General features: G+C 48.9%; 115 protein-coding genes and 13 pseudogenes (2 of these 128 cut by a window edge). 72 read left to right on the plus strand and 56 right to left on the minus strand.

The window, feature by feature from the left end:
• Window positions 1-538 carry the 5' portion of an IS5-like element ISKpn26 family transposase gene (locus BJF97_RS30295; protein WP_070082752.1) on the minus strand. It extends 443 nt beyond the left edge of the window, so the window shows 538 of its 981 coding nt (coding positions 1-538); its start codon is at window positions 536-538; the stop codon falls past the left edge of the window.
• A gap of 53 nt (window positions 539-591) precedes the next feature.
• Between BJF97_RS30295 and BJF97_RS35295 the strand changes: the two genes are divergently transcribed.
• The 13 genes from BJF97_RS35295 (at window position 592) to BJF97_RS30360 (ending at window position 8,799) form a co-directional block, all read left to right on the plus strand.
• Window positions 592-1,866, plus strand: a complete 1,275-nt coding sequence (locus tag BJF97_RS35295; RefSeq protein WP_228706710.1) for a VWA domain-containing protein — start codon at window positions 592-594, stop codon at window positions 1,864-1,866.
• Between the two features lie 71 nt (window positions 1,867-1,937).
• Window positions 1,938-2,168: a hypothetical protein gene (locus tag BJF97_RS30305; protein WP_004181768.1), complete on the plus strand. Its 231-nt coding sequence runs from the start codon at window positions 1,938-1,940 to the stop codon at window positions 2,166-2,168.
• A gap of 110 nt (window positions 2,169-2,278) precedes the next feature.
• On the plus strand, window positions 2,279-3,523 hold the full coding sequence (locus tag BJF97_RS30310; RefSeq protein ID WP_004181767.1) for a DUF7146 domain-containing protein: 1,245 nt from the start codon (window positions 2,279-2,281) through the stop codon (window positions 3,521-3,523).
• 68 nt (window positions 3,524-3,591) lie between these two features.
• Window positions 3,592-4,131, plus strand: a complete 540-nt coding sequence (locus tag BJF97_RS30315; RefSeq protein WP_004181766.1) for a hypothetical protein — start codon at window positions 3,592-3,594, stop codon at window positions 4,129-4,131.
• 141 nt (window positions 4,132-4,272) lie between these two features.
• Window positions 4,273-4,494 carry a hypothetical protein gene (locus BJF97_RS30320; RefSeq protein WP_223175070.1) on the plus strand — a complete coding sequence of 74 codons (222 nt, stop codon included), beginning with the start codon at window positions 4,273-4,275 and terminating at the stop codon, window positions 4,492-4,494.
• Complete coding sequence (locus BJF97_RS30325; RefSeq protein WP_004181764.1) at window positions 4,487-5,095, plus strand: hypothetical protein; 609 nt, start codon at window positions 4,487-4,489, stop codon at window positions 5,093-5,095. Before BJF97_RS30320 ends, BJF97_RS30325 begins: the two co-directional genes overlap by 8 nt.
• Window positions 5,082-5,324 (plus strand): hypothetical protein, encoded by a 243-nt coding sequence (locus BJF97_RS30330; RefSeq protein ID WP_004181763.1) that lies wholly within the window; start codon window positions 5,082-5,084, stop codon window positions 5,322-5,324. Before BJF97_RS30325 ends, BJF97_RS30330 begins: the two co-directional genes overlap by 14 nt.
• A 47-nt stretch (window positions 5,325-5,371) precedes the next feature.
• Window positions 5,372-5,836: a hypothetical protein gene (locus tag BJF97_RS30335; RefSeq protein ID WP_004181762.1), complete on the plus strand. Its 465-nt coding sequence runs from the start codon at window positions 5,372-5,374 to the stop codon at window positions 5,834-5,836.
• Window positions 5,837-5,845: 9 nt separating this feature from the next.
• Entirely contained in the window at window positions 5,846-6,253 is a 408-nt protein-coding gene (locus BJF97_RS30340) for a hypothetical protein (protein ID WP_004186937.1), read from the plus strand.
• 42 nt (window positions 6,254-6,295) lie between these two features.
• Window positions 6,296-7,255, plus strand: coding sequence for a DNA replication terminus site-binding protein (locus tag BJF97_RS30345; RefSeq protein ID WP_070083082.1), 960 nt, complete (start codon window positions 6,296-6,298; stop codon window positions 7,253-7,255).
• The gene (locus tag BJF97_RS30350; protein WP_070083083.1) at window positions 7,252-8,010 is read left to right on the plus strand and encodes a hypothetical protein; all 759 of its coding nucleotides are present in this window, start codon (window positions 7,252-7,254) and stop codon (window positions 8,008-8,010) included. Before BJF97_RS30345 ends, BJF97_RS30350 begins: the two co-directional genes overlap by 4 nt.
• Window positions 8,007-8,330, plus strand: coding sequence for a hypothetical protein (locus tag BJF97_RS30355; RefSeq protein WP_004186935.1), 324 nt, complete (start codon window positions 8,007-8,009; stop codon window positions 8,328-8,330). The genes BJF97_RS30350 and BJF97_RS30355 overlap by 4 nt, the downstream gene beginning before the upstream one ends.
• A gap of 151 nt (window positions 8,331-8,481) precedes the next feature.
• Entirely contained in the window at window positions 8,482-8,799 is a 318-nt protein-coding gene (locus BJF97_RS30360; RefSeq protein WP_004026552.1) for a hypothetical protein, read from the plus strand.
• A 65-nt stretch (window positions 8,800-8,864) separates the two neighbouring features.
• Here the strand turns inward: BJF97_RS30360 and BJF97_RS30365 are convergent, their stop codons facing one another.
• Window positions 8,865-10,001 carry a tyrosine-type recombinase/integrase gene (locus BJF97_RS30365; protein ID WP_004186933.1) on the minus strand — a complete coding sequence of 379 codons (1,137 nt, stop codon included), beginning with the start codon at window positions 9,999-10,001 and terminating at the stop codon, window positions 8,865-8,867.
• Window positions 10,002-10,177: 176 nt separating this feature from the next.
• On the opposite strand from BJF97_RS30365, the gene BJF97_RS30370 reads away from it, so the two are divergent.
• On the plus strand, window positions 10,178-10,432 hold the full coding sequence (locus BJF97_RS30370) for an Hha/YmoA family nucleoid-associated regulatory protein (protein ID WP_004186931.1): 255 nt from the start codon (window positions 10,178-10,180) through the stop codon (window positions 10,430-10,432).
• An 85-nt stretch (window positions 10,433-10,517) separates the two neighbouring features.
• The gene (locus BJF97_RS30375) at window positions 10,518-11,585 is read left to right on the plus strand and encodes a hypothetical protein (protein ID WP_004197570.1); all 1,068 of its coding nucleotides are present in this window, start codon (window positions 10,518-10,520) and stop codon (window positions 11,583-11,585) included.
• Window positions 11,586-12,153: 568 nt separating this feature from the next.
• Here BJF97_RS30375 and BJF97_RS30380 read toward each other — a convergent pair.
• The 4 genes and pseudogenes from BJF97_RS30380 to BJF97_RS34525 all read right to left on the minus strand — a co-directional run.
• Window positions 12,154-13,175, minus strand: a pseudogene (locus tag BJF97_RS30380) (IS110 family transposase).
• A gap of 84 nt (window positions 13,176-13,259) precedes the next feature.
• Window positions 13,260-13,861: pseudogene (locus tag BJF97_RS30385) on the minus strand (Tn3 family transposase); the annotation flags it as partial.
• 54 nt (window positions 13,862-13,915) lie between these two features.
• On the minus strand, window positions 13,916-14,620 hold the full coding sequence (locus BJF97_RS30390; RefSeq protein WP_001067855.1) for an IS6-like element IS26 family transposase: 705 nt from the start codon (window positions 14,618-14,620) through the stop codon (window positions 13,916-13,918).
• Window positions 14,621-14,684: 64 nt separating this feature from the next.
• Window positions 14,685-14,807: pseudogene (locus tag BJF97_RS34525) on the minus strand (IS5/IS1182 family transposase); the annotation flags it as partial.
• Between the two features lie 67 nt (window positions 14,808-14,874).
• Here BJF97_RS34525 and BJF97_RS30400 point away from each other — a divergent pair.
• From BJF97_RS30400 to BJF97_RS30430, 7 genes and pseudogenes are all read left to right on the plus strand, one after another.
• Window positions 14,875-15,087 (plus strand): annotated as a pseudogene (locus BJF97_RS30400) (helix-turn-helix domain-containing protein); the annotation flags it as partial.
• A 119-nt stretch (window positions 15,088-15,206) separates the two neighbouring features.
• A complete protein-coding gene (locus BJF97_RS30405) occupies window positions 15,207-15,497 on the plus strand; it encodes a putative quinol monooxygenase (protein WP_016241603.1) in 291 nt (96 codons plus the stop codon).
• A 172-nt stretch (window positions 15,498-15,669) separates the two neighbouring features.
• Window positions 15,670-16,650, plus strand: coding sequence for an IS5-like element ISKpn26 family transposase (locus BJF97_RS30410; RefSeq protein ID WP_070083085.1), 981 nt, complete (start codon window positions 15,670-15,672; stop codon window positions 16,648-16,650).
• 146 nt (window positions 16,651-16,796) lie between these two features.
• Window positions 16,797-16,991, plus strand: a pseudogene (locus BJF97_RS34875) (IS3 family transposase); the annotation flags it as partial.
• A gap of 16 nt (window positions 16,992-17,007) precedes the next feature.
• Complete coding sequence (gene dhaT, locus BJF97_RS30420; protein ID WP_023336801.1) at window positions 17,008-18,171, plus strand: 1,3-propanediol dehydrogenase; 1,164 nt, start codon at window positions 17,008-17,010, stop codon at window positions 18,169-18,171.
• 20 nt (window positions 18,172-18,191) lie between these two features.
• Window positions 18,192-18,401 (plus strand): annotated as a pseudogene (locus BJF97_RS30425) (glycerol dehydratase reactivase beta/small subunit family protein); the annotation flags it as partial.
• Between the two features lie 41 nt (window positions 18,402-18,442).
• Entirely contained in the window at window positions 18,443-19,147 is a 705-nt protein-coding gene (locus BJF97_RS30430) for an IS6-like element IS26 family transposase (RefSeq protein WP_059331711.1), read from the plus strand.
• On the opposite strand, the gene BJF97_RS34880 is transcribed toward BJF97_RS30430, so the two are convergent.
• The 3 genes from BJF97_RS34880 to BJF97_RS30440 form a co-directional block, all read right to left on the minus strand.
• Window positions 19,038-19,937, minus strand: a complete 900-nt coding sequence (locus BJF97_RS34880; protein WP_071532009.1) for a HEPN/Toprim-associated domain-containing protein — start codon at window positions 19,935-19,937, stop codon at window positions 19,038-19,040. The two genes, BJF97_RS30430 and BJF97_RS34880, sit on opposite strands and share 110 nt — an antisense overlap.
• A 133-nt stretch (window positions 19,938-20,070) precedes the next feature.
• On the minus strand, window positions 20,071-21,165 hold the full coding sequence (locus tag BJF97_RS30435; RefSeq protein ID WP_007372351.1) for a hypothetical protein: 1,095 nt from the start codon (window positions 21,163-21,165) through the stop codon (window positions 20,071-20,073).
• Window positions 21,166-21,184: 19 nt separating this feature from the next.
• Entirely contained in the window at window positions 21,185-21,949 is a 765-nt protein-coding gene (locus BJF97_RS30440) for a tyrosine-type recombinase/integrase (protein WP_000174662.1), read from the minus strand.
• Between the two features lie 464 nt (window positions 21,950-22,413).
• Between BJF97_RS30440 and BJF97_RS30445 the strand changes: the two genes are divergently transcribed.
• Window positions 22,414-23,091: a hypothetical protein gene (locus BJF97_RS30445; RefSeq protein ID WP_000182008.1), complete on the plus strand. Its 678-nt coding sequence runs from the start codon at window positions 22,414-22,416 to the stop codon at window positions 23,089-23,091.
• Between the two features lie 30 nt (window positions 23,092-23,121).
• On the opposite strand, the gene BJF97_RS30450 is transcribed toward BJF97_RS30445, so the two are convergent.
• A complete protein-coding gene (locus BJF97_RS30450; RefSeq protein WP_001071437.1) occupies window positions 23,122-23,745 on the minus strand; it encodes an RES family NAD+ phosphorylase in 624 nt (207 codons plus the stop codon).
• Between the two features lie 530 nt (window positions 23,746-24,275).
• Between BJF97_RS30450 and BJF97_RS30455 the strand changes: the two genes are divergently transcribed.
• Entirely contained in the window at window positions 24,276-24,971 is a 696-nt protein-coding gene (locus tag BJF97_RS30455; RefSeq protein ID WP_070083086.1) for a hypothetical protein, read from the plus strand.
• A gap of 175 nt (window positions 24,972-25,146) precedes the next feature.
• Here BJF97_RS30455 and BJF97_RS30460 read toward each other — a convergent pair whose 3' ends face one another.
• On the minus strand, window positions 25,147-25,431 hold the full coding sequence (locus tag BJF97_RS30460; RefSeq protein WP_070083087.1) for a hypothetical protein: 285 nt from the start codon (window positions 25,429-25,431) through the stop codon (window positions 25,147-25,149).
• Window positions 25,431-26,258 carry a ParA family protein gene (locus BJF97_RS30465; RefSeq protein ID WP_000981293.1) on the minus strand — a complete coding sequence of 276 codons (828 nt, stop codon included), beginning with the start codon at window positions 26,256-26,258 and terminating at the stop codon, window positions 25,431-25,433. The genes BJF97_RS30460 and BJF97_RS30465 overlap by 1 nt, the downstream gene beginning before the upstream one ends.
• Window positions 26,259-26,436: 178 nt before the next feature.
• Between BJF97_RS30465 and BJF97_RS30470 the strand changes: the two genes are divergently transcribed.
• The 4 genes from BJF97_RS30470 to BJF97_RS35305 all read left to right on the plus strand — a co-directional run bounded on the left by BJF97_RS30470 (window position 26,437) and on the right by BJF97_RS35305 (window position 30,948).
• The gene (locus BJF97_RS30470) at window positions 26,437-27,372 is read left to right on the plus strand and encodes a hypothetical protein (RefSeq protein ID WP_000151478.1); all 936 of its coding nucleotides are present in this window, start codon (window positions 26,437-26,439) and stop codon (window positions 27,370-27,372) included.
• An 894-nt stretch (window positions 27,373-28,266) separates the two neighbouring features.
• Window positions 28,267-28,596, plus strand: a complete 330-nt coding sequence (locus tag BJF97_RS30475) for a hypothetical protein (RefSeq protein WP_022646501.1) — start codon at window positions 28,267-28,269, stop codon at window positions 28,594-28,596.
• A 521-nt stretch (window positions 28,597-29,117) separates the two neighbouring features.
• Window positions 29,118-30,203, plus strand: coding sequence for a hypothetical protein (locus tag BJF97_RS35300; protein WP_228706711.1), 1,086 nt, complete (start codon window positions 29,118-29,120; stop codon window positions 30,201-30,203).
• Window positions 30,157-30,948: a hypothetical protein gene (locus tag BJF97_RS35305; RefSeq protein WP_228706712.1), complete on the plus strand. Its 792-nt coding sequence runs from the start codon at window positions 30,157-30,159 to the stop codon at window positions 30,946-30,948. Before BJF97_RS35300 ends, BJF97_RS35305 begins: the two co-directional genes overlap by 47 nt.
• A 169-nt stretch (window positions 30,949-31,117) precedes the next feature.
• Here BJF97_RS35305 and ppl read toward each other — a convergent pair whose 3' ends face one another.
• Together ppl and BJF97_RS30490 are read right to left on the minus strand one after the other, a co-directional pair.
• Window positions 31,118-33,805 (minus strand): anti-phage protein Ppl, encoded by a 2,688-nt coding sequence (ppl, locus tag BJF97_RS30485; protein WP_000215804.1) that lies wholly within the window; start codon window positions 33,803-33,805, stop codon window positions 31,118-31,120.
• Window positions 33,806-33,956: 151 nt separating this feature from the next.
• Complete coding sequence (locus tag BJF97_RS30490) at window positions 33,957-34,787, minus strand: hypothetical protein (RefSeq protein WP_001270901.1); 831 nt, start codon at window positions 34,785-34,787, stop codon at window positions 33,957-33,959.
• Between the two features lie 70 nt (window positions 34,788-34,857).
• Between BJF97_RS30490 and vapB the strand changes: the two genes are divergently transcribed.
• Window positions 34,858-35,091: a type II toxin-antitoxin system VapB family antitoxin gene (gene vapB / locus BJF97_RS33565; RefSeq protein ID WP_032140383.1), complete on the plus strand. Its 234-nt coding sequence runs from the start codon at window positions 34,858-34,860 to the stop codon at window positions 35,089-35,091.
• A pseudogene (locus tag BJF97_RS30495) lies at window positions 35,088-35,485 on the plus strand (type II toxin-antitoxin system VapC family toxin). Before vapB ends, BJF97_RS30495 begins: the two are co-directional and overlap by 4 nt.
• Before the next feature lie 147 nt (window positions 35,486-35,632).
• Here the strand turns inward: BJF97_RS30495 and BJF97_RS30500 are convergent.
• Window positions 35,633-36,613, minus strand: coding sequence for an IS5-like element ISKpn26 family transposase (locus BJF97_RS30500; protein WP_070082752.1), 981 nt, complete (start codon window positions 36,611-36,613; stop codon window positions 35,633-35,635).
• A gap of 66 nt (window positions 36,614-36,679) precedes the next feature.
• A pseudogene (locus BJF97_RS30505) lies at window positions 36,680-37,129 on the minus strand (DEAD/DEAH box helicase family protein); the annotation flags it as partial.
• A 286-nt stretch (window positions 37,130-37,415) separates the two neighbouring features.
• On the opposite strand from BJF97_RS30505, the gene frmR (BJF97_RS30510) reads away from it, so the two are divergent.
• From frmR (BJF97_RS30510) to BJF97_RS30560, 11 genes are all read left to right on the plus strand, one after another.
• Entirely contained in the window at window positions 37,416-37,691 is a 276-nt protein-coding gene (gene frmR / locus BJF97_RS30510; protein ID WP_001120775.1) for a formaldehyde-responsive transcriptional repressor FrmR, read from the plus strand.
• A 58-nt stretch (window positions 37,692-37,749) separates the two neighbouring features.
• Window positions 37,750-38,859 (plus strand): S-(hydroxymethyl)glutathione dehydrogenase/class III alcohol dehydrogenase, encoded by a 1,110-nt coding sequence (locus tag BJF97_RS30515; protein WP_000842119.1) that lies wholly within the window; start codon window positions 37,750-37,752, stop codon window positions 38,857-38,859.
• A gap of 50 nt (window positions 38,860-38,909) precedes the next feature.
• Window positions 38,910-39,308, plus strand: a complete 399-nt coding sequence (locus tag BJF97_RS30520; RefSeq protein WP_000070400.1) for a VOC family protein — start codon at window positions 38,910-38,912, stop codon at window positions 39,306-39,308.
• 157 nt (window positions 39,309-39,465) lie between these two features.
• The gene (locus tag BJF97_RS30525) at window positions 39,466-40,800 is read left to right on the plus strand and encodes a DUF3422 family protein (RefSeq protein ID WP_000664785.1); all 1,335 of its coding nucleotides are present in this window, start codon (window positions 39,466-39,468) and stop codon (window positions 40,798-40,800) included.
• Between the two features lie 47 nt (window positions 40,801-40,847).
• On the plus strand, window positions 40,848-41,678 hold the full coding sequence (fghA, locus tag BJF97_RS30530; RefSeq protein WP_000440264.1) for an S-formylglutathione hydrolase: 831 nt from the start codon (window positions 40,848-40,850) through the stop codon (window positions 41,676-41,678).
• Between the two features lie 17 nt (window positions 41,679-41,695).
• Window positions 41,696-43,006 carry an NAD(P)/FAD-dependent oxidoreductase gene (locus BJF97_RS30535; RefSeq protein ID WP_000233327.1) on the plus strand — a complete coding sequence of 437 codons (1,311 nt, stop codon included), beginning with the start codon at window positions 41,696-41,698 and terminating at the stop codon, window positions 43,004-43,006.
• A gap of 203 nt (window positions 43,007-43,209) precedes the next feature.
• Window positions 43,210-45,861 (plus strand): excinuclease ABC subunit UvrA, encoded by a 2,652-nt coding sequence (locus BJF97_RS30540; RefSeq protein WP_000038427.1) that lies wholly within the window; start codon window positions 43,210-43,212, stop codon window positions 45,859-45,861.
• Between the two features lie 191 nt (window positions 45,862-46,052).
• Entirely contained in the window at window positions 46,053-46,424 is a 372-nt protein-coding gene (locus BJF97_RS30545) for a DUF488 domain-containing protein (protein ID WP_070083089.1), read from the plus strand.
• 46 nt (window positions 46,425-46,470) lie between these two features.
• Window positions 46,471-47,175 (plus strand): IS6-like element IS26 family transposase, encoded by a 705-nt coding sequence (locus BJF97_RS30550; protein ID WP_059331711.1) that lies wholly within the window; start codon window positions 46,471-46,473, stop codon window positions 47,173-47,175.
• A 501-nt stretch (window positions 47,176-47,676) separates the two neighbouring features.
• Window positions 47,677-47,952: a formaldehyde-responsive transcriptional repressor FrmR gene (frmR, locus tag BJF97_RS30555; RefSeq protein WP_001141269.1), complete on the plus strand. Its 276-nt coding sequence runs from the start codon at window positions 47,677-47,679 to the stop codon at window positions 47,950-47,952.
• A gap of 685 nt (window positions 47,953-48,637) precedes the next feature.
• Window positions 48,638-49,789 (plus strand): iron-containing alcohol dehydrogenase, encoded by a 1,152-nt coding sequence (locus BJF97_RS30560; RefSeq protein WP_007372360.1) that lies wholly within the window; start codon window positions 48,638-48,640, stop codon window positions 49,787-49,789.
• Window positions 49,790-49,949: 160 nt separating this feature from the next.
• Here BJF97_RS30560 and BJF97_RS30565 read toward each other — a convergent pair whose 3' ends face one another.
• The 3 genes from BJF97_RS30565 to BJF97_RS30575 are packed head-to-tail and all read right to left on the minus strand — an operon-like array spanning window position 49,950 to window position 52,541.
• Window positions 49,950-50,096 (minus strand): DUF2474 domain-containing protein, encoded by a 147-nt coding sequence (locus BJF97_RS30565; protein ID WP_000859348.1) that lies wholly within the window; start codon window positions 50,094-50,096, stop codon window positions 49,950-49,952.
• A gap of 25 nt (window positions 50,097-50,121) precedes the next feature.
• A complete protein-coding gene (gene cydB, locus BJF97_RS30570) occupies window positions 50,122-51,132 on the minus strand; it encodes a cytochrome d ubiquinol oxidase subunit II (RefSeq protein ID WP_007372361.1) in 1,011 nt (336 codons plus the stop codon).
• Window positions 51,132-52,541 (minus strand): cytochrome ubiquinol oxidase subunit I, encoded by a 1,410-nt coding sequence (locus BJF97_RS30575; RefSeq protein WP_007372362.1) that lies wholly within the window; start codon window positions 52,539-52,541, stop codon window positions 51,132-51,134. Before BJF97_RS30575 ends, cydB begins: the two co-directional genes overlap by 1 nt.
• 979 nt (window positions 52,542-53,520) lie before the next feature.
• On the opposite strand from BJF97_RS30575, the gene BJF97_RS30585 reads away from it, so the two are divergent.
• Complete coding sequence (locus BJF97_RS30585; protein ID WP_007372363.1) at window positions 53,521-53,901, plus strand: hypothetical protein; 381 nt, start codon at window positions 53,521-53,523, stop codon at window positions 53,899-53,901.
• A 531-nt stretch (window positions 53,902-54,432) separates the two neighbouring features.
• Here BJF97_RS30585 and BJF97_RS30595 read toward each other — a convergent pair.
• Window positions 54,433-54,723, minus strand: a complete 291-nt coding sequence (locus BJF97_RS30595) for a hypothetical protein (protein ID WP_007372364.1) — start codon at window positions 54,721-54,723, stop codon at window positions 54,433-54,435.
• Window positions 54,720-55,340 carry a hypothetical protein gene (locus BJF97_RS30600; RefSeq protein WP_057068510.1) on the minus strand — a complete coding sequence of 207 codons (621 nt, stop codon included), beginning with the start codon at window positions 55,338-55,340 and terminating at the stop codon, window positions 54,720-54,722. The genes BJF97_RS30595 and BJF97_RS30600 overlap by 4 nt, the downstream gene beginning before the upstream one ends.
• Between BJF97_RS30600 and BJF97_RS30605 the strand changes: the two genes are divergently transcribed.
• The gene (locus BJF97_RS30605) at window positions 55,331-56,035 is read left to right on the plus strand and encodes an IS6-like element IS26 family transposase (RefSeq protein ID WP_001067855.1); all 705 of its coding nucleotides are present in this window, start codon (window positions 55,331-55,333) and stop codon (window positions 56,033-56,035) included. The two genes, BJF97_RS30600 and BJF97_RS30605, sit on opposite strands and share 10 nt — an antisense overlap.
• Before the next feature lie 33 nt (window positions 56,036-56,068).
• On the opposite strand, the gene BJF97_RS30610 is transcribed toward BJF97_RS30605, so the two are convergent.
• The 8 genes and pseudogenes from BJF97_RS30610 to merT all read right to left on the minus strand — a co-directional run bounded on the left by BJF97_RS30610 (window position 56,069) and on the right by merT (window position 60,769).
• Window positions 56,069-56,641, minus strand: a complete 573-nt coding sequence (locus tag BJF97_RS30610) for a recombinase family protein (protein WP_070083090.1) — start codon at window positions 56,639-56,641, stop codon at window positions 56,069-56,071.
• Window positions 56,642-56,771: 130 nt separating this feature from the next.
• Complete coding sequence (locus BJF97_RS35315; RefSeq protein WP_033690515.1) at window positions 56,772-57,026, minus strand: DUF3330 domain-containing protein; 255 nt, start codon at window positions 57,024-57,026, stop codon at window positions 56,772-56,774.
• Window positions 57,027-57,086: 60 nt separating this feature from the next.
• Window positions 57,087-57,722, minus strand: a pseudogene (locus BJF97_RS30615) (putative bifunctional diguanylate cyclase/phosphodiesterase); the annotation flags it as partial.
• Window positions 57,723-57,757: 35 nt separating this feature from the next.
• Entirely contained in the window at window positions 57,758-57,994 is a 237-nt protein-coding gene (gene merE, locus BJF97_RS30620) for a broad-spectrum mercury transporter MerE (RefSeq protein ID WP_003132004.1), read from the minus strand.
• Window positions 57,991-58,356 (minus strand): mercury resistance co-regulator MerD, encoded by a 366-nt coding sequence (gene merD, locus BJF97_RS30625; protein WP_000995360.1) that lies wholly within the window; start codon window positions 58,354-58,356, stop codon window positions 57,991-57,993. The genes merE and merD overlap by 4 nt, the downstream gene beginning before the upstream one ends.
• Before the next feature lie 17 nt (window positions 58,357-58,373).
• The gene (gene merA, locus BJF97_RS30630; protein ID WP_003156770.1) at window positions 58,374-60,059 is read right to left on the minus strand and encodes a mercury(II) reductase; all 1,686 of its coding nucleotides are present in this window, start codon (window positions 60,057-60,059) and stop codon (window positions 58,374-58,376) included.
• A gap of 71 nt (window positions 60,060-60,130) precedes the next feature.
• Window positions 60,131-60,406 carry a mercury resistance system periplasmic binding protein MerP gene (gene merP / locus BJF97_RS30635; protein ID WP_003131987.1) on the minus strand — a complete coding sequence of 92 codons (276 nt, stop codon included), beginning with the start codon at window positions 60,404-60,406 and terminating at the stop codon, window positions 60,131-60,133.
• Window positions 60,407-60,418: 12 nt separating this feature from the next.
• Window positions 60,419-60,769, minus strand: coding sequence for a mercuric ion transporter MerT (merT, locus tag BJF97_RS30640; protein WP_003131974.1), 351 nt, complete (start codon window positions 60,767-60,769; stop codon window positions 60,419-60,421).
• A gap of 71 nt (window positions 60,770-60,840) precedes the next feature.
• Between merT and BJF97_RS30645 the strand changes: the two genes are divergently transcribed.
• On the plus strand, window positions 60,841-61,275 hold the full coding sequence (locus tag BJF97_RS30645; RefSeq protein ID WP_003131969.1) for a mercury resistance transcriptional regulator MerR: 435 nt from the start codon (window positions 60,841-60,843) through the stop codon (window positions 61,273-61,275).
• Window positions 61,276-61,353: 78 nt separating this feature from the next.
• On the plus strand, window positions 61,354-62,358 hold the full coding sequence (locus tag BJF97_RS30650; protein WP_000427623.1) for an IS110-like element IS4321 family transposase: 1,005 nt from the start codon (window positions 61,354-61,356) through the stop codon (window positions 62,356-62,358).
• 270 nt (window positions 62,359-62,628) lie between these two features.
• On the opposite strand, the pseudogene BJF97_RS30655 reads toward BJF97_RS30650, so the two are convergent.
• Window positions 62,629-64,134, minus strand: a pseudogene (locus BJF97_RS30655) (Tn3-like element ISPa38 family transposase); the annotation flags it as partial.
• Between the two features lie 158 nt (window positions 64,135-64,292).
• On the opposite strand from BJF97_RS30655, the gene BJF97_RS30660 reads away from it, so the two are divergent.
• The 4 genes from BJF97_RS30660 (at window position 64,293) to BJF97_RS30675 (ending at window position 65,896) form a co-directional block, all read left to right on the plus strand.
• A complete protein-coding gene (locus BJF97_RS30660) occupies window positions 64,293-64,583 on the plus strand; it encodes a nucleotidyltransferase family protein (protein ID WP_001247892.1) in 291 nt (96 codons plus the stop codon).
• A complete protein-coding gene (locus BJF97_RS30665) occupies window positions 64,580-64,981 on the plus strand; it encodes a HepT-like ribonuclease domain-containing protein (protein WP_001293886.1) in 402 nt (133 codons plus the stop codon). Before BJF97_RS30660 ends, BJF97_RS30665 begins: the two co-directional genes overlap by 4 nt.
• Window positions 64,971-65,327, plus strand: coding sequence for a cupin domain-containing protein (locus tag BJF97_RS30670; RefSeq protein ID WP_000215515.1), 357 nt, complete (start codon window positions 64,971-64,973; stop codon window positions 65,325-65,327). Before BJF97_RS30665 ends, BJF97_RS30670 begins: the two co-directional genes overlap by 11 nt.
• A gap of 254 nt (window positions 65,328-65,581) precedes the next feature.
• Window positions 65,582-65,896, plus strand: a complete 315-nt coding sequence (locus BJF97_RS30675; protein ID WP_000091613.1) for a hypothetical protein — start codon at window positions 65,582-65,584, stop codon at window positions 65,894-65,896.
• A 172-nt stretch (window positions 65,897-66,068) separates the two neighbouring features.
• Here the strand turns inward: BJF97_RS30675 and BJF97_RS30680 are convergent, their stop codons facing one another.
• From BJF97_RS30680 to BJF97_RS30700, 5 genes are all read right to left on the minus strand, one after another.
• Window positions 66,069-66,602: a phospholipase D family nuclease gene (locus BJF97_RS30680; RefSeq protein WP_057066695.1), complete on the minus strand. Its 534-nt coding sequence runs from the start codon at window positions 66,600-66,602 to the stop codon at window positions 66,069-66,071.
• A complete protein-coding gene (locus BJF97_RS30685) occupies window positions 66,602-67,597 on the minus strand; it encodes an ATPase, T2SS/T4P/T4SS family (RefSeq protein ID WP_012561144.1) in 996 nt (331 codons plus the stop codon). Before BJF97_RS30685 ends, BJF97_RS30680 begins: the two co-directional genes overlap by 1 nt.
• 41 nt (window positions 67,598-67,638) lie before the next feature.
• Complete coding sequence (virB10, locus tag BJF97_RS30690; RefSeq protein ID WP_012561145.1) at window positions 67,639-68,799, minus strand: type IV secretion system protein VirB10; 1,161 nt, start codon at window positions 68,797-68,799, stop codon at window positions 67,639-67,641.
• Window positions 68,799-69,620, minus strand: a complete 822-nt coding sequence (locus BJF97_RS30695) for a TrbG/VirB9 family P-type conjugative transfer protein (RefSeq protein WP_019706045.1) — start codon at window positions 69,618-69,620, stop codon at window positions 68,799-68,801. The genes virB10 and BJF97_RS30695 overlap by 1 nt, the downstream gene beginning before the upstream one ends.
• A gap of 113 nt (window positions 69,621-69,733) precedes the next feature.
• Window positions 69,734-70,438 carry an IS6-like element IS26 family transposase gene (locus tag BJF97_RS30700; protein WP_059331711.1) on the minus strand — a complete coding sequence of 235 codons (705 nt, stop codon included), beginning with the start codon at window positions 70,436-70,438 and terminating at the stop codon, window positions 69,734-69,736.
• A 284-nt stretch (window positions 70,439-70,722) separates the two neighbouring features.
• Between BJF97_RS30700 and BJF97_RS34885 the strand changes: the two genes are divergently transcribed.
• The 10 genes from BJF97_RS34885 to BJF97_RS30740 all read left to right on the plus strand — a co-directional run bounded on the left by BJF97_RS34885 (window position 70,723) and on the right by BJF97_RS30740 (window position 80,558).
• Window positions 70,723-70,896: a hypothetical protein gene (locus BJF97_RS34885; RefSeq protein WP_001176645.1), complete on the plus strand. Its 174-nt coding sequence runs from the start codon at window positions 70,723-70,725 to the stop codon at window positions 70,894-70,896.
• Between the two features lie 63 nt (window positions 70,897-70,959).
• Window positions 70,960-72,087 (plus strand): DUF3150 domain-containing protein, encoded by a 1,128-nt coding sequence (locus tag BJF97_RS30705; protein ID WP_000174396.1) that lies wholly within the window; start codon window positions 70,960-70,962, stop codon window positions 72,085-72,087.
• Between the two features lie 77 nt (window positions 72,088-72,164).
• Entirely contained in the window at window positions 72,165-74,171 is a 2,007-nt protein-coding gene (locus tag BJF97_RS30710; RefSeq protein ID WP_070083091.1) for a VWA domain-containing protein, read from the plus strand.
• Between the two features lie 72 nt (window positions 74,172-74,243).
• Complete coding sequence (locus tag BJF97_RS30715; protein WP_000192120.1) at window positions 74,244-74,465, plus strand: hypothetical protein; 222 nt, start codon at window positions 74,244-74,246, stop codon at window positions 74,463-74,465.
• A 113-nt stretch (window positions 74,466-74,578) separates the two neighbouring features.
• Window positions 74,579-75,811 carry a DUF7146 domain-containing protein gene (locus BJF97_RS30720; RefSeq protein WP_000220379.1) on the plus strand — a complete coding sequence of 411 codons (1,233 nt, stop codon included), beginning with the start codon at window positions 74,579-74,581 and terminating at the stop codon, window positions 75,809-75,811.
• A 269-nt stretch (window positions 75,812-76,080) separates the two neighbouring features.
• Complete coding sequence (locus BJF97_RS33590) at window positions 76,081-76,602, plus strand: hypothetical protein (RefSeq protein ID WP_001011130.1); 522 nt, start codon at window positions 76,081-76,083, stop codon at window positions 76,600-76,602.
• 78 nt (window positions 76,603-76,680) lie between these two features.
• Window positions 76,681-77,559, plus strand: a complete 879-nt coding sequence (locus tag BJF97_RS30725) for a hypothetical protein (RefSeq protein ID WP_000762003.1) — start codon at window positions 76,681-76,683, stop codon at window positions 77,557-77,559.
• A gap of 69 nt (window positions 77,560-77,628) precedes the next feature.
• Window positions 77,629-78,564, plus strand: a complete 936-nt coding sequence (locus tag BJF97_RS30730) for a hypothetical protein (protein WP_070083092.1) — start codon at window positions 77,629-77,631, stop codon at window positions 78,562-78,564.
• A 68-nt stretch (window positions 78,565-78,632) separates the two neighbouring features.
• Entirely contained in the window at window positions 78,633-79,553 is a 921-nt protein-coding gene (locus BJF97_RS30735) for a hypothetical protein (RefSeq protein WP_000991697.1), read from the plus strand.
• Between the two features lie 66 nt (window positions 79,554-79,619).
• Window positions 79,620-80,558: a hypothetical protein gene (locus tag BJF97_RS30740; RefSeq protein ID WP_000472041.1), complete on the plus strand. Its 939-nt coding sequence runs from the start codon at window positions 79,620-79,622 to the stop codon at window positions 80,556-80,558.
• Window positions 80,559-80,632: 74 nt separating this feature from the next.
• On the opposite strand, the gene BJF97_RS30745 is transcribed toward BJF97_RS30740, so the two are convergent.
• Both BJF97_RS30745 and dsdC read right to left on the minus strand, forming a co-directional pair.
• Window positions 80,633-81,834, minus strand: a protein-coding gene (locus tag BJF97_RS30745; protein ID WP_096913407.1) for an IS3 family transposase whose coding sequence is annotated in 2 segments (ribosomal slippage) — window positions 80,633-81,519 and window positions 81,519-81,834 — 1,203 coding nt in all. Because the reading frame shifts where the segments join, the coding sequence is not laid out codon by codon here.
• A gap of 315 nt (window positions 81,835-82,149) precedes the next feature.
• A complete protein-coding gene (gene dsdC, locus BJF97_RS30755; RefSeq protein ID WP_070083093.1) occupies window positions 82,150-83,091 on the minus strand; it encodes a DNA-binding transcriptional regulator DsdC in 942 nt (313 codons plus the stop codon).
• A 204-nt stretch (window positions 83,092-83,295) separates the two neighbouring features.
• Between dsdC and dsdX the strand changes: the two genes are divergently transcribed.
• Entirely contained in the window at window positions 83,296-84,633 is a 1,338-nt protein-coding gene (dsdX, locus tag BJF97_RS30760) for a D-serine transporter DsdX (protein WP_070083094.1), read from the plus strand.
• 165 nt (window positions 84,634-84,798) lie between these two features.
• Here dsdX and BJF97_RS30765 read toward each other — a convergent pair.
• The 5 genes and pseudogenes from BJF97_RS30765 to BJF97_RS30780 form a co-directional block, all read right to left on the minus strand.
• A pseudogene (locus BJF97_RS30765) lies at window positions 84,799-85,407 on the minus strand (2,4-dienoyl-CoA reductase); the annotation flags it as partial.
• A 1-nt stretch (window position 85,408) separates the two neighbouring features.
• A pseudogene (locus tag BJF97_RS30770) lies at window positions 85,409-85,729 on the minus strand (TonB-dependent copper receptor); the annotation flags it as partial.
• Window positions 85,730-85,971: 242 nt separating this feature from the next.
• On the minus strand, window positions 85,972-86,424 hold the full coding sequence (locus BJF97_RS33600) for a DUF2946 domain-containing protein (protein WP_077270236.1): 453 nt from the start codon (window positions 86,422-86,424) through the stop codon (window positions 85,972-85,974).
• A 342-nt stretch (window positions 86,425-86,766) separates the two neighbouring features.
• Window positions 86,767-88,368, minus strand: a complete 1,602-nt coding sequence (locus BJF97_RS30775; protein WP_070083096.1) for a carboxylesterase/lipase family protein — start codon at window positions 88,366-88,368, stop codon at window positions 86,767-86,769.
• Window positions 88,369-88,489: 121 nt separating this feature from the next.
• A pseudogene (locus BJF97_RS30780) lies at window positions 88,490-89,690 on the minus strand (IS3 family transposase).
• A 230-nt stretch (window positions 89,691-89,920) separates the two neighbouring features.
• On the opposite strand from BJF97_RS30780, the gene BJF97_RS30790 reads away from it, so the two are divergent.
• The 8 genes from BJF97_RS30790 to BJF97_RS30820 all read left to right on the plus strand — a co-directional run bounded on the left by BJF97_RS30790 (window position 89,921) and on the right by BJF97_RS30820 (window position 95,357).
• Window positions 89,921-90,877, plus strand: a complete 957-nt coding sequence (locus BJF97_RS30790) for a hypothetical protein (RefSeq protein ID WP_000149830.1) — start codon at window positions 89,921-89,923, stop codon at window positions 90,875-90,877.
• A gap of 263 nt (window positions 90,878-91,140) precedes the next feature.
• Window positions 91,141-91,416: a hypothetical protein gene (locus BJF97_RS30795; RefSeq protein ID WP_001004201.1), complete on the plus strand. Its 276-nt coding sequence runs from the start codon at window positions 91,141-91,143 to the stop codon at window positions 91,414-91,416.
• Between the two features lie 44 nt (window positions 91,417-91,460).
• Complete coding sequence (locus tag BJF97_RS30800) at window positions 91,461-92,051, plus strand: hypothetical protein (RefSeq protein WP_000578891.1); 591 nt, start codon at window positions 91,461-91,463, stop codon at window positions 92,049-92,051.
• A gap of 7 nt (window positions 92,052-92,058) precedes the next feature.
• Complete coding sequence (locus BJF97_RS33610) at window positions 92,059-92,316, plus strand: hypothetical protein (protein WP_001371933.1); 258 nt, start codon at window positions 92,059-92,061, stop codon at window positions 92,314-92,316.
• A gap of 73 nt (window positions 92,317-92,389) precedes the next feature.
• Entirely contained in the window at window positions 92,390-92,926 is a 537-nt protein-coding gene (locus BJF97_RS30805) for a hypothetical protein (RefSeq protein ID WP_000107167.1), read from the plus strand.
• Between the two features lie 16 nt (window positions 92,927-92,942).
• Window positions 92,943-93,389: a hypothetical protein gene (locus tag BJF97_RS30810; protein WP_000549069.1), complete on the plus strand. Its 447-nt coding sequence runs from the start codon at window positions 92,943-92,945 to the stop codon at window positions 93,387-93,389.
• 90 nt (window positions 93,390-93,479) lie between these two features.
• Window positions 93,480-94,442 (plus strand): DNA replication terminus site-binding protein, encoded by a 963-nt coding sequence (locus BJF97_RS30815; RefSeq protein WP_000119428.1) that lies wholly within the window; start codon window positions 93,480-93,482, stop codon window positions 94,440-94,442.
• A 9-nt stretch (window positions 94,443-94,451) separates the two neighbouring features.
• Complete coding sequence (locus BJF97_RS30820) at window positions 94,452-95,357, plus strand: hypothetical protein (protein WP_001198595.1); 906 nt, start codon at window positions 94,452-94,454, stop codon at window positions 95,355-95,357.
• Between the two features lie 301 nt (window positions 95,358-95,658).
• Here BJF97_RS30820 and BJF97_RS30830 read toward each other — a convergent pair whose 3' ends face one another.
• Window positions 95,659-96,834, minus strand: coding sequence for a tyrosine-type recombinase/integrase (locus BJF97_RS30830; RefSeq protein WP_000795949.1), 1,176 nt, complete (start codon window positions 96,832-96,834; stop codon window positions 95,659-95,661).
• A gap of 169 nt (window positions 96,835-97,003) precedes the next feature.
• Between BJF97_RS30830 and BJF97_RS30835 the strand changes: the two genes are divergently transcribed.
• On the plus strand, window positions 97,004-97,216 hold the full coding sequence (locus tag BJF97_RS30835; protein ID WP_001285422.1) for an Hha/YmoA family nucleoid-associated regulatory protein: 213 nt from the start codon (window positions 97,004-97,006) through the stop codon (window positions 97,214-97,216).
• A gap of 360 nt (window positions 97,217-97,576) precedes the next feature.
• Window positions 97,577-98,659 (plus strand): competence protein CoiA family protein, encoded by a 1,083-nt coding sequence (locus BJF97_RS30840; RefSeq protein WP_001232447.1) that lies wholly within the window; start codon window positions 97,577-97,579, stop codon window positions 98,657-98,659.
• Between the two features lie 165 nt (window positions 98,660-98,824).
• On the opposite strand, the gene BJF97_RS30845 is transcribed toward BJF97_RS30840, so the two are convergent.
• The 13 genes from BJF97_RS30845 to BJF97_RS30905 form a co-directional block, all read right to left on the minus strand.
• Window positions 98,825-100,324, minus strand: coding sequence for a helix-hairpin-helix domain-containing protein (locus tag BJF97_RS30845; protein ID WP_001284318.1), 1,500 nt, complete (start codon window positions 100,322-100,324; stop codon window positions 98,825-98,827).
• A gap of 25 nt (window positions 100,325-100,349) precedes the next feature.
• On the minus strand, window positions 100,350-101,987 hold the full coding sequence (locus tag BJF97_RS30850; protein WP_000081060.1) for a PP2C family serine/threonine-protein phosphatase: 1,638 nt from the start codon (window positions 101,985-101,987) through the stop codon (window positions 100,350-100,352).
• Window positions 101,987-103,027, minus strand: a complete 1,041-nt coding sequence (locus tag BJF97_RS30855; protein ID WP_001253656.1) for a TerY-C metal binding domain-containing protein — start codon at window positions 103,025-103,027, stop codon at window positions 101,987-101,989. The genes BJF97_RS30850 and BJF97_RS30855 overlap by 1 nt, the downstream gene beginning before the upstream one ends.
• Window positions 103,028-103,111: 84 nt before the next feature.
• Complete coding sequence (locus BJF97_RS30860; protein WP_001253658.1) at window positions 103,112-103,750, minus strand: vWA domain-containing protein; 639 nt, start codon at window positions 103,748-103,750, stop codon at window positions 103,112-103,114.
• Complete coding sequence (locus BJF97_RS30865; protein ID WP_000116681.1) at window positions 103,750-104,391, minus strand: TerD family protein; 642 nt, start codon at window positions 104,389-104,391, stop codon at window positions 103,750-103,752. The genes BJF97_RS30860 and BJF97_RS30865 overlap by 1 nt, the downstream gene beginning before the upstream one ends.
• Before the next feature lie 22 nt (window positions 104,392-104,413).
• Window positions 104,414-105,052, minus strand: coding sequence for a vWA domain-containing protein (locus BJF97_RS30870; protein ID WP_001253657.1), 639 nt, complete (start codon window positions 105,050-105,052; stop codon window positions 104,414-104,416).
• A gap of 462 nt (window positions 105,053-105,514) precedes the next feature.
• Window positions 105,515-105,982: a tellurium resistance protein TerW gene (gene terW, locus BJF97_RS30875; protein WP_001176767.1), complete on the minus strand. Its 468-nt coding sequence runs from the start codon at window positions 105,980-105,982 to the stop codon at window positions 105,515-105,517.
• A gap of 17 nt (window positions 105,983-105,999) precedes the next feature.
• On the minus strand, window positions 106,000-107,208 hold the full coding sequence (locus BJF97_RS30880) for a DUF4236 domain-containing protein (RefSeq protein WP_011152964.1): 1,209 nt from the start codon (window positions 107,206-107,208) through the stop codon (window positions 106,000-106,002).
• A gap of 10 nt (window positions 107,209-107,218) precedes the next feature.
• Window positions 107,219-108,175 (minus strand): HpcH/HpaI aldolase/citrate lyase family protein, encoded by a 957-nt coding sequence (locus tag BJF97_RS30885; RefSeq protein ID WP_011152965.1) that lies wholly within the window; start codon window positions 108,173-108,175, stop codon window positions 107,219-107,221.
• The gene (locus BJF97_RS30890) at window positions 108,175-109,254 is read right to left on the minus strand and encodes a cysteine protease StiP family protein (RefSeq protein WP_001585166.1); all 1,080 of its coding nucleotides are present in this window, start codon (window positions 109,252-109,254) and stop codon (window positions 108,175-108,177) included. Before BJF97_RS30890 ends, BJF97_RS30885 begins: the two co-directional genes overlap by 1 nt.
• Before the next feature lies 1 nt (window position 109,255).
• Window positions 109,256-110,029 (minus strand): hypothetical protein, encoded by a 774-nt coding sequence (locus tag BJF97_RS30895; protein ID WP_001040058.1) that lies wholly within the window; start codon window positions 110,027-110,029, stop codon window positions 109,256-109,258.
• A complete protein-coding gene (locus BJF97_RS30900; protein WP_001280115.1) occupies window positions 110,022-111,164 on the minus strand; it encodes a phosphoribosyltransferase domain-containing protein in 1,143 nt (380 codons plus the stop codon). The genes BJF97_RS30895 and BJF97_RS30900 overlap by 8 nt, the downstream gene beginning before the upstream one ends.
• 9 nt (window positions 111,165-111,173) lie before the next feature.
• Window positions 111,174-112,232, minus strand: coding sequence for an ATP-grasp domain-containing protein (locus tag BJF97_RS30905; RefSeq protein ID WP_012695441.1), 1,059 nt, complete (start codon window positions 112,230-112,232; stop codon window positions 111,174-111,176).
• A 320-nt stretch (window positions 112,233-112,552) separates the two neighbouring features.
• Here BJF97_RS30905 and BJF97_RS30910 point away from each other — a divergent pair, with 320 nt between their 5' ends.
• Together BJF97_RS30910 and BJF97_RS30915 are read left to right on the plus strand one after the other, a co-directional pair.
• A complete protein-coding gene (locus BJF97_RS30910) occupies window positions 112,553-113,134 on the plus strand; it encodes a tellurium resistance-associated protein TerZ (protein WP_000254137.1) in 582 nt (193 codons plus the stop codon).
• Window positions 113,134-113,784: the 5' portion of a TerD family protein gene (locus BJF97_RS30915; RefSeq protein WP_001054786.1), read on the plus strand. 507 nt of this gene lie beyond the right edge of the window; the window shows 651 of its 1,158 coding nt (coding positions 1-651); its start codon is at window positions 113,134-113,136; the stop codon falls past the right edge of the window. Before BJF97_RS30910 ends, BJF97_RS30915 begins: the two co-directional genes overlap by 1 nt.

Here is a 113,784-nt window from a genome sequence, read left to right on the forward strand (position 1 = left end):
GGGCCTTCATGCCAAAGTGCCACTGATTGCCTTTCTTGGTCTGATGCATCTCCGGATCGCGTTGCTGCTCTTTGTTCTTGGTCGAGCTGGGTGCCTCAATGATGGTGGCATCGACCAAGGTGCCTTGAGTCATCATGACGCCTGCTTCGGCCAGCCAGCGATTGATGGTCTTGAACAATTGGCGGGCCAGTTGATGCTGCTCCAGCAGGTGGCGGAAATTCATGATGGTGGTGCGGTCCGGCAGGGCGCTATCCAGGGATAATCGGGCAAACAGGCGCATGGAGGCGATTTCGTACAGGGCATCTTCCATGGCACCGTCGCTCAGGTTGTACCAATGCTGCATGCAGTGAATACGCAGCATGGTCTCCAGCGGATAGGGCCGTCGGCCATTGCCCGCCTTGGGATAAAACGGCTCGATGACAGCGGTCATATTCTGCCATGGCAGAATCTGCTCCATGCGGGAGAGGAAAATCTCTTTTCGGGTCTGACGGCGCTTAGTGCTGAATTCACTATCGGCGAAGGTGAGTTGATGGCTCATGATGTCCCTCTGGGATGCGCTCCGGATGAATATGATGATCTCATATCAGGAACTTGTTCGCACCTTCCCTAGAAAAGTTACGTGATGATCTAAAAGATAAAGAAGAACAAAACCGATTAGATGACTCTGATGACTCTGACGGCTCTGATGACTCTGACGGCTCTGATGACTCTGATGACTCTGACGGCTCTGACGGCTCTGATGACTCTGACGGCTCTGACGGCTCTGACGGCTCTGACGGCTCTGATGACTCTGACGGCTCTGACGGCTCTGATGACTCTGACGGCTCTGATGACTCTGACGGCTCTAATGACTCTGACGGCTCTGACGGCTCTGATGACTCTGACGGCTCTGATGACTCTGACGGCTCTGATGACTCTGATGGCTCTGACGGTTCTGATGGTTCTGTAACTTCTGCACGTACAACACAAAGTTTCTCACCAGCGCAATTAAGAAAGGCGATTGAAGATCTTGATGAATACCTAGACACAGAGGCTGAACAGGATAATTCTCATGATTTTCATGAAGCTATAAAAAAATCCATATCTCAAATGGCATCTTCTTTCAGTGATGCTGAAATTCAAAACTTTGGTTTTCGTTTTGGTTTTATCACTCTGACCGAGGAGGAGTATAATAATGCTCTAGCTCACTCTCGTGAGCTAAGAAAGTTACTTTCTTCTTTAAATAAGCAAACTGTACGGCGTAACAACAGGCTAACTGATCGTGGATCTCGTATTCATAGTAGAAAGCTTGTTGAAGTACCTATGGGTGCAACCTCTGTGTTTAAGAAAAACGGGGAGGGATACAAAAGGTCTGATGTAGGTGTAATAAACCTGCGTGATATCTCTGTATCAATGCATGACGTATCAGTTTTAGCCTTAAAAGCAAATCTTGCATTTACCCTTGCTTGTGAATCGGTGAACAATATTGATGTTGCTGATCTTGTTTATCCAGTTCAAAAAGAAGGTTATATAGATATACTTAAGTTTTTTAATAAATCTGTATCTAGTTGCTTTTCAAATTATGAAAATGTTTCTAGCGGATTACATACCCCAACTGCGACAGCGATTAATTCATGCGTGGAATATTTCTCACGTTTGAATTTCTCACGTAAAGTTATCTTTATTGCGACTGATGGTGACCCATCTGAATCAATAGATGATGTATGCTCTGCAGTTAAAAATGCTAAAAAACATGGCATAGATATTGTTTGTGTCGGTTATGGCATTGATAAACCTCTAGGCTTTGATGGTGTTTATTTTAAAAAAATAAACGATATCTCTGAATTAAATTCTTTGTATAAAGATTTAATCAGAAGCCTAGTTTAACTTCTATTATCTTCCCAAGCGGGCTTATATACCCGCATGGGTATGTTTGCTCGCCTTTAAGGAGCAAACATATGAAAGGTAATAAGTATATTAAACGTGTTCGCGTTGACTCTCGTCAATTAGACAGTGGGATGATTGGAACCAAGGTATACGTCACAGAAGGGGAAGTTGTTAATGGAATTATGCCGGTTGAACGATTAGTTCGTGATGCCACATTTTCCGAAGACAATTCCGAAGCAATGGATTCAGCAGTTGAAAGACTGGTGGCGAAATATATTGCTAATGGTTTCGAAGTCTTATAAATGATTGTGCCACTTCGTGGCACTTCTTTCATTCTGCGTTGTGGGTTTCTCAATGTTATCTGCATTGCAGTAGGCATTGTGAAACCCACAATGTCAGCTAGGAGAGTATTATGAGTCATTCTACAAATTATAATTCACCGGCTAAAACCCCTATGCAGTACGCGCAAGAAACTTTTGACCTTGTCAAATCTCATGTGCAGCAACTGGGTGGATGGCGTAATGTATTAACGTACTATCCTGAGTTTCAGGAGGCTTTAGAAAAAGCTCCACGTTCTGTCAAATGCCCGTTTACTGGTAGTGGCAAAACGAAATTCAGATTTAAAGATAGGACGCTAGAAAGTGTTCATGCTATTCATGAGGATTATCCCCATAATACTTTTATTGATGGCATTGATTTAATTGCTGAACTAAAAAGCATTAGTAAAACGCAGGCTGCAAAAAACATTCTTGAAATGCTTGGTGTTTCCAAGGATAGAAAGTTAACTGAAGCCGACCGTGTTAATATTGTTCTTTATGACAAAAAAGCTCAATCTTTTTCAGATATTGGTGAGGAAGAGAGACTTAGTCGTATAAATAAGTTAGAAGCCGTGTATAAATACACAAAATTTGTGACACCCGATTCATTGGTTGCTCGATATCTATCAGGGCGCGGTATAAAACGGATGCTCACAAAAATTCCAGCTAGTCTGGGGTTTAATGCTAAGATGAGATACTGGCCCGGTTCTAATAAGCCAGCCAGTTTTCATCCAACGATGGTTGCTATTTTTAACGATAAATTCGGTCGCAATTGCACTATCCATAAAACTCATCTTACTGATGATGGACTTAAAAAAGCTGATGTTGAAAACCCAAAGTTAATGATGAAACCGGTCTACCAGATGAATGGTGGTTCGATGCAGCTATTTAAACCAACTTACTGTGATGAAACTAAATCATGGTTTTTGGGGGTTAGTGAAGGTATTGAGAATGCGCTATCAGTAACTGAGGCGACTTCAATTCCTTGCTGGGCATCTTCAAGTTCAACATTTATGGAAATGCTGGAAATACCTGAGTATTTAATGCCACCTTCTGATTGCCAATTTATTGAATTGTCGATTTGGGCAGATAAAGATCGGGTAAATCCAAACACCGGTAATTCAGCTGGTGAGTCCGCTGCACGTGTTCTCAAGAGCCGTATGGAGCCCTTACTTGCTGAACGCTATCCTGAAGCAACAGTCCGGGTTGAGATTCATTTGCCTGAACTGGATATACCTGATGGTGCGAAAGGTGTCGATTGGAATGATGTATTAATGCTCAAGGGTCATGAAGCTTTCCCAGGCAAACTGGAAGAAAGATTTTTTGACTTGATTAAATAATTTCATAACCCATACAGGGAGAGTGCTCCCTGTGGGGCTCTCCCTTTTTTACTTTAGGAGAGCTAATTATGAACGTTTATTATGATTATGATATCGAATCGGTTTTTAACTGGGTTAAGGAACACTTCATTCTGAAGCATTCCGCTTCTCTTGTTAATAGCCCTTGGTATGACTACGACATAGAGATAGATTTGCGCTTAGTTAAGCAAGCGTTGATAAATGGTAATTTTGAATTTTTATATGTTGTTCGTGATCATGGCACAATGTTGCTTTTGCTTTCTGAGTTTCACTCCTCCAGGTCTCTAGACTGGGAAGGTAGCGAAAGCTTTGAGTACTATCATTGTAAGATGATAAGTAAACAAGGTATTAAGTTGACCAAAAAAGCAGCAGGTGAACTTTTAGATCGTGGGCCTTTACTCAACTCCTTCAGTGCCGGAAGTAAAAATTCCTATCTGAAAGAGATTTTAGAGTTTGTTAATAATAAAGGCTTTAACTTTTCCCCTGCAAAGTCACTTTTTGACTGTAAACGCATAGGAGACGAGTTAAACCTTCCCTCAATGAGTAACTTCATAGCAAGAGTTGAGAACCATATGCTCCGTATGAACTAATTACCCATTGTTGTCTATTAAAAAAAGAGCGCATATTTTATGCGCTTTTTTTTTGCCAAAAAATTTACTTGATCTTCCAGATTTAGCCCTTTAGTACAGAAAATTTGTCTTTCCTCTGTGATTTAATAGTCTCAAGGAGGAATGATGGACTACAAACACGAGTGCTATGACCTGGAAAAGTTACTTTTGGCTGATGATGAGTTTCTGCTCTACCTTTTGGGGGGGGAGAATGCAGAAGCTTTACGTAGTGACTTACAAATACGCTTTAACGCCGGTGAGCGACTTATAACTACTCAAGAATGCCCTGAATTTTCACCTGTCAAGGGCTGCCCTGGGCACGATTGCGAGACTATCGATGAGTAACCCGTTTGATCTTTCAATGTATGCATTAGTCGGCGTAATGGCTATCATAGCCGTTGCATCTACCTGGTATCCAAAAGACCGTAAAATTAACTTTTATATTTTCCTGTTGAGTATAGTCACTTTTTTGGGACTGGTTGTTTTGGGATTCCTTAACTGGTTCATTGAAGGCTCAGCTTATGGGGCTCTTGTCAGCTGCGTATGTATTATTTTCCTCTGCATGACCCGGCTCCGGTTGATTGTGTATCGCTATAACGTGAAGTCGAGTGTTAAACGAATTGTAGCTTCCGTTAAGGAAGGTAAAAGAGTGGCTTTTATTGCGCACCAAAATTTGGAGCTGAGGGAAGTCGTGGTATCAATGTTCAGCTCAATGCTTCCAGAGCAGTCGCGTGTTATACATGGGCCATTTGGTTTCGGAATGGATAATGAGATTGAATTCATTAAACAGCGAAACAGTGCAGATGAAGGGTATCTCGTTATTTTTCTTAACCAGCAAGACTCTTACTCCTGGTTAAAACTCATCGCGGGTGAATCACCTGAAAAAGCGATTGCGTACAACTTTGACTTCATCCCTGATCTGGAGAGTGAACATGAAACTAAATGAGACGTCTGGCGTATGCGAAGATGTGCATCTAAATACATTTGTCATCGACCCGGCAACAGCCCGACGTTTTGAGTGCGTTAAAGAGATGGTTCGTAAGCAGGGGTTCAATAACATCACGGAGCCGGAAATCATTGATGCCATATTGTCTGAAATAACAGCTGCAGATGCAGCCGGAATTTTTATTGAGTACAAGTTAAAAGCCACCAAACCTTTGCTTTCTACAGATTAGGGCTTTACAGAGCTTTTTTTTATGTTTTCATATTCATAAATTAGAAAATGAGAACCAGTAAATTGAATATGATTTTAAAAGAAGAAATTGTTTTGGGTATCTACAGCTGGCTTCATATGACTCCGGTCAGCATGCTGGTAAGAAACATAACCAGCGATCAGGGAGGGGATTACGCGATCGTCCGCTTTACCGTCGATAGCCGGGGGGTCCAGATGGGGCCTAAGGCACAGGGCCAGCTTCTTTGTTCATTCGGGTTTAATGTAAAGGAATCCTGTGAGGCCGACCCAAAAGACGGTCCAGGCCTCATAAAGGCCGAAATGATGAACGGTGTTATGCAGTTGGTACCGGAATGCATTGAGCTCACAGACAGCCAAACCCAGGCAATCAGGAAAGAAGTAACTGTGTTTAACAGGGTTTGTGCTATGCAACTCCTGGGGGGGCATGGGAATGCAAGGTCTCTGTGGGAGAAAGAAATTCTTCCCCGGATGAAAGTGCGCAGACAACTACATTGAGGCAAGGCGATGAGCAAAGTGCATTGTATTAGTGGTATTACCTGGAAAAACTCCGATAGCGCGTCTTTCAAAGTATATGCCAGCATTGCTGCTGTATTCAGCCTTGGCCTGGTCACAGCTACCGTCAGGAACTATGAAATTCTACAACTGACTGTTCCGTATACCTGGTATGTTTTCTTCACTGCATTCTGGCTTCTGTTCCCGTCCTTTACGGTCTCTTTCCGGGAGCGGGAAGGGCGTCTGTTTACCTCGATGGGTTTTTACGGGTTAAAACTGTTCACTCTCGATCGCCCTGTCTCCGATGGGTACTGGCTGGTCACGATGGAGAAAAACCGTTATCGCCTCGTCAGAGTATGCAGGGACGGGCGACGCCAGCCTGTATGGCTGACGTTTAAGTCTTTACCAGAGTTTGTTTAACGATTACCGTCGCACGTTCAGGAATACGATACGGGAGACGATATGAATACTGACTTTGCCCATTACAACGAAGAGCAACTACGCAAACTCGGTGAGCTGCACAGTTTACTCCGTCACAGCGATATCGGCTCATCTTACCTTGCCTCGCTCCCGGAGCCCCGTAGTGTTGAGGAGTTGAATCCGCCACAGGAAATCAATGTGACTCATTCGGTACCCGACGTCGACACCCTGGTGGATATTTACCGGCAGCAGCGGGTTGATAAAGTCCATGTCAGGGATGAGCATTATTCAACCAAAATCACCCGAAAATACCCCGGGTTCGTTGTGGTCAGAAACAATCATGATCAGGTGATGTCGCTGGTGGGTGAAATCAACCGGCTTCGTGACAAATTTGCTGATGCTGTAAAAGCTATCACTCATTACCAGGACTCCCGGTCAGAAATTCTGCACCAGGTTTACCCGTGGCTGGTGACTTTACAGGTGTCCCGTAATATCCGGATCGTTACTGAGCAAATTCGCTCCCTGGGGTTCACCTGGCAAATCCCTGTCATTCATAAATTTACCCGGCTGGAAACGGTTATCGACCGCTTACGCAGGGAGATAACTGAGCTCCAGCCGGATATCAGTCTGACAAAACAGGATGTTATACGGCTGAAACAGGAACGAACCGAAGAAATCATGATGCTGTCGTTGCTCAATGATGAAGTGAGTCATGACGATGAAAATTTGAGAAAATTTCGGCTTATCCGGGAAAGTAACTTTCCGGCTGTTAACGTCAATATCCGGTACACCAGTCCTGAAGATCCAGATGATGTTCATGGGCCGTACAAACTCAACTTTCGCGCGCCTTTACCATTAATTTTGTTCAGCGAACCGGGCCGGTTTAATCCGTTAAAAAATTACGTAAAAGGTGAAAGGCAGAAGCGCGGCGATTTTAATGAAAAATATCGTTCTGTCCTGCCCCGTATAGGGCTGGTGGAAGTCATCAGGGAGTCAAAATGAGCCGGATTTTAACCGGGATTTGTGAAGCTGATCCGGCCAGGAGGTTATACAAAGTGGCCGTCAGTAGGGGAAACACTTTTCTGTCTGCAAAAGAACGTTTTCGTGTACAGGTCTGTTTCAAAAATGCCATAACACATCCAGATGAAGATCGGCTGCTGGCCGAGCTGTTGACTGTTCATCACTTCCTGGCTGACACCTCTATTTTATGGCATATGGAGCAAAAAACTTATGCATGCACCACGACATGGGCCACCACGTCCACATGGCTGACAGAGATATATCAGCGCCAGGCCAGCACGCCCAATGTGGTAAAGATTATCAAATTTATGCACGCCCGGTTTCCAGGCCTTAAAACGGTTGCAGAAACAAATGAGCAGGGTTACGAACAGGCGCTTACCAGTGTGGATTTTGAAATTCCTTACTGGCCGGTGCTGCCGAAATTCGAATCTGATATAGGAACGATACAGGTAACGATTGCCGGGATGATCCGTTACACAGAAACGATGAGCAATAAAGATTGTAAAACCCCTCTCGACTTAATGATAAAAAGTTTTAAGTCAGGGTTGATCCCGATAGAGAAAATGCCGTTGAGTAAGACTGAAAGGCTTATGCCTCTGAATATCAACACCGCTGGTAAGATATTTACACACGCGACATGGCCGAGATGTCGTTACATTTTCGTACCGGATGAGGCGGGAGTAATGAAACTGGTTAACGTGGTCAAATTAAGATTAAAGCCTCTGGAGGAAAAATGACTTACGCTATTTTCTTGTTAGTAACTGCTGTTTGTGCATTCGGATTAAATTATCTGACAAACAAAATCTGTTCCGGTACGGGTATGATTAACCAGAGTGGAGGCTCTAATGTACACGCCTTACGGTGTATCACATCGTTCCTCCTTCTCCTTGTCTCACTCTGGCTTCCTGTCAAACCTGCCGTGATCAATCTGGCAGTAGAGTTTGCTGCACTGGTGAATTTCATTGCATCTGTCACTCTCTATACCGTTGCAAATTTCCGGGCAAAACGGAGATTAAAAAAACAAAGAAAAGAAGAAAAAGCTGCTCAAAAAGGATAATCCATGATATCGCCTCTCATTTTCATTCGTGAGACGCACCAGAACTGATTCAGGCACAGGGTAACATATTTTCAGGTTTCCTGGCTGCCTTCACAATTATTCCGAAGCAGGGAGCAATGTCAGCCGTTTTTAAATATCACCCGGAGTTTTCATGAATAATAAAAGAACGATTACCACTCGAGAGCAGATTAAAATTAATGGGGAAATTCGTGAGAGAACAGCAACCCATATTGTTACCGGTGCTCATGGGTACGAAACCCTTTGCATAAGTGGTTATATTGTCGAACATAACGAGATGGGTGAGGTTATCCATAACAGCGAAAAGTTAGCGGAAGATTTGTTACCTGTTACCTGCCCCACATGCAGGGTCATTTGGTATCACACCCATGAATTTACACTCGATGATTTTGACAGTCTTTCAGGAAAAGGGGATTTTGTTGTGACAGATTTGAAAGAACTGAATATCTGAAAAGTTCATAAGTGACCAGCGCTCAGAAACATGTTGCTGAGTGCTGGCGTTTCTCTCAGTAAAATCTATATGTCGTCCAGATGATTACGCATAAAGCTTACCATGGCTTTTTCACTGGCAAGATATCCACGGATATAACGGAAGACCATCTTTGGATCAGACCAGTTCCCCATCTCGGTAATCTTTTCCAGGGAGTACCCGGCCTTAAACAGCTCTATGGCTCCCCCCACACGCACACTGTGTCCTGTCCATGTCCGGTACCGCCCGGACTGTCGGTTACTGTCGCTGACCTTCCCGGCAATCCCCCAGAGGCGTGCAAATGCCTGGTTCAGTGAATTAGAGGACAGCATTCCAACATCTTCCCGTGATACCTTTGATTCATTCTGTAACTGCGTCAGTAACCCCTCACTGAATCCTGCTTTGACCAGCATCCTGTCTATGGATTTACCCCGGGATAGCTTACTGCTGGTGGACGGGAAATATCGGTTCGTATGGATGTTTACAGGCTGAAAAAGAAAACGGTGCCCGAAGGTTTCGGTATCGGTGTATTCCACCGTCTCAATCAACCGTCTGACATGCTGACTGCATTGTGGTGAGAGCTGAAATGTCAGGTTACTTGAAAGGCTTGTCTTGGTCCGCATGACATCCAGAAGGTAACAGGACGTGTCATTTTGCCATTTCAGGTCGCCGGTTTTAATCCTTCGAATTTCCACGTTACGCAGCAGGGTTTCAAACCCAACCCATATCATTGCAAGGTCCCGTATGTCTCTCAGGTCGTCGCTTTTATGCAGCGACCGGCGAAGAATATTGAGATCGGATATAAGAAATGGAAGGGCCTGACCGGTGACGATTTTTTTCTCATTCTCCCGCGCCCGCCATACCTGAACCAGTGCTTTTATCAGAACGTTGCGGAAGTCTGGAAAACCCAGGCTGCTGTTAACGCTTGAAAGGCATGCAATAAAATGAGAGATAGTCGCCATTTTAACGGATCCATTCAGCCCATTAATATAGCGCTCGACATCAACCGCTGTGACCGGGAAGGGGGTCAGACCGTGCCTGGCGCACCATGCAGACCAGACACTCGTGACCCTTAACTGACTTCTGGCCGTATTGTACCGGCGAAACCGCAACAGCTTGAGTGCATCCAGAGCACTTATGTCATCGGTTCGTGAGATAGCAACCAGTTTGGTTTTATCTGTCATGGGAAGATCTCATGTCTTTTCACTGATACTGTTTTTATAGCCAGTATAGTAACATTGTTTTTTTTCAAATCCAGGCAGAACGTGAATTAATCAAATGGCTTCTCTTGCCTGTGCGTGGAACTTCGTTTACTGTTTTCGAAAATAGCCAGTGTTTTTGAACATGCCCCGGAGCGTCGTTGTTGAAAAGCCCAAATGCGCACAGTAGCCTGAGAGAAACCTATCTCCTGAAGTTCAGAAAGTGCAGTACGACTGAAACCCTTGACCGAGTGTTTGAGCGTATCCTGGATAAATTAAATGATGAAGGTGGGGATATGAATAAGATAACCAGCCTGAACGGAGCTTATGATCACCGCAGGGCTGAGATCTACATGAAAAAAAACTATGACAAAATACCTGCTTCCATGTGGCATCTCATCCCCGATGAGATATGAATAATGTAATTAGACGCTGTTATTCCAGGTTTGATAAAAACGGATGATGTAGAATTCCTTTACTCATTTTTAACGAGGAATATACATGCGACGTAATGCACAAAAATGGATCCCGTTTGGATTTGATACGGATTCAAATAAAATTGTTGATATCGCCAGCGTTGAAAATGGGCTTTCGTGTAACTGTATCTGCCTCATCTGTGGGACCTCCCTGATTGCCAAACAGGGTCAAAATAAAAAATGGCATTTTAGCCACAGCACAGAAGTAAAAGGGGTTTGTAGTGAGCTCACACTACAACATATAAAAAAATACATAAAGGTGAAAATACAGGAAAAAAAATACCTTGCTCTCCCTCATCTTCTGCAGGGTAAGGAGAAAGGGATAGTTAACCTCAAAAATCTCGCTGGTGGTGGGATTGTTTGTGGCCTTAATGCTGACCTCACAGGGATATGTAACGATACGACAATCGGGATATTTATTAATGATACGTCGGAGGATATCCAGCCCAATCCAGACCTGTTAGCGCAAACAGACCAGCTGGCGCTGGTGGAGATCGATGCCGTTCGGATTGAAAGTATCATCGCTCCATATCGTGAGAATGGGGAAGGCATAAAGATGATGGATGCGATAGAAAAGTTACTTTTCGTTTCTGAGGAAGCGAAAAAATGGATCTACCATCCTATGATGAAGAAGGTTAAACACCATACTTTACACCAGTACCGGCGTGAGCTGTCTACCAGTGGAAATCAGATCCTTGCTTTAATTCCTCATGAACTTCCGATAAGCATGAACGCCCTCCCATCCTCCCCGGCACAGCAGTGGCATCACCTTCGAGCCACGATTAACCTTCTTTGTCGCCTGAGCCGTTCTGATATCCCTCAAGGCAGTATTGCCTTTGAAGAACTGGTTTATTATATCCCCCGGCTTCTGGAAGCATCTGAATCTATCAATGTTGCCGCCTACGAACGATGGTATGACTTCTATATACGGAAAAAAGGAGAGGGTGTACTGAATGAGGCTGAAATTGAATTTTTGTCTTTTATAGTGAAAATCATTAACTGGAACTTGTCCATACATAACCTTCCCACCTTCGATAGCAAGCAGGCCTTTCGGGATTGGTTTTTGCTAAATGATCCTAACAAGTCGCTATAGATCAATCTGTTTCTGCCCCGGGTTAAATCTGGCCTCCTGTACCGCTGGATGTGTGCTGTTTGGTTAAGATTCTTTTGATGCCAGCCGGGCGTATATCACGCTGCAGCAGGTCACGGCGATTTTAATGTCGACTGTAGTCGCTGGTAGTGTCAACGCTGGCGTGTTAACGGGGTCGGTGGAGGGGAATCATTCTCAACGCTGGCGGGTAAACGGATCCGCTACCGGTGCTCATCCTCAACGCTGGCGGGCAAACAGGGCCGCTGCCGGTGCTCATCCTGGGGTCAGTTTGGATATCGAAAATTATTGTACTATAAGGACTTCCCCGGCATGTCAAAGCCGGTATTTATGGTTTCTGTCTGCTCTTCAGTAAAAATAAAGGGGAGAGACTGCGGTACTATAAACGGCCATGATGAATCGTCATCGATTCGGGCCCTGATGAAAGACGCGCGTGAGGTTCTTGTTCGTTAAGCGGATACGTATATCCTGTACAATAGCCAGATAGGCCTCACGGGGTCTAACCCTTTATCATCAACGAATTGCAGGTCAGATGGTTATACAGCTTCGAGCTTTAGTTGACTGAGTACAGCCGGAAATCATCACCGTAATGTAGTGATGCCCAACACAGCCGCGCATTTTTGGCGGCGATGGCCACAACAGCCCGCCAGTACCCTCTGCGCTCAACCAACATACAAACCCAACGGCTGAATGAGTCAGTCCTTTTCCCGGCGCCAATAAGCACTGAACGAGCCCCTGAACCAGAAGCGTTCGCAGATACGAATCACCGGCTTTTGTGATCCTGCCGAGTTTCGACTTTCCCCCGCTGCTGTATTGTGATGGCGTCAGCCCCAGCCAGGCTGCCAGTTGACGTCCATTTTTAAAATCATGTGCATTACCGATACTGGCGACCAGTGCACAGGCCGTTGTGGGACCAACGCCCTTTAGCTCCATCAGCCGCTGACTGCGATGATCTGTTTTGGCTATGTGGGACAAAATTCGGTCATATTCAGTGATGTTAGCTTCAATGCGATCAACGTGTTCCATCAAATCATCAACACATTGCTGAACCTGAAGCGGTAAAGAGCTCTTCTGCACAGAAACCATGTGGCGCAGGGCATCAGCACTTTGTGGCGCGATGACACCGAATTCAGATATCAATCCTCGCAGACGATTATACGTTGCTGTTTTCTCTTCGATAAAACCCTGACGGGTACGATGTAAACACTGCATGGCCTGCTGGCTTTCGTCTTTCACTGGTACGAACCGCATATGCGGACGACGAACAGCTTCACAGATAGCCTGAGCATCAGCTGCATCATTTTTTCCTGATTTTCCGGCCATACGATAAGGCGATACAAACTTAGCAGCCATCAGACGTGGCTCATGACCATACTGCCGAAACAATCTTGCCCAGTAGTGAGCCCCGGAGCATGCTTCCATCCCGATAACACAGGGAGGCAAACTTGCAATTAACTCAGGAAGTGCAGCACGCGATACTTTAGGCTTAACCAGAACAGTTCTACCATTTTGATCAACACCGTGAACAGCAAACACATTTTTAGCAAGATCGATACCGACAGTCGTGATAGTCATAACGAATTCCTCCGGGACGATGTGTACCCCATGATTGCACAAGAGTTAATCAGGCGCATAATCAGGGGAAGTCCCTTCCATTCGTTAAGGTTGTTTTTTGACCTTTCTACTTTAGCTGGCCTCAGCCGACGAAACTTACCGGAAGCGGGTATCCGGTTGCTTTTCCAGATATAATCTCCTGTCAGATTGATGTGCTCCCAGCCTAAGGGCGACAAATGCGACAGCAGTTGCTCGTTGATCTTCACCCCTTTACGCTTCAGCGCATCGACCGCTCTTTCCATATAGACGGTATTCCACAGGGATATGGCAGCTGTCAGGAGCGTTAGTCCACTGGCGCGATAGCTCTGATTTTCCGGTTTTCGGTCCCTGATTTCACCCAGCCGGTGCAGGAATACCGCACGCGCCAGCGCGTTACGGGCTTCTCCTTTATTCAGTCCCGCCTGTACACGCCGACGCAGTGCCGGATCGCGGAACCAGTCGAGCATAAACAGCGTTCGTTCAATACGGCCAATTTCTCTCAATGCTTTGGCAAGTCCGTTTTGCTTGGGGTAGCTGGCAAGCTTTTTCAGCATCAGGGATGCCGTCACGGTTCCCTGCTTTATCGAGGTTGCCAGACGCAGCACTTCACGCCAGTGAATTTCGATCTCTTTCAGATTCAGGCTGGTCGTTGATATCAGTGACTGAAGCGGGCACTGTTGCAAAGTTAGCGATGAGGCAGCCTTTTGTCTTATTCAAAGGCCTTACATTTCAAAAACTCTGCTTACCAGGCGCATTTCGCCCAGGGGATCACCATAATAAAATGCTGAGGCCTGGCCTTTGCGTAGTGCACGCATCACCTCAATACCTTTGATGGTGGCGTAAGCCGTCTTCATGGATTTAAATCCCAGCGTGGCGCCGATTATCCGTTTCAGTTTGCCATGATCGCATTCAATCACGTTGTTCCGGTACTTAATCTGTCGGTGTTCAACGTCAGACGGGCACCGGCCTTCGCGTTTGAGCAGAGCAAGCGCGCGACCATAGGCGGGCGCTTTATCCGTGTTGATGAATCGCGGGATCTGCCACTTCTTCACGTTGTTGAGGATTTTACCCAGAAACCGGTATGCAGCTTTGCTGTTACGACGGGAGGAGAGATAAAAATCGACAGTGCGGCCCCGGCTGTCGACGGCCCGGTACAGATACGCCCAGCGGCCATTGACCTTCACGTAGGTTTCATCCATGTGCCACGGGCAAAGATCGGAAGGGTTACGCCAGTACCAGCGCAGCCGTTTTTCCATTTCAGGCGCATAACGCTGAACCCAGCGGTAAATCGTGGAGTGATCGACATTCACTCCGCGTTCAGCCAGCATCTCCTGCAGCTCACGGTAACTGATGCCGTATTTGCAGTACCAGCGTACGGCCCACAGAATGATGTCACGCTGAAAATGCCGGCCTTTGAATGGGTTCATGTGCAGCTCCATCAGCAAAAGGGGATGATAAGTTTATCACCACCGACTATTTGCAACAGTGCCCGATGACAGCGGTCATATTCTGCCATGGCAGAATCTGCTCCATGCGGGAGAGGAAAATCTCTTTTCGGGTCTGACGGCGCTTAGTGCTGAATTCACTATCGGCGAAGGTGAGTTGATGGCTCATGATGTCCCTCTGGGATGCGCTCCGGATGAATATGATGATCTCATATCAGGAACTTGTTCGCACCTTCCTTAGCCGTCTGTTTCGCCAGGAAACGGGAAAGTCACCGGCTAAAGCCATTGAAGGGCTTCGGCTGGAGGCTGCCAGGCTGATGATTGAACAAAGCCACCTGTCTCTGGATTCTATCGCCCGTGAATCAGGCTTTCGTGACGGACGCCATATGCGGGAAGTGTTTATCCGTGGTTACGGCATTCCGCCGCAGTCGTTACGCAGTGGGCGATAAACCCTGATACCCGCATTTTCACCCGAAAAGTGAAGGTATTAGCACAAAAAAAGGATTTTCAACCGCCGCCACGGGTGTATGCTTATGCCATCGCTTAACTCATCAAAAGGAATATGAAAATGCATGACGCTGTGACTATTGTGGCCACCATTACCGCGCATTCAGGCTCGCGTGAGAAAGTCCTTCAGGCGCTGAAGACGGTAGAGCGTGACGTCCAGGGCGAACCGGGCTGCGAGCTGTATCAACTGCATCTGAACCGCGAGAACGATCACCAGTTCGTGATGATTGAGCGCTGGCAGTCCGCGAAGATGCTGGAGCAACACGCTCAGGCTGCCCCTTTCGGCGCGCTGGTTCGCGCAATTGAAGGTATTGCGGATCTACAGGTCACAACCTTGACCACCTCCGTCTGACGAACGACCGGCTCGCTGGTTATCCGGCGAGTCGACGACCTGCCCGTGGCAATTGCCGATGGCTGAGAGCACAAAGGTGCGACGGTCGATAAACGAAAGCTCAGGGAAGGTGCGAACAAGTTCCTGATATGAGATCATCATATTCATCCGGAGCGCATCCCAGAGGGACATCATGAGCCATCAACTCACCTTCGCCGATAGTGAATTCAGCACTAAGCGCCGTCAGACCCGAAAAGAGATTTTCCTCTCCCGCATGGAGCAGATTCTGCCATGGCAGAATATGACCGCTGTCATCGAGCCGTTTTATCCCAAGGCGGGCAATGGCCGACGGCCCTATCCGCTGGAGACCATGCTGCGTATTCACTGCATGCAGCATTGGTACAACCTGAGCGACGGTGCCATGGAAGATGCCCTGTACGAAATCGCCTCCATGCGCCTGTTTGCCCGATTATCCCTGGATAGCGCCCTGCCGGATCGCACCACCATCATGAATTTCCGCCACCTGCTCGAGCAGCATCAACTGGCCCGTCAATTGTTCAAGACCATCAATCGCTGGCTGGCCGAAGCAGGCGTCATGATGACCCAAGGCACTTTGGTGGATGCCATCATCATTGAGGCACCCAGCTCTACCAAGAACAAAGAGCAGCAACGCGATCCGGAGATGCATCAGACCAAGAAAGGCAATCAGTGGCACTTTGGCATGAAGGCCCACATTGGTGTCGATGCCAAGAGTGGCCTGACCCACAGCCTGGTCACCACCGCGGCCAACGAGCATGACCTCAATCAGCTGGGTAATCTGCTTCATGGAGAGGAGCAATTTGTCTCAGCCGATGCCGGCTACCAAGGAGCGCCACAGCGCGAGGAGCTGGCCGAGGTGGATGTGGACTGGCTGATCGCCGGGCGTCCCGGCAGGGTAAAAACCTTGAAGCAGCATCCGCGCAAGAACAAAACGGCCATCAACATCGAATACATGAAAGCCAGCATCCGTGCCAAGGTGGAGCACCCGTTTCGCATCATCAAGCGGCAGTTCGGCTTCGTGAAAGCCAGATACAAGGGGCTGCTGAAAAACGATAACCAACTGGCGATGTTATTCACCCTGGCCAACCTGTTTCGGGTGGACCAAATGATACGTCAGTGGGAGAGATCTCAGTAAAAACCGGAAATAACGCCAGAAATGGTGGAAAAAATAGCCTAAATAGGCTGATTCGATGTGTTTGCGGGAAAAAAATCGGCCCAGATCCGCGAAATTTTAATCAGCGAGTCAGCTTGGGAAGAAATGACCTGCTTATTCGCACCTTCCTTAGAGAACAATTTATTGAATTCAATGAATTGTTGCTTTTTGAGGACCTGAATTTGTTTAATCAAAGAATGGCTGAATATCTGGTGCTGTATAACAGCAAAAGGCCACATAAATCACTCGAACTGATGACGCCAGTGGACTATATTTTACGTGAGAGTAAAAATTGCAATATGTGGTGGACCCATACAACCTGAAGCGAGAAGGTATATTATGAGCTATCGTATGTTTGATTATCTGGTGCCAAACGTTAACTTTTTTGGCCCCAACGCCATTTCCGTAGTCGGCGAACGCTGCCAGCTGCTGGGGGGGAAAAAAGCCCTGCTGGTCACCGACAAAGGCCTGCGGGCAATTAAAGATGGCGCGGTGGACAAAACCCTGCATTATCTGCGGGAGGCCGGGATCGAGGTGGCGATCTTTGACGGCGTCGAGCCGAACCCGAAAGACACCAACGTGCGCGACGGCCTCGCCGTGTTTCGCCGCGAACAGTGCGACATCATCGTCACCGTGGGCGGCGGCAGCCCGCACGATTGCGGCAAAGGCATCGGCATCGCCGCCACCCATGAGGGCGATCTGTACCAGTATGCCGGAATCGAGACCCTGACCAACCCGCTGCCGCCTATCGTCGCGGTCAATACCACCGCCGGCACCGCCAGCGAGGTCACCCGCCACTGCGTCCTGACCAACACCGAAACCAAAGTGAAGTTTGTGATCGTCAGCTGGCGCAACCTGCCGTCGGTCTCTATCAACGATCCGCTGCTGATGATCGGTAAACCGGCCGCCCTGACCGCGGCGACCGGGATGGATGCCCTGACCCACGCCGTAGAGGCCTATATCTCCAAAGACGCTAACCCGGTGACGGACGCCGCCGCCATGCAGGCGATCCGCCTCATCGCCCGCAACCTGCGCCAGGCCGTGGCCCTCGGCAGCAATCTGCAGGCGCGGGAAAACATGGCCTATGCCTCTCTGCTGGCCGGGATGGCTTTCAATAACGCCAACCTCGGCTACGTGCACGCCATGGCGCACCAGCTGGGCGGCCTGTACGACATGCCGCACGGCGTGGCCAACGCTGTCCTGCTGCCGCATGTGGCCCGCTACAACCTGATCGCCAACCCGGAGAAATTCGCCGAGATTGCTGAACTGATGGGCGAAAATATCACCGGACTGTCCACTCTCGACGCGGCGGAAAAAGCCATCGCCGCTATCACGCGTCTGTCGATGGATATCGGTATTCCGCAGCATCTGCGCGATCTGGGAGTAAAAGAGGCCGACTTCCCCTACATGGCTGAGATGGCTCTGAAAGACGGCAATGCGTTCTCGAACCCGCGTAAAGGCAACGAGCAGGAGATTGCCGCGATTTTCCGCCAGGCATTCTGAGTGTTAACGAGGGGACCGTCATGTCGCTTTCACCGCCAGGCGTACGCCTGTTTTACGATCCGCGCGGGCACCATGCCGGCGCCATCAATGAGCTGTGCTGGGGGCTGGAGGAGCAGGGGGTCCCCTGCCAGACCATAACCTATGACGGAGGCGGTGACGCCGCTGCGCTGGGCTCCCTGGCGGCCAGAAGCTCGCCCCTGCGGGTGGGGGCACTGTTGCAAATAGTCGGTGGTGATAAACTTATCATCCCCTTTTGCTGATGGAGCTGCACATGAACCCATTCAAAGGCCGGCATTTTCAGCGTGACATCATTCTGTGGGCCGTACGCTGGTACTGCAAATACGGCATCAGTTACCGTGAGCTGCAGGAGATGCTGGCTGAACGCGGAGTGAATGTCGATCACTCCACGATTTACCGCTGGGTTCAGCGTTATGCGCCTGAAATGGAAAAACGGCTGCGCTGGTACTGGCGTAACCCTTCCGATCTTTGCCCGTGGCACATGGATGAAACCTACGTGAAGGTCAATGGCCGCTGGGCGTATCTGTACCGGGCCGTCGACAGCCGGGGCCGCACTGTCGATTTTTATCTCTCCTCCCGTCGTAACAGCAAAGCTGCATACCGGTTTCTGGGTAAAATCCTCAACAACGTGAAGAAGTGGCAGATCCCGCGATTCATCAACACGGATAAAGCGCCCGCCTATGGTCGCGCGCTTGCTCTGCTCAAACGCGAAGGCCGGTGCCCGTCTGACGTTGAACACCGACAGATTAAGTACCGGAACAACGTGATTGAATGCGATCATGGCAAACTGAAACGGATAATCGGCGCCACGCTGGGATTTAAATCCATGAAGACGGCTTACGGCACCATCAAAGGTATTGAGGTGATGCGTGCACTACGCAAAGGCCAGGCCTCAGCATTTTATTATGGTGATCCCCTGGGCGAAATGCGCCTGGTAAGCAGAGTTTTTGAAATGTAAGGCCTTTGAATAAGACAAAAGGCTGCCTCATCGCTAACTTTGCAACAGTGCCTACCAGTGCACTCAACTCAGAGAGGCTCTGTCTGGCATGTCTAAGCGGTTGAGTGGCTCCCGCATGTTTTTCTTCCAGATCGTCAAAATCATCAGTCAATTCGGCAGATATGAGCCATTTCAGGTCCAGTTCGCATACAGCGCCATCCTCAGTGATTAGCAGAATCGCTAAAGAGTAAAAATCTCGTTGTGTACACGGGAAATTAAAGTTCGAATCACGAACCCAGGAGCAATCACCGTCAACCGAGCTGACCATCAGGGAAAGCACAGGATCACCGGTTTCAATCCACGTCAAAAGTTGGGCAAAATCTCTCTCGTTACTCGGCCAACATGCCGCCTTATTTAACCGGTCAAGCCAGTCATCCAGCGTTGCATTTTCAAGAACCGGGATGACGTGCTTCAGCCAGGTGATTCTGTACTGAAGATAATTTTCTCCGTGGGGATGTTCTTCGCTTTCAAGTTTGGCCAGCTCCGCAATAGAATCCGTTTTCCAGGACTCAATGGCAGTCGAAAAATCCCGTTCGAGAGCGGCCCGGTCATATCCGTTCAGCTGTAACCGTCGGCGCATCTGTGCCACGGTCGTCCGATAGCCGATAAACGTTCCTTCTGACCAGCTCCCGTCCTCGTCTTTGACAATCTCCCTGACACGATCGGCCTTCTGAAAATACCATTGATGATAGTCATTCTGCGTATCGTACAGAGTGAAGTTACCGATAGAGATATCTGTCCACGTTGACATCGAACACCCTCAATGTAATACATTTGAAATTCATTTGTATTTGTTATTGTGTTTCTAAGAGGTACCAGATAATAACTACATAAGACATACATTTGTAATTCAAAGGAATTTCAAATGTAATTCATTTATATACTTATTCCTCCAGCAACCGCACGTTACCATCACAGAAGTTACACCCTATAAGACCGCTCATTTCAGGAACTGAGGTTGAATGCCCGCCACAGTATCCGCAGGTTTCCAGTGAGTCATGTAATACGAGACAGGTGGTGCACAGGTATCCACCACCGTACTCACATACCGTCTCATAGCCGTCACAATCAGAACAACTTGCAGGAAGACCAGAATGACTAAAATCTTCTGGTTTACCCTCCCATTCATCAAGCAAATCGTATCGTGATGAAGAGTGGTTACATTGTACGCAGGTGAATTCTGTTTCACCGGTAGCGTATAAATTCTGCTTTATCCCGCAGTCAGGGCAGGTAACTTCGAGATACTGATCTGACCTGGTACCGCAGACCAGACAGTCAGATTCATGCAGGGTATTTCCGCTTTCCTCATGTATACACATATCAACCGCAGCTTTTTTACTACAGGAGCGGCAAACTGAGACTGAACATCCCTGTTTTTCGAGTCCATCAAGTTCCGGCTTGAGATAACGAAATTTAGCATCAGCATAAAAAAACGAGCTCCGGAGCATTCCATCTTCGTCTAATGCGAGCTTAGAGTTCAGAGGCTCTCCAAAAATCGAAAACCACTGATCACGCATAAAACGATTTAGCGCAAACCAGGCATCGGCCTGTTCATGAAGAATTTTCTTTGATTGCTCGTCTGTGAAATCGGAATGATAAAAATGAACCACCCGGTTGCGATGGTCTTTGACTTTTTTGAATACGTCGATGGTTTCTTTAGGAAGAGGGTGTTCCAGAACATCAGCTAATCGCTGACATGTTTCATCGTATGTCACCGACTGGAAATCACCTGCAAGGTACCTTGCTCGCTCTATTTTCCTGCCGGAGCACACCAGACTCCAGTGCTCATGTAACAAAGGTACCTTCAGCAGGATCTCGACCGCTGTCCAGAAACTGACAATCGAAAATTTGGGCATGGAGTCCTGCAATTCTTCACGCGCCTTATCCAGAAACACAAGTCCGTTGTCGATCAGAGTCAAAACATCTTTAGATACAAAGGGATCGTCATCACTCTCAAATCTGTATTTGGTTTTTTTCATGGGAACTCAACTTGGTTATCTATTTTATACGCAGTAGCTGCAGCGCATCCTGTGTATCGAGGGTGAAGCGCAGCTGCTGACTGGCAGCCACGTCGAGCGCAAATATTTTCGTATAGACCTCAGTACTCTCAAACTTCTCATGCCCCAGCAGACCCTGGAGTACCTTAGGGTGAACGTGGCCATATAAAAGGTGCATTGCAAAACTGTGCCGGAAGGTATGGGGGCTGACGTCGATGCTCAGTCTGACGCCGTCACGATCCGCGGCATCAGTAGCCCGGACCAGCCAGTTACGCACCGTCCGGTCGGAAACATTCCACACCGGTTGCGCGCGACGTTCGCCTGTAATCGGATCATCTTCAAACTGCTCCTTCGTGCTGGCGAACAGCCGGCGCATCTCATCGACATAGGCCGGGTCCGATAACGGCACCACCCGGTTGGCACTTTTTCCCTTACGCGGACGGCCGCCGCCGGCACGCCGCTGTTTGGCGGTGCGAAGAACGACATGCGGAATGCTCTCGTTAAGGTGAAAGTCACGCCGTCTCAGGGCAAGGCCTTCGTTCAGGCGTGCCCCGGTATTCCATAACGTATTAAAAAAAGCGTGCTGACCCCAGTCCTGAACAAAGTGCAGCAGTCCGGCCACTTCCGGAGCCAGCAGATATTTTGGCAGCTCGGTGTAGTGCCGGGCCATTTCGCGTAGCGAAAGCGCGCGGCCGTAGTCCAGGCCAGCCGACTGGCCTGTCGCCGGCAGGGCAGGGGAGGCGTTAATAAAAGAGGGCAGAGTCATGGTGTCCCCGTTGGTCCGCTCACGCTACGTAAATTCTGTCGGGTTACACCCCTGCAACCCTGCCATTTTTCACGTAGCGCAATCTGATGAAATTCTGCTGTCATTTTCGTTGCTCGCGACCGCGACTGCCACGGAAAAAACCCGCAGAGCGGTGTGCACTGAATTTCCGCTTTCTGGATATATACCATAAATCAGAAACAAATATTTTAGCGTGAGGAGAGTATGGGATCGCAAAAGGATCGAAAAAGGATCCTTTTTGCCTGGATGATGGGGTCTGAAGGGGAGGGAAGGGCTGTATGTTGTGTTCTGTGACAAACTGCCCTCAGTTGGGCGACCTTTCCTCAAATAGCGGAAATCGGAATGCAGATTTTGCAGGGAATGCAGGAAGTACAAAAATTGCACTTCTTTAAGATTTTGTGTATTCTTAAGTCATGGAAATCTTAAACACCCGAGACGAGGCGACTATGACAAACATCAGTTATGCACCTAATAAAGCCCGTGCTCACCTCAAAAACCGTGAGCAAACTGAAATCCAGCTGCTGCAGACCCGCATTCAGAATGTGGGAAGCAAGTTCGTTGAAGCACTGCATGAACTGCCCCACGAGAAGTTACTGGAACTGCTCACGCTGCAGGATGAAACATTCTGGGCTGAATTAAAGAATCAGGCTCAGCTGCAGACATTAATTAATACCATGACACCTGAAAAACAGGCCCAGGAAGATCTTGCTGAAGCGAGAGAAGTATTTCTTAAGTCGCTGGAGAATTCAGGCGGAGTGCATAAATCAACGGCCGTTATAAAAATACTGGCAACCACGCCGCCAACCCTGCATAAAAGAGGAAACCGTGGTGAAGTTATTCAGATTAAATGGGGTTCTGAAAACCTTTACCCGGTATTTCAGTTTTGCACACGTGAGAATAATTCAGAAGGCGGTATGCTGGCCGGCATCCCGGAATTATTATCCCTGATTAAACACAAGGTCAGTGCTGTGCGGAAATGTCACTTCTTTACCCGTAAAGTTGATATTCCGGGAACTGAAACACATGTCTCTATTGTTGACGCGCTGCGCCGTGGCGCTACGCCTGAAGAGATGACCCACTTCAGAATCCTGGCAGAAAACTTTGGTACCAACCATACCATGTAAAAAAATGGGCCTTTTGGCCCATTTTTAATCTCAGAGAGTAAGAATACCCAGCTTTGATTTTAAGATCGCCTGCGTACTTTGTCCGTTGAGACTGAACTGGATTAACGGAGTGACTGAGATGTTCTTCAGCATTCCGTTTCCATCAACGGTGTCAGACCACAACGCGATACAGGTTTTGCCGGTGTGTTGAGACAAATATTCAATACCATCAGCATAATGAGAAAGCACTTCTGCCAGCCACTGAGTATCCTCATAGACAGCTTTAGAGCCCATCAAATAACCTAACGGAGTTTTCAGATGGGGCGCCAGGGCAGCTAAATCAATAATCTTGATTGTGCGTGCTGCCTGAATTACCGCCATACAGTTTTTCTCAAGATCCTCAGTTTCAACAAGCGGAGCATCCTGATAAAACTCTTTCAGCCCTGTAAATGCCGTGGTGGCCAGATACAATACACCTTTGGATTTGCTACGCAGTGAAAAGCGGGTTTCTGATTCAGAGTTGAAATAGATACCATTTCCACCGTAATACTGGTCCTGCACCTTGTAAAAATCAGGTTCAATAGTTAATTCTTTGAAAATTTCACTATCAGAGATTTCTGCGCCGGCTAAGATTTGAGCTACTACATTATGTAGGTCCTCTGTAAATTGGTTCATGGATGATTCCTTCTGTAAAGTTTATATATCGAATTCTTTGAGTTTCCATGTGGAATTCCTCTCAGATTTACGTGTGTGTTGCGCCTGTTATCCAGACGTAACGTGAGGTAGTTGCCCGTTAAGCTGACAACTGAGTTGATAATACATCACCTGGCGCTGGATGTATTAGAACGATCGGTAAAGGATGAACTAAATGATATAACCAACTAATTTTGGTAGGTTTCCGTGTAATACCGGCTGAAGAATTGAACATTTAATTAGCTTTTAAGTGAAATTACGCCGAATACAAATGAACTACTTTTGTAATTCATTTGTATTCGGTGCCGATGATATGCACTTACAGTCTTTACCGGTTCTGGCTGGCGTTGTTACTCATTCTATTGAGTGAGAAATCCTGACCGTCCTGGTTGTTACCGCATCAAAATATCTCCCACAGGTATCAGCCTTCTTTCGACATCAGTTTGCACGTTGATTTGACAAATATTGAACTATAGTTCAATTTATCATTATAAAATCAGTTGGAGTCTAAGATGAAGCTCAGTGTCAGATTGATTGAAGGGTTTAAAAAAACATATCTTCCTCTGCAGTTCAGAGCCTTCTGGGATGATGAGGGATTTTGCTATTTAAAAGTTCAGATCGTTAACGGGAAGATAATTTTTTTCTGTGCTCAGTTGTTAAATTATTATAACACTTCAATTACCAATGCTGTTGAGAGTGTACGGGCATCAGCTGTGAATGCACTCATTAATGACGGTGCAATTAAAATACAGAATCAGCAAGGGATTTTTGATTTATTTAAATCACAGGAACGTAAAAGTAAAGAAGTGATATCAATTCTGTTTGAGTATGTTCGTGAGAATTCTGTATGGGTAGAACATTACGAATCTCAAATCAGCATAACCCAGGATGACCGATATAGTCTGGTTCACTTCAACCAGTACCAGGAACCTAACTGGTCTTTTATTTCTAAAGAAAAACTTGAAGAGACATATCCTGAATTTGATTTTCATGTTTCCAGAAAGTCTCTTGAAAACTGGAGTAATGCCCGATTATCAACTCAGACGATTAAAAAATTATTAAAAGAAAAAAACTGGACCATGAAGGAAGTTGCTGCTCGCTGGAACCGTTCGGAATCATGGATGAGTAAAGTTGTTAATGATAAGGAAAGGGAACTCTACTGGGAAGACGCTTTTAAAGGGCTCCCTTCAAAAATACACGAAAAATGAAGACAGAATCGCCAGTTCTTAATGTTAAAATCCTGTACCCATCAGTACCCTGTTTTGCTTAAAGAAGAACTTGAGATAATTAAGCAACTGGACAAGATGGCCTGCTGATCCCGCAGGCCAGACTGAGCAGGAAAGATGTCTGAAGATGAAATACAAATGTATTTCATTTGTATTGCTAAATGTTCTCTTTAATCGCCTTCAGAACTTTTTCTGGTCCTGCTGACTGAGCAAGGTACAGCCCTGCACGAAGTAATGTGGAAACCGTAATGTTCTTGTGCGTAAGTGCCTGGATCTGCTCAACCAGTTCCTGCGCCAGCATCTTTTCCGCAGGTGTCATGCGTATAGTTTTTGGTGTTTCGCCTGTCGTATTTTTCTTTTTAGCCGCAATGTTAGTCAGGCTACTTTGTTTTCTGGCCCGTTCAGGTTTTTCCATTATAGGTCGAACAAGTTCTTTAGACATTATGCTGCCTCACTGCTGATAATTTCTTCTAGCTCACGGGCAAGTTTGCCGTAATCCACTAAAGCCATTGCACTTTTCTGGTAGTAGTACAGAGGAAGACAAGCCACCTGAGACTGTACTATGGCCTGATCAGTACGAATCCGGCTTTTCAATAGTCTCGGAGAAATTCTCTCGTGCGAGCCCAGGGCGGTTTCGATATAAGTGTTTATTTTCTTATTTGCACCATTGTAATTGTTCCGGAATACACTGAAGCGTGCATAATCTTCCTCAGAGATCTCATCCATATAGTCCAGCATGATTTCAAGACCACTCAGAGAAAAACTCCCGCCATCGACAGGTACCAGAACATGATCGGCGATAAAAATTGCATTGCCGGTTGCGATATTGAGCCCAGGTGCACAGTCAATAATGATGTAATCATATTCAGTGCGAACTTTCTCGAGATGACGGCCCAGGATTTTTTCGCGGTGACTGCGGGTAAGGGTCTGTTCAATAATTTTTTCGAACGTCGGGTCAGACGGAATCAGATCCAGGTTAGGGATAGGAGCATCACCGGCCATCGCGGGGATGATGACATCGCGGATATCAAATCGAGAATTGCTGTAGAGATCGCAAATAGTTGGACCATACATGGAATAGTACTTTTTACCATTTGCGGTGACTTCTGTCGTATTGGCCTGCTGGTCCGAGTCAATCAACAGCGTCCGCTTCCCTGATCTGGCATAGTGAACAGCCAGATTGGTAGCCGAACTGGTCTTACCAGGACCACCTTTATTGTTCATTATCGCAATTATGCGAGCATATCGTTCCTGTAGCTTGTTCATCATAACGGCTCCAGATTATGTTTATCAGTCAGGAGTAGTTGTAATCCATTACGCACACATTGGCAATACAAATGTAATACAAAAGTATTTTTATACTGATTGATATTTTGTCTTGATATGCAGTTTTATGGAATAGTTAGTGCACACTTAAAATTTCTGAATAGACACTGAAAGGTAAGTTATGACGATTGAAAGCTTTTTCATCGGCACTCGCATGTCAGGAAAACGTTATGGACCTCAGAGTAAAGACATGCAGGTTTCTGAATTCATAGCACTTATATCTCCGAAAAATGAACCAGAGAAATTTGTCCTACCCGATTTCTCCGGTCTGGCACGTCGGATTGACGCCCAGATCCGGAATCAGTTTATTCAGCAAAAAGAGGATGACTATTACCGTCGATACCGACAGCTTTCGGACCGGTGGTATCAGGCCGGCTCTATCAGTGACAGAAACAATCGCAGCCAGCGTTTTGAGAAGGTCATGGATGAGTCGCTTGAGTTTTTGGTTTACAGTCATGATGTTATGCCCAACATCAACCCATATAATCTCAAATACGATGATCGCGTTCAGGTTAGCACGAAAGGCAAAATGTACTGCGTAGCGCTTCTGTTCCATATTATCGCTCGAGCGGCCTATGAGCCAGTCTCTGTAGGTGCAGATCCTACGCTGCAAAGGCATTGCAAGTGGCTGAAGGACTGGATTAATAAAACGTTAGGGGATCATTTTTTAGAGGGAATGATGATTACTTTCGCCCTTTGTTATCCTGACCACTTTCCTGCCCTGCAGCGCCTTAGCGGAGAGTTAGAAACACGTGATGTTGACACATTCCTGGCTGACGAAGTTCGTAAGGCAAGGCAACACACAGAGGAACAGGTTAATTATCATAACGGCCGGTACCGGTTGAAATTCGAGTACACTCACTTTCACCAGGAGCAATTTGATTTTTTAGCCGAAATGCGTGATCTCCATTACCGGATAGATCGTATTGAACAGCTCCTTCAGAAACTGATAGATAACCCGGTAGTAGATTTCAGTGAAGCTGCTGTTGCAGGGCAGTGGATTGACGAACAAGTACAGCTGCTTGAAACAAACGAAACGAAGCTAATACTCCCATAACTCTAATCAGCCTGGCTGGTTTAACCCTTCGGTACCTGTCCATCAGGTGTCGTTTTTTTCCGTAAGAATGTCTATAGATGGCGCTCCGCAGAAAGAGGTGGGTGTTACGGTTATTCTGCCAGAAATCCCGTTGTGTTCAGGCTGTGTCCTGTCGTTCCGGCAGGACACTTGGCTGTGACCGGCGTGTAAGAAACCCGTCTAATCCAACCCCGCTTTCTTACCGGCCGGGTCTTATCGACTGCAGAACGTATCGATCACCTGTTGCACAATGATCAGAATTACAAACAGCAGCATCAGTACTTTTTCCAGCACAGTTGCACACTGAAACTTCTGAATGATTTTCAGAAAATCAGAGAAAGGCATGTGAATCTCCGGAGATTGGGTTAATCAGTGTTCTGATTTTATGGAAAGTTACATTTCCGGTTTTGCTGTCTATTGAAAAATGTTTTGCACATCTGCTCTGAAACTGAATTGCTACAGATAATGTTGAATCGTCGCAGCCTTCTCCGCGCCCTCAGTTCGAAGATCTTCGAACAGGCCTCTTCGTGAGGACATAAATTGTCTTCTGTCGTGGGGTCATTCCAGCCAAAGCAGTGGTAACTAGCACTATTTATCTTATGAGCAAGATAGTTTTCGCCTTTCGTATCTTTCGGGTCCAGGCATAACAGTATCAACATTTTATGAATCATGCCGATACTGACAGAGCGACCACCAATTATTGATAATGGATAAAGGACATTTAAATTGAACAGAATGACAGGACTCGCTGTTTTATGCCTCTCGCTGATGGGATGCAGTGCCGTGCCATCAGAAAACAGTGCGCAGTACCTCAGAACGGAAATGCAGTCGCCAGTATCAGGGGCAACCATAATTACCGTAACTGCGGACAGCCTTATGAAACAAGACAATACACATAACGCTATACTGTATGCACTTCGACCGATGCCTGGAAAAGCATTCACCTCTGAGCTGGACAGAAAATTTGCCGCAGCGACGATGTATATTGATTTGTCTCCGGGTGAAAAAAGCAGAACGGCCGAGATCAGTGGTGAGATAAATTACTATGATCACGAGCGATACGTGAATGCTCGCCTGGTAGGAGACAGTATCAGGACAATACCGATTGCACCAAAGACCATCCCGCTTACACTGAATAAACCATTCTCAATCAATCTGCCACAAGGTATTCACTATTCAGTCATGCTGACGGACAGCCAGCCTTAAACCTTCATGATTGTCTCATGACTTCCTTTCAGTTTTCTGTAGGGTCAGCAGGGAATATAAATGGGGAAGAGAATGAATTTCATCAATAAACGTCCCACAGGCGTTCTGTCAGAGACCGGGTTTACTCTGCCTGAGATGACTGAATGTTCAATCTCCAACCCATCATGATGGATGGGTGTGCCCTGGCTTTCACTGCGTGTGCAGCAGGCTGGTCGGGAACGTCCTCAGCAAAATGTCTTCCGTCGCCACCTGTTCTGGTACATGAATGAAGCACTGTTCTGGCGGGAGGCGGACATCATCCGGGTCGCCAGGTAGTTGCCTGCACTGGACCATCCGGACTTCTGAAAAAAAAGCCACCCGCAAGGGTGGCTTTCTGGATATGAGGCCCTGAGCCTTCCCGGGACTGAGCCACTGACGGAAGGGAGAGCCGTTTTTTTCGGTGACATCCCCCGCATGGCGGCAGATGGTTTAAATATGGTATGAATAAATAATAACTCACTGTACAAGAGATTTCCAGACCTATGCGTATCGACCGACGTCTGAGCAGGGATGTACTCACCGAGCGTCAGCTTTATTTTATTGAATGCTGGTCCAACTTCTGCCATAAAAACAGCCCGGATACTGACCGGGTCGGATACAGCAATCCACTCAGCACCATCCGCGAACTGCTATTTCTTTACGAAATGGAAGATCGTTTCAGTGCCGATAAAAAAAGACTCCGGGTGGCCACTGAACTGCTCGAGTTACTCGAGACCGATCAAGTTCTCAGGAGAGAAGCATTTGAGGACATCCCCGCTCAACTGGTGACTCTTCTGGACAGAGATTTGCTGGTTGACCCCACTCGCAGCCCGGTGGAAAAGCGTCCTCGTCTTATCTGTAGCCTATGTGTACAACTGGCGGATATCACCGAGGCCAGTTATATCACTGAGGCTCTTGAGATGCTTGAACAGGAACTGTTTGCATGGCCCCCTCTGGATGAACACCATGCACGGGATATTTACTCACTGACAAACGGAGTGATGAGTGTACTCCTCACCCGGGGTATGACACTGACGGAATGTTACCTGCTGTACATCAATATTTTCAGGAATGTGAGTACTGAACCGAACGCTTTCCGGGCCGCCTTTCACTCGTTCCGGCAGAAACTGGTAACGCCTACTCGGGACGTGACTGTTCGGATGTTTATTACCAGTGAGAAACTGCACACCCTACTTAACACGCAAGGACCCACACTGCAGTTCAACGGATGTGTGTTCATGCCACTTGATGAAGCCCGACAACGCTTCTCCCTCTCAGTCGATATACCGGTTTGCTCAATGTCTGACACATCTGCCCGTAACATGGCCGGTCAGATGCTTCGTGAATCCCTGGATGTCATTGCCTACATGGTAGGTAAGGGAGATATCACCGTCCAGAAACAGTTCATGATAATCAGGGATGAAGACGAAACAGAAGTGCCGCGCTTCGATAATGAAATCGAGGCAAACGCGGACCGGTTAACGGACGAGGAGTTTGCGCGCTTTATGGTGGCGATGAACCGACTGTTCACGGATACACCGGATGTGTCCCGTAAAAAAAATCAGCTCCGCATTTCGGTTTTTCCGTAACGGCATTGAAAGCCAAGTTCAGGAGAGTCGTTTCACCGCTTACTGGTCGGCGCTTGAATCATTAACGCTAGGAGTTGCCCCTGGCACACCATCACATGAACAGCATGTCATCGGTGTTGTGGCTCCCTGTATGGTGCTGGACTATGTTGTTAAGCAACTGTTTTCTCTAAGAAAAGTTCTGCGCTTCATTCTGCGAGAGCCAGGGCACCCCTTGCGCACACCGGAGATCGCTTCACTTCCGCTGGGGCAACTCTATGCCCTTCTTAAAGATGCGGACCGGGTCCGTGAACTTCAGACAGATTTACAGCACTTTCCCTATGTCATGTATCGGGTGCGTAAGCTTGCCGGGATCTGTGCGTCACCCGAGAAAATGGCGGATAAACTGGGGCAACATGCCGAGAAAGTCACCCGACATCTTCACCGCCTGTATCTGCTGAGAAATACCATCGTGCACAATGCAGGTACCAGCCCGCACATTGACCTGCTGACGGTGAACCTTGAACACTATCTGCGGGCAACAATCAGCGCGTTGTTTAATATTGTGGTGATCCACCCAACCGTCAGCACCGCTGAGGAGGCATTTACCCGGTGCCAGTTTACCAGTGAGTCAGTTTTCAGGGAACTGAACCCCCTTCACGGGATCACGGAAAAGAAAGTATACACAGCCATTGATAATCAGTTGAAAAACGGGACGCTTTCCCGTAGCGATGCTCGTTTGATAGCATGGCTCAATGCCCACCACTGACACTCAGGAGAAGACTGTCAGAAGAAAGGGTAACTCATCGGCCTCATAGGCCCCGATCAAACTCTTGGGGCAGCCTGATCGGGGTCTATGTTCGGGTTTTCAGATACTCAGCGGCACGCAGGTGCCACTCTTCTGACATGTCTCTCTGTCCCAGGGATGGTGCCGTTTATCAGCTGAGTATCCGCTCATAGCGGGAACGAAATGCTTTTTCCCCTCCCTCCATTTGTCGGCAAATCAGTTCCTTCACCGGCGTCTCCTGAAGCGCTCCACAAAGCCCCGGGTGCAGGCCAGAGCGGTCGTGTTGCATACTGATAACGTATTCCGCATCACCATTGACCACTATTGGGGCAGAATGCGACACGATAATCAGCTGTCGGCGTTTCTTGTTTGCCATGATGGCAGGGATCACGCTCATGCTCAGCATCAGGCAGTCCAGGTCGTCTTCTGGTTGATCCAGCAGGAGGGGATCGGTGCCATATGACAGCAGGAACTGCAACATGCTCGCCCCTTTTTGTCCCGGTGAGGCAGAGGAAATATCTTCCATCCCTCCTCCGGGCGTCTGGTACCGAATGTGGATCCCATCATCCGGATACCAGCATTGCAGGGCATCCAGTTGCGCATCATTCAGACCTTTAAGGCGATTTCTGAAAGCTCCGTGGAGCTCTGACCCTGCTCCCGGCTCCTCGCGATGGATGGCAAGATGCAGAGCTTTAAGCGTATCCAGCGCAAGATATTTGTTTTCCGTTGCCGACGGTAGCGGACTGTACGGGCGCAAGCTGATGAAGCTATGAAGCAGCCCGCTCCCGTCACCATCATCATAGATACGATCGGCAAAGTTGCCGATCCCGGTTACCGCCTGATAACCAGATACGGTGTCTTCGTGTGGGGCACAGAGCGGCAGAATTTTAATATCCAGCGCGCTGAGAGACAGAGAGGACAGAAACGCCTTCCGCTTTTCCGTCAATACCATCCGGTGGTTACGCATTTCAGCCAGTAATCCTGTGGATCTCGCTGCTGAGGCCGCGATCGTCCCGTCAAGATCGGCGTAATTTCTCAGTTCCGACTTCAGCGACTCACAGCGCGTCATCAGCTCATCGAGGACATTCGGATTGAGTCCCTGTTCTCGTAGCACCATGGCCTCACGTTGTACAGTTTCCTCCTGGTTACGCACCGCCTCTTCCAGTGCGAGAAGAGGGGGGTCCTGCCTAATGGTACTGAGTTCCGCGGCATAGTCCGACAACAGTGTGTCAAGACGCTGGTCATACTTTTGCTGTACGTCAGAAAGACGCGTCATAAATGCTGTCAGTGTCGCAGACGGCTCCACCTGGAGCTCCGGGACTTGTACTGGCTCTTTCTCCTGCGCCCTCAGACCAGCGACATGCTGTTCATGATGCTCCAGAGGAAGCGTTGCTGCAGACAGTTCAGCCCGAGCCGTGGCCAGGCGGGTGCAAACCGGATAGTAAGCGCTCGACCGCAACTGACTGACGGCCCGTTCAGCATCAGACAACTCCCCCTGCAGTTTATCTGCGATCGTCTGGCTGGCCAGGTGACCACGCAGCGTTATTTGCTCATTCAGGTATTCCCTTTCCAGTTGATCCCAGCGCTCTTTCCAGGCGCGTTTGTTGACTACCTGACTCTCGTCACAGACGCGCAGGAATGCCCCTGTGTCTGACGCCAGTTCGTAGAGCATTTTCTGGCTGTATATTGAGAGGGGAAAACGATCTGGTGACCAGTGATTGTCCTGCACCCACTGACCTTCGCTGAAAATATGCAATTCATTACGACCATCGGGTCGCCAGCTGAGCCTAAAATCTGTGCCTTCTTTGCGGAACACACATTCGATGAAAGAATCCGCATCCATGCCCATCCCCATCTGACTAAACTGGTTCAACTTGTTGCGTTGAGACACAGTCAGCCCTTCGGTTTTTCGCATGGCCAGACGAATACTTTCGATAAGCGTGGATTTACCACTGCCCCGGGAGCCAATCACCGCATTGTAAAACGGGCTAAACTCAACGGAGGCTCCATACTGATCTGCCGGCTGGCAAAGACGGGTCCTGAATGTCAGGCTGCGCAAATGTGAAGCTGGTGCCTCCGGTGGATTATCATCAAACAGCACGCAGTTTTCCGGATCGAGTAATGCGTGCCTGAGACCGTCAAAATCAGGCTCGGACATCTTCAGCCAGCAGGTGCGCACTCCCGCTTGTTCAGGGTGGTGCGCATCTGATCCCCGAAGCCATGGCAAATCCGCAATTAAACGCCGGTGAGTCCCGTTCGTAATCTCCTCCTCCCGGTGTCTGATCTCCACTGCATGAGGATTTGACTGAAAAGCGGCCGTCAGTTCCCCCTGATTAGTAAGGCTTGTCAGAACGCCTTTCGCCGCATCAATGTGTGCGAGGATACAAATAGCTTCCGGGTTACGACGGATATTACTGATAATGCCCGCGGGTCCCAGCTGAAGCACAAGATGATGGTTGGGGGTTTCACGCGAAATAGGACAGTTGTTGTTGCACTGTGCCAGTAGCCGTTCCACCTCGGCACTGGTGCTCTGGGTGTGCAACACGGCGAGGATATGAACGTTGCCGGTGGCCGTGAGCTCCACACCGGGAAACAAAGTCAGCGGCCGGAAGTCTGCCAGTTCACCGGAACTGGCGTCCCGGGACATGTTCGCCAGTTCCGCTTTCAACACGTCAATCCATGCCCCACTGTTATGGTCACTGATGACAACACAGTCGACCTGTTGCCGCATGTAAGCCAGCAGCCATTCCCGGGGCTGGAGATCTGGGACTTTGTAGTCATCTGAGGCCGGGGTATGGTTATGAAAATCAAATTTAAACCAGCGTGATCCTACCGTCATTGTTTCTTTTCCATGTGGTGCCTAAGGTAATCCCACTATAGAAGCATTCACCTGGTAATTCAGTAACCGTTATGATTGCTGTTGGCATGAACTTCAGTCGGTCTGGCGGAAAAGTCAGAAGGCAAATAAGACCTTCGTCCACATCGGGGGTCTACATATCGACTGCCTTCAGTGGCTTAAATGGCCATGCTCCCCGCTCTCCTCTTTTGCTGAATTCACTCCGGCGTACTTTTACCGTATCAGCGGAGAACACTTCAGTATGATCCAGTGTTACAGTGGCCAGCGTAGCCAGGCTACTGTCCGTCAACGTAAATTCTTTCGGCAGACCCCATGGACCCTGCCTGACGTTCTCGATGCTACTGAATAATTCGCGGAGATAATCGGGGAGCATTTTGCCGCGCCCGTTAATGATGGCCCGATCGCTTTCTGATAGACATCCAATTTCCGGGTGCTCCCTTGCTATAACCTGCAGGACGCCAGGGAGTCCCGGCCAGTATTTTCCGTCATAACGACAGGTCAGGCCATCGAGTGTTTCATGAAGATAATAACGGTAAAGCCCATCATTATCTTCAGCCATCTCCATCAGTTCCACGATGTGCGTGGTTCTCTCAAGTGTGAATGCGTTCCGGTTCAGGATCGCATCTCGGACCAATATCTTCTGTGCCAGTTCACCGGCCTCCTTACTGATAGTCCGGTTCAGTTCTTCAAGCTGGCGATAATCCTCTTTCAATCGGGAAACGATATCAGGTCTACTGAAACGGCCCGCCAGTATGATTTGCTCCAGAAGACAATAGCATTGCTGCCAGGTTAGCGCCTGACGGGCAATATTCTGCCAGACCGACTGCATTTCATTCTCACGACTCAGTAGCCGCTCTATCAGTGGCCATACCGACATCCAGCAAGGACCTGTCAGCAAGTCAGCCTGGTATTGTCTGAGTGTATCAGTGACATCAGTTGCAGTGCTGGTTCGGGTATAACGCATCTTTTTTTCTCCGAAATCTCAGTTGACTCATTATCCATACCAGAGCCAGAACTGTCGGTAACGTAGCGAGATAAATTCCAGTTGGCGTACATTACCCGATGTTTTTCTCAAAACCATCCGTCTGCCTCGCGATCTGGATTTTGAGGGCGTCAGCGAGCTGAAGATTGTTCGGGAGGGGGACTGTATCATCCTGCGTCCCGTCCGGCCGACCTGGTGCTCGTTCGCGCAGCTTGAAAAAGCCGAACCGGACTTTATGGTGGAACGTGGGGACGTTGTCAGCGATGAAGGTCGATTTGACCTGTGAACAAGATCTACATGCTCGACACCAACATCTGCTCGTTCATCATGCGCGAGCAGTCGGAAGTGGTGCTGAAGCGCCTGGAGCCGGCGGTGCTGCGTGACCAGCGTATCGTGGTCTCGGTTATCACTTACTCCGAGATGCGCTTTGGCGCCACAGGTCCGAAGGCCTCCCCACCCCGCGAGCAGTTGGTTGACGCGTTCTGTGTGCCGTTCTGACCTGGGACTGCGCAGCGGTAGATGCGACCACGGAGATTAAACTGGTGCTGCGCCTCGCTGGCACCCCGATCGACATAGCTATCGCCGGGCACGCAATTGTCGCCGGTGCCGTGCTGGTGACGAATAATGCGCTGGAGTTTGAGAGGATATCGACCTTGGTACCTGAGGACTGGGTTAACTAGGGAAGGTGCGAATAAGCAGGTCATTTCTTCCCAAGCTGACTCGCTGATTAAAATTTCGCGGATCTGGGCCGATTTTTTTCCCGCAAACACATCGAATCAGCCTATTTAGGCTATTTTTTCCACCATTTCTGGCGTTATTTCCGGTTTTTACTGAGATCTCTCCCACTGACGTATCATTTGGTCCACCCGAAACAGGTTGGCCAGGGTGAATAACATCGCCAGTTGGTTATCGTTTTTCAGCAGCCCCTTGTATCTGGCTTTCACGAAGCCGAACTGCCGCTTGATGATGCGAAACGGGTGCTCCACCTTGGCACGGATGCTGGCTTTCATGTATTCGATGTTGATGGCCGTTTTGTTCTTGCGCGGATGCTGCTTCAAGGTTTTTACCCTGCCGGGACGCCCGGCGATCAGCCAGTCCACATCCACCTCGGCCAGCTCCTCGCGCTGTGGCGCTCCTTGGTAGCCGGCATCGGCTGAGACAAATTGCTCCTCTCCATGAAGCAGATTACCCAGCTGATTGAGGTCATGCTCGTTGGCCGCGGTGGTGACCAGGCTGTGGGTCAGGCCACTCTTGGCATCGACACCAATGTGGGCCTTCATGCCAAAGTGCCACTGATTGCCTTTCTTGGTCTGATGCATCTCCGGATCGCGTTGCTGCTCTTTGTTCTTGGTCGAGCTGGGTGCCTCAATGATGGTGGCATCGACCAAGGTGCCTTGAGTCATCATGACGCCTGCTTCGGCCAGCCAGCGATTGATGGTCTTGAACAATTGGCGGGCCAGTTGATGCTGCTCCAGCAGGTGGCGGAAATTCATGATGGTGGTGCGGTCCGGCAGGGCGCTATCCAGGGATAATCGGGCAAACAGGCGCATGGAGGCGATTTCGTACAGGGCATCTTCCATGGCACCGTCGCTCAGGTTGTACCAATGCTGCATGCAGTGAATACGCAGCATGGTCTCCAGCGGATAGGGCCGTCGGCCATTGCCCGCCTTGGGATAAAACGGCTCGATGACAGCGGTCATATTCTGCCATGGCAGAATCTGCTCCATGCGGGAGAGGAAAATCTCTTTTCGGGTCTGACGGCGCTTAGTGCTGAATTCACTATCGGCGAAGGTGAGTTGATGGCTCATGATGTCCCTCTGGGATGCGCTCCGGATGAATATGATGATCTCATATCAGGAACTTGTTCGCACCTTCCCTAATCCGTATATCGAAGAGACGGAAGCGACGACTATCACATCCTGACGTTCAATCAATGCCTTGGTCGTAGATAACCGTAACCTTTCAAGATGATCGTTGATAGCGGAATCTTTCGGGATAAAGCGGTCACTTCCGGGGATATAGACTTCTGGCTGAAAAAAGTCGTAGTAAGAAACGAAGTATTCGACAGCATTTTCTGGGAAAAACTGCTTCATCTCCAGATAAAGCTGTGCGGTTAACGTCTTGTTAGGAGCCAGTATTAATGTAGGGCGCTGCAAACGGTGTATCACATTCGCCATGGTGAAGGTTTTACCCGAACCGGTTATCCCCTGAAGTGTCTGATGTGTCGCTCCTGCTTCGACTCCCGCTATCAGTCTGGCTATTGCTTCGGGCTGATCTCCTGACGGGATATAGCCTGAATGTAAAATGAATTTTCCTGTGGACATTATGATCTCTCCTGGTTGGAACGCCCCGGACAGCGTTAACACTACTACACTATAGTTTATGACAACCCGACGTAAGGCATTTATGCCTGACTGAAGAAAAGTTATTTGTTCTGTACCAATAAGTTGGCGTTCTGTTCACTTCTATTGTGTACCGTTAAAGTACGAATGTGCCTGATACAACTCTGTCATCTGTCTGGATTTGTACATCGTGGGGTCAACATTTTTTCTTGCATAGTATAGGGGGGTATACTATAGTCTCTTCAATCCTGATTAACAGGGACAATCAATGCCACATTCTCCAGAAGAAAAGAAACAGGCGCTTGTCCGGGTACGACGTATCAAAGGTCAGATTGCAGCGCTGGAACAGGCGATTGAAAACGAAGCGGAATGTTCTTCATTGTTGCAGCAACTGGCTTCGGTACGAGGAGCCGTTAAAGGCCTGATGACTGTTGTTCTGGAAAGCTATCTCAGGGAAGAATTTCCCGATACGAACAAAAGAAGGGGGTCGCAGACGAAATCTATCAACGACGCTATTTCCATTGTTCGCTCATATCTCCGTTAACTCTGCCAGGCAGACGTCTGATGGGGTCAGTAAAAACAGTAATAAAAGGATATGACATATGAAATCACGTGCAGCTGTAGCATTTGCTCCTGGTAAGCCCCTCGAGATCGTTGAAATTGATGTGGAGCCGCCTCGTAAGGGTGAAGTACTGGTAAAAATCACCCATACCGGCGTCTGCCACACTGATGCATTTACCTTGTCCGGTGATGATCCGGAAGGTGTGTTCCCGGCAGTACTGGGTCATGAAGGTGCGGGTGTTGTTGTGGAAGTCGGCGAAGGGGTCACCAGTGTGAAACCTGGCGATCATGTTATTCCGCTTTACACGGCAGAATGCGGCGAGTGTCTGTTCTGTAAATCCGGAAAAACTAACCTGTGTGTCTCTGTTCGCGCCACCCAGGGTAAAGGACTTATGCCTGATGGCACGACCCGTTTCTCTTACAAGGGCCAGCCTCTTTTCCACTATATGGGCTGCTCTACATTCAGTGAGTATACCGTCGTCGCAGAAGTGTCTTTAGCCAAAATTAATCCACAGGCGAATCATGAACATGTCTGTCTGCTGGGTTGTGGCGTAACGACAGGTATCGGTGCGGTTCACAACACTGCGAAAGTACAACCAGGTGACACGGTTGCTATTTTTGGCCTGGGTGGTATTGGCCTTGCAGCGGTACAGGGCGCGCGTCAGGCAAAAGCGGGTCGTATCTTTGCCATCGATACCAATCCGGAGAAATTTGACCTGGCCCGTTCATTTGGTGCAACTGACTGCATTAACCCGAAAGACTACGACAAACCTATCCAGGACGTTCTCATTGAACTGACAGGCTGGGGTGTCGACCATACGTTTGAATGTATCGGTAACGTAAACGTAATGCGTTCTGCACTTGAAGCGGCACACCGTGGCTGGGGTCAGTCCGTCGTTATCGGTGTTGCGGGTGCAGGTAAAGAAATCTCCACTCGTCCATTCCAGCTGGTCACCGGCCGTGTATGGAAGGGTTCTGCCTTTGGTGGTGTTAAAGGTCGTACCCAGCTGCCGGGCATGGTTGAAGATGCGATGAAAGGCGAAATCGATCTCGCACCATTCGTGACTCATACCATGGGCCTTGAAGAGATTAATGACGCCTTCGACCTGATGCATGAAGGCAAATCTATTCGTACAGTGATCCACTACTGATTCAGGTTTCACTGGCGATCTTTCAATATTAGTTTTAAAGGAAACAATCCATGTCCAATCCAGTTATTTCAGGCAATGGCATCTTCTCTCACGTCTTTATCGGTGCTGTAGATGTTCAAAAGTCGGCTGAGTTTTATGACGCCACTTTAGGTGCACTCGGTATCAACAACCTTGGTCCTTTTGGTAATGGCTGGGTGTTGTTTGGCCGTGACAAGCCGGCTTTCATCATTGCCCGTCCTGGCAATGGTGAAGCGCCATCCAGCAATGGTGTGACAATTGGCTTTGCTGCCGCCACGCCTGCTGAAGTTGACGCTTTCCATGCCGCAGGCCTGGCTGCTGGCGGGACTGATGAAGGCCAACCGGGTCCTCGTGGTCATCTGCCAGGTGCTTATGCTGCCTACCTGCGTGATCCGGCTGGTAACAAGATCTGCTCCTATACCTTCATCTGATCGTAGGGTGCATCCGACACAAATGTTGTACGGTTTGCCGATCAGGCGAACGGTATGAGTTGTGCCAGCGTATGAAGATCAACCCGCAGACGTTTACGTCTGCGGGTATCTTTCTCGAAGCGTAATGTGACTGGCCGTCAGAAAAAGAGAGAGTCTTATGAAAGAGTCAGCATTATCTGCTATCCGTTCTGAGATGCAATCACCCGAAACCGTGTACGGGATGCCGGCTCATAAAGACAGAACGGCCGCTGTCAATGAAGTACATGCGCGTCCGCACCTGCTTATCACATCACCACAGACCCTGCTGCAGTTTGCTTTCATGACTAAAGGCGACCAGTCAGGTGACCAGCGGGTCATGGTTGAGCTGTCAGATCGTCTTGGTTTAACACCATCAGAAAATTCAGCACCCCTGCACGGTATCACGTGGCGGGAAGGCGCTTTGTATTGTGAAAAACACGGTGAGTTTTCCACCTACTTATGGAGTACCACATGCGATCCGCGTGACGGACAGTTAAGGGGAGAGAACCCCTTCCGGCATGGTTTCACGCCACCGGGTTCGGTTATCTGTGGTACCCGTCTGGATATTCTGCCATGGACTGCAGAATCTGAGGCTGCAGTAACGAATTTAGATCCTGTCAGCAGGTGCTATTCAGTAACAGAAAATGGCCGTGCCGCAATTATCTCTGATTTTCGCCAGGATAAAGACGGGCTGACACGCATTCTGATACTTGAACGGGACCTGACAGAGGCACAGCTGGGTGCACTGGTTCAGCGGCTGCTTGAGATTGAAAATTATCGCACGCTTGCTTTGCTTTCTTTACCACTTACAAGAACCATGGCCTCTGAACTGAGGCGAGTGGAAAACCGACTGGCTGAAATTACAGAAGAAATGCGCACCGGAGAGCATCGTAAAAATGAACAGTTGCTCTCTGCGTTGACCAATCTTGCCGCAGAACTTGAAGCCGGCGCTGCAGCGAATCTGTACCGGTTTGGCGCAAGCCAGGCCTACTATGAAATTGTTGAGGAAAGGCTGAATACGCTCTCCGAAACGCCGGTTCCAGGCTACTACACCTGGTCTGATTTTTTGCAACGGCGCATTGCCCCAGCCATGCGAACCTGCCGTTCTGTGAAAGAACGACAGGCGAAGCTGTCTGACAAACTCATGCGGGCTATTTCGTTACTTCGCTCCTGGATAGATGTTGAACTGGAACATCAGAACCGTGACCTGCTGGCTTCGATGAATAACCGGGCCAGACAACAGCTACATCTGCAGCAAACCGTTGAAGGATTGTCTGTTGCCGCCATTTCATATTATGTGGTGAGTCTGATTTCGTATCTGGTGAAAGGGGTTCCCGGGATCCACGATGTCATGCCACCTGAGCTGGCGGTTGCCATTCTCGTGCCCTTCATTGTGCTCGCGATTTGGTGGGTGGTGCGAAGAATAAGAAACTCGCACACCGACCCTGAACATAACGAAAACCGCTCTGACTGAGTTGTTACGTTGTTGCTGAATTGTCCTGTCGTTATACGGAGAAAATTATGGAACGTCTTGAACATCATGCCAGCTTTGATGGGTGGCAGGAAGTTTATCAGCATGAGTCTGGCACGCTTGGCTGCACGATGAAATTTGGTGTTTATACTCCACCCCAGGCGCTTAACGGTAATGTACCGGTACTCTACTGGCTTTCCGGTCTGACCTGTACGGAACAGAATTTTATTACCAAATCGAGCGTTCAGCGTTATGCCGCAGAGCATGGGATCATGATTGTGGCACCAGACACCAGTCCGCGTGGCACCGATATTCCTGATGATCCTGACTACGCTCTCGGTCAGGGGGCCGGATTCTATGTTAATGCAACCCAGGAGCCCTGGGCGACACATTACAAAATGTATGACTATGTGGTAAACGAGCTCCCGTCCCTGATTGAAGAATGGTTCCCGGCGTCTGATAAAAGAAGTATCAGTGGACATTCGATGGGCGGACATGGCGCCCTGATGATTGCGCTCAGAAACCCGGGCCGCTATCAGAGTGTATCCGCATTCTCACCGATCGTCGCACCTTCTCAGGTGCCCTGGGGAGAAAATGCATTGTCTGCTTATCTGGGTGATGATCGGGAATACTGGAAGCAGTACGACACGGTTGAGTTGATCCGTAAAGCGCAGGAAAGGCTACCTCTGCTTGTAGACCAAGGACTGAATGATGAGTTTCTGAAGACTCAGCTTCAGCCGGAGAGACTGAAGAGCGTTTGTGAGGACACCGGTCATCCGTTGACGCTTAACCTGCGTCCGGGACACGATCACAGCTATTACTTTATCTCCAGCTACATTGGCGACCACATTGCACATCATGCAGCAGCACTGACGCGCTAAATTCAGGAATTATGGTTATGGTACATTTCTGCGATCAAAAACATCATGTTGTCGTGATAGGGGCTGGGTTCGGTGGACTCTCCGTTGTCAGAGAACTGGAAGAGCCGGGCGTTTCGATCACAATCATTGACCGGAGTAACCACCATCTGTTTCAGCCTTTACTTTATCAGGTCGCTGGCGCATCACTGCCATCAGCAGAAATTGCCTGGCCCGTTCGCTCTCTGTTTCGTCATCGTGAGGATGTACGTACCCTGATGGCCGAGGTCCAGGATGTGGATACCGATTCACGGGAGGTTCTGCTGAAAGATGGTTCCCGAATTGATTATGACACGCTTGTCGTTGCCACTGGGGCCACGCACGCTTATTTCGGTCATGATGAGTGGGAACAGTTTGCGCCGGGACTGAAGAACCTGGATGATGCCACGACCCTGCGCGCACGGATCCTTTCCGCTTTTGAACAAGCTGAGAATACCACTGATCCCGCGTTACGGGCTGCCTACCAGACATTCGTCATTGTCGGGGGGGGACCGACAGGCGTTGAGCTGTCCGGGACCATTGCCGAACTGGCAAGGAAAACGCTGAAAAATGATTTCCGTTCTATTGATCCGACAGAGACCAGAATTATTCTGGTTGAAGCCGGACAACGATTGCTCACTGCCTTCCCGGAGTCATTATCGGAATATACCCGTCAGTCCCTGGAGAAACTGGGAGTGGAAGTCAGTTTTGGCCAACCGGTAACGGAATGCTCTGCCGAAGGCGTAGTATATGGTGGGCAACCTCTTCCTGCCAAAACGATCATCTGGGCAGCAGGCGTCACTGCTTCTCCGGCTGCACGCTGGCTCAAGACGGAAGCTGATCGGGCTGGTCGGGTTATCGTGGGAGCTGATCTCACGCTCCCGTTACACCCTGAAATATTTGTAATAGGTGATACCGCGGCCGTGACCGGAGAGGACGGCAGGATGATCCCGGGCATTGCTCCGGCCGCAAAACAGGAAGGACAGTATGTGGCTAAACTGATCCAGTCCCGTTTAAAGGATGAAAAACCTGTCCTGAAACCTTTCCGGTACCGGCATCAGGGGAACCTGGCGACCATCGGTCGCGGACTGGCTGTGGTTGATATGGGACGGTTAAAACTCCGGGGAGCCATGGCGTGGTGGTTCTGGAAAATTATCCACCTGTATTTTTTGATCGGAACCAGAAACCGGTTGAGTGTCGCTATCAGCTGGATCTGGAACCACAGTATCGGATACAGGGGAGCCCGCATTATCACGGGAGGTAAATCACCTGATCCGGATAAGAGTGCGGTCCATTCCCGCTCAGAAGAGTGATACCTGAACCTTACTGATGCCGCTGAAACATCAGCGGCATTCCTTATTTAATCACCGGCGCCGGCGCAGGCAATCCGCTTACTGCTGCATAAATCCCTTTTGTCATTATTCCTTCTTAACTAATGGTTCGGCACATCGGTTAACGCCATTCAACGTAACCAGCGTCAGAAGTAAAGTTGATTTACGTATTACAGGATTAAACTATGTCAAAGAAACTTTTTGGTGCCCCCCCAACCCTGACAGACGCCAGTAATTCTGTTGTGGTACGTGGTGCCAGGGAGCACAACCTTAAAGAGGTGGATGTCTCTGTTCCGCGTGATGCACTTGTTGTCTTTTCGGGGGTCTCTGGTTCCGGTAAGTCTTCACTGGCTTTTGGAACCATTTATGCTGAGGCGCAACGACGCTACTTTGAATCGGTTGCCCCGTATGCGCGGCGCCTCATTGATCAAGCCGGTGTTCCGGATGTGGATGCCATTGATGGACTCCCCCCTGCAGTTGCCCTTCAACAACAGCGAGGAACCAGCAATGCACGCTCTTCTGTCGGCAGTGTGACCACCTTATCGAGCCTGGTGCGCATGATGTATTCCCGGGCGGGAGCCTATCCGGCAGAACAACCTATGCTCTATGCTGAGGATTTTTCTCCTAACACGCCTCAGGGAGCATGTCCATCCTGCCATGGTCTCGGACATATCTATGATGTGACAGAAGCACTGATGGTACCTGATCCGTCACTCAGTATCCGGGACAGAGCCATTGCCTCCTGGCCACCTGCCTGGCACGGACAAAATCTTCGCGACATTCTGGTGACACTGGGCTATGACGTCGATATCCCCTGGAAAGAGTTATCTGAAGAAGAGCGACACTGGATCCTGTTTACTGAAGATACCCCGACGGTGCCGGTCTACCCCGGACTCAGCCCGGAAGACACACGTGTCGCAGTCAGGGAAAAAATGACTCCGGGTTATATGGGGACGTTTACAGGGGCGCGACGTTATGTTCTGCATACCTTTGCACACACCCAAAGTGCACTGATGAGGAAACGCGTCTCCAGTTTTATGGAAGGTAAACTGTGTCCTGTCTGCCACGGAAAAAGGCTTAAACCGGAATCATTGTCAGTCACTTTTGCTGGAGTGGACATCGGTGAGTTTATGCAGATGCCTTTAGACCAGCTGGCTGAGTTGCTTCTTCCTATCTCCCGGGGGGATTTCAGTACGCATCATGCCGGGGCTGATACTGACAGGGATATCACCCGCCGGGACCGGACAGAACGCGCAGGTTCCGGCAGAGCAGTCCATTCTGTAACGCCGGATGTCCGCCGGACCTCAGCATTATCGACAGAGAAACGACTGGCTGCTCAACGACTGACCAGAGGTGTTATGGACCGGCTGTATCAGTTGCAGAAACTGGGACTTGGTTATCTGACATTAGACAGAACAACGCCAACACTCTCCGCAGGGGAACTCCAGCGATTGCGTCTTGCCACTCAGCTTAGCTCCATGTTGTTTGGGGTCGTCTATGTTCTCGATGAACCATCAGCAGGCCTGCACCCTGCAGACAGCCATGCACTTTACGATGCTCTGGAGAACCTGCGGGATGCCGGAAACTCAGTGTTTGTCGTTGAGCATGATCTTGACCTGATGCGACGGGCGCAATGGCTGGTTGATGTGGGACCCGCTGCAGGAGAACAGGGCGGTCATATTCTCTACAGTGGTGTACCTGAAGGTCTGAAAGCTATTGCTGAATCCAGAACGGCGCGGTATTTGTTTGATGAAATCAGGCCACCACAATCATACGCCCGACAGCCAGCAGGATGGTTAAAATTACAGGATATTCACCGTCACAACCTGAAGGGACTGGACGCCTGTATTCCTCTGGGGGTACTGACCGCTGTTACAGGTATTTCGGGTTCCGGAAAGTCTAGTCTGATTGCTCAGGCCTTACCTGAGCTGGTGCTTTCCTCGCTTGGCCATGAACCAGAAGACGTGTTATCCGAGGGCAGTGATGCTGAGGGACCAACCGTTACTGAGAAAACTTACGGTACGCTGACAGGCGACACCGGACTGATCAAACGTCTGGTGCAGGTTGACCAGAAACCGATAGGCCGGACACCGCGTTCTAACCTGGCGACATATACCGGACTGTTTGACCATATTCGTAAGCTCTTTGCCGGAACACCTGCTGCTAAAAACTATCATTATGATGCCGGACAGTTTTCTTTCAATGTGGCAAAAGGTCGCTGTGAAACCTGTGAGGGTGAAGGGTTCGTCAGCGTTGAACTCTTGTTTATGCCCAGTGTGTATGCCCCTTGTCCGACATGTCATGGCGCACGCTATAACCCGGATACGCTCAGGGTTCGCTGGAAGGAGCGAAACATTGCGGAAGTCTTGCAGATGACAGTGGATGAAGCCTGCAGCTTCTTTGCTGATGTAGAACCCGTGGCGCGACCTCTGCGCCTGCTGGGCGAAATCGGTCTGGGATATCTGCGTCTGGGTCAACCAGCCACTGAGTTATCCGGAGGAGAAGCTCAACGGATAAAGCTGGCAACCGAACTGCAACGTAGCCAACGTGGCCATACGCTGTATGTTCTGGATGAACCGACCACCGGACTCCATGCGTCAGACGCCGACCGTCTGCTTGTGCAGTTGCAGCGTCTTGTTGAGACAGGGAATACCGTAGTTGTGATTGAACACGATATGCGTGCAGTCGTGCAGGCTGACTGGGTTATGGACATTGGTCCCGGAGCAGGTCATGAGGGAGGCAACCTGGTTGCAGAAGGTACACCCGCCCAGGTATCACAGGTTTGTGAAAGCCGCACGGCACCGTTTATTGCCCGGGAGTTGTCACGGAACTGGTAAAAGGACAGTGTCGTCATAGCGTGAATGACGACACTGTCACGCTACTGGTATATCCCCTGAACATTTTACCTGTCATTGTAACTACCTGAAAAAATACGTGATAAGAAACCTGTTGTACCAGGGCACAGCAAAAACACCAAATCTTATCCAGTGTTAAACATCACTGTTATGCAGGTGGTAAGGAGAACCTGATGAAACTATTTACGATTGGTTTCACACAATCTTCGGCGGAGGATTTTTTTACGCGTCTGAAGGAATCCGGAGCAAGACGTATTCTGGATGTGCGTCTCAATAATCGCTCTCAGCTGGCAGGTTTTGCAAAACAGGACGATCTGAAGTTCTTTGCCCGTACTCTGTGTGATATCGATTACGCACATATGCCAGATCTTGCCCCGACGCGGGAAATGTTTGAGCGATACAAATTACAGAAAGGAGACTGGGATATATATTCTTCGGATTTCATCGATCTGATTACAAAAAGACATATCGAAACGCTCGAAAAGAGTCAGTTTGCTGATGCTTGCTTATTGTGTAGCGAACATAAACGGCACTGTTGCAAATAGTCGGTGGTGATAAACTTATCATCCCCTTTTGCTGATGGAGCTGCACATGAACCCATTCAAAGGCCGGCATTTTCAGCGTGACATCATTCTGTGGGCCGTACGCTGGTACTGCAAATACGGCATCAGTTACCGTGAGCTGCAGGAGATGCTGGCTGAACGCGGAGTGAATGTCGATCACTCCACGATTTACCGCTGGGTTCAGCGTTATGCGCCTGAAATGGAAAAACGGCTGCGCTGGTACTGGCGTAACCCTTCCGATCTTTGCCCGTGGCACATGGATGAAACCTACGTGAAGGTCAATGGCCGCTGGGCGTATCTGTACCGGGCCGTCGACAGCCGGGGCCGCACTGTCGATTTTTATCTCTCCTCCCGTCGTAACAGCAAAGCTGCATACCGGTTTCTGGGTAAAATCCTCAACAACGTGAAGAAGTGGCAGATCCCGCGATTCATCAACACGGATAAAGCGCCCGCCTATGGTCGCGCGCTTGCTCTGCTCAAACGCGAAGGCCGGTGCCCGTCTGACGTTGAACACCGACAGATTAAGTACCGGAACAACGTGATTGAATGCGATCATGGCAAACTGAAACGGATAATCGGCGCCACGCTGGGATTTAAATCCATGAAGACGGCTTACGGCACCATCAAAGGTATTGAGGTGATGCGTGCACTACGCAAAGGCCAGGCCTCAGCATTTTATTATGGTGATCCCCTGGGCGAAATGCGCCTGGTAAGCAGAGTTTTTGAAATGTAAGGCCTTTGAATAAGACAAAAGGCTGCCTCATCGCTAACTTTGCAACAGTGCCACATAAACCACATCATTGCCACAGACGGCTGGTTGCTGAGTACCTGGCAGATAAATGGCCTGATGTCACTATCATGCATTTATAGTGGCTGGGTTGTGTCTGTACGCCCGAACACCAGAACACAGCTCCCACAGACTATGACGGTACCAGACGATGTTCGGACAAAAGGAAGAGGATTTAGCCTGCTAAAGCAATATGCGCTAACAGGAAGTGGCTTGATATCGAAAATCAGTGTTTGCGACGCGCTTTTTTTGACCATGCTTTTGGGCTAATATCACACCCTTCAGCCTGTATTTTGCCAATAATATAACCAGTTGTTTTATTTTATAAATAAAGCTTATCGGTATGTGCTCTGTTATGTTTGTATACTACATGGGAGGTATACATTCATTGATCGGATAATGCATACTCCGATGCAGTATATCAACTTAAAGATAGTGAGGTAAGAAATGCCCAGTACTCCGGAAGAGAAAAAAAAGGTACTGACACGGGTTCGCCGCATCAGAGGGCAGATTGATGCTCTGGAAAGAGCACTTGAAAATGGTGCTGAATGCCGCGCCATTCTCCAGCAAATTGCTGCCGTTCGTGGCGCATCTAACGGATTGATGGCTGAGGTTCTGGAGAGTCACATACGAGAAACCTTTGACCAGAATGACAACTATAGCCATGAAGTCAGTAAATCAGTTGACGATACGATTGAACTGGTTCGCGCCTATCTTAAATAGCAACTGACCGGTAAACCCGGTCACTGCTGGATGTCATTATGAACACCAACCGAACGGCATAGCCAGTCCACAGATACTACTCATTCCCTGACTATGTCCCAGGAGTCCAGTGTCGTTCAGCCAAAACAAATTTCTGCTTTGTATACCACTACGACAAATGCTGTCATCAGTTCAGGTGCGATAATTTCGTTATCATGCGCAGTACATACTGCCCTGAGTTTTCTGATCCAGTAATCATTCTCGGCACCAGTGTTCCAGGTGCCGCCTCACCCTACAGATATCTGTAATTGTAAACCGTCGCAAGACCGGTCCAGGCGATAGGGCAGAATCGCCCACTGTTCGGAAAACCAGTACTAACTGACAGTTCTGGTACTGGAGACTGGCCACAGCACTGTATAGGCCCATTCTGTACGGCGTTGTCACCTGACCTGTCTGAAGATATTTCCCGCACGCAACAGGTTACTACTCAGAAGTGATAACCCAAGTCCTCATCAAACATCAAAAAATATTTTCAGATAAAAATCAAGTGTTTATCTTTTTTTAATCCTTATCAACAGTATTGGTATTGCCAGTTACTATACTGCCGTATAGTATATGAAGCAGATGATGTACACACAGAAACAACAAGGCTATCAAGATTTAAAATGCCCTCTCTAATATTTAAACTGACGAAAGGATATTAACTATGAGTAATGTATTTTATATGCCGCCTGTAACCCTAATGGGACTTAATGCTATTCGTCTTTTAGGGGATGAACTTGTTTCAAGGGAGTTAAAAAAAGCGCTGATCGTCACTGACCGTGTTTTGGCTGACACGGGACTGGTTAACAAACTGACAGATGAGCTTGAGGCGCATAAAATTAGTTATGCAATATTTGATGGTGTTCAACCTAATCCAACAGAGAAAAATATTGATGACGGTTTAGCCTTGCTTGCAAAAAGTAATGCTGATTTTGTCATTTCCTTTGGTGGGGGGTCTTCTCACGATACAGCTAAAGGTATTGCATTGGTGGCCACTAATGGTGGGCATATTCGGGATTACTCGAAAGGTGTGCATCTGTCCAAAAAACCACAATTACCATTAGTTACTGTAAATACGACAGCGGGTACGGCATCGGAAATGACCGTATTTGCAATCGTCACTAACCAGGAAGATGAAACTAAATACCCGGTAGTGGATAAGCACTTTACGCCTATCATTGCGGTTAACGATTCTGAACTTATGGTCGCAATGCCTGCGTTCCTTACGGCAACTACAGGTATGGATGCCTTAACTCATGCAATTGAAGCGTATGTATCAACAGCAGCTACGCCTGTTACTGATGCTTGTGCTATCAAAGCAATTGAAATTATTGTTAATAATCTTAAAGACGTTGTAGATGATGGCCAAAACCGCGAAGCACGTGATGCCATGCAATATGGTGAATATCTGGCTGGAATGGCATTTTCAAACGCGTCTCTTGGTTATGTCCATTCAATGGCTCACCAGTTAGGTGGCGTTTATAATCTGTCTCACGGTTTGTGTAATGCGATCCTGCTGGGTGAAGTATCCCGATTTAATGCGAAAAAGGTTCCCGATCGTTTTGTTGAAATCGCCCGGGCAATGGGGATTGATGTCTCAACAATGACTCAGGAGCAGGCCATTAATTCTGCTATCGAAGCAATTGAGATGTTGTCGCAAAAAGTCGGTACGAATCAACGCCTGGCTGATCTTGGTGTAACGGAGGATAAACTTGCATTTATGGCACAAAATGCACTAAATGATGCTTGTTCTTTAACCAATCCTCGTCAGGCAAGCCTTTCGGAGATTATTGAGCTCTACAAAGCTCGTATGTAAGCATTCTCCTTTTTACACCGTTATCTGAATTATATCTGAAGGAAAGTTGTACAAGTTCATGGTCAGAAATTTAAATCACTTCTGACCAGAGAAATTGACCATAAACATGTCTTTTTGATACTAAGAAAATCGGGTTACCAGAGGTAACCCGATTTAAACGTTAGTGAGTTTTCATCCCAGCGGCTGTCATTAGCAATTTGAATATTGTGGCAACGACCCCCAACGCCATTACACTGACAGCCCAGATAATCACCAGCCACATCAATTTTTTCCAGAATGGACGAGGTGTTTCATCAACGGTTTTCATTTAAGTTTCTCCATTGACCTCACCATTAGTGATAACCGTCGCCAGTTTTTACCTTCCCCCGGAATACATAGTAACTCCAGCAGGTGTACATCAGGATTACAGGGATAATCAACAAGCCACCTATTAGCATAAAGCCCTGACTCTGAGGAGGTGACGCGGCCTGCCAGATGGTTACAGAAGGCGGTATGATATATGGCCAGATACTGATCCCAAGACCACTGAAACCAAGGAAGATTAATCCTAACGTCAGCATAAAGGGACCAAAGCTGGATCGACGGCTATAAACACTGCGAACGATACCCCAGCAACAAACAAGGACCAGCAATGGTACAGGCAGGAAAAAGATGACATTTGGCATACTGAACCAGCGACTGGCAATCTCAGGATGAGTCAATGGGGTCCAGACACTGATAATTGCAATAACTGCCAGTAAACCAATGGTTAACGGAGTTGCAAGCTCTGACATCCTGCGGTGAAGCGAGTCTTCTGTTTTCATAATCAGCCAGGTGCAACCCAGCAGGGCATAGGCCAGTACCAGTCCCAATCCGCAGAACAGAGGGAACGGGGCGAGCCAAACCAATGCAGAACCGCTAAATGCACGTCCGGACACACTCAATCCATTTAATAAGGTTCCGACTGCAACACCCTGACTGAAAGTGGCCAGTACAGAGCCGACTATAAATGCTTTGTCCCAGATAGGTCGATGTTCCGGGATTGCTTTAAAACGAAACTCGAAGGCCACACCACGAAAGATAAGCCCAAGTAACATTGCGGTAAGCGGAATACTAAGAGCATCAATGATAACAGCGTAAGCCAGAGGAAACGCGCCGTACAATGCCGCTCCCCCCAGTACCATCCAGGTTTCGTTGCCATCCCATACCGGCGCAACGGTATTCATCATTGTATCGCGATCGACATCGTGCTTATGAAACGGGAACAAAATACCGATTCCCAGATCAAATCCATCCATCACTATATACATCAACGTAGCGAAGACGATGATGACAAACCAGATAATTGACAGATCAATACCCATTATTTGTCTCTCCCACGTGTTGCCAAACCCTCATTTACCGCTGACAGAGGACGGGCAGGTGTTCCATCCGTTACCTCCTGATGCTCCTCAGCATGTACAGGCCCTTTTTTGATCAGACGTACGAGATATATATAACCGACGCCAAAGACTGAGGTGTAAACAAGAAGAAACGCCAGTAAGCTGATTGACATATGTAAATCGCCATGTGCAGAAACAGCATCTTTCGTTCGCTGTACGCCATAAACGACCCATGGTTGACGACCTATTTCAGTTGTGAACCAACCGGCCAGTAACGCAATCAGTCCCGAAGGCCCCATGAAGAGAGAAAAATAGAGGAACGGTTTAGATGTATAGAGACGTTTCCGCCAGCGCAGCCATACGCTGACCACCCCGAGAAGAATCATCAGCATCCCTAAGCCAGCCATTACGCGGAAAGACCAGAATATGATAGTGGAGTTAGGACGATCTTCTTTAGGGAAACTCTTCAGGGCAGGCACCTGCTTATCAAGGCTGTGTGTAAGGATAATACTGCCAAGATAAGGGACCTCTATTTTGTACTTCGTCTCTTCTGCATTCATATCTGGCAGGCCAAACAGAACCAGAGGGGTTGCTTCACCAGGTTTATTTTCCCAGTGTCCTTCAATCGCAGCGATTTTTGCCGGCTGGTGCTCAAGAGTATTCAGACCATGCGCATCACCGATAACGGCCTGGATCGGGGAAACGATTAATGCCATCCACAATGCCATAGAGAACATTTTGCGAATAGCGGGAGTATCATTGCCTTTTAGCAGATGCCATGCTGCTGATGCTCCGACAAAAAAAGCGCTTGCAAGGAAAGCCGCAGTGGACATATGTAACAGGCGGAACGGGAAGGAAGGGTTAAAGATAATTTTCAGCCAGTCTACAGGGATAACAACACCATTCTCGATGGCATAACCCTGTGGAGTCTGCATCCAGCTATTGGATGACAGGATCCAGAACGTGGAAAACAGTGTCCCCAGCGCCACCATACAGGTAGCAAAGAAGTGCAGACCGGGGCCAACACGATTCCAGCCAAACAGCATGACACCAAGGAAACCCGCTTCAAGGAAGAACGCAGTCAGAACTTCGTAGGTCAGCAATGGACCGGTGATACTCCCTGCAAACTGTGAGAAGCCACTCCAGTTGGTACCAAACTGATAAGCCATAACCAGACCGGAAACAACACCCATACCAAAGTTTACTGCAAAAATTTTTGACCAGAAGTGATAGAGCTCCTTGTAAGTGTCATTTCGTGTCTTTAACCATAACCCTTCGAGCACGGCCAGGAAACTGGCCAGACCAATGGTTATTGCTGGGAAAATAATGTGGAAGGAAACAGTAAATGCAAACTGTACCCTGGCCAAATGGAAGGCATCTAATCCGAACATAGTTCACCTTAACCCCGATAATACACTGATAATTAATTATTTCTTATCAAATCAGAGCCTTGATGAGAAATTTCGACTATTGAAAACAATCATTTTTTTGTATGAGATAAAAACTCACTTGCAAGTACATTGTTAAGCACATGATTAAATGTGTCCAATAAGTTGCAATAATGTAGTGATAGATGAGGTCGATTACAAAAATGCAGGATTTTCGTTATTGTGTCAGCAACCACGATCATTCCTGATACTGCACGATACAAATAGTGTTGAGAGTAATTCTTAATAGTGGGGGGGGTTATGTGTAACTTACTGAAAAATTTAGGTGATTAGATGTTTCTGAAATATGCATACCGTCCGGTTTTAACCACTGATACACGAAAAAATCAATATGCTCGTGCATTCTACCAGGTATATTCTGGTGTCCTGGCTAAGGATATTAAATCTCATTTTTTAAACAACAAATTATTTCATATACATATGGATTAGATTTTTGCTCTGGTATCAGAAGTAGATGTCACAAACAAAGGAATAAATAATCGACAAGGAGCTGACTACCGTCGACAGACCGCGGGAGGTGTTCAGGATCAGCTGCATTGATGAGTTCCAGGCCCTACAGGCAAATGACCCCATGCTGGTTATGCCGGAATATCCGGACCCTTGAGGCGTTTTTCTGACGAGACAATTATTTTAACAGTCAGAGACCAGAGGCACTCCTCAGCTATCAGTTCAGTCCGGAGCAGGTCCAGCGCTCTCACGGAACCGGACGTGACGAGGAGTGGAACGACAGTTCCACAGGCGCTGAAGGTGGGAGTGGCATTGAGGGTCATTATTCAACATCCGGGAATTCAGCCTGCTGCGTTGTCAGATGTACTGGCCATTCTCTCAGGCATCGCTATAAGTAACTGTCTGAATCCTGTATCCTCGAAGCTGCGCTGTAAGCAATTAATTCCCATCGTGGCAAATGCACAAAGGATGATACATGCAAACGCTAAAGAGCAGACTTGAAACGGTAGTACATTGTTTTGAAAATGATTTTCGCGGATTTAAAATCAGAAACAGTAAGACCGATGCCATGAAATGGCTAATGCGATTCAATTTGCCGTACTCTGTCCGAGAACATGAACCCGGTAAATATCTGCTTCTTAATCGTGAATATAAACCTCTGGGATTTATGGCGCAGGCCGGTGGCCACGGCGCGGAATACGCTGATTACGGTGATCATCTTCTTGCAGGTGCTCCGGGATTACTCGATAGCGATATTTATTTTTATAACGACGGTTCAACCCCGTGGGAAAGCGCTAAAAACTGGACTGCATACCAGAAGGCAGTCCTCCAGTTCCTTGAAAAACTTCCAGGCTGAGTGAATTGCCCGGATAATTTAATCAGGCCGCTTCAGCGGCCTTTTTTACGTCTGCTGTTCTGGTAACTCAGGTGATTCTGCGTTCTGAAGAGGTACCCAGTCTTCCGACTCAATGAGTTTCGGATCTCAGGAGAAGAGAAGAAGGATTTTTGCAGAAGCACAAAAAAATTCTGGATAGTTGTCATTAGGGGAATATTGCATAAAAAGCAAAATTCAAGGCTGACAAAGCCAGTAATAGCAACAAAGAGGAAAGAGAAACTTTTTTCAGGTTTTTTTACAGTCCGGCCTTAAAGGCCGCATCGGATTTTCTAAATACAGTTTTACATAAGGAAAATCGTATGACTGTATTTCTAATCCTCACCGCCATCGCATATGGCATCTTCAAAGCCGGCTGCTTCATCCTATTAGTGGTCAAGGGGTATCAGGGCTGGACATTGTTCTGGAAAAACTATGACCGTCTCCCTCATATCATCCGTTCCCGCTGCCGATATCAGAGACGATTCATTTTCAGACGCATCTGGAAGCGAATCTTCAGCCACTGATAATGTTATCGAGCGGCATCCCCAGCCCAGCCAGCCAGCACAGGCAGCACCAGGTGGTGTACACCATACTGGTCTCTCCTGATTTCCACTTACGGATGGTGCGTTCGTCCACATCCAGTCGGTTAGCCAGCTGGTTGTCAGTCAGGGGGATAAATCCCCGGACCAGCAGGATTTCGGTGACTGTAGGCTTCTGCCAGTCTTCTCCGCTGACCAGCGTATAGCCATTAAATTTGTTCAGCTCAATAAGTCCGGCGATCTGTCGTGCTATTTCGTCTTTCATTGAGTTGCGAGCCCGGATGCAGAGGGAACCAGGAGGGACCGGACATCCACGGTAGCGTCACTCGTGTCGTTGTTATCAGCACCCAGCGTCAGCTCATCGATATACTTCCTAATCTGTCCTGTCTGGTGAAGGTAATAACACAGCTTAAAAGCGAATTGTGCTCTGTCTTCGGATAACCCACACCTTGAGAAAGCTCTATTCCGAAGATCTTCAGGCGTTTCAGATGTGTATCTCTTTTGGTAGATGCTCATCACCTCTGCATGAAGCTCGGCAAACTTCATTTCGTTATTCAGCTTTAAATCATTCTTATAAATCAACCGGGCAGCATCCAGGTCATTTTTTTCAAGCAAAATCCAGCCATAAAGGGTCTCGCTTGCATGTAACCCGTCCAGAACGATCCGGCCAAGTTGATTTGCATAGATGTACTCGTTAAGCAACGTTCTGAGCCGCTCTTCCAGAAAACCGAGTTTAGTACGTAGCTGTTTCTGGACATTATCAATCTTGTTATGGATCGCCAGATTCAGCGTGAGCATATAGAACAACAGGCACTGTTGCAAATAGTCGGTGGTGATAAACTTATCATCCCCTTTTGCTGATGGAGCTGCACATGAACCCATTCAAAGGCCGGCATTTTCAGCGTGACATCATTCTGTGGGCCGTACGCTGGTACTGCAAATACGGCATCAGTTACCGTGAGCTGCAGGAGATGCTGGCTGAACGCGGAGTGAATGTCGATCACTCCACGATTTACCGCTGGGTTCAGCGTTATGCGCCTGAAATGGAAAAACGGCTGCGCTGGTACTGGCGTAACCCTTCCGATCTTTGCCCGTGGCACATGGATGAAACCTACGTGAAGGTCAATGGCCGCTGGGCGTATCTGTACCGGGCCGTCGACAGCCGGGGCCGCACTGTCGATTTTTATCTCTCCTCCCGTCGTAACAGCAAAGCTGCATACCGGTTTCTGGGTAAAATCCTCAACAACGTGAAGAAGTGGCAGATCCCGCGATTCATCAACACGGATAAAGCGCCCGCCTATGGTCGCGCGCTTGCTCTGCTCAAACGCGAAGGCCGGTGCCCGTCTGACGTTGAACACCGACAGATTAAGTACCGGAACAACGTGATTGAATGCGATCATGGCAAACTGAAACGGATAATCGGCGCCACGCTGGGATTTAAATCCATGAAGACGGCTTACGCCACCATCAAAGGTATTGAGGTGATGCGTGCACTACGCAAAGGCCAGGCCTCAGCATTTTATTATGGTGATCCCCTGGGCGAAATGCGCCTGGTAAGCAGAGTTTTTGAAATGTAAGGCCTTTGAATAAGACAAAAGGCTGCCTCATCGCTAACTTTGCAACAGTGCCTCCGTTCTCAAGTATTGATACAGGGTTTCGCGACTGATTCCGAATTCACGAGCCAGCTTGGTCTTTTGCTCGCCAGCCTCGACACGTTGGCGCAGTTCGGCAATACGCTCAGACGACAGGGATTTCTTCCTGCCACGGTAGGCCCCGCGCTGCTTGGCGAGCGCGATGCCCTCGCGCTGCCGCTCGCGGATCAAGGCGCGTTCGAACTCGGCGAACGCGCCCATTACCGACAGCATCAGGTTCGCCATCGGCGAGTCCTCGCCGGTGAAGGTCAAATGCTCCTTAAGGAACTCGATGCGTACGCCGCGCTGGGTGAGGCCCTGCACCAGGCGGCGCAGGTCGTCGAGGTTGCGCGCCAGACGATCCATGCTGTGCACCACGACCGTGTCGCCTTCGCGCACGAAGGCGAGCAGCCGTTCCAGTTCGGGCCGCCGTGTGTCCTTGCCCGACGCCTTGTCGGTGAACACTTTATCCACCTGGATCTGTTCGAGCTGCCGTTCTGGGTTCTGGTCGAAGCTGCTGACGCGGACGTAACCGATGCGCTGACCGTGCAAGGTATCCTCCTGAGGGAAATGTGTCAGGAAGAAATCTATGACCCTTGACGGCGTATGTCAATCAATTCGGAAGGCAACTCTATTCTGACGATTTAGCGCCGGATGGTCTGACGCCAAGTTAGGGTATGCCTCAATCTGACGGTAGCGAGTCGCAGGCGTTCGGATCGGCATCGGTTTCGTTCCCTGTCTTGGCACGCGCTTCGAAGCGTTGATAACACTCCAACCCGCAGAAGTGCTCGACGTATTCCGCGCCTTCCGGGGTGAAGGCGGCATCGAGCGGGATTTCCTTGCAGCACACGCAGCAACTGGTGGTGGTCGAGTCACTTGCATTCATGGTGGCACCCCTCCATTGACTGACGAAGACGGCGAATGCCGCCGCCGGCATTGGCTTCGCGAACAGGAAGCCTTGTCCTGTGTCGCAGTCCGCTTGTCGCAATAGATCAAGACTCGCCGATGTTTCCACGCCTTCAGCCACCACATCCATGCCCAGCCCGTGCGCAAGCTGAATCACGGTGTGCACGATGGTTTGGTCGCGGCGGTCGTTGGCGAGCCCGGCGACAAACGATTGGTCGATCTTGAGCGTGCTGATTGGGCAGCACTTCAGATGTTGCAGACAGGAATACCCCGTCCCGAAGTCATCGGCGGCGAAGCGCACACCGATCTGCCGCAAGGCGTCCAGGGCGGGGAAGATCGCCGGATCACCAAACGCGACCGATTCGGTCAGCTCGATTTCGAGATACTCGGCGGGCAACTCGGCATCAGCCAGCACGCCCTTTACCCACCCGTCGAAGTCCGGTCCCACTTGGCTCGCCGAAACATTGACGGCCAGCCGGAACGGTCGCCATGCCAGCATTCGCCAGTCACGCATCTGGCGGCAGGCTTCGCCCAGCACCCAAGCGCCGATTTCAGGCATCAGGCCGGACGATTCGACCACGGGCAGGAACTGGCCCGGTGGCAATAGTCCAAGCGTCGGATGACGCCAGCGCAACAGGGCTTCCGCGCCGACAATCCCACCACTGCGCAGATCGACGACGGGCTGGTAGTGCAGTTCAAGCTGCCCGCGCTCGACCGCTTGGGCCAGTTCCGGCGTCGTCCATCCATCCGGCCGGAAAGCGCTCATTCTCTTTCCCTGAATGCCCGCAACGCCCGCGACAGGGACAGAAGGAACAGGCCGGTCAAACCGAGCGCCGCGATGACCCAATGCTCGCCGAGGAAAGCACCGGCGGTTGTGCCGGCCAGCACGACAGCGAGGATGGGCAGGTGGCAGGGGCAAGTCAGCACAGCCAGTCCGCCCCACAGGTAGCCGGTGATCGGTTTGTGCGTCTCGGACGGCAAGCGCTCGGGGTTGTTCATGGCAGACTCTCCGCGTGCTGTGCCGGCTCGGTCGGCAGGGTGGCCAACTGCACTTCCAGATCGGCCAACGCTTCGCGCCGACGCTCGACGAACTGACGCAGCAGGGCAAGCTGCGCGGCCGCTTCGTCGCCGTCCGCCGCATCCAGCGCCCGGCACAGCCGCGCCAGCGCGTCGAGGCCGATGCCCGCCTCGAAGGCCGCCCGCACGAAGCACAGCCGTTGCAAGGCGGCGTCATCGAACAAGCCGTAGCCGCCTGGTGTGCACGCCACCGGGCGCAGCAATCCGCGCAGCAGGTAGTCGCGCACGATATGCACGCTCACCCCGGCATCAAGAGCCAGCCGGGACACCGTGTAGGCGTTCATTGAACACCTCCTTTTTCTCACCCGGCGCAGCAGGAAAGCTGCTTCACATCCTTGTTGAAGGTCTGCGCCGCGAGCTTCAACCCCTCGACCATCGTCAGGTAGGGGAACAACTGGTCGGCCAGTTCCTGCACCGTCATGCGGTTGCGAATGGCCAGAGCCGCCGTCTGGATCAGTTCACCCGCTTCCGGCGCGACCGCCTGTACGCCGATCAGCCGATGGCTGCCTTCCTCGATAACCAACTTGATGAAGCCGCGTGTGTCGAAGTTGGCGAGCGCACGCGGCACGTTGTCCAAGGTCAAGGTGCGGCTGTCGGTCTCGATCCCGTCGTGGTGGGCTTCCGCCTCGCTGTAGCCCACGGTCGCCACTTGCGGATCGGTGAACACCACGGCCGGCATTGCGGTCAGGTCGAGCGCCGCATCGCCGCCGGTCATGTTGATCGCGGCACGGGTGCCGGCCGCTGCCGCCACATAGACGAACTGCGGCTGGTCGGTGCAGTCGCCGGCCGCGTAGATGTTCGGGTTGCTCGTGCGCATGCCTTGGTCGATGACGATGGCACCTTGCGCATTGACAGTGACCCCCGCTGCGTCCAGCGCGAGGCTGCGCGTGTTCGGTGTCCGACCGGTGGCAACCAGCAGTTTGTCGGCGCGCAATTCACCGTGCGTGGTGGTCAGCACGAATTCACCGTCCATATGGGCGACCTGGCTGGCTTGCGTGTGCTCCAGCACCTCGATGCCCTCGGCACGGAAAGCGGCTGTCACCGCCTCGCCGATGGCCGGGTCTTCACGGAAGAACAAGGTATTGCGCGCCAGGACCGTGACCTTGCTGCCCAGCCGGGCAAAGGCTTGCGCCAGCTCCAGCGCCACCACCGACGAGCCGATTACGGCAAGGCGTTCGGGAATGGTGTCGCTCGCCAGGGCCTCGGTGGAAGTCCAGTAGGGTGACTCTTTCAAGCCCGGAATCGGCGGGACCGCCGGGCTGGCACCCGTGGCGACCAGGCAGCGGTCGAACATCACGACGCGCTCGCCACCCTCGTTCAAACGGACGGTAAGGCTCTGGTCGTCCTTGAAGCGCGCCTCACCGTGCACAACGGTGATGGCCGGATTACCGCCCAGGATGCCTTCGTACTTGGCGTGCCGCAGTTCGTCGACGCGGGCCTGCTGCTGGGCCAGCAGCTTACTGCGGTCAATCGTAGGCACAGTTGCCGCAATACCGCCATCGAACGGGCTTTCCCGGCGCAGATGGGCGATGTGGGCGGCGCGGATCATGATCTTGGACGGCACACAGCCGACATTGACGCAGGTGCCGCCGATGGTGCCGCGCTCGATCAGCGTGACCTGCGCGCCTTGCTCGACGGCCTTCAGCGCCGCCGCCATCGCGGCTCCACCGCTGCCAATGACCGCTACCTGCACCGGGGGCTCGTTGCCACTGTGCTTTTCGGCGGCGGCCATCCATCCCCGCACCTTGTCGAGCAGTCCGACGCGGTTGTCCGCCAGTGGCGCATCGGCTAGCGTTGCCTTGTAGCCCAGTCCGGCCACGGCGGCAGTCAGCGCGTCCGGCGATGTGCCCGGCACGATGGCGAGTTGCGCTGTGCCCTTCGGATAGGACACCAGCGCCGACTGCACGCCTGGCACTTTTTCCAGCGCTTCCTTGACGTGCGCCGCGCACGAGTCGCAAGTCATGCCGGTGATTTTTAGATGGGTCATGCAACAGATCCTTTATCGTTTGTGGCGCCAGACAATGACGTCCGTTGTGCTGCGGTGCCGTTTTCAGTGACTCACTGCTTGACGCTGGACGGATAGCCCGCGTCTGCGGTTGCCTTGGTCAGCTTCTGCACGCTGGTCTTGGCATCGTCGAAGGTGACGACCGCTTGGCGTGTCTCGAAAGTCACGTCAACTTTGCTGACGCCTTCGACCTTGGAAATCGCCTTCTTGACAGTGATCGGGCAGGCGGAGCAGGTCATGCCCGGTACGGACAGCGTGACGGTCTGGGTGGCGGCCCAGACGGGGGCAACAACGGCGGCGAGGGCGAGGGAGGCAAACAGTTTCTTCATGGTGAACTCCGATCAGTAGAAAAATGGCATGACGTAGGGAAATCCGAGCGCGACCAGAACCAGCGCGGCCACGATCCAGAAAATGAGCTTGTAAGTAGCTCGCACTTGGGGAATCGCGCAGACCTCACCCGGTTTGCAGGCCGCTGCCTGCCGGTAGATGCGCCGCCAGGCGAAGAACAACGCCACCAGCGCCACGCCGATAAAGATGGGGCGATAGGGTTCCAACACCGCCAAGTTGCCGATCCAAGCGCCGCTGAACCCCAAGGCGATCAGAACCAACGGCCCGAGGCAGCAAGCCGAGGCGAGGATGGCGGCAAGCCCTCCAGTGAAGAGCGCGCCGCGCCCGGTTTTTGGTTCAGACATGCGCTTGTCCTTTCGAATTGAAATTGGATAGCGTAACCTTACTTCCGTACTCATGTACGGAGTCAAGCGATATGGAAAACAATTTGGAGAACCTGACCATTGGCGTTTTCGCCAAGGCGGCCGGGGTCAATGTGGAGACCATCCGTTTCTATCAGCGCAAGGGCTTGTTGCTGGAGCCTGACAAGCCCTATGGCAGCATCCGCCGCTATGGCGAGGCGGATGTAACGCGGGTGCGCTTCGTGAAATCAGCCCAGCGGCTGGGCTTCAGCCTGGATGAGATCGCCGAGCTGCTGCGGCTGGAGGATGGCACCCATTGCGAGGAAGCCAGCAGTCTGGCCGAGCACAAGCTCAAGGACGTGCGCGAGAAAATGGCTGACCTGGCGCGCATGGAGGCCGTGCTGTCTGAGTTGGTGTGCGCCTGCCATGCGCGAAGGGGGAACGTTTCCTGCCCGCTGATCGCGTCACTACAGGGTGGAGCAAGCTTGGCAGGTTCGGCTATGCCTTAGCGTGCTTTATTTAATGAGATGGTCACTCCCTCCTTCCCGGTACTATGCTGAGGACAGGCTTTCATTCGGAGAACTATCATGGAAAACATTGCGCTCATTGGTATCGATCTGGGTAAAAACTCTTTCCATATTCATTGCCAGGATCGTCGCGGGAAGGCTGTTTACCGTAAAAAATTTACCCGGCCAAAGTTGATCGAATTTTTGGCGACATGCCCCGCTACAACCATCGCAATGGAAGCCTGTGGCGGTTCTCACTTTATGGCACGCAAGTTGGAAGAGTTGGGGCATTCCCCAAAGCTGATATCACCACAATTTGTCCGCCCGTTCGTTAAAAGCAATAAAAACGACTTTGTCGACGCCGAAGCTATTTGTGAAGCTGCATCGCGTCCGTCTATGCGTTTTGTGCAGCCCAGAACGGAATCTCAGCAGGCAATGCGGGCTCTGCATCGTGTCCGTGAATCCCTGGTTCAGGATAAGGTAAAAACAACCAATCAAATGCATGCTTTTCTGCTGGAATTTGGCATTAGCGTTCCCCGAGGAGCTGCCGTTATTAGCCGACTGAGTACCATTCTTGAGGATAATAGTTTGCCTCTTTACCTCAGCCAGTTATTGCTGAAATTACAACAGCATTATCACTATCTTGTTGAGCAGATTAAAGATTTGGAATCCCAGTTGAAACGAAAGTTGGACGAAGATGAGGTTGGACAGCGCTTGCTGAGCATTCCCTGCGTCGGAACACTGACAGCGAGTACTATTTCAACTGAGATTGGCGACGGGAAGCAGTACGCCAGCAGCCGTGACTTTGCGGCGGCAACAGGGCTTGTACCTCGGCAGTACAGCACGGGAGGTAGGACGACATTGCTGGGAATTAGTAAGCGAGGTAATAAAAAGATCCGAACTTTGTTGGTTCAATGTGCCAGGGTATTCATACAAAAACTGGAACACCAGTCTGGCAAATTGGCCGATTGGGTCAGGGATTTACTGTGCCGGAAAAGCAACTTTGTCGTCACTTGTGCTCTGGCAAACAAGCTGGCCAGAATAGCCTGGGCCCTAACGGCACGACAGCAAACTTATGTAGCATAACGGCAGAAATACACCGGTTTAAAGAATTACTGATCTGGTTTTGCGAATACTGATATTGATGATACTAACGGCCCACCGGCCTGTTGAGGAACCTGTAAAACGGAAAGGCTCATTGAAGCCGTATATTTTCTGGAGGTTCATCAGGCGCGGAACTCATCAAGGCGCGGGAATAAAATCCCATTCAGACGCCGGATAGATTCAAGCAAGCCAACTTGTCGTCAAAATCGGTGTTGCAAAAACGGGAGTGACCATAGATTCCGTTTTCTGAGGCGACCCCTGCTTGAGGCTGGCGAATTTCGCGGGCGGCACCAGGTAGTCCTCGAAGTCCTTGAACTGGCGCGAGCCTTGCACCCAGATGTCGCCGGAGCGCAGCGCGTTCTTCAGCTCCGACAGCGCGCACAGTTCGTAGTAGCGCCGGTCGATGCCGGTGTCGGTCATCACCAGCTTCTGCCAGCGCGGCTTGATGAACTCGGTCGGCGCGTCGGTGGGCACCTTGCGGGCGTTGTCGCTGTTCATGCTGCGCAGCACCTCGATGGCGTCGAGTACGTCCTTGGCGGCGGGCGCGGCCCGCAACTTGAGCACGTCGAGAAATTCCGGCGCGTAGCGGCGCAGCGTGGCGTAGCTCTCGCCGATGCGGTGCAGGAAATCGAAGTCCTCGGGTTGCGCGAGCCGCTGCGCTTCGGTGACGCTCTCGGCGAAAGCATCCCAGGACATGACGGCCTCGATGGCGGCGAACGGATCGCGGCCCGCTTGCTTGGCCTCGATCAGCGCCTGGCCGATGCGCCCGAACAGCCGCACCTTGGCATTGATCGCCTTGCCGGATGCCTGGAACTGCTGCTGATGCTTGTTCTTGGCGGCATTGAACAGCTTGCCCAGGATGCGGTCATGCAGGTCGATGATTTCGTCGGTGACGGTGGCCATGCCCTCGATGGCGAGCGCCACCAGGGTCGCGTAACGCCGCTGCGGCTCGAACTTCGCCAGGTCGGCGGGCGTCATCTGGCCGCCCTCGCGGGCGATCTTGAGCAGCCGGTTCTGGTGAACCAGCCGCTCGATGCCGGAGGGCAGGTCGAGCGCCTGCCACGCCTTGAGGCGTTCGATGTGTTCCAGCATGTGCCGCGAGTTCGGTTTGACCGGGGATTGCCGCAGCCAGGCCAGCCACGTCGTCTTGCCGTTGTCGCGGCGCTTGAGCAGATCGTCGAGGCGACGGCGATGCACGTCCGTCAGCGGCTCAGCCAAGGCGTCGTAGAGACGCCGGTTGGCGCGGGTAATCGCTTCGGCGCTCGCCCGCTCGACGGCGTTGAGGGCGGGCACAATGACCGACTGCCGCCGCAGGTGCTCGATCAAGGCTCTGGCCAGCACGATGCCCTTGTCGGTTTGCATGGCCAGCTCGGTCAGCAACTGGACAGCCTGCCGGTAGTGGCCAATCGTGAACGGCTGGAAGCCGAACACCGTTTGCAGCTCGACCAGGTGCTCGCGTCGGGTCTGCTCACGCTGCCCGTACTCGTCCCAGCTTTCGATGCCGACCTTGAGCTGGTTGGCGACCAGTCTCAGCAATGGCGGGAACGGTGGCTCATCAGCGCCAAGGATGACGCCGGGAAAGCGCAGGTAGCAGAGCTGCACCGCGAAGCCCAGCCGATTGGCCGGGCCGCGCCGCTGCCGGATGATGGAGAGGTCGCTTTCGCTGAACGTGTAGTGACGGATCAACTCATCCTTGGTGTCCGGCAACGCCAGCAGGCTTTCGCGCTCGGCGGCGGAGAGGATCGAACGGCGGGGCATGCGGTTTCCTTCTTCTTGAAAACGTAGGTTTGTGACAAGCCCGCCAAGGCAACCGGCGCGGCACGGGAATCAAGGCATTGCGATTCTCGAAAATAGTTCTTGAAATTCTATTCTTGATTGCATATCATCTCAACGAGTTTCGATAAGAAAGGATGCGCATGCGACCGTCTGTTGTGCTTGACATGAAGCGAAGCGCAGTGCGTGAAGCGGTAGGCCGCTTTCGCGCCGCGAACCCGCGCGTCTTCGGCTCGGTGCTGCATGGCACCGACCGGGATGGCAGCGACCTCGACCTGTTGGTCGATGCGCTGCCCGGTGCCACGTTGTTGGACTTGGGCGATTTGGAAGAAGAACTGAAATCGCTGCTCGGCGTTGACGTCGATCTGCTGACTCCCGGCGACCTGCCGCCGAAGTTCCGGGCCAAGGTGCTCGCGGAGGCGCAACCGATATGAGCGAGAACCGCCTGCCCGATTACCTCGACCACATTCAGCAGGCCGCAACCGATGCGCGCAGCTTCGTGGAAGGGATGGCCAAGGACGACTTCTTGGCCGACAAGCGCACCCAGCAGGCCGTCATCATGAGCCTGATCGTCATCGGCGAGGCGGCCACAAAGGTGATGGATGGCTACGTCGAGTTCACCCAGGCGCATGCCGACGTGCCGTGGCGCAGCATGCGCAATATGCGTAATCGCATGGCTCACGGCTATTTCGACATCAACCTCGATGTGGTGTGGGAGACGGTACAGGAATGGCTGCCGGCGTTGCTCCAGCAATTGCCCGCCGTGCGTCAGGATGCCGACGATGAAGACCGTAACGACAACTGTGAAAGAGGGATCTCCGATGACTGTTGAATCGAGAATATTTTCTGTAGCCGAGTATGTTCAGCCGTCCGAAGGCGAGCCTATTCGTTCCGTTGTGCTTGAAACCCGAGACTCAATTATCGTGGTTTGGCATGTCCATCCCGGGCAGGAAATTGCGGCTCACATTCATCCTCACGGCCAAGACACGTGGACTGTTTTGTCGGGAATGGCTGATTACTTTCAGGGCAATGGGATTGTTCGTGCCCTCAGGGAAGGTGAGATAGCCGTGGCAAGACCGGGCCAAGTGCACGGGGCGCGAAATACAGGTACCGAGCCATTTGTGTTAGTCTCGGTTGTGGCATCAGCCAATGCCGGTTTCGTATTGGCTGAGCGATAGAGCCCAATCTCTGGAGTTGGTCCAATGAGCGGTCGGGGAGATAGGTAACAGACATGCAGCGGACACGGCTGCTAAACCAGGTCGCAAACCTCCTTGCGTCGCAGCGTGCCGCAAGCGACGCGATCAATCGAATGGGGTCGGCATGAGACTGAACACCATCCAGTTCCCGACCGCGTAGCCGCCTGTCCTGCCGATCAGGTCTTGACCATCGACGCCTGGGATCAGTCCTGAATGTTCTTGGAGACCACTACGTTATGAGCCGCAGCCGCCGCAAAACACCCATCGTCGGGCACACGACCTGCGGCAGCGAGCGCGAGGACAAGAAGCTCTGGCATCAGCGCTGGCGCACCCGTGAGCGCACGGCGCTGACCAGCGCGTCGCCCGAAGCCCTGAGCGCCCATCTGCCCCTGCTGGAAAACCAGGCCAGCAGCGTCTGGTCGATGGGCAAGGATGGCCGCTCCTACTGGCCCGTCAAGCGCCAGGCCGCCACGGCGGATCGCATCGCCAATCACAAGGGACGCAACCCGCAAGAACGCGCCTCCCTGAAAAAGCGCCTGCTTACACTGTGATTCCTTCAAAATATCTCAACGAAATTTCCCGACACCTGTTTAAGCTATCTTGCTGATATTTCTGTTTTTCGATTTTTGCCGGCGCGATGCCGGCGACGTTGGCCAGCTGCCCCGGGCGCGATACTGAGATCAGTTTCTTTGAACAAAAAAACCGCCTTTTGGCGGTCAGTATTCAGTAGCTGGAACGGTAGTCTCTCCCCCGATTCCAGCGGTCTTGCCAGTGTTCGAGGAATGATTCAGCGAGCTTAGGCATGTTCCAGATCACCACCGCATTCTCCGAGTTTTTCGTTTCGGCCGCTTTGGTGAAATTAAAGCTGCCAGTTTCAACGGTCACATTATCCACGATGATCACCTTGTCATGCTGGATAGGGAAATCACTGTCAGTACGCAAAGGGATGCCGCTGTTCGCTATGTAGTTCATGACCGCAATGCTGGCGCGCCCCGTATTGCCCCTTTCATCAATTACGATTTTCACATCAACTCCCCGTTTTTTGGCTGCTACCAGTGCTTTCATAATATCCGGGGCGGTAAAAGAATAAGCCATCATCCGTATCGAGGTTTTTGCGGAGTCAATGGCGCTCAGGACGAGAACGCGGGCGCTTCCTTCAGGCGAGTAGCCAACCTGAACGGATGGTTCCACCGCAAAGGCGGGCAGGGCGGCTGTCGTAAATGCTGCGGCCAGAAGCCAGGTTGCTAAGTTTTTCATTACAGGCTCCCGTTCACACACTGCATTTTATATTCAGGGTCAAAATAAATTTCTTTGATTTTCCGCTTTTCCATATGCACCACAACGTCAATGGTGGAGTAGAGCATTCGCATAATATCGCTCATATCGAGCATACGGCCGATAGGGGTCGCCTTGATAAGCAGCCCAATACGGTTAAAGGCATCGCGCGCAGAGTTAGCGTGCGTTGACATAACACCGCCTGGATGGCCGGTATTAAGTGCTTTAAGATAATCCCACGCAGCATCATCCCTAAGCTCAGTCATGATGATACGGCCCGGTGTCAGACGCATACAGGCTCGCAGGGCATCAGTGGCGCTGACGCGGCCGATCTTTCCTGCATCGCCGTACATCATATAAACGGCTTCTACAACGTGATCGACCGTGACTTCGTGAACGTCCTCTAAAATAATTACACGCTCGTCTTTATGTAGCGATTTTAACAGCGCGCGCGTGAGTACCGTTTTCCCCGACCCGGTTTCACCGCAGATCACGATAGTGCGTTTCTTCTCAACGGCGGTTTGCAGGAATGCGGGCCATTTTTCGCTGCTGTGCAGCTCTTTAAGGAAAAAATCATCATCCGTTAGGCTTTGCTTGCTGCCGGTAATCTTCCGGCAGTCACTGAAAATCCCCTCGCGGGTCAGCTGCTCCAGATTTTTATCGGCCGCCAAATCCTTACGAAACGCTACGGCCGTTGTACCGTCAATCACCGCAGGGGGCAGACAGATAACGCCCCTGATCCCGCCAGGCAGGATCACGTCATTAATGGCCTGCATGGTCAGCTTGTTGCTGCTCACCAACGATTTAGCAAGGTTCCTAATAAAATCTGCCGTAATTGCCGCGTTCTGCACAACCCTGCGGCCGCTGAACGTATCACAGATAACTTCCTGAAAGCAGTTAATGCGAATTTCAAAAACAGTAGGATCTTCTAAATACTCGCGCAGTGGGCCAAGTTGATAGAAAGCTGCATCAGTCATGATTACTCCTGAAGAAAAGCGGGCGCTAAGCGCCCACTTTTTTAGTTGTCTGCGAGCGTATAAACGCCGCTGAAATCGAGGTCGCGGGCAACAAAAATGCTCACCGCATCACCCTGCTGATCGTAGAGGGTAGGGGGGATAGACATGTAAGAGCGGAGTGCTTCAGACGCCAGCTGCTCACCGCTGTTTTCTGTACTGTTGTACTGAATGTTATTACTCTGCGTCTGGTTAACCAGCGCCGTTAAGGTGTCAGAGAACAACGAAATCATGATCGCACCACGCAGACGCTCCCACATATGGGTATCCACCTGGCCCGGAATCCCCGCGCTGCCGAGTGAGTTCGTTCCGGCACTGTCAATATTAACGATTGTTCCGTCCTGGTCATTGCGGATACGCTCCCAGAGAACAAACACGCGCGCCTGGCCGTCTTTGATACCACCGGTAATCTGCCCGTCAACCCATGAGCCTTTATCAATCAGCCTAACGAGTCCATCAGCTGAGTAAACGTCCTGTGAAACCCGGCAGGAAACCTGACCCGGAACAGTGGTATCCAGCTCGGTGCCGGTACCACAGGGGATCATTTTGCCTTTCGGAACAGTCAGGCTGGGATTAGCCATGACTCCAGCGCGGCTAGCCTTCAGCCTTGCAGGAGTCAGGTTTTTAGCGAGTGCTGAACTACCTTCGCTTGTTTCGTTGTCCTGGGGCTGCACTCCGGGACTATTGCTTGTAGCCGCCTGATTAGTCTGGGCCAGCTCGCCGCCCAGACGACGCTGCATAGCCAGTTCTTCAGGCGAAGGTTCTTTACGCTTATTAGAGGTACGCGCGCCGGTATTGCTGCTGCCCGCATCTGCATCTGCCTGTGCGGCAGCCTGCACAGCACGGGCATCAGTGGCGCTATTCTGCGCAGTTGCAGGTTTATTAACATCAGGATCGCTGTTAAAGCTGTAGTTTGGCAGTGTATTGGCCTGTTGCGCTTTACCACCGTCTTTATCAGCTTCAGCTTTAGCCGGGGCGCGAATTTTACCCATGACCGTAATCCCGATGAATACCAAAGCAAGCAGCGCCATCAGTATGACAAAGGCTTTCATACCAGGAGCCGAACGGCGGTTACTGCCATTAAATCCGCCACGCTCGCTTTCAAATTCACCGTCTCCGGTGTTTTCATCGAGTTCCTGATCTACATCGACACTTTTACGGGCCATCAGTTATCCTCCCCAATTTGAACCCTGCGCACATCCGGGGAAGCCGTACCGGTTGCTACCGCACCGGCGCCCGGCGCGAAATTATTATTACGAACGCCAACGACTTTATCGCCCAGACGAATACGCCACTCTTTAGCGACGGTTTCCACCTCGATGATGTTGCGGTTCTCACCCACAACATGAGAGTTAGGCAGCGTTTCTTTGCCACTGGCCGAGATCATGTAGACCTGCGGTAACTCCGCATTGGCCGGAAACTCAAACCGGGTAAAGCGGTAGTTATCCCAGACGTGAACCGGCTGGATGCTGCGCATTTCAGGCTGTTCGCTCATTACGTACTGATAGTTCTTCGCCCCCGCAAAAGCCGTCTGCTTCAGCTTCTGCGTAATGCGTTTTTTATCAGCCGCGCTTTTGGCTTTTTCCTGCTGCTCAAACGGATATTCATAGGTCAGCTGAAGAACGGCCTGGCGCACAGCCCACGGCGTTTCAATAAAGGATTTTGATACCGTACCGTCTGCATTTTTCTTCGTTTCTTCACCGATGAAATGGAGGACGATGTTATAGGTGCGCTTATCGGTGACGATCACCAGGTTGGTATCACTCATGGCCTGTTTCGGCTTCACAAAAAAATGGTTCATTTTGTGCGCAAACGTCCAGCTTTCAGAATCGCCAAAAGCATGAGTGATATAGGTTTCGTCAGGCGCGACAACAATGTGGGTAGCCACACCGGCGATAGCGTCAATTTTGACCACATTAACAGGGTTATAAACAACGCTTTTAATGCGATAGTCATAAGGAGAATTGCGGCCAACCTCAAGCGCCATAACGTTAGTGGCCGCGCCTCCCAGGACTGACAAAACGACTGCTGAAAGAAGTAGTTTTTTCGGCACTGTTGCAAAGTTAGCGATGAGGCAGCCTTTTGTCTTATTCAAAGGCCTTACATTTCAAAAACTCTGCTTACCAGGCGCATTTCGCCCAGGGGATCACCATAATAAAATGCTGAGGCCTGGCCTTTGCGTAGTGCACGCATCACCTCAATACCTTTGATGGTGCCGTAAGCCGTCTTCATGGATTTAAATCCCAGCGTGGCGCCGATTATCCGTTTCAGTTTGCCATGATCGCATTCAATCACGTTGTTCCGGTACTTAATCTGTCGGTGTTCAACGTCAGACGGGCACCGGCCTTCGCGTTTGAGCAGAGCAAGCGCGCGACCATAGGCGGGCGCTTTATCCGTGTTGATGAATCGCGGGATCTGCCACTTCTTCACGTTGTTGAGGATTTTACCCAGAAACCGGTATGCAGCTTTGCTGTTACGACGGGAGGAGAGATAAAAATCGACAGTGCGGCCCCGGCTGTCGACGGCCCGGTACAGATACGCCCAGCGGCCATTGACCTTCACGTAGGTTTCATCCATGTGCCACGGGCAAAGATCGGAAGGGTTACGCCAGTACCAGCGCAGCCGTTTTTCCATTTCAGGCGCATAACGCTGAACCCAGCGGTAAATCGTGGAGTGATCGACATTCACTCCGCGTTCAGCCAGCATCTCCTGCAGCTCACGGTAACTGATGCCGTATTTGCAGTACCAGCGTACGGCCCACAGAATGATGTCACGCTGAAAATGCCGGCCTTTGAATGGGTTCATGTGCAGCTCCATCAGCAAAAGGGGATGATAAGTTTATCACCACCGACTATTTGCAACAGTGCCGTCGATCTTGTTCTTCAAGCTATAGATCTTTCTCTTGGCGAAGACAAGGATAAATCGCTGGAGTATTTCACAGCAAAAAAGTCGAGTTAGATGGGATTTGTTATGAAACCTCTGATATTTGTATCTCAGAGTTATCCCATCTTGAATTTAGTGCGTTTTTAAGTACGGATGGTGCTGCTACCATTGCTATAGCAAAAAACGGAACTAATTTTACTGGACTTATGCAACTGAATAACGACTATTCTTTATTGTTTTATCATGATGGTAAAATAAATATGGAAGGTCTAATTAAAGAAATGGAATTAAAAGGTTATATGTATCAGGGAGCAATGGGCAATGATGATGTTGCCGCTGAGTTTCCCGGTATTCTTTTAATTGCACCAGAGAAGCTTTAATATCAACCCTATCGGGAAATCTTTCCCGTTGGGGAGGGTTTCCCCTTTTTTTTGGAGAAACCCATGACTTTAAATACTTCAATGCTTAACAAAGTATCTGCAAAACAAATCTCTGAGAATTTTGCAAAATCATATCCAGATTTACTGGAAGGTGCAGTTATAACAAAAATTGAAATAAGTGGCTGTCAAGGATCGCGTCGAACCGATAAAATCGATTTGTCTTATGATGGAGATGATATTACGGATCAAAAAAGCGTATCTAAAAGCGAAGTACGTTGGATTGACATAAAAGCCCTTAGCTTCAAAAGTACGATTACCAGCAGAATATCAACCCTTTGCTCACGCTTGTGCATCCGCTATAGCAATATGTGGATTTTACCAGTTTCCAGTATGGAAGAGTTTCTGGAAGGGGCCCAAGAGATTGAACGAGAGTTTCAGGCAGGTATTCAAAACGTTGTAGACAATTATGAGATGCATATTGAGGCTGAAAAAAATAGAAGCCCAAGAATGTCTTCTTTGATTGATCAGTTGAAATTAACTAAAGATGATTTCATAAAATCCTTTAGATTTAATATTGCTCACTTTATTCCTTTTACGCCTATTAGCGTTGAAGGTGATGAAACCCAGGACTACTATCAGGAACAATTGATAACAGATCTGGCAGAAGAAGCAATGAGGGTTTATGAAAAAATTAGTAAAAATAATAATTTGCGCTCAAGTACTATTGACCGACTGAAGCAAATGCAAAATAAGATCATTAGCTTCATGTTTATACATAAAGAGGCGGCAGTACTTGCAGAAGCTATAAAACACATAATGAATAATTTACCTAAAGGTGCCATTTCTGAACCTCGCGACGTTGCGGTGTTACAGCAGTGGTTTTATTTCATGAGTGATGCTTCAATGTTAAAGCGTATTATTTCAGGAGAGCAAAAGGTTACTGACTGGTTGGAATCTATTACCAGATCATTTAATCAAAGCTCACAAACAGAACCGAACGCGCTACAGAACACAGGTATTGAAGCTATTTTAGATTCAACAAATGTGTTTCAGGTTGAACCTGTCGTAGAGAACGATATAAAAAACAGCACGTTTTCAAACACTGATTCTGTAGCTGAACCTGAGAAATCAGTTTCGCAACAGGAAGACAATGCTGAAAATGGTTTTGATATCGAGCTCAAAGGCTGGTAACTGTTTGCTTTATTAAAAACCCCAGATGGGTACTTCACCATCTGGGTGAGTACCCCTTTTTTATAAAGAGGTATTCTATGAAATTAGATCTTAAATCATCGCCGCGCCATATTAAGCGTTTACAGAATATAGCAAAAGTCATTAGCGGCTTAGGCGATGTAAGAGTTGTAATAGACGACAATACCAAAGGACCGTATTTTGATCCTGTCAATAAAGTTTGTGTTTTACCAAACGGCGATTATAGCGATGATGACTTTGTCAGTCTGATTGAAGGTTTTACCTGTCATGAAGCTGGTCATGGTCGCTATACCGTCAGTGAGGTTTACAGTGACGCCTTTAATAGTGTTCTCATGTCATCTGAAGGGTTTACACGCTTCGATGACGGAATGAATGCAGAGTTTGAGAGCCTCGCTGAGAAACGTAAAGCTTATAGCAGGGCAAAACGTCTTACCGGGCTTATAAATCTGTTCGATGATGTACAGATGGAAGAGAAGGTTGGTAACGATTATCCGGATGCAAAGCGGCGGCTTGCAGCCACTTACGCACTGATGGTTAAAGCCGGAAGGATGACTCCTGATATATCTTCTCGTCCGGAAAATCCTGTCCTATTTATTGAGTGGTATCTGCTTAACTCATTGCGAGTAAAAGTCCTTCAGCAGGTAGGTCACAAAGAAACCCTCGATCCGTTTTTTGACTATGCCCAAAAGATACTTTCTCCAGTAATTTCTGATGTTGAGGAAATTTTTCATGATGCTCTTGGTTGTGAAAATACTCAGGGCTGTGAATCCCTTGCTCGTAAGACCCTGGCTCTTTTAGAGAGACTGCGGGATGAGGCAAAGGAACAACAGCAGCAGACAGAGCAGGAGGAGCAGGAGGCATATGATGAATCCGAGACCGATACCGATACCGAATCAGAAGATAAATCGCTTACGTCGACTGATAGTCGTGAGGATGATTCTGAGGACGATAGTGAAGGTCAGGCAGATACTTCCGATAACGCTGATCTTGCTCAAGAGGGATGTTCTGAGCCTTCAGAACTTGCTGAAGATAACGAGGGAAATAATGAACCCACCGGTGGCAATCCCACGGGTGATAACATTATTGAAGACGATACTGATGCGATTAACCCTTCCGAGAGTGAATCAGATGAAGCCAGTTCGACTAACGTTGAAGATGAAAGTAACTTTTCATCGGCTCAATGCGAGATACTGGCAGATTTGTTGGATGCCTTTCTTAGCAGTGATGAGGATAGCGAAGATTATCACGATGCTTTGGCTAAAGAGATTGAAGGTATTGCATCAAAAGTATCCGATGACGTGAAAGCCGAATTCGGTGCTTCTGAATGGGATATCCCTGATCTCCTTATCGATTTGAATGTTTACAATGAGGCTTTGTCTCTGAGTCATTCAATCGGTAGCGACTTGTCTGTTTTACAGCAGGTTAAAATGCGTGGCCGAAACAAAACTCATGAGCGTGGAATTACCTTCGATGGAAATCGATTAATTCTGTCACAAATGGGAGTTCGTGATGTCTTCAGAGCTCAAAGCGAATCTAAAAATAGAGGGCATGTTGGCCTCGTATTAGTTCGTGATATTTCAGCGTCAATGGCTAATGATGAAAGATATATTCATGCCATTAAGTCAGATCTTGCTTTATCGATGGCCGCTGAAAGTTTATCAAAAATGCATGTCTCCAATATAGTTTTTCCCTTCAAGGAAAGTGAATTTGAGATTATCAAAACGTTTGATCAAAGCGTTGAGGAATCTCTATCGAAATTCACTCTTGGATGTAAGGGTTATTATACCCCTACGGGATCTGCTTTAATGGCAGCTGTTGATCTGTTACTTGACAGCCAATTCGATAGGAAAATAATTTTTCTTATAACTGATGGTTATCCGAATAAATCGGAATTTACTATCGTCGAAGTTATGGAAAAGGCTAAATGTAATGGAATAGAAATCGTTGGTGTTGGTATTAAGACTGATGAAATAATTGGTTTTGAAACGGACACTTTCGTAACAGTTGATGATACTTCTTTATTGTCTATTGAAGTCAGTAAGCTAGTTCATCAAATACTTTCTTAATAAACTCTACCCAATCGGGGCAAAAAGGCCCCGGTGGGTCTTTTTGCTCCATGAAGGAATAAGGAGCAAAATATGACTCAGATAAAAACTTACCGTGTAGAACATGAAAAAGTCGGTGCGATGCATAAAGTCCGTATTTTCGGACGTGTTGGTGAAGTTATAAGCAATGATAGCCCTCAGGAAAGAATCTTCCGCGAAGTCACTATAGCGGAGGGTAATAGCCAGCAGGCTGCGTTACTTGTAGATAACTACATACAGCGTCTTGAGAATAATGGCTTCACGACTGAAGCATAAATGTTGAGGGCCCCCGGGCCCTCTTTCTTAAATTCTGCGTTGTGGGTTTCTCCCTGTCTTCTGCACCGCAGAAGGCATTGAGAAACTCACAATGCCAGATAAGAGAGATCATCATGACTTATGCATCCCCGGCTCTTCGTCGTAAACCACAGGAAGTATCTGAACACTTTATTAAACTCGTTCATGCTCGAATTGCTGAAGTGTCTGGCTGGAAGTATATATTCGAAAGAATACCTGCTTTCAAAGACGCTTGTGCAAAAGCCCCGAGCCAGGTTCCTTGCCCGTTTACTGGCGCAGGGAAATCGAAGTTTCGTTTCCGGCAAAAAGACCTTTATACCGGATGTGCGATCCATAATGACTTTCCGGTAAATGAGTTTTGCGACGGAATTGATGTTCTGGCGAAATATTATGAATTAAGTAAAACGCAGACTTGCAAAAAGATTCTCTCAGATTTTTTCGGGATGGATCTGCATGCTCCGTTAACTGACGCCGACATTGAAAATGAACGACGCTATAAATCAGCAGTTCGTGCCACAGAAACTCTTGACCGAGAGGAAGTGGCAAAGCGAATGCGAAAACTTGATGTGATGTATCACTATACCGGTGAAATAAAGCCTAATACTCCTGTTGCTTTGTACCTCCGTAATCGTGGGATCTCCCGCTTACTGAGTCACTTACCAAAGGATTTAGGCTTTAATAACCGGATCTACTATTGGGATAAAGATAAGCAGAAATCGATTATCTATCCGGGAATGATTGCAATCTATCGTGACACCCGAGGTCGGCCTCTGACTATCCATAGAACATACGTAGACAAAAACGGTGATAAGGCACCTGTAGAAAATCCAAAGCTGATGATGAAGCCTCCTGCCGATATGACAGGTGGCTCAATTCAGTTGTTTGACCCTCACTATGATTCAGGTAGTTCGACCTGGACACTGGGAGTGGCTGAAGGGATCGAGAATGCGCTTTCTGTTGTAGAAGCGACTTCAACACCATGCTGGGCAGCCAGCTCCGCATGGTGCCTTGAAAACGTTACTGTTCCTGATTTTTTACTGCCTCCGCCGGATGTAAAATATATAAACTTTTATATCTGGGCGGATAAGGATATTGCTAACTCACAAGGCACTCGTGCCGGTATCGAAGCTGCTCAGCGACTTCAAAGCCGCATGGTTGAGTTTTTGGCTAAACGATATCCCGCATCAAAGCTGACAATTGAAGTCTTCGAACCAGCACAAGATATTCCTGATGGGAAAAAGGGTATCGACTGGAACGATGTTCTCCAGTTAACAGGGCAGGATGGATTCCCGATTCACTGGGCTCCTGAATGTCTTAATCAGCTGTAACAACGATAACTCCCCCGCATTTTGCGGGGGGGGTTATCTTATCAATATTATTTTTTAAATTGTATTGATAAGATAACCGCTTTCCTTCGTGATAATTACCTGCCTTTAAGGTCTTTTCACGGCTGAGATGCTTGCTCAGTTAAATAAATGTGCGGTACTACTGGCTATGGTCGGTTGTATGACATGGTTATTCCATAAACTATTAAAACCCATAACGGGAGTATTACCGTTATGGTGATGCTCGTCGTTTTACATCGGAGAGCATTTTAATGAATTTTCAAACTAACGAAGTTTTTAATAAATTTGCTGCTGTTATAAAATCGCGCATCGTCAATGAACCATCGTCATGCTATTTGCTGCATGATAATGAGATAGATATAACGATTTTGAAACATGGCATATTAGAAAATGACAGAAACCTGTTGTACGTAGTTCGTCCTTCAGGAACGTGTTTGTTGCGTTGTGACAAATATTTCTATCCGAAATATTATCTTCGTTGCCGTGGAGATTATAAGTCATTCATATATGTCCATCTTGATCTACATAGTGGTGAAGCTAAAGAAATCACATGGGAGCAAGCAGACGATATGCTGTCTAGTCCAGGAAAACCCCCATTAAAAGGAAATCTTGGACGATTTGAGTATATAAAAGTTGTGGTTGAGGACCTTCGTATTCGAGGTTACGCTGATTATCTTCCTGCGTATAATCTTGATGACCTTCGCCGTTTTGCCTTACAGGACGACCGCCCATCCCTTGTCAGATACATTGACAATGTAATGGCAACGGTCTGATTGGTTGCTAATTGATTTACATATTTTCCCTGATGGCCAACCTGCATCAGGGAGGCCTCAATAACGACTGGAGGCTGTATGAAGTTAGCTACGGACCTGGTAAAAGCTATTTTGATTAGAAATGGTGTTGAACCAGTAAATATAAGCGAATCATCTAAATTATCTTTGAAACAACCACTGACAGAACTTAAATTCAGTTTATATTTGCGAACTGAGCATTTATCTCACTTCCTACCCGGTTATGTTTATTCTATAAAAGAATGTCCACTGTCATATGACATCGGGATCGAAATTCAGAAAATCTTCGAAAGTTTACATTTGTTAAACGAAGAATTTGAATCCCTCGGTTTTGTTTCTGTATGGATAGAAATGCATCAAAGCATTTTTGAACAAAGTCGGTTTAAGAAAAGTAACTTTACTTTTCGGGAGGAAGAGGTCGAGCTTGCTAAAGGGCTTGTTTGTTCTCACAATTCACAAATAAGTAATGCGGCTTATTTCTGGCTTCAGCACTTTGAGGAGTTTATGATTTATGTTCGTAATAAGCTTATCGACCTCTTTCGAGAGGCCTATGACCTGATCCTTGGAATGCAGCAAGTATTTTTCATTCGGGAAAAGGAAGAGCTGTTGAAAACTATAAGTTATGGGGATGACCTGTATGAGGTGAAATTAATGGCGGCTGAGCTTTACTCTATCGAACAGAACTTAAAGTGTTCTGAATCGATAAGTACAAAATCTCAAGCTTCGGCATATATTAACCGCATCCGTGAGTTTGTGCGTTCGGGGTGGAGGCAGGGCTATATAGTCTGCCATCATAAGCGAAGTAATCAAATCTCATCATTGTCATTACCGATGTACTTGAAAGATACGTCAGGCCGAAGTGCTCGAAAGCGAGTAAAACGTCTTATATCTTCTACAGTTTGTGGTAGAAATAAAGATTTAGGTCTTACAGATTTTTAATTAAATTATACCCATGTGGGGATCACACCCCATATGGGAGTGATCCCTTTTTTATTGAGAGAGGATCACATGAAAATTATCGAAAAAATCATTAATGCCTTTTTGGTTGTTCAACATAAAAAAATACAGGTTAAAAACATTACATTTTTAGACAATGGGCAGGGCATGTTCTCTGGTATGTCTTTTGATGCTGATGTTTCACTGGAGTTTATGTATGAATCAGCAAAAGCATATAGTTCTTGTTTCTGTGATATTCCCTTTCCAGGTTTTGAAGATGCAAATCTGGAGGAAATTACGAAATTTCAATTAGATGCTTTGAAGCAAAGAAAGAATCATTCTTTCATTGTTAACCATTTGAGGTTTCCTATAGTTTTAAGGGAAGGGTGCAAAATCGAAAGAGGAGAAGTCTATTCAATTTCGAATTGCACTTATAATAAAGAAAGATTGCAGTATCTTTTTTCTCAGGATATTTACGGTAAGTTGTATAATTCCTTAGAGAAAGAATTAAGCTCGTTTTTCTCATTTATCAATGTTGAGGTGCACGAGTTGTTAAAAGATGCTGTATGCTTTGCATTAAAAATCCTGAATAAGATATCTTTGGATACACCTGAAAGACTTATTAAAGCTTTTAATTATCGTGACTGGTATTGTAGTTACGATGTTGAGCTTTTTAGGAAAGGCTTACCTGGTCATATTCTGGAAGAGCTCATTGCTCCAGATATCTTACTTTCAGACCTTAACGGTTGTAGAAAAATACTTAGAAATGCAAAACGATTTCTAAATGGAAATACAAAAACCAATTGTGTTTATATTAAATATGAATGGTGGTTGGGGCCTGTGGATACCTCACACTCAGCTAAGTTGATGTCTGACAAAGAAATTAACAACCGAAGTGACTTGAAGAATTTTTCAAAGGTCTTTTTCAAAGAGTGTTTAAGTTCTGGTAAGTCGGAATATGAAAACCATCTTAGTGAAAAAGAACATGCGCTTCGCTACAATTATTAATTAAAATTATTTTCTCCCATAGGGATTTCTCCCTTTGGGAGAAATCCCTCTATTAAGAGGGTATTTAAATGAATGCGATACAAAAGTTAGTTGAATCTATTCTTGTTAAAATGGGTTTTGTTGGCGCTGTAGTGGAAAATATATATTTGGATTCAAAACCATTTCGGCATATTCGATTTGTGGCTGATATTCCAGTAATATCTTTTCTACCTCATTTGGTGAAATATCTTAAGGGCGCAGACCATCTTTACTGTGGTAACGATGATTTGCATCCTCTTTTCATTTATTTTTCCGAAGCGGCTACATTAAAAGCAGGCCCTGTAAATCTCGCGAACTTTCGTTTTGAAGTTTCTATAGCTTCAACTCATTTACGACTGGTCTCAGAGCAGCCTGATTTGCTTATCAAAGGATTTAACCGGGATAATCTAGAATACGTTTATTACCGCTCAGATTTGGCCTCTAAGGATCTTATACTAGGCCTTGTTGAACACGGTTCTCCTTTCATAAAACATCTACATGGACTTATACAAAAGCGAATTTTAAACGAGTTCTCTCTGATTTTTTCTGTTCTTGAAAAGATTTTAGAAAGCGCGAAGCCACAAATTCTTGCTTGCTTCCATAGTGTTGATTATGAAATGAACGTAAAAATAATAGCCGAAGCTATACCTGAAACTGTATCTAATCAGATAGTCACATCTGATTATATAGTTAATTCTATATCAGATGCGGACAAGTTTATAAATCATGTTCGTCGCTATTTAGCAGGCAGGGTAATGAAGAGGCGGATATACGCTGAATTAGATGTTTGTGAAGAAACATCAAATATTTCACTAGTGAACTTAGGATGCTTTACGTCTCCTCTGCTCGTTACGGAATATCAAATGTTTAAGCCACACTCTTCAGGGTTATATCGAAAAGCTATAAACAACTCCTTAAAACAGTTCAAACCAGAAATGCATGTACCTTCTGAAGAACTCTTTTATAATTAATCTAACCCATCCGGGAACTTGCTTCCCGGTGGGAAGCACTTCCTTTTTAGTCATGAGGTAGTGTAAATGTTTAAAGAATCTGACCACGTGGAATTTGTTAGTGCCTTTCTTTATCAAAATTTAGGCCTTAATGTTCCCGCTGACGATATAACCGTTCAATTATCTGATACTTCGTTCGACAAAGTAACCTTTGATTACGATGTAGATATCGATAATTTAAATTGTATGTTGGATCTCTACATATCTGAACTAATAAAGCACAACGCATCTTACTCCGATTCTATTCTTTTGAAACAAAAAATAATTTATTTTCTTGGAGTATTTAAGAATTTCGGATTTTTTACGTTTGATATTCGCGGATATAGTAATACTTTAAGCCCAGTTAAAGTTATTGATATTGTTTCAATGATTATTAATGACTGTGAAGAGTTATCTAAAGCTAATTCTTCTACTGATGCTATAAGAAATCTTTATCTCGATAAAATGAAGGTGGATGGGAAAGTGTTAGTTGCGAAATTTGCACTTAAACAGTTTTTTCATTCCGACTTTGGTGACTTTATCTCATTTGTCGAGAAAAGAATTACAGATTGTCTTAATGAAACTTTAAGGATTATCAAAGCTGTTGAACATGGCTTTGTACGTGTTGGGCAGCATAAGATTAATCGCCGTATTAATGATGACTTAAAGTTATGCATTGATTTCAATACTGATGATTATCCGGCAAATATGCCAGATATATATATTAAGTTTAACGATACATTTGATGGGAACGGGGCGTTATATTGTGACAATGATGCCCTCATATCCCTCTATACCGATGTTGCTTCAATTATCAATGTGCCGGTGATGATGGAAGTAAGATTGATCAATAAAAGAGGGCGTGTTGTCTGTGATTCTTCGCATTCAACTTACGTATCTCTCGAAAGTAATGACCGATACAGAGTAACTGATCGCACATTACTAATAACTGAAGCTTTTGACGATTTTCGTAACGCGTCTCAATGATCCTTTTGCTTCAGTCCAAAAAAGTAACTTTGGTTGTGGATTGGCCCCTATATTTCCAGACACTTTTTATCGCTTTACCCATTACTGGTTCGCCGCCGCAGATATTCCCGTGGCGAACGATATCCCAGTGCACTGTGCGGATGCCATTCGTTGTAATGTTCGAAGGCCTCCGCAAGGTTCTTTGCCGCTGTTAACCCGTCAGGTTTTGGCATGATGCTGATGTAGTCGCGCTTCATCGTTTTCACGAAGCTCTCCGCCATTCCGTTGCTTTCTGGACTACGTACCGCCGTATGTTTTGGCTCCAGTCCTACCATTCTGGCGAACTGACGCGTCTGATGAGAACGGTAGGCTGAACCGTTGTCTGTCAGCCACTCAACGGGGGATGTCGGCAGCCTGTTACCGAAGCGACGCTCTACTGCACCCAGCATGACGTCCTGCACGGTTTCACTGTCATATCCACCGGTACTTGCCGCCCAGTGAAGTGCCTCGCGATCGCAACAGTCCAGTGCGAACGTGACCCGCAGTTTTTCACCGTTATCACAGCTGAACTCGAAGCCGTCGGAGCACCACCGCTGGTTACTTTCTCCAACGGCCACTTTCCCTCTATGCGCCCGCTTCGAGGGCGGTATTGCCGGTTTACGCTCAAGCAGCAGCGCATTCTGACGCATGATGCGGTATACGCGTTTGGCATTGATCACCGCCATGTCGTCAGTTTCTGATTGTCTGCGCAGCAGTGCCCATACACGACGATAACCATAGGTGGGCAGATCGTCGATAACGGTATGGATACGAGCCAGCGCTTCAGTATCATCAGGCTTGCGCTTGCACCGACGATCCTGCCAGCCCTTCGACCGACGGGCCATGGCATGCAGTTGCGCACGTGAGACCCGGAGGCAACGACTGACAAGGCTTATTCGCCATCCTCCGGCAACAAGGGCACGTGCGCTATCCACTTTTTTTGTCGGCCATATTCAACGGCTTCTTTCAGCAGCTCGTTTTCCATGGTTTTTTTGCCCAGCAGGCGCTGTAACTCTTTAATTTGCTTCATTGCAGATGCCAGCTCCGACGCGGGTACAACCTGTTCACCCGCGGCAACCGCAGTGAGACTGCCTTCCTGATATTGCTTACGCCACAGGAACAGCTGACTGGCAGCAACGCCATGCTGACGGGCGACCAGCGACACGGTCATTCCGGGCTCAAAGCTCTGCTGAACAATGGCGATTTTTTCCTGAACGCTGCGCCGTCTGCGCTTCTCTGGACCTAGAACATCAATCATTCGGACTCCAACGACTAGTCTAAAACTAGTATTAAGACTATCACTAATTTAAGTGATACCAACTGTCTGGAGATTCATGGGGCCAGTCTACACACATAACAGTTATCAACTTTGGAAAACGTGCTATTTATATTAATGAGTTCGAATTTTCTGAGAGGTACGCTGATCCAAATAGTAAACGGTATTTGGTTTGGCAATATTATAGTATTAACTTGATGATGATATAATTATAACGCCGCTTGTTACCAGGCAGTCCCGATGCGATAACGGCAATTATCGGCAATCGGGATACTGATTTTATTGGCGTGGTAAAACCTATTCAGATTTGTCTACCAACTCTTTTAACCAAACGATGAAGGCATCAATTTTTGGCCACTGGCGGTCGGAAAGCGTTGATACATAATAGTGCTGATCGCATTTCAGCTCCATTTTGGGCAATGGCGCAACCAGCTCGCCGGTACTGAGTTGCTTGCGGATAAGTCGCTTACGGCCCATGGCAACGCCAACGTGGTTCACTGCCGCAGTGACGGCCAGATCGGAGCGATCGAATCCTATTCCCGGCGAGGTATCCAGATTGACACCGAAATGTTGAGCCCAGCTATGCCATTCATCCGTACCAGAATCATAGCTCCAGGCCTGACGATCGTGGAGCAGGGTGCAGTGTGAGAGGTTGCCGGGAAAATTGACCAGCTCAAATTGGGCTGCATATTCCGGGCTGCATACGGGAATAATTGCCTCATCCATCAGGTATTGGTAATGAAGCTGTGATGAGGGAGTCGCATCAAAATAAACGGCCAGATCAATGCCTGCCCGCTGGAAATTGACGTTTTCATTGCCAGTCAGAATAGTCAGGTTGATGGCGGGATAACGGCGAGAAAAATCGGCCAGGGCCGGCACGATCCAACACTGGGCGATCGACGGCCGGGAGTAAACCGTCAGGGAGCCTGACAGCGCCTGGTTCTTGATATCCAATATTTCCTGGTTTAGGGTACCCAATGATGTTTTTAACGCCCAAAAAACCCGTTCACCTTCAGCGGTGAGTTCAACTTTCCGATGAGAACGAATAAACAACTTTAAGCCGAGATTCGCTTCCAGTTGATTAATGGTATGACTTACCGCACTGGGGCTCACCGACAGTTCATCCGCCGCCATGGCGAAAGACTCGTGTCGAGCCGCCACTTCAAATGTAAACAGCCGTGATAGCTGCCAGCCATTAAGCGATCGGTGCTGGCCCGTTAGCAGATGGTTCCCCGACATATTTCCCCCTGAAAGTAAAAAAACTGTATTTTACGCATCAGTTTGGTGAGTAAAGTTGATGCATGTCGCTAAATTGCACCATTTCTTGGCGCAAGTCACTCGTTTGATTCTGTTTTGCTCATGTGAGGTGAGATTTATATCGTTTGTCACCGATCGTCGTTTTCCTGTCCAATAAAGACAATTCAATGACAGGGGATATGGGCCATGGATTCACACATTTGGGTTGCCGGCACTCTGATCGCCAGTATTGCACTCATCATTTTGACCATCGTAAAGTTCAAGTTTCATCCTTTTTTAGCGTTGTTGTTAGCGAGCTTTTTTGTCGGTGGCATGATGGGGATGGGCCCGATTGATATGGTCAATGCCATAGAAAATGGCATTGGCAGCACGCTAGGATTCCTGGCCGCAGTGATTGGGCTGGGCACCATTCTTGGCAAGATGATGGAGGTTTCCGGTGCGGCAGAACGCATTGGTATCGCGCTGCAGCGCTGCCGTTGGCTTTCCGTCGATGTCATTATGGTATTGGTAGGCTTGGTTTGCGGCATCACACTATTTGTCGAAGTGGGCGTGGTGTTATTGATTCCATTGGCTTTTTCCATCGCCAGAAAAACCGGCACCTCGCTGCTTAAACTGGCCATACCGCTTTGTACTGCATTGATGGCAGTGCATTGCGTCGTTCCTCCACATCCTGCGGCGCTGTTTGTGACCAATAAACTGGGTGCAGACGTAGGAACGGTGATTGTTTACGGACTTCTCGTCGGTTTAACGGCGTCTCTGGTCGGCGGGCCGTTGTTCTTGAAAATACTGGGGAAACGCTTGCCGTTTAAGCCGGTACCGCCAGAATTTTCCAATCTGACCGTACGAGAAGAACATGAGCTGCCTTCGCTGCGGGCAACGTTGTTTACGGTGCTATTGCCGATTGTGCTGATGTTGGTGAAGACGGTAGCGGAGTTGAACCTGGCTAAAGAAGGGCGTCTGTTTGGCCTGATGGAGTTTATCGGCAACCCGATTATCGCCATGTTCATTGCCGTGTTTGTGGCCTATTACGTTCTGGGCATCCGCCGTCATATGGGGATGAGTACGCTATTGCGCCAGACGGAAACGGGTTTTGCTTCTATAGCCAATATCTTGTTGATCATCGGTGCGGGCGGGGCCTTCAACAGCATATTGAAGACCAGTGGTTTGGCGGACACCCTGGCGTTAATGCTCTCCAACCTGCATATGCATCCGATCTTGTTGGCATGGTTAGTCGCGCTTATTCTTCATGCGGCAGTGGGCTCCGCCACCGTTGCCATGATGGGAGCAACGGCCATTGTCGCACCAATGTTAGCGCTCTATCCTGACGTCAGCCCGGAGATCGTGACCATTGCCATAGGCTCTGGCGCTATCGGTTGCACCATAGTGACCGATTCCTTGTTCTGGCTGGTGAAACAGTATTGCGGCGCAACGCTCAATGAAACGTTCAAGTACTACACCACGGCAACCTTTATCGCTTCGGTGCTGGCTTTAGGGATGACCTTTTTACTTTCATACATTATCTAAGGCAGTCCTTTTGCGGCAATCGTGAGCGAGTACTTTCCATGGCTTACGATTGCCATTGCCGCCTCACAGAGAGGGTAACTCAACGCTTCACCCGATAAGCAGGGCGAAGCGATCGAATTTTATTCAGTTAATTTTTTGCTGGCAGGGCGCACGTAACGAGATGGCTTAGGCCCGCTGCTGGCACCATTCACGATAACGCCGGGTGATGCGCTTGGTACGTAACTGGTTGATGATTAATGTAAACAGGGGGGAATAACGGCTGGCACGAGTACGCCCTTCGCCCAGTGCGCGTAAGCGGCGAGTGACCAAAGCCATTCGTGCCAAGCCTGCCATGGTTTTATTTTCCCATGTTACCGGTTTTGGCAGCGCATAAGGTTCATTACCGGCTTTCCACTGGAGCGGCAGGTCAGGAACCTGTGCCATGGCTGTTGCTATACCCGCCACGGCGACGCCGCTATCCAGTACTTGTTGCGCCACGGACTTACGGGCGATACCTCCCGTCGTCATCACCGGCATGTGGGCGATGGCGGCCAGATCGCGGGCAAACTCCAAAAAATAGGCTTCGCGCGCCAATGTGCGTCCATCCGCGGCGTTACCCTGCATCGCTGGGCTTTCGTAGCTGCCTCCTGACAGTTCAATCAGGTCGATAGGCAATTCATTCAGCAACAAAATCACTTGTTGCGCATCTTCTTCAGAGAAGCCACCGCGCTGAAAATCGGCCGAGTTAAGCTTGATCGAAACGCAAAAGCTTGGCGAGACACGTTCACGCACGGCTCATGCCGCGAAACACCGGGTCGCCATTGGTGCCGCCATTCCGGATCTGTGAGAAACCTGGGATAGTTTTCAGATAATCCGAACCGTCGCTGGCAGGCACTGGCTGGCGAGGGGTTTTCGGTGAGGTCACTATCGTCATCGGCGAATAGAGCGATGCGGTGACGGTGATCACGTCGCCATCATTGGCCTTTACCGCTACTTCATGCTGGTGCTGTTGTGCAGCATGAGCATTGAAGCCCGCCAGGACAAACAGCGGCATAGCCGCAGTAATATGCAGGGAGAGAGGGCGCTTCTTATAATTGTTGGTTTTTCCGAACATCATCGTTCCTTAATGTCAATTTTGACGCTAAAAATACTTTTACATCGCAATAGCCGGTTATTTAGGCGCAGTGAAACCCGGAGCATCATGCCGCCGTTAATAAGCTTTGGCCCGGTTTTGGCGTGAGAATAATGCCAACAGGGTTGCGATGTTTATTGAGTGCAGTGGGGAATTCCGACAGGCGTAAATAACCCGCCCGGTTGAATAGTCTCAACAGGAATAATTTGGCTGCAGTCTATTTATTTTTAAATCATCGGAAGCGATGCTGGTGGAGCGCGAGGTTGGGACTCGGAGTGGATCACATGGGCGAATAGCGGGAAGATATAATGCGGCGGAGGGGCGCGCGACAACAGCGAACCAGACCAGAATAGCGGTGAACTGGCCAAGTCTAACAAGGGGACATGGATCAGCAATACACAGTAACCGCAGGCGCTGTCATCCATCATCATCGCCATATTATGGCTGCCGGTCTGCATGGTCATCGTCATGCTTTGTGCGCCAGGCTCTGGCGGCGGATGATGGCCATGTGCAGACATATCCATGCCGCAGTCTGTCATTGCGACCGTTTCAGATTGCCCCACGCGCGCATGCTCCAGCGATCGAGAGATCACCGGGGCGATGAACAACATCAGGATCGCAAAAATCCCCAGACAGGCCGGGAGATGGCTTCGCGATGTGGCAGTCCGAATTAACGACACATATATCCTAAAACAGTGCAAAATTAACGGACGGAATTGTACTGTTTTATGCTGCAAATGTTAAAACATTTTCTACATGGTTGAGTTATTGATAAAAGAAATTGCCGTTTGGTTCACGTTATCAACCATTTTAACTGTTTGGATATATCGCAGTCCTGTCGAAAAATAATACAGACACTAAGCGTGATGATATATCCTGCTACGGAGATAGACACTCAAACTATTGTTGCTCAGTGGTGAGGAATAGGGGAATGTGAACAGTGAAAATCGCCTTAAAAAAAGACCGCACCGAGGATTCATGGTGCGGTCTTTATGCTTCTATCACTGGCCCTTAAAGATGACTCAGAGTACCCCTGCGAACTCATCACAATTGAAGGTTTTTGAAATTCCCTCGATCATTTTGGTGTTTTGGGTGTGTAGATAAAGGGTCGATTCGGTTTGTGGGTGGTAGACACCCCATACCGGCAGGCCTTTAGCATTTGGATTGCCGGTTTTGGCAAAGTTGGTCCAGTAATCCACCATCAAGATTGAAAGTTTCTCTTGTGCAGGATTGAGTTTATGCAACTCGCCGGTAGTGCCATGGAAATCACGGAAGATATACTGTAAATCACTGGTATGCGCGGCTGCGTACGGGAACGACACAGGTTTGGCAAACTGAGGAGCCGTTTTATCCGCAAACTCATAGCTGTAGACCGGCGTGTTTTTAGCCAAAAGGTTATTCATCATCGGCGTGCGACAGATAAATTTGGCTCGGCCAAAGAAATCTGCGTAGTCTTGGCCAAGATTGACCTGCTTGGCAGGGATTGCAGCTCGCTTTATTAGCGTGTTTGCGTCACTCTCGCCAAAGAAAGCTTTCAGACCCTCGTAAAAACCGATGTTGTCTATTGGTTTACCTGAATCCAGCTCCATCATGGCAGCAAAGAAGGTGCCCTCGTTGGTGTTAAATCCATTAATAATCGGAACAACGTTGTAGCGGCCGGAGCTAAAAGCGGCCTCCAATGATTCAGGCATCACCTCACCATCGGTCACAACCTGTGCGGTGGTCATATAGTTAACGCCTTTATCCAGAATGGTTTCGGTGGGTACTGCCCGTAAACATTCTGCCATTTTTTCTTCCGTACCTTCCGAACAGCCGACATTCTTGGCAACCAGTTCACCGATTTTAGTTGCTTCAGCCACTGTTGGCTGCTTTAGGGAATATGAACCACTGGAAACAATAGCGCGGTTAAATAACCCCTTGGCACCGGGCGAAGCCATTTGTGCCAATACGCTATGTCCGCCGGCAGACTCACCAAATAACGTGACATTATGATTATCGCCACCAAATGATTGGATGTTCTTATTTACCCACTTTAGGGCAGCTTGCTGATCTAAGGTGCCGTAATTAATTGCCTTATGCCCCTCGTGGTTCAATGCCGGATGTGAAAAGTACCCAAACATACCCAAGCGGTAATTCATGGTGACGACAATAACATTCTTACTGACAAGTTTGCTGGCATCGTATTCATTACCCGAACCAGAACTTAATCCACCACCGGGTATCCACACCATGACCGGCAGTTTACGGTTGTTTTCTGGCAAAACCGCTGGGGTATAAACATTAAGATAGAGGCAATCTTCAGCAGCGCTTACTGGCCCAAACCCACCCAAAGTGAGCTTGGTGGCACATGTATTGGCAAAATGGTTCGCTTTTAACGTGCCCGACCATTTTTCTTCTTCAACCGGCGGCATCCAACGCAAACTGCCTACAGGAGCCTTTGCATAAGGAATACCTTTGAATTGAAGGTACCCGTCATTTTTGACGCCTTCGATAGTCCCCTTGCTCATTTGAACTACAGGTGAAAGCTCCTGCGCAAAAGCATTAGCAGACATTGCGGTGATACTCAATCCTGCTAAAGCGGCCAGGGTTAGAATTCGCCTTTTATTACGTGTATGTAGTTCCATTATTTCCCTTATTTATGGTGTTAAATTAAATGGATGTAAAGATAGGCTGTTGTCATATATAACCATAATGACATTAATTATAGTGGATTGGCCCCTATATTTCCAGACACTTTTTATCGCTTTACCCATTACTGGTTCGCCGCCGCAGATATTCCCGTGGCGAACGATATCCCAGTGCACTGTGCGGATGCCATTCGTTGTAATGTTCGAAGGCCTCCGCAAGGTTCTTTGCCGCTGTTAACCCGTCAGGTTTTGGCATGATGCTGATGTAGTCGCGCTTCATCGTTTTCACGAAGCTCTCCGCCATTCCGTTGCTTTCTGGACTACGTACCGCCGTATGTTTTGGCTCCAGTCCTACCATTCTGGCGAACTGACGCGTCTGATGAGAACGGTAGGCTGAACCGTTGTCTGTCAGCCACTCAACGGGGGATGTCGGCAGCCTGTTACCGAAGCGACGCTCTACTGCACCCAGCATGACGTCCTGCACGGTTTCACTGTCATATCCACCGGTACTTGCCGCCCAGTGAAGTGCCTCGCGATCGCAACAGTCCAGTGCGAACGTGACCCGCAGTTTTTCACCGTTATCACAGCTGAACTCGAAGCCGTCGGAGCACCACCGCTGGTTACTTTCTCCAACGGCCACTTTCCCTCTATGCGCCCGCTTCGAGGGCGGTATTGCCGGTTTACGCTCAAGCAGCAGCGCATTCTGACGCATGATGCGGTATACGCGTTTGGCATTGATCACCGCCATGTCGTCAGTTTCTGATTGTCTGCGCAGCAGTGCCCATACACGACGATAACCATAGGTGGGCAGATCGTCGATAACGGTATGGATACGAGCCAGCGCTTCAGTATCATCAGGCTTGCGCTTGCACCGACGATCCTGCCAGCCCTTCGACCGACGGGCCATGGCATGCAGTTGCGCACGTGAGACCCGGAGGCAACGACTGACAAGGCTTATTCGCCATCCTCCGGCAACAAGGGCACGTGCGCTATCCACTTTTTTTGTCGGCCATATTCAACGGCTTCTTTCAGCAGCTCGTTTTCCATGGTTTTTTTGCCCAGCAGGCGCTGTAACTCTTTAATTTGCTTCATTGCAGATGCCAGCTCCGACGCGGGTACAACCTGTTCACCCGCGGCAACCGCAGTGAGACTGCCTTCCTGATATTGCTTACGCCACAGGAACAGCTGACTGGCAGCAACGCCATGCTGACGGGCGACCAGCGACACGGTCATTCCGGGCTCAAAGCTCTGCTGAACAATGGCGATTTTTCCTGAACGCTGCGCCGTCTGCGCTTCTCTGGACCTAGAACATCAATCATTCGGACTCCAACGACTAGTCTAAAACTAGTATTAAGACTATCACTAATTTAAGTGATACCAACTGTCTGGAGATTCATGGGGCCAGTCTAGGTTGGCTGAAGACACTTGTCTATGACAATGTAAAATCTGTCGCTGGCATCTTCTTTTAGCTTAACCAAACTTTTATCTAACCCAGTGGGGAAGTCGCTTCCCTTCTGGGGCACTTCCTCTCAAATTTGAGGTAGTGTATATGACACATTCATCTGATGATAAAAACTATGTCCGAGCAGTTCTGAGCTATCTTGGCATAGATTTTGATGAGGCGGATATAGTATTAAGTGTTTGCCATTGTCAAAGTGACGAGCTTTCTTTTACCTGTAATATCAAAGCTATTGAACTCAAGAATGCTGTTGATTTATATGTCGATAGTATCTCTGAGAATGAAATAGAAGCTTTAAACAGAGAATCTTTAAAATCTCGACTCTGTTACTTTCTTGAGGTGTTTGACGCAGTCTCTGGTCAGTACCTTGAGATTTCAGGAAAACACTTTGCAACTAGCCGTTTTGAATATGATGATGTTTGTAGTGAAGTTCTTAGCATGTCTAATGATGTTTCTCAGTCGAAAGGTTATGACCGGGATGAATATAACAGACTGATGCAGGTTGATGGTCAGGTTATGATTGCCCGTTTTGCTTTGCAACAGTTCTGGGATACTCATTTTATTGGACTAATAACATTTGTATCTGAGTCTATAACATCGAGCCTCTATAAAGCTTATGAAACTTTTAGTGATATAAGTTTGGCTTGCTATAAACTGAGTGAATATTCTTATTCACGCTCTATCAACAGTGAATTGACCCTTAATATTTCACTTAAAGAAAATGACTTCTGTGAGGACCTATCTGATTGCTATATGGAAGATGAGGCTTTACCTTCTGGTAGGGTAATTTCTCGACGCAACAATGACTCCATAATAAGTATTTATGAGAGCTATGCTGCGGCTTCTTATATTCCGATGATTGCATCTTTGGAAGTCGTTGATGAATACGGCGAAGTGGTTACTGACCTCTGCCATACCGTTTATGTTTCAGAGTTAACCGGTGGGCGGATTAAAATCCACGACCGTAATGACTTAGTATCTGAAGTTTTCGATAACCTAAGAAATTTAAATCTTGCAGTTGGAGATTCAGTTTCACAAGCTGCTTGATTCTTTCCCTGATTTTGATTTTTTCTCACATACTCTTATGGCACGGTTTCCGTGCCTTTTTTTTGCCTCGCTTACAAGCGTCTACTCCTCTTCTACCTATCCCACCTTACATCACCACTTAAAATCTATCTTTCTAATTCCATTATCCTTTTCGTAGCCTCTAATGCTCTGGTATGAACATACTCTTTAAACTCAAAAAAGTGCTATTAACGAAAAAAAATCCCTAAAGAGATTTGTATACTGTTCTCAACCAAGGAGAGCTCATGAATGAACTAAAATCCAAAAACGAGAACAGTACCAAAAGCAACTTTCCCCCGGTTGATAATCAGTTTTGCTTTTACCATGTTGATTTCAGCATAGAACGACTACTTTCAACGGCCGAGGATCTCCAGCTTGAGTACATCTTCCAGAAACCTGGAAGTGAAGTAAGAAAGGATTTGGTTGAGCGATTCGAACGTGGAGAGCGCTTTGTTACAGCTTCACACTGTGACAATTTCTGTGAAATCCTTGGTTGTCAAGGCCATCAGGAAAATGCATAAACCCATAAACCTACATTTCCACTTTTAAGGATGTTCACTAAAGAATGATTGGAGAAAGTATTTTTGACTGGGTAATTTACGGAATATCCATTTTGATATTTGCCTCAGCACTAATTGAAGGAAAGACAACTCGCTACCCAGCACTTTTTTTCTATGGGAGTTTAATTTTAATGTTAATCCTGATAGTTGCTGGAGGCCTTAACTGGTGGTTCTACAGGTCAAAATATGGCGCAGTAATCGTTATCTTCACAGTGGTCTCTTTACTGATGACTCGATTCCGCCTGGTCATATATAAATTAAGATTAAGAAAGTTAGTTTCAGAAATCAGATTTCGTATAAAAACGGGTTTTCGTATAATTCTTGTTTTGTCGGATAATGAGGATGAGCGTAATGTTCTGCTGTCTATGCTTAGCAACGTATTGCCAGAGCAAACGCTTATTCACACGCGTGATGCTCTCGGACCTCATTCAGAGCCTATCCTAAAAGCTCTTGAGCTACATCATCAACAGGGAACAGGTTACATACTCGTCTGTGAACAACAAATCTCAGCGCGTACGTGGTTGAGTATCGTAGAAAATGGGAAACCTGATACATCTATAGCTGTTAATTTTCATTCGATCCCAGAAATGGAGTGATTTTTCAATGAGTAGAACCGTTTCACAAAGTGTCACAGAAGATTGTCTTTTTGATACCCGCACACAAGTCAGATTACAACTAAGTCGAAGCGTTCATAAAACGCTGGCATCTGCTAAAGAAATTTTACAGGGAAGGGGGGTTGATTCGGTCTCTATTGAAGATCTTGTGCGAGCCTGTCTTGAAGAGAACCAGCCAATTGATCTAGCCTCACTTTACCTTGAAAATCTCTTAAAACAGAAAGGTACCAGCATTTGCGATTTTTAGTGTTTTCAAACCTATTAGATAAAATGCCGGTTGTGTTTATATAACATCAATAATTTCATGCAACAGGTAAAACATGAGTACTCAAAAGCAACTTTCCAGAACTACCGGCACTGAACGTATGTTTAAGGAAGAGCTGGCGTTATCCTTAATTTGTTGGGTTTTCACCAGTCCTTTTACCAACTGGACCGATAAAGTCTTCAGTGGTATTGAAGTTCCGTCTGAAGGACCGTCATCATTACGGGGTGAGACAGAAAAATTCTTTCGTTTTGTCGTTAATGAAGAAGGCTACGACGCAGGAAGGGCTGCTATTGGTCTTGACCTATGTTGTTTTTCACTTCCGTTGTGTTTGTTCCCGGACGCTGCCCTGTCTGAGGAAGAGGTTATGAGTAAGTTAACCGGAGAAGTTATCCATGGAATTCTTCTTTCCTTACCTGAGTTTATTGATATGCCAGAAGTGCTCGCTTACCAGGTCAGGGATGAAATTCTTGCTTTTAACACTCGCTGTGGAGACGGGATCTTTCATGGTTGGAACACGGCTTCAGAATTGTGGAAGTTTGAAATCTTTCCCCGCACCACCATCATGATGCAGCATACTTCGGCAATACATTAAAATTAGGCGGGGCAGAATGCATAAAAAACTTTTTCTTCTCGAATGGAAACCCTGTCAGAGCCGCGTATGGGCCGGTTGGATGGCCCTGTGGTTGACTATCAGTTTTCTGATGTTATCTGCCTTGCTTATGACAGATCATCTCCTGAACAAAGTCATCCTGCCGCCAACATGGTTGTTGATCTGGTTTTCGCCAATGCTGGGGTTTTTGATAAAAGTTCGCGTCGTCGAAACTCAACATTTCCTGGAGCATGACCTCTGTGTTGCAGGTTTCTCTTTTTACCGCTGGAAGAGGTTAGTTTCTCCCGGGCTTTGGTCAGTTGACTGTATAAATGGTCGTTTTCGCCTCAATCGGATCACCCAGGTGGGTAAGACTATCCACTATCCATGGCGTCTCCATTATCATCCTTTGTTCATGAGCCCTATCGAACATAAATCGCATGCTGTGAAAGCTGTTTCAAAATGACTTCTTTAGAGGTTTACATGACATTTATGTTCTGCAAGGTCAGCCTGGGCAGCAAAATTGATTGGAAATAACATGAGCCTGGAGAAACGTATGAGTTATGACGATTTGCCCTATTTTCGTGACCAGATTCTGGAACGCATCGACTCGCTCAAGTGTTTTCTTTCGAACACCCCCCCGATGATGGCAAACCTGATGACTGTCTCCACCGTATCTAGAACAGAAGAGCGCTTGAAGCAGGTTAAACCCATCAGGGTTAGTATTAAAGACGATGCTTCGGTTGAGGAAATTATTCAGGCACTTACTGACATCTGTGTGGATGACATAGAGTCATTAAGTCATGATTCCACCAAAGTAACCACTAAATACCCGGGTCTAATCATTGTCCCCGAAAGAGCAGATCTTCTCGAAAGCTTGATCACTTCTATAAACGAAGCAAAAAATGATTTTGCTGCGGCAATGAGGCGTATCGATAATAAAAAGAATGTCCGTTTTGATAAAGTGCACAAGAAGCTCCCGGGCCTTGTCGCTATGCACTCAACAAGAAATATCCTTTTCATCAAGTCCCAGCTTAAAAAAGTTACTTTTTCATGGCGGCTAAACCGAAACCAGGAAGTTAAAACAGCAGAGCAACTTGTGAGTTTGTTGGAGCGCAGGAGAGCCTCAGAAGTAAAAAATGTAGCAACTACCAATTTGAATGTCGTGTCTAATATCGATAAGGCTTTACACCGTCTTGAATTTCACCCACTGAAGCAGGGCGAATCTTATCGCCTTTGTCGAACTAACTCTTTCCCTGTTCCGATTGCTCACATTTTTGCATTTAGGCCTGAAGGGCAGGAACGAAACGGGAATAAATATGCTGAGACTGATTATTCAGTAGTAAAAGCATCCTTGCCCATTTTCGCAGCAGGCAACATACCTCAATTAAAAACGCTCTCTGACTGGGCTCCTGAAAACAGCCAGGGTCCGTCCAACCAACGGAAGCTGAGCCTGAAATATACAGAACTCGTGCCGGGGGCTGAGCTGGGCATTTTCATTGTCAGCCCCGAAAATTAAGGAACAACAATGCAATGGATTTCCACAGCCAGCCAGAAAATCGATGAGCGTCTCTATCGTGTCTGCGTCTGGGTAAAAAAATATCACGCTGATGCGATTAACCGCGTTGTGCTAACCGTTGATCTAAGTAAAGCCCGACATGACCCTGACGAGGACCAGGTAAGAGCAGAGCTGCTGTGCGGCCATTATTTTTTGCTTCGTAAGGAAAACGCTTCGAACTCTGCGCCTGACGATCAAAAGTTTGCTTTCCTGCCTGACGGGCGCAATCTGTGTTGGCAGACCGCAACCCCGGTGCTTCAGCATCTCCTACTCAATAAAAACGTTCCTGAGTCGCTGAGGTTGCTTACGGACTACATACATATGCGTCTGGCCAGGCTGACAATGGTACCTATGTCCGGAACCATCATGAACGAGGCTCTGCTGGACAGCATCAGCTGGGTTAAGGTGGATTTGACCTACTTCTGGCAGTACGAACAGCTCAGCTCTCATCTGGGACCCATCCAGATAACCCACAAGGCACTTGTACGCTTCGGGCACCTGGCAAAGAATGATGAAAACTCCAGTGCCATAAGAATTCTGCGTCAGCGTCTGTCTTCAGAATTCTTACAAGAATTTCAGATGGCTGAGGATGAGCTAAAGCGCAAACAGTCGTTGATGGGCACCATGGACGTGAAAATGCTGTTTCATGCTCATTACCCCAGCCAGAAGATGCTGGTGGCTCGATATAAAAATGGTTGGGTAATGGTGGATTGTTTTCTGTTTCACCATACCAAACCTAAGAAAAAAGCAAAAAACAAAACTACTGTGGCTAAGCCTCAACTTAAACAGACTAAAAGAGAAGGGAGTGAAAATGGAACTGGGCATTATGGTGTGCATCGTGTTGTTACTCTCAGTGGCGGCGGCGTGGATCAGTAATAAGACAGTTGATTTGCTCGAAAGATTCTATTTCAAGCGTCCGCTGAGCATGGAGTACGCGGCATGGCTACGTGTAATGTGTGCAGGCTTGTTATTAGTTTTTATTCAGGTTGCTCCCCAATTTACACTCCTGTATACCCTTAAACTTGTCACGCTTATTAATCTTGGAATCCAGACAATGAAATTAAATGGCGTGTACAAATATAAAAGGACGGGAATTTTGCCTCCGGGAGGGGCACTCTCTAATCTCACCAGACTTAACCCGTTCAAGAAAAAATAAAGTTATGCGCCCGTGAGGGCGCTATTCATCAAAGGCATTTCGCATAAGCTTGATCATGGCTTTTTTACCAGCTTCAATATTGCGAATGTAGCGCATAACCATTTCTTCATTCGACCAGTTCCCCATTTCCATAATCTGTGGTAGCGAGTAACCTTCAATATCCAGCTGTATCGCACCGCCTACACGAACGCTGTGCCCTGTCCAGTAACGGGTTTTAGTCTCATTTGGATAAAGCTCATTCCACATTTCTTTAAATGCCCGTAAAAGGGAATTTTTGCTGAGCATACCGGCATCGTCCACAGTGTCTTCCTCATCTTCATCGTTCAGAAGACTTTGTTTAGCACGGTAGGGCAGGTTATGCCGTTTAAGAAGCTCAGATAGCTCATTCCCTTTACTCCGAAGCTTCCAGCCGGGTGGCATATAGCCTGTATCATGGAAATTTACGGCCTGGAAAAGGTATTCATCCGGATGACTGTGCTGATCCATTTTCACAAGGTTCATCAATCTCAAGAGGCAGTTAGTTAACTGACGTGTCAGCCGGTAGGTAAGAAGTGTACTGATGTTCGTTTTTGTACGGTATACCGTCAGGTTAAATTCACCGGTCATACTATCCAGAGACAGATCTTTCAGACGTATACGGCGAATTTCGGATGAACGGAGCAGTGTTTCAAAGCCTGTCCAGATCAGGCACAGGTCACGAAGCTTACGAACTGAGTTTGTAGTACTGCGTAACTTTATCAGAGCCTTGAGATCGCCAATAAGAAAGGGAGTTGCCTGTTTAGTCGTCTTTCGCTTCCGGGCTTCCGATTGTTTTAAGGCTTCCAGCATGTACCATGCTTCAGACGTAATAATCCCGGGCAGGTTAAGCCCTTTTTTATGGATACTGTTTAAGGCCTGAAGACAGCTGTTTATGCTGCTTCGTGACAATTTGCCTTCAAGATGCCCCATAAACGCCAGCAGAGCTTCCTCAGACACGGGGAGCGAACTTACTGGCCAGTCTGTATGCAACCGGGCATTCGCCTGATACCATTCGTTCCATACTCGTAGCCAGTGCAGATAGGTTTTAGCTGTGTTGTATCTCAGATGGGAAAAGTAACGGATCAAGCGTGAAAGCTGTTTATCATGGTTGCCGAACGTTTCCAGCTGCTGATGCAATTCGCTTTCCGAAAACTGTCTGATCACTGATTGATTCTTCATCCTGCTCACCGGGATACACTTGTTTTATTTACAGTCATTTTAGCACTCATGTACCTGGTTATGAACAGGGTGGAAACAACGAAAAAGGTTGTGAAATCGTTAGGCTTAAGTGAAAAATGATATTAAGATTATCCCTGGCCAGTTGAGGCCTGTCTAAAGAAGGTTGATTATGTCTGACACAAAGCAGTCTTATTTAATGAAATTCCGTAAGTGTAGTTCGTTCGAAACGCTCGAAAAAGTATTTGAAAGGTTATGTGAAAAAAACTCGGGTGTCGCCTCTCTTGAAATTTCTGGTGCTTATGATCATCGTAAAGCTGAACTGACAATGAAAAAGTTATATGACAAAGTTCCTGCGAGTGTGTGGACCTTTGTTCGCGAGTAATTATTGATATTGGCACAACAAAAAGACTGTGTCTGGATTTGAAAATAGTTTATGCCCCTTTCGGGGCTAAAGGCACTGTAATAGCCTGTCTTTTTAACTTTCTTATTAAGTTCGGAGAAAGACTTTAATCATAAGCCAAGCCCACTGCTAAATACATCCGATATTCTCCTTAATTTTAGAAGTTGTGATAAAAGTTACTTTACCTAAACTTCTCTCTCCATATTTGTAAGGCTCTCATTTGATTCTTGTCAAACATTAATCTGGAAAACTAAAAAATCATTTCTTTTAATTCGTTTTACAGAAATCCTCCTCCGTTATTTCGGATATAGTTTGAATAATTATCAAAAACGGGGTGCAGCCATGCGTAAGAGTTACACATTTGGTATTCCATTTGGACTCCAGAGAGAATCAGGACTCTTTTTAGATATTACAGAGGTCAGCCGGGGTATCGACTGTAACTGCATCTGCCCCGCTTGCAAAACTGATCTGTTAGCAAAGCAGGGGGAGGTCAAGCTTTGGCATTTCTCACACAGTACTGCTGTAGCCGGTGACTGTGATGGTCTGATGGAAGCCATCCGGGGAAAAATTATTGAAGTCATCAACGAGCACCAGGTTCTTGGTTTCCCAAATCTTCTCGCTGGCGACGATGGTGGGCCGGTTTCACTGAATGAGGTTATTGGAAGCGGCAGTATGTTCGGAGGCACAGCTGATCTGTTCGTAAAGGTTAATGATTTATGTGTGGCCGTCTTTCTGGACAGGGATCGTAGCATTTCTGCGAAGTTAACCTTTGACCACCTTCATCCTTCCGAAAGAGTTGCCGCATTGCGTATCGATCTTCCAGATATTGAATATGAAATCAGTCAGGTGCAGCTCGGGCGACGTAAAACAACATACAGTGAGTGCATTGAAAGCCTGATCATTGATGAGACCAGTTCCCGGGAATGGCTATATCATCCATTAATGCATGAACTTGAATCTGAACCTCTTCAGGAGTATCGGGGACGGGAGCCTTCAGAGGAAGGGCCTCTTCTTCAGCGCCTTGCTGACTGTAAGATGAAATTGCCTGATATCCTTCCGGGCAGTCATAACGCGTTAGTCAGGTTACAGCAGGATACGATTGTATGTCTGTGTCGGTTAACGGTTCGGGCTTATGACATCGCTCAGACCGATGAATTTCCTTTGTTCCTTCGCTATTTCAGGTTGCACTGCCTGGAAAACAGCGAACATGTCAGTTACGAAAGACTGATCTGCTGGCAGGAAATGATTTCAAAAACCCAGGAAGGCCAGTCCTTGACACAAAACGAACTTGAATATCTTCATGAGATTGTCCGCATCGCCTTATACAATCACCGGCTTAACAATGTCAGTATTTCAGATGTTAAAAACCATGACACAGGAAAGGAGAGCGGCAGGGTAGAGCCACAAAACTATTCACTCTTATAAATAAATTGGGCTTTGCGCATTAAACCCTTGCCGCAGGAGGTGTACCGCATATCCGGCACAGACAGTCAGTTTTTCTGGCAGCTTAAATTTGACACAGCTTAATATAGTGATTCATTAAACAGGTTCAGTATGCTGCCAGAACGTTTTAGTCGTTATGGGCGTCCGTTAGTTTTCTACTAACTGAACGACGACCAGCCTGCCGCCTTCCTCCTTTGACAGAACAAACTGAGCGTTATTCGTCAGTTCAATTTTTTCCCCAATGGCAATCTGTCGTTTATCCGGTAATGACATAAGCCCATTTATGCCTTCATTTACTAACCACCACTGATCGTTATGGAAAACAAAATACCCAACTCGTTTCCTTTGCAAATCGGTTGTACGCTCATTTGGCGCAATGAGGCGATTCACATGCCACGCATAGATTGACTGCCCGCTCCACACCATCAACCGGTGGTCGTCAGGACGATAACTGCCTTCCTTTCGGGAAGAATATAAATTTAGAACCGGTAATTTACCCTTGTATGGCGTACCGCAGTAGGGACAAACCGGCTTTGTCTTACCCGAGAAAACGTACCATTTCTGTTCACACGCCTTGTTCTGGCAGGGCTGTATCAGATCGACTGTTTTAACCAGGGCGCTTTCCCACTCATCGGCGGTCGGGCGTTTAGTGGCATCGTGTAAGCCATCTATAAAGGCGCGCTCAAACAAAGGTGTCAGATAAGGGCCCATGATGGTGTAAGGAATTTTCTCCGGGTCAGCCCAGGGCAGTGAAAAGGACGATAGCTGACTGACTTTGACTGCATTGCTTTTGTCTGTCGGATGTTCAATGAAGAGTGCCTTCTCACCCATAGATAAGGTCTCATCACGTACTTCATCCGACATGTCATGTATTTTTCCGCCACGTAGCGGATGACGGAAGAACAGATACATGTAGATAAGCACCGACAGCGCATGACGGTCAGTAGTAATGCTTGGCAATACGCGGTTCGGATCCTCTTTGGAAAGATGACTGGTTTTCACCACTTCCGGAGCGATAAAATCCGGGGTGCCCACCACGTCGGGAGGATACTTTCCAGGGACAACCAGGCCGTCTACGTCAATGATGCAGGCATGTCCCATTTCTGGATCGATAAGCACGTTTTTATAGCTTAGATCGCTGTGACAGAGACCTGCCGCATGCATCCTTCTGACGGCTCTTGTCAGCAGCAGACAGACCTTGAGATAGGTAAGCGTATTGCCTCGTTCACGTGGGTCGAGAAATTTGTTCTGGTTGCTGGCGCTGGCAAACCATTTGCCTTCCTTTTCACGACCTTTTATGCCAAGAAAATCATCGTTTTTAGAGCCGTATTTAAAGAAAAAGTAGCTTTTGTAGGTTGGAACCACGATGCCGATTTTATGCCCATGCTCAACAACATGGGTCGGCCAGCAAAACAGGTCCTTCCAGTATTCACCTCCGGACTGGCCAAAAATGTTTTGCCTGTAGCGTCCGGTGATCATATCAATCCGATCCCGGGCCTGCTCGTTCTGCGGTTTATGATAAAAAGCGACGACGTATGATTTATCAGGCGAAAAGTAAACATCCTTCATCGAGCCCGAACCAATTACCTCGTCAACATACTGGACTGTTTCGCCGTCCTTTGTTTTGCACGTAACGATATTTGCCATATTGATCACCGAAAAAGCGTATCCCTTACCACAACACCGCAATAGTGCGGTCATCATGGTTCCCTGTGGAGAAAAAGTTAAGCCAGTCGCCTAACCTCTCAGGCGCAATACTGGCGTCTGTAAGGACAGGGTTGAGCTCATCAACGAGACGGGTCCATTTTTCGTCACTGCGAAGCCCATTATCCGTCTCAAACAGAGGGTCTGAGACGCCGTCTGTCATGAGGATCAAGTGAGATACATCATTCCATTTACCCACGCTGATGCGGCCGCTAAACGAGGGGTCTGCGATAATGCTCTGGTCAAGGAAACGGGTTTGTCCTGCGTATTCTCCGCTATCGGGATTTCCCAGTATCCTGACTTTACCGGAAGGGCTGTATGCACCTATCGCACCATCACCAAGCCAGAATGCAGTCGCAAACAGCTCGTTATCAGTTCGTAGCGCTACAGTTGCCAGAAGGGTTGTTGAATAGGATTTCACAGGTTGTTCTGCACAAATGGCTTCGTTCTGGATACTGTTGACCGCGAGCGTAGCTGCCTGTTTAAAATGATGAAGCATGGCGTTTATTGTTGCCTGCTGATCGCTCCCTTCCCACGCCGTGATGTGCTGCTTTAAATGGACGCCTTTCACACCACTGAGCTGATTTAAAAGGTAATCGCCAGCCGTTTTGACTGCAATCCGGGAGCCTTCCCGGGAATTTACCGCACTACCGGCTCCGTCTGCGACCAGCATGACAGACCATCCTGTTTCCTGGCAGTGGTTGATGTAGAAGTCGTCATCTCTGAAGCTTCCGGCATGCTCATGAGAGCGTCCCCGGCGACTGGCGGCAGCAATACGTATATCACCCCTGACCAGGCCAGCAGCGTCCAGATGGGACTTAGGGTAGGGAGCGTCTGCTGGTGGCTCTACCACCTTCCACAGGCTTCTCGGATCGGGATTGATTATAAATAGCTGTTTTGTTTCACATTCGTCGTGCGACGTGCATGACCAGATTACTGAAAGCTCTATATCGCCGCTTTCGGTGGGAGTACCTGTCAGCAACTCCTGTTCTTTGTCAAAAGACAGGCCAATGTTCCGGGGAAAGACAACGTCCCTGACAGTAGCCTGCTGGCCCTCACCCAGAACGATAGCAACCGGCGAAGAGAAACGTTCGCCTGCGCGGGCGTTGGGGATCGTTATTTTAGCTCTCGGGGGAACGGCAGGTGGCACAGCTAAGCTGGCCCGCTGCTGGCCTGTCGGTATCTGCCCGGGTTTTAATACCAGGGAAGACAGGTTTTCGTCTTCCCTCTGTGCTGGTTTATCAAATTCGTAATAAGGCATCAGCTTCCAGAACGGAGGATGAGGCTCATTTTCTGGCAGGGGTTGCAGTGCTGATGTATCGGTAGCGTCAATGCCCGGGTTATCAGCAACACTTACGACCGTTTGTTGCTGATCGGAAAGACTGGATGCTGACGAGGCGGCAATCTCTGCGTCGTTATCACCTTCGCTAACCCGCGCAGATAAACCCTGTGCAAGGCTCTCAATCCGCTCTTTAAGCCGCATAATTTCTTCGGTAAGGGATGGGTCCTGCGATAGAAGTAAAAGCCGCTCACCTTCAACAGGGTGGCCCAGCTCAGACAGAACTAAGCGGATAATCTTCTCTTCAAGTAAAGCATTTTGCGACATCAACCTCTCCCTCTGTTTACGTCGAAGTTAGTGTTTCCGCCATCATTGCTGAATGACAGGCCTGTTTCACACCACGGGCAGATCACGTCATCCGGGCCGTCAATACACAGCAACTTTCCGCATGAGCACAGGGCAAACGCACTGGCATTACCGCAGTGGGGGCAACCCGGTACGCCATGCAGTTCGCTGGTATTTACCTGCAAACCGGTAGCGGTGGCATCTGACCACGCAAAATAGTCCTCATCGATGGGATAGCATCCGGCAATATTAAAGCTGTTCAGGTTCAGACTGAAATCGAGCCCGGAAACCCTTGCTGGTGGCCGTTCATACTTCATCAGGTACGGACGACGGGTCTTGCTGCAACGGCCGGTAAGCGTAACGCAGTTTTCGTCGTACGCTTTTACTGGCTCGTCCTTGGCCAGCCGGACTATGTATTCAGTCTGGCTGAGCTCAGGTTGTTTGTCGTCCCCGACGCTGCGGCTGTGCGCCGTAACCGAGGCCGTGATCCATTTGATGAAGCGGGTAAAGTCCCCTTCCTGAGATTCGGTGAACAGCATGACATTCTCTGTCAGTTGCCGCAGGATATTCAGGTCCGCTGACGGCCCCAGGCCAACGGCAATGAGATTCACTTTACTCGCGTAGTGATCCTTCCAGCGCTTCACTTCTGCGGTTGTGTCGTCAGTCGGACGTCCGTCGGTAAGGAGATACACGACGGGTTTCCAGTCGCCTTTAGCCTCATGAGTGGTTTTTCTGACCTGGGTATCAATTTGCACGGTCAGCTCACGCAATGCAGCTCCAAGGCTCGTACCGCCGCCAACGGGAAGGCGGGGAGGGTAGAACGAGGCAATTTCGTGAAGAGGTACAATCGTACGGGCTACACCGGCAAATGCGATTACCGAGACCCAGGCTGTTTCAAGTGCGTGTGGATCCTTTCTTAAATCTCCGACGATCATTTGCAGACCATCAGTCATTTTTTTCAGGTTTTCACCAATCATGGACTCTGAACAGTCCAGGACAAAAAACACGGGAAGGCGTCTCATAATTTTCCTCGTACGGCTGGTACGGCCAGCAGAAAACGTTGCTGTACAGAAAGGTGCTGCCCGGAAACAGCACCTTTCTGTCTGTCAGAGCACCAGCTGGATTTCTGGTGGAGGAGGGGGAAGGGTATCAGTTCCGTTATTAATCCCCGCGCTTGTGCTGCCGGAAGACACGCTGGCCGATACCCATTTAAAGAAACCTGCAAACGCGGTTGAATCTAGCGTCTCCAGAGACACAACCTTATCGGTGAGCTGTTTTAAGTGCTCATGGCCTGCTTTAGGACCAACGGCGCAGGCAATGATGGATCCGAATCCCCGGCCGCGAATCGCTTTTACCGCTTCACCGTACGCCAGGGCATCAGAAGGGGTTCCATCAGTCATCAGGAATACCAGAGGACGCCAGTCTCCTTTGGTATCACCATCTGAGCGACGTACATCCCGTTCAACACACTGCATCAGACATTCAAGGGCAGCACCGGTGAACGTCCCGCCTGCGCTTGGCACAACGATGTCAGAAAACTGGAAGTCTTCCAGCGGCGTGAGAGGAATGAACTCACGCGCCTCATTGTCATAGGTGATAATGGAGATATGAACGCTTTCGAGGGCGTAGGGATCCTGGCGAAGAGCGCTAAGCATCGCCTGAATTCCAACGTTAACGGAATGGATTGACTCACCGCGCATCGAGCCGGATGTGTCGATAACAAGGTAAACAGGCAGGCGGCGCATCACATGTAATTCCTCAGGTGCGAGACAAACGAATCTGATTCTGAAGGCTCACCAATTGCCCTGAGTTTCCAGCCTGTAGCCTCGCGTATCAGCTCGGCAAAGACCATGGAGCGCTGGCTGGCGAAGGCGGGTCCGCCAGAAAGATCGAATCGTGCCATTTCAATATTACGGGCATCTACTGCCCGGATGAAGGCATTCTGAACTTTACCAAAGTGCTGCTGGAGCTTTTCACCATTGTAGATCTGAACGATGAACACAATTTTCTCGTACTGAGCGTCAAGGGAATTCAGGCGCACAATAATTTGCTCATCGTCACCGTCACCGGCTCCGGTTCGGTTATCGCCCGTCAGCCAGATATTGCCTGACTTATGGCGAAGGCTGTTGAAAAAGATGATATCGCCATTCACAAGCGTTGGTTTACCATTTTCCACATTGCCGAGATCGGTCACCTTTCCGGCTGAATTACACAGGAAAGCGATCACATCAAGGTCGTATTCTTCTTCTTTTTTACCAAAGATCCCGCCGAGAAAACCTTTCTTTTCCTCATTAATATCCCAACCGAGGCCGATAGTAACGGACGAGAGATCGTATTCATTTTTTTTCAGGCTTACGCCCTGGCCTTTGCTCAGACTGACAGACATGATATCCCCTTAATCAATAAAATTATAAGACCACATTTACTTCTGGCGGCGGCGGTGGCAGGTCTTCAAGACCGATCACTTCTTTTTTGCTGGACTCCACTTTCTGACTGCCTACCGAAATGCTCGCACTGACCCATTTAAAGAAAGCTTTAATCGTCGAACTGTCAGCTGTATCGAGCTGAACCACGATTTCAGTGATTTCTTTGAGGACGCTGGTATCGGCATCATGCCCGGCTGCACATGCCACAACAACGCCGGTTCTGGCCGCTTTAAAGTCATTCAGGCCTTTACGCCAGTCATCATTCGGACTTCCATCCGTCATCAGGAATACAAGGGGACGCCAGTCACCTTTAGTGTCAGCCGTCGTTTTCTGTACTTCTTTGGCAATGGAGCTGGCCGTGAGGGAAAGCGCTTCGCCAAGAGACGTGGTGCCGCTGGCTGTTAGTGCTGGCATCTGGAAACTCAGGAGGTCTGTCAGGGGGACTGCCTGTCGGGCTGAAGAATCAAAGGTGATCACTGACACGTGAGCCGTTTCGAGTGCATACGGATCCTGTTTCAGCGTGGTAAGCAGCGTCTGAACGCCATTTTTAACCGCTTCGATAGGCTCTCCGTGCATAGAGCCGGACGTGTCGAGTAGCAGATATACGGGTAAGCGTCTCAAATGTAATTCCTTCTTAAGAGATCGGAAGAGGAGAGTAGTTTCAGGAAGAGGCCAGGGTTTGTTGATTTGATAAAACGGCACGACATCTGTCGGGTGGAGATTAAATACTCAGAAGCGGCATTAAAGAAATAAGTTAACCACCATAGAATTACCGACATGTGAATGGCCTCTTATCAACAGAAAAATAATTCAGACCGGACTGGAATATAAGATTTCTGAAAAAACTCGGACAAATAAACTGTCTTATGTATGAAATTCATCATACATCACAGATCTGCATGAATGGAGTGTAAAACGCCCAAAGATTGATGTGTAGCACAAGAGGATGTCAAGACACCAGGTTTTGTAGTCAGTAAGGCGCTGCTGGCATTGCGGGAGGAGAATAGATCAAAACTACGTCACGCCAATACAGAGGTAAAATATGACAAAACCGGGGTTTTCACCCCGGTCTGAGATTTAGCGTCAGGACTTTTTAGCGCTGTATTCTTTTATCAGTTCGTCAACGGAGTGCAGAGCCAGCTTCTCTACCGCTTCACTTCGGGTCGAGCCACTCAGCGCAGCCAGACGGTCAATTTTTCTTAAGATCCGCATGCGTAGCGATAAGGACACGGCTGTTTTTTTATCCTTATCGAGTACGACCTTCCCTGTAGACTCACCGGTTTTCAGTTCAGCATTCTGTGCGAGCGCTTCATTCATCCGGCGAAGGGTCTTTTTATCCAGCTGGCCCGGATTAACGAGATGGTAGGAATGACCTGCCTTGCTGTATTTGATCTCCGCAGAATATGACTCGCGTAGCTCTTTGAGGGCCCGGGTTAATGTCGGCTCTGAGCATTCCAGACTGGTTATAATGTCGGCAGCGGAAACGGGCTTGCCGGTGCCCAGTAAGTTGGCAAGCTTAAAAATCCGGGCCTGTCTGGTATTTAATTGCATCGTAAGATTTAGCCTGCTTAAAGGGTTAGTGGTTCAATAGGCTGAAAAATGAAGGTACTGCTCATCTTTCGAATAACCGGGTGATCGCCTAACGCTTCAACCGGATCAATGTGTTCTATGCCTGCAAAATTTACTGACGACATCTGGCTGCGAGTGCATTTGCAGGACAGGATATACTCATCCTCCAGATAGCCGGTCCGCTTACTGACCCGTTGCGTAAAGCCTGACACAATCACGTTGTCGAAAGGTAGCGTATGTAAAACGATACCGACCAGGCGGAACAAGCAGCCATGGACGTGGCGGGCATAGTTTTCGCGTACGGCTTTTTGCGTCATGGCTTTTTCCGTCAGCTCCGTGCCCCGGGCATTAACGCCGTAAATCTTATCAGGGAAATCTTCAATCTCAGCTAAATCAACGTCCAGCAGGACTGCTGATAGCTCCGGCTTTACTTCAAATGCAACAATCGTTTCACGCGGCCATTCAGTTTCTGCCAGCACACCCGCCAGGTATGATTCGAAAAACGCGGCGTCTGTCCGGAACTGCTGCCGGGCATCTGCCTGAGCCGTGGCGAGCCGTTTTTCATGTTCTTCTGCTTCAAACTTCCAGTTTGCATACTGTTCGGCCCAGGCCGTCCGTTGTTGCTGGTACCGGTGCTGTCGAAGGGTATTCTCACGCTCCACATCAATCAGCTCCTGCTGCCACCGGCGAAGATTTTCGGCGTGGCGCTCAGCTTTAGCTGATTCCGATTCAAACCATTTACCCAGAAAACTAATGCCTTCGCTCTCGGCAGGCTTTTCCGGCAATGCAAGGTAGTCTGGCTTTTCTGGACGCACCGGTGCCGGAACCTGAAAAGGCGACGTTCTGTTATGCAGGTATACTGCTTCCAGCTCTGCCCAGCTGATGCCTGTTTTTGGATCCGGCGTCAGCTCGTGAATATTACGGATTGCGGTTACCGCTGACATGAGTTCAGCGGCTTCCTGCTCAAGCGCCTGTCTGAGCCCCGGGTCGGTTGCCGTCCGGTTTCCACCTCCGGAACGCGCGGCCCGGTCAAGCCGGGTACGGTAACTCAGCCCGGTACCGGGCAAGCCCAGATTGGCATAGGTCCCCCGGCTACCAAAAGAAACGGAAGCACCTCTCGGCCCGACACTCAGGCTCGGTGCACCGTTACTCAGGTTGAGGCGAACGCCAGGAATAATGTTGATCGACTTTCTGAACCTGAACCCCATTATGATTTCCTTAATGATGCTGGGTCACGGTAAGTAATCTGATTCCATCAGCGCTTTGCTCGTTCTGTAACCCATAAAAACGAGCTCTGTCCAGAATGCCAGCCGCCCAGCGGCGATGTGTGGCGGGTTCACACATTGCTCCCTGCGACTTAAACACGGCCTGGGTAGAGTTCAGGATCCGCAGAGCGTCAGAATACTCACCCTGAGTGACCATCAGCGCGTTTTGAATGACCTCTATCTGACCCGGGTGAATGGCCGTTTTCCCAACAAGCCCATGTGCCATATCAAGAGCCAGCTCTCTGGCCATAACGGCATGATCGTCAATATGCTCACATACGGGCGCGGTCAGGGCAAAATCACGCGGGCCGAAGACTGAAACGAGCATTTTGATGACGTAGCCCATCGGGCTGTCATACAGCGTCAGGTCCCGGGGGCGGCGAAGCGACACAACGTTCATAAGATCGTTGCCGCCGATTCGAAGCGCAATAATGCGGTCGTGGCAGGGATGTTCCACCAGGCGAGTGGCCAGCTCGCGCATCTGAACCACGTCAAAGACGTCTTCTGTTTCCAGCGTTGGCATCATGCACAGGTGAGTCCCGCCCATGATATCCCACCATTCAGCTAACGAACTGAGGGTAAATTTCGGCAACACAAACCCATCGACAGCGGAAAGATCATAATGCGCTTTTAACCATCTGCCCATTTCGGCATGCCGAGGGCGAATGAACACCAGAGGCCAGTCATTTTTACCCAGGCTACGCATGCTGTTACTGAGCTCGTGCAGCAGGTGCTCCAGATTTTTGAGGGCGATGGGGATGTCTGCTTCACTGACAGCATCCTCCAGGCAAATCACCAGAGAGCGCAAACCCGGGATTTTCCCGTGCAGGACGGCATCAGCAATATCTTCCCGTGTTGCAGGCATGTATAGCGTGGCTCCCAGATTCCAGGGAGAAAGACGATTTTTCATCAGAGTACCTTCTTGATAATGGTTACAGCCCGATACTGGCCGAGGGTTCCCCCCATTTCTGTAACAACTATTCCCTTTTCACGAGCAAGCCCTACAAGCAAGGCAACGTCCGGGTCGTCAATAGAACGCACAAATACATGGTCCGGTACCCGACGTAATACAGCCCGGGTTGCTTCAGCAATACCGGGTTTAATACGATTGACGCTGTCCACTTTAAATTCATCGGCCAGGAACGCGATAACGTCGCGACTTGTCTGCCATAAGACCCGGGCTGACTCCATATTCCAGCTCAGGGTAGCGAGGGATGACGGGGTTAACTTCTTACGGAAATGGGCGACGGTATCGACAAGCATCCGGCTGCATTCGAATTCACTGAGATGCTCGCAAACCATGCACCCATGTAATCCTTCAGAGGACCATACTGACCGGGAGATCAGGCCTGATACCGGCGCACCCATGATGCCAAAAGGAATGAGCCAGTCATCATCACTGGCTGCAAGCCAGGAGCAGCCACAGGGATCGGCCAGGACAACCAGTCGCGGCTGCTCAGGATAGCCCGGGCGATCTTTCAGTGCGCGTACAAGCTCTCCGGTAATTGCGCCTTTACCTGTCCATCCGTCAACAAAGACAATACCGCTGGTACCATGGCGCTCTTCAATGACGTCGAGGGCTGCACCGTCAATTCCACGATCCCGGATAATGCTGATACCGTAATGCCATGAGGTTTTCCCCATGTCACGCAGGGCCTGGTGCAGCATAACGCCGAGCGGCACGCCAGCTCTGACGAGACTGGCCAGTACAATGGGCTCATCACCGAAGCGTTCGGCCAGAGCAATAGCGAGCTGTGTGACTTCTTTTGCAAGTCTCTCTGCGCCCCGATCCAGCGCCCGGTGAAACAAATCAAGATGCCATTGTGTTGGCGCTGGCTCCTGACTGAGCATGTCCGAATAATGTTTCTTCCCTGACTGAATCAGCTCTTCTTTTTGCTCAACCGGCGTCATCTCAATGACTACCGGCTTTAGCAGAAATTCCACGTCACCGGGCTGGTATGAGCCGGTAAATGTGTCATGTGGCTGCATTTTAATTTTCTCCAAAAATTCGCTGTGAAATGGCATCTGCAAACTGACTCTGACGCGGGATGCCAAACCAGCTGCACAGTTTCATAAAACGATGATCGCTCAGGCTGTCGCCCAGACCAATTACGGGGAAGACTCCGCGTTCAGCCCGAAGTTTTTCAAGAAGCCATCTGACTGCCAGCCCTTTCTCAACCGCGGTGGGAAGCCAGGCCACGTTATTACTGTTGCGGTGGATGTAGAAGCCCTCGGTCGGAAACACCGTTTCTATCTCATCTGCAATGGCATTGAGCTCGTCAAGGCGGGTGCTGTCGCGGTGCTTCATCACCATATAAACCGCCGTTTCACCGTATTCGAAGTTCAGCCTTGCCCAGGCATTGATCCCTTTTGCGTCCATCATTTCAGTGATCAGACGCTGCATCGATGTCAGCTTTTCCTGATAGGGAGCCAGCTGGCCGAGCATATGGGCCTTCCACTCCTCGTCGGGTTTGCCTTCTGGCGTGAGAATGACGGCCCCGTGAGTGGTGATTGCCCAGGAGTGGAAAGGGATCCGTACGCGGCTGATTTCTTCAGTTCCCCGTGCGGTAACGGGTATGAGTTCAGCCTGCTCCAGGAGCCAGTCCACCAACATGGACTGTTCTTCCGTCATAAAGCTTCGTGGATTCAGGGTGCGATCAACGGCACCGGTACGGAATGGCTCCAGGGCCAGCTCGTCCACCATTTTACGACGGGTCTGAAAGAGCGTGTCGTCAAGGTCGCTCAGAACAACGGGTTTATTCATAGGTAACAATCTCCACGACGGCCGCAACCTCAGCCAGCGCTTTAAGAAGCTGCGTGTCAATACTTTCTGCGGGTGTCTCAGTACACACAAGAATGCGGTCAAACTGCTGGTGGGCGACGTTATAGACAAAATTGGGGATGCCCAGCCCGTAGTTATCCGTAAAGGAAATGGCGGACTCAATGGCATAACCAACGGCGATAGGGGAGCGGGTGGTCGATCCATAAAATGCCTGTGCTCCGGCAGCTTCGAGCCGTTCAGCAAGCAGGAACGGCTCCCAGACGAATTCCCCGGTCCCGAGAACCAGAATACGTTCCCCCTTGTGGACGGAGACCTCATGGCCGAGATCGGCCGCAGGTGCGAGCATCCCCAGTCGGCCCCAGGACTGTTTTCCCTGGATGTCCCATTCTCCTCGTGAAGTTACGTTGACTTTCGGCATGTCCGGGACAGGTGCATCAGGTAATGGGGTCCATCCCCACTTACCGCTTACAAGAGAAACCGAAGTGACTGGTAAGGTGCTGCGCTCGGACAAGGCTTTGCCACTCCAGTCGGTAAGCGTAACGGCTATAACCTGTTCAATATGTTGAAGCTTGCCGGTATTACGCAGGGCTGAAAGCAGGTTAATAAAGGTATTACCGGTGGTTGCCTCGTCATCAATCAAAACCAGCGTTCGTGCGTTGGTAACACGACGTCTTTTCTCTTCATCATCTGGCAGATAGATCAGATGATCGGTGGCGTGGCTGTGTTCTTCCTTGAACTCGCAAAGCAACGTGCCATCAACCGGGTGACGGGTAGAGGTCAGATAGACAGATTCAGGATGCTGGTGGCGCACTTCATCAAATACACCGGCCCCAAGCCCAACGGCGGTTTCAGCCATACCGATAAACAGTACGGGTCCTGTCAGTGTCGAGGGGAACTGGCTGGCAAGCTGTCTGTAGGCCTGCCGCATGACTGAGGGTGGCACGGGAATGTGCCTGCCGAGTACTTTGCTGACAAACAGAAAGGCGCGTTTCGGGTTACGTCTTTCAGCGATGTCAAACAGGTCATCGAGCGAAACTTCACCCTGGTCGCGGGTTACCTGAATCGTACCGCATGAGAGGGTACGGCGATAAATCATATCTTCGAGGATATCAGACATAAATACGCCTTAATTCAGAAGGTTAGAGAGTGATTCCGGGTATGCAATTACATCCGTAATGGATCTCACCGCAACCGGAGAAAAGGTGTTTTTAGCGCTCTGGCGCACCATATCTTCAGACATCAGACCGAGCTTAAAGGCAGCAAATAACCCAGGAAGGTTCACCCCGCTGTGAAGGGTATAACCCACCCCCCCTGACGGACGCATGTTGGTTTCAAGCAGCACCGGGTTGCCATTCACATCGTTTCGCGTCTGAACATTCACCAGCCCGTCGGCCTTCATAACCCTGGCGCAGTCACACGCCAGTTCCCAGGCGCTTCCTTCGTTTACCAGATACTGGATAACCCCTTCCTTACGGCGTCCCACGGCTGCGAGTATTTCGCCCTTATCCGCGAGGATATCGACGGAAAATTCCGGGCCTGGCAGGTACGGCATCAAAACAAGGGGTTTAAACGACTCAGCAGCTGATGCTGCTGCAATATACTGTTGCGGACTGACCAGACGATGTTCGGGATGATTAAAGACGGCCATAGGCGAAGCACTGTCATCAAAGCGCCAGAATCCCATGCCATAGATACCCGTCACCGGCTTCACGCATACCGGGCTGTCAGTGAACGGCGGGGCCGCGAGGTGTGTTTTTAATTCTGCCAGCGTATTCACCCGCCAGGATGGTACGACCGGGAGACCCTTTTGCTCCATAAACTGAGCAAAAGTAACTTTTTCGTCAGCCAGAGTTAACCAGTCGACGCCCGTTGCACCGGTAGTAAGGGTGGCACCGGTCGATTCAATGGCTGAACGGTGTTCTTCAAACCACTGGCTGTTACGGCCAGTATGAATATGGTGGATGCCGTAGGACTGAATGGTTTCCTGGATAAACTGAAGACGTTTTTGAGGATCTTCAGGTTCAGTCAAAGAATAGTCGGCAACGGAAAGGATTTCATTTCTTTCGTTACGGTGGGAGGCAAAAACGGTAATGGCAAAATTATTTTTTTTTGCAAATGATTTTACCCCCTGAATAATATCTCGCTGGGAGGATAAACCTTCCATAAACCAAATTTTCTTGTTCATTTTTTTTAATTATCCGGAACGCCATGCAAATTTATGATTGAGAAGTGAGTCTATGAGTGTCTAAGCTACATGTCAATCATAATATGATTTATAACTCCTGTGGTTATGGAGTGCGTCAGGTTTTTTGGATTCCTGATAACACATTGATATTTAAATTAAACTTAGAAAATTAACACCCTGAAAAGGATTTCTTTTTGTGTTTTTACAGAAAACTACCAAAATTTCCCTTGTCAGAGAACTTCATCATGATATGATTTTCTTCGTCAGTTACTAAATATACCTTTGATTGTCTCGGTCATTACCATTTTAAGGAATAAAACATGGTTTCATTAGTTAAGAACCAGACGGTATCACTCAGCAAAGAATCATCTGCATTAAGCCAGCTTCATTTCGGTCTCGGTTGGGATCCGGTTAAGAAAAAAGGTCTTCTTGGAGGATTGTTTGGAGGCAACGACTCAATCGATCTCGATGCTGGCTGCGTATTAATGGACAGCACCGGTAAAACAATTGACACCATCTGGTTCCGCAAACTGGAATCCACCTGCGGCGCTGTTGTGCACAGTGGCGATAACCTGACCGGTGAAGGTGACGGTGACGATGAGGTGATTAATGTCAACCTCTCCCGACTGCCTGCAAACGTTGAATACCTGGCGTTTACGGTAAACAGCTTCCGTGGTCAGTCGTTCAATGACGTCGAAAACGCGTTCTGCCGCGTTGTCGATCAAACCGGCAAAGAGCTGGCTCGCTACAAGCTGACTGAGCAGGGCTCACATACCGGGATCGTTATTTCTTCGCTGCGCCGTAATAACGGCAACTGGGACTTTACCGCCCTTGGCCATGCCTGTCGCGGCCGCACAATTGACGATATGCACTCCGATATCGTTTCAGCGGTTATTCGCTAATGAACCTGACGCCGGGGGGCAATGCCCCCGTTCCAGCCCAGGAGTTGCGGGTCCGGATCACCTCGGGCGGCCAGGTGGATGCTTCGGCGTTTCGCCTGTATGCCGACGGGAAGGTGCAGGGTGATGCGGACATGGTGTTTTATGGTCAGCCACGTAACGATGATGGTACCGTCAGCCTGGTCAGTGAAGGCCAGTACTCAACCTTTACTGTCGCGCTCAACCGGCTGAAACCTGATGTCCAGAAAATTGCGTTCACCGTGACCTGTGACGGTGGGCAGACGGTGTCCGGTCTTCGTAATCTTTCCATCGACGTGGAGCAAGGGGCTACCGGCCTGGTTAGCGGCAGTGTCGAACTGAGCGGCCGTCAGGAAGCAGCCTTAATTCTGGGTGAATTTTACCGTCGTAATAATGACTGGAAATTCCGCTTCGTTGCGCAGGGGTTCAACGGTGGACTTAAACCGCTGGCAGAGCATTTCGGCGTAAATATTGCCGACGAACCGGCTCCCGCAGCCCCGACTCCTCCGGTTGTAACCCCTCCGCCAGTTGAGACAAAAATCAGCCTGAGCAAGGTATCGCTGACAAAAGAGAAGCCTGCAATCAGCCTGACCAAACGGGATAACTTCGGTGAAATCCGGATCAACCTGAACTGG

This window comes from Klebsiella sp. LTGPAF-6F (assembly GCF_001753185.1).
Lineage (GTDB): Bacteria > Pseudomonadota > Gammaproteobacteria > Enterobacterales > Enterobacteriaceae > Klebsiella > Klebsiella michiganensis.

Coding starts and splice junctions, on each gene's coding strand:
- BJF97_RS30890 (WP_001585166.1), bottom strand. CDS start 109,254: ATGCAGCCACATGACACATTTACCGGCTCATACCAGCCCGGTGACGTG.
- BJF97_RS30815 (WP_000119428.1), top strand. CDS start 93,480: ATGAGTTATGACGATTTGCCCTATTTTCGTGACCAGATTCTGGAACGC.
- BJF97_RS30600 (WP_057068510.1), bottom strand. CDS start 55,340: ATGGGTTCATGTGCAGCTCCATCAGCAAAAGGGGATGATAAGTTTATC.
- BJF97_RS30680 (WP_057066695.1), bottom strand. CDS start 66,602: ATGAAAAACTTAGCAACCTGGCTTCTGGCCGCAGCATTTACGACAGCC.
- BJF97_RS30325 (WP_004181764.1), top strand. CDS start 4,487: ATGAGTAACCCGTTTGATCTTTCAATGTATGCATTAGTCGGCGTAATG.
- BJF97_RS30375 (WP_004197570.1), top strand. CDS start 10,518: ATGCGACGTAATGCACAAAAATGGATCCCGTTTGGATTTGATACGGAT.
- BJF97_RS30450 (WP_001071437.1), bottom strand. CDS start 23,745: ATGAACCAATTTACAGAGGACCTACATAATGTAGTAGCTCAAATCTTA.
- BJF97_RS30330 (WP_004181763.1), top strand. CDS start 5,082: ATGAAACTAAATGAGACGTCTGGCGTATGCGAAGATGTGCATCTAAAT.
- BJF97_RS30360 (WP_004026552.1), top strand. CDS start 8,482: ATGAATAATAAAAGAACGATTACCACTCGAGAGCAGATTAAAATTAAT.
- BJF97_RS35300 (WP_228706711.1), top strand. CDS start 29,118: ATGCGTATCGACCGACGTCTGAGCAGGGATGTACTCACCGAGCGTCAG.
- BJF97_RS30805 (WP_000107167.1), top strand. CDS start 92,390: ATGAGTACTCAAAAGCAACTTTCCAGAACTACCGGCACTGAACGTATG.
- BJF97_RS30545 (WP_070083089.1), top strand. CDS start 46,053: ATGAAACTATTTACGATTGGTTTCACACAATCTTCGGCGGAGGATTTT.
- ppl (WP_000215804.1), bottom strand. CDS start 33,805: ATGACGGTAGGATCACGCTGGTTTAAATTTGATTTTCATAACCATACC.
- BJF97_RS30355 (WP_004186935.1), top strand. CDS start 8,007: ATGACTTACGCTATTTTCTTGTTAGTAACTGCTGTTTGTGCATTCGGA.
- BJF97_RS30725 (WP_000762003.1), top strand. CDS start 76,681: ATGAAGTTAGCTACGGACCTGGTAAAAGCTATTTTGATTAGAAATGGT.
- dhaT (WP_023336801.1), top strand. CDS start 17,008: ATGAGCTATCGTATGTTTGATTATCTGGTGCCAAACGTTAACTTTTTT.
- BJF97_RS30445 (WP_000182008.1), top strand. CDS start 22,414: ATGACAAACATCAGTTATGCACCTAATAAAGCCCGTGCTCACCTCAAA.
- BJF97_RS30810 (WP_000549069.1), top strand. CDS start 92,943: ATGCATAAAAAACTTTTTCTTCTCGAATGGAAACCCTGTCAGAGCCGC.
- BJF97_RS30905 (WP_012695441.1), bottom strand. CDS start 112,232: ATGAACAAGAAAATTTGGTTTATGGAAGGTTTATCCTCCCAGCGAGAT.
- BJF97_RS30585 (WP_007372363.1), top strand. CDS start 53,521: ATGCAAACGCTAAAGAGCAGACTTGAAACGGTAGTACATTGTTTTGAA.
- BJF97_RS30565 (WP_000859348.1), bottom strand. CDS start 50,096: ATGAAAACCGTTGATGAAACACCTCGTCCATTCTGGAAAAAATTGATG.
- fghA (WP_000440264.1), top strand. CDS start 40,848: ATGGAACGTCTTGAACATCATGCCAGCTTTGATGGGTGGCAGGAAGTT.
- merP (WP_003131987.1), bottom strand. CDS start 60,406: ATGAAGAAACTGTTTGCCTCCCTCGCCCTCGCCGCCGTTGTTGCCCCC.
- terW (WP_001176767.1), bottom strand. CDS start 105,982: ATGCAATTAAATACCAGACAGGCCCGGATTTTTAAGCTTGCCAACTTA.
- BJF97_RS30910 (WP_000254137.1), top strand. CDS start 112,553: ATGGTTTCATTAGTTAAGAACCAGACGGTATCACTCAGCAAAGAATCA.
- BJF97_RS30895 (WP_001040058.1), bottom strand. CDS start 110,029: ATGAATAAACCCGTTGTTCTGAGCGACCTTGACGACACGCTCTTTCAG.
- BJF97_RS30660 (WP_001247892.1), top strand. CDS start 64,293: ATGCGACCGTCTGTTGTGCTTGACATGAAGCGAAGCGCAGTGCGTGAA.
- BJF97_RS30310 (WP_004181767.1), top strand. CDS start 2,279: ATGAGTCATTCTACAAATTATAATTCACCGGCTAAAACCCCTATGCAG.
- BJF97_RS30315 (WP_004181766.1), top strand. CDS start 3,592: ATGAACGTTTATTATGATTATGATATCGAATCGGTTTTTAACTGGGTT.
- BJF97_RS30500 (WP_070082752.1), bottom strand. CDS start 36,613: ATGAGCCATCAACTCACCTTCGCCGATAGTGAATTCAGCACTAAGCGC.
- BJF97_RS30560 (WP_007372360.1), top strand. CDS start 48,638: ATGAGTAATGTATTTTATATGCCGCCTGTAACCCTAATGGGACTTAAT.
- BJF97_RS30390 (WP_001067855.1), bottom strand. CDS start 14,620: ATGAACCCATTCAAAGGCCGGCATTTTCAGCGTGACATCATTCTGTGG.
- BJF97_RS30525 (WP_000664785.1), top strand. CDS start 39,466: ATGAAAGAGTCAGCATTATCTGCTATCCGTTCTGAGATGCAATCACCC.
- BJF97_RS30430 (WP_059331711.1), top strand. CDS start 18,443: ATGAACCCATTCAAAGGCCGGCATTTTCAGCGTGACATCATTCTGTGG.
- BJF97_RS33590 (WP_001011130.1), top strand. CDS start 76,081: ATGAATTTTCAAACTAACGAAGTTTTTAATAAATTTGCTGCTGTTATA.
- merA (WP_003156770.1), bottom strand. CDS start 60,059: ATGACCCATCTAAAAATCACCGGCATGACTTGCGACTCGTGCGCGGCG.
- BJF97_RS30460 (WP_070083087.1), bottom strand. CDS start 25,431: ATGTCTAAAGAACTTGTTCGACCTATAATGGAAAAACCTGAACGGGCC.
- merD (WP_000995360.1), bottom strand. CDS start 58,356: ATGAACGCCTACACGGTGTCCCGGCTGGCTCTTGATGCCGGGGTGAGC.
- BJF97_RS30650 (WP_000427623.1), top strand. CDS start 61,354: ATGGAAAACATTGCGCTCATTGGTATCGATCTGGGTAAAAACTCTTTC.
- BJF97_RS30470 (WP_000151478.1), top strand. CDS start 26,437: ATGACGATTGAAAGCTTTTTCATCGGCACTCGCATGTCAGGAAAACGT.
- virB10 (WP_012561145.1), bottom strand. CDS start 68,799: ATGGCCCGTAAAAGTGTCGATGTAGATCAGGAACTCGATGAAAACACC.
- BJF97_RS30455 (WP_070083086.1), top strand. CDS start 24,276: ATGAAGCTCAGTGTCAGATTGATTGAAGGGTTTAAAAAAACATATCTT.
- BJF97_RS30435 (WP_007372351.1), bottom strand. CDS start 21,165: ATGAAAAAAACCAAATACAGATTTGAGAGTGATGACGATCCCTTTGTA.
- BJF97_RS30320 (WP_223175070.1), top strand. CDS start 4,273: ATGATGGACTACAAACACGAGTGCTATGACCTGGAAAAGTTACTTTTG.
- BJF97_RS30795 (WP_001004201.1), top strand. CDS start 91,141: ATGAATGAACTAAAATCCAAAAACGAGAACAGTACCAAAAGCAACTTT.
- BJF97_RS30685 (WP_012561144.1), bottom strand. CDS start 67,597: ATGACTGATGCAGCTTTCTATCAACTTGGCCCACTGCGCGAGTATTTA.
- BJF97_RS30730 (WP_070083092.1), top strand. CDS start 77,629: ATGAAAATTATCGAAAAAATCATTAATGCCTTTTTGGTTGTTCAACAT.
- BJF97_RS30670 (WP_000215515.1), top strand. CDS start 64,971: ATGACTGTTGAATCGAGAATATTTTCTGTAGCCGAGTATGTTCAGCCG.
- BJF97_RS30305 (WP_004181768.1), top strand. CDS start 1,938: ATGAAAGGTAATAAGTATATTAAACGTGTTCGCGTTGACTCTCGTCAA.
- BJF97_RS30865 (WP_000116681.1), bottom strand. CDS start 104,391: ATGTCTGTCAGTCTGAGCAAAGGCCAGGGCGTAAGCCTGAAAAAAAAT.
- BJF97_RS34880 (WP_071532009.1), bottom strand. CDS start 19,937: ATGTCAACGTGGACAGATATCTCTATCGGTAACTTCACTCTGTACGAT.
- BJF97_RS30720 (WP_000220379.1), top strand. CDS start 74,579: ATGACTTATGCATCCCCGGCTCTTCGTCGTAAACCACAGGAAGTATCT.
- BJF97_RS30605 (WP_001067855.1), top strand. CDS start 55,331: ATGAACCCATTCAAAGGCCGGCATTTTCAGCGTGACATCATTCTGTGG.
- frmR (WP_001141269.1), top strand. CDS start 47,677: ATGCCCAGTACTCCGGAAGAGAAAAAAAAGGTACTGACACGGGTTCGC.
- BJF97_RS30520 (WP_000070400.1), top strand. CDS start 38,910: ATGTCCAATCCAGTTATTTCAGGCAATGGCATCTTCTCTCACGTCTTT.
- BJF97_RS30835 (WP_001285422.1), top strand. CDS start 97,004: ATGTCTGACACAAAGCAGTCTTATTTAATGAAATTCCGTAAGTGTAGT.
- BJF97_RS35305 (WP_228706712.1), top strand. CDS start 30,157: ATGTGTCCCGTAAAAAAAATCAGCTCCGCATTTCGGTTTTTCCGTAAC.
- BJF97_RS30715 (WP_000192120.1), top strand. CDS start 74,244: ATGACTCAGATAAAAACTTACCGTGTAGAACATGAAAAAGTCGGTGCG.
- BJF97_RS30820 (WP_001198595.1), top strand. CDS start 94,452: ATGCAATGGATTTCCACAGCCAGCCAGAAAATCGATGAGCGTCTCTAT.
- cydB (WP_007372361.1), bottom strand. CDS start 51,132: ATGGGTATTGATCTGTCAATTATCTGGTTTGTCATCATCGTCTTCGCT.
- BJF97_RS30710 (WP_070083091.1), top strand. CDS start 72,165: ATGAAATTAGATCTTAAATCATCGCCGCGCCATATTAAGCGTTTACAG.
- BJF97_RS30850 (WP_000081060.1), bottom strand. CDS start 101,987: ATGTCGCAAAATGCTTTACTTGAAGAGAAGATTATCCGCTTAGTTCTG.
- BJF97_RS30665 (WP_001293886.1), top strand. CDS start 64,580: ATGAGCGAGAACCGCCTGCCCGATTACCTCGACCACATTCAGCAGGCC.
- BJF97_RS30880 (WP_011152964.1), bottom strand. CDS start 107,208: ATGGGGTTCAGGTTCAGAAAGTCGATCAACATTATTCCTGGCGTTCGC.
- BJF97_RS30840 (WP_001232447.1), top strand. CDS start 97,577: ATGCGTAAGAGTTACACATTTGGTATTCCATTTGGACTCCAGAGAGAA.
- BJF97_RS34885 (WP_001176645.1), top strand. CDS start 70,723: ATGCAACTGAATAACGACTATTCTTTATTGTTTTATCATGATGGTAAA.
- dsdC (WP_070083093.1), bottom strand. CDS start 83,091: ATGTCGGGGAACCATCTGCTAACGGGCCAGCACCGATCGCTTAATGGC.
- BJF97_RS30535 (WP_000233327.1), top strand. CDS start 41,696: ATGGTACATTTCTGCGATCAAAAACATCATGTTGTCGTGATAGGGGCT.
- BJF97_RS30860 (WP_001253658.1), bottom strand. CDS start 103,750: ATGCGCCGCCTGCCTGTTTACCTTGTTATCGACACATCCGGCTCGATG.
- BJF97_RS30340 (WP_004186937.1), top strand. CDS start 5,846: ATGAGCAAAGTGCATTGTATTAGTGGTATTACCTGGAAAAACTCCGAT.
- BJF97_RS30345 (WP_070083082.1), top strand. CDS start 6,296: ATGAATACTGACTTTGCCCATTACAACGAAGAGCAACTACGCAAACTC.
- BJF97_RS30775 (WP_070083096.1), bottom strand. CDS start 88,368: ATGGAACTACATACACGTAATAAAAGGCGAATTCTAACCCTGGCCGCT.
- BJF97_RS30490 (WP_001270901.1), bottom strand. CDS start 34,787: ATGCGTTATACCCGAACCAGCACTGCAACTGATGTCACTGATACACTC.
- BJF97_RS30855 (WP_001253656.1), bottom strand. CDS start 103,027: ATGAGACGCCTTCCCGTGTTTTTTGTCCTGGACTGTTCAGAGTCCATG.
- BJF97_RS30410 (WP_070083085.1), top strand. CDS start 15,670: ATGAGCCATCAACTCACCTTCGCCGATAGTGAATTCAGCACTAAGCGC.
- BJF97_RS33610 (WP_001371933.1), top strand. CDS start 92,059: ATGAGTAGAACCGTTTCACAAAGTGTCACAGAAGATTGTCTTTTTGAT.
- BJF97_RS30790 (WP_000149830.1), top strand. CDS start 89,921: ATGACACATTCATCTGATGATAAAAACTATGTCCGAGCAGTTCTGAGC.
- BJF97_RS30440 (WP_000174662.1), bottom strand. CDS start 21,949: ATGACTCTGCCCTCTTTTATTAACGCCTCCCCTGCCCTGCCGGCGACA.
- BJF97_RS30735 (WP_000991697.1), top strand. CDS start 78,633: ATGAATGCGATACAAAAGTTAGTTGAATCTATTCTTGTTAAAATGGGT.
- BJF97_RS30595 (WP_007372364.1), bottom strand. CDS start 54,723: ATGAAAGACGAAATAGCACGACAGATCGCCGGACTTATTGAGCTGAAC.
- BJF97_RS30540 (WP_000038427.1), top strand. CDS start 43,210: ATGTCAAAGAAACTTTTTGGTGCCCCCCCAACCCTGACAGACGCCAGT.
- BJF97_RS30475 (WP_022646501.1), top strand. CDS start 28,267: ATGAAACAAGACAATACACATAACGCTATACTGTATGCACTTCGACCG.
- dsdX (WP_070083094.1), top strand. CDS start 83,296: ATGGATTCACACATTTGGGTTGCCGGCACTCTGATCGCCAGTATTGCA.
- BJF97_RS30645 (WP_003131969.1), top strand. CDS start 60,841: ATGGAAAACAATTTGGAGAACCTGACCATTGGCGTTTTCGCCAAGGCG.
- BJF97_RS30465 (WP_000981293.1), bottom strand. CDS start 26,258: ATGATGAACAAGCTACAGGAACGATATGCTCGCATAATTGCGATAATG.
- frmR (WP_001120775.1), top strand. CDS start 37,416: ATGCCACATTCTCCAGAAGAAAAGAAACAGGCGCTTGTCCGGGTACGA.
- BJF97_RS30830 (WP_000795949.1), bottom strand. CDS start 96,834: ATGAAGAATCAATCAGTGATCAGACAGTTTTCGGAAAGCGAATTGCAT.
- BJF97_RS30885 (WP_011152965.1), bottom strand. CDS start 108,175: ATGAAAAATCGTCTTTCTCCCTGGAATCTGGGAGCCACGCTATACATG.
- BJF97_RS30365 (WP_004186933.1), bottom strand. CDS start 10,001: ATGACAGATAAAACCAAACTGGTTGCTATCTCACGAACCGATGACATA.
- BJF97_RS30800 (WP_000578891.1), top strand. CDS start 91,461: ATGATTGGAGAAAGTATTTTTGACTGGGTAATTTACGGAATATCCATT.
- BJF97_RS30350 (WP_070083083.1), top strand. CDS start 7,252: ATGAGCCGGATTTTAACCGGGATTTGTGAAGCTGATCCGGCCAGGAGG.
- merT (WP_003131974.1), bottom strand. CDS start 60,769: ATGTCTGAACCAAAAACCGGGCGCGGCGCGCTCTTCACTGGAGGGCTT.
- BJF97_RS30705 (WP_000174396.1), top strand. CDS start 70,960: ATGACTTTAAATACTTCAATGCTTAACAAAGTATCTGCAAAACAAATC.
- BJF97_RS30695 (WP_019706045.1), bottom strand. CDS start 69,620: ATGGCGCTTGAGGTTGGCCGCAATTCTCCTTATGACTATCGCATTAAA.
- BJF97_RS30405 (WP_016241603.1), top strand. CDS start 15,207: ATGCATGACGCTGTGACTATTGTGGCCACCATTACCGCGCATTCAGGC.
- BJF97_RS30900 (WP_001280115.1), bottom strand. CDS start 111,164: ATGTCTGATATCCTCGAAGATATGATTTATCGCCGTACCCTCTCATGC.
- BJF97_RS30845 (WP_001284318.1), bottom strand. CDS start 100,324: ATGGCAAATATCGTTACGTGCAAAACAAAGGACGGCGAAACAGTCCAG.
- merE (WP_003132004.1), bottom strand. CDS start 57,994: ATGAACAACCCCGAGCGCTTGCCGTCCGAGACGCACAAACCGATCACC.
- BJF97_RS30515 (WP_000842119.1), top strand. CDS start 37,750: ATGAAATCACGTGCAGCTGTAGCATTTGCTCCTGGTAAGCCCCTCGAG.
- BJF97_RS30550 (WP_059331711.1), top strand. CDS start 46,471: ATGAACCCATTCAAAGGCCGGCATTTTCAGCGTGACATCATTCTGTGG.
- BJF97_RS30740 (WP_000472041.1), top strand. CDS start 79,620: ATGTTTAAAGAATCTGACCACGTGGAATTTGTTAGTGCCTTTCTTTAT.
- BJF97_RS30675 (WP_000091613.1), top strand. CDS start 65,582: ATGAGCCGCAGCCGCCGCAAAACACCCATCGTCGGGCACACGACCTGC.
- BJF97_RS30335 (WP_004181762.1), top strand. CDS start 5,372: ATGAGAACCAGTAAATTGAATATGATTTTAAAAGAAGAAATTGTTTTG.
- BJF97_RS30575 (WP_007372362.1), bottom strand. CDS start 52,541: ATGTTCGGATTAGATGCCTTCCATTTGGCCAGGGTACAGTTTGCATTT.
- BJF97_RS30700 (WP_059331711.1), bottom strand. CDS start 70,438: ATGAACCCATTCAAAGGCCGGCATTTTCAGCGTGACATCATTCTGTGG.
- BJF97_RS35315 (WP_033690515.1), bottom strand. CDS start 57,026: ATGCCGGCGGCGGCATTCGCCGTCTTCGTCAGTCAATGGAGGGGTGCC.